Annotated in this window: 97 protein-coding genes, 2 tRNA genes and 1 pseudogene (2 of these 100 cut by a window edge); 34 read left to right on the forward strand and 66 right to left on the reverse strand. The window is 73.3% G+C overall.

Annotated elements, in window-relative coordinates:
- From ACIQVI_RS28300 to rsmI, 8 genes are all read right to left on the reverse strand, one after another.
- A protein-coding gene (locus ACIQVI_RS28300; RefSeq protein ID WP_403600847.1) for an acyltransferase crosses the window boundary here: on the reverse strand, positions 1-795 show its 5' portion. 504 nt of this gene lie to the left of the window's left edge; the window shows 795 of its 1299 coding nt (coding positions 1-795); the start codon lies at positions 793-795; its stop codon lies off the left edge, out of view.
- Between the two features lie 97 nt (positions 796-892).
- On the reverse strand, positions 893-1861 hold the full coding sequence (locus tag ACIQVI_RS28305) for a 4-(cytidine 5'-diphospho)-2-C-methyl-D-erythritol kinase (protein WP_403600850.1): 969 nt from the start codon (positions 1859-1861) through the stop codon (positions 893-895).
- On the reverse strand, positions 1858-2730 hold the full coding sequence (rsmA, locus tag ACIQVI_RS28310; protein WP_351969021.1) for a 16S rRNA (adenine(1518)-N(6)/adenine(1519)-N(6))-dimethyltransferase RsmA: 873 nt from the start codon (positions 2728-2730) through the stop codon (positions 1858-1860). The genes ACIQVI_RS28305 and rsmA overlap by 4 nt, the downstream gene beginning before the upstream one ends.
- A gap of 39 nt (positions 2731-2769) precedes the next feature.
- Complete coding sequence (locus ACIQVI_RS28315) at positions 2770-4131, reverse strand: ubiquitin-like domain-containing protein (protein ID WP_403600854.1); 1362 nt, start codon at positions 4129-4131, stop codon at positions 2770-2772.
- A 102-nt stretch (positions 4132-4233) separates the two neighbouring features.
- The gene (locus ACIQVI_RS28320; protein ID WP_351969019.1) at positions 4234-5103 is read right to left on the reverse strand and encodes a TatD family hydrolase; all 870 of its coding nucleotides are present in this window, start codon (positions 5101-5103) and stop codon (positions 4234-4236) included.
- Positions 5104-5153: 50 nt separating this feature from the next.
- A complete protein-coding gene (locus ACIQVI_RS28325) occupies positions 5154-5570 on the reverse strand; it encodes a hypothetical protein (protein ID WP_121833398.1) in 417 nt (138 codons plus the stop codon).
- Positions 5571-5783: 213 nt separating this feature from the next.
- Positions 5784-7991, reverse strand: coding sequence for an FG-GAP-like repeat-containing protein (locus ACIQVI_RS28330; protein WP_403600858.1), 2208 nt, complete (start codon positions 7989-7991; stop codon positions 5784-5786).
- Between the two features lie 275 nt (positions 7992-8266).
- Complete coding sequence (gene rsmI, locus ACIQVI_RS28335) at positions 8267-9136, reverse strand: 16S rRNA (cytidine(1402)-2'-O)-methyltransferase (RefSeq protein WP_351969017.1); 870 nt, start codon at positions 9134-9136, stop codon at positions 8267-8269.
- A 52-nt stretch (positions 9137-9188) separates the two neighbouring features.
- Here rsmI and ACIQVI_RS28340 point away from each other — a divergent pair, with 52 nt between their 5' ends.
- Together ACIQVI_RS28340 and ACIQVI_RS28345 are read left to right on the forward strand one after the other, a co-directional pair.
- Positions 9189-10931, forward strand: coding sequence for a dolichyl-phosphate-mannose--protein mannosyltransferase (locus tag ACIQVI_RS28340; protein WP_403600861.1), 1743 nt, complete (start codon positions 9189-9191; stop codon positions 10929-10931).
- A gap of 54 nt (positions 10932-10985) precedes the next feature.
- A pseudogene (locus tag ACIQVI_RS28345) lies at positions 10986-11111 on the forward strand (IS5/IS1182 family transposase); the annotation flags it as partial.
- 131 nt (positions 11112-11242) lie between these two features.
- Here the strand turns inward: ACIQVI_RS28345 and ACIQVI_RS28350 are convergent.
- Positions 11243-11785 carry an SMI1/KNR4 family protein gene (locus ACIQVI_RS28350; RefSeq protein WP_403600864.1) on the reverse strand — a complete coding sequence of 181 codons (543 nt, stop codon included), beginning with the start codon at positions 11783-11785 and terminating at the stop codon, positions 11243-11245.
- 1023 nt (positions 11786-12808) lie between these two features.
- On the opposite strand from ACIQVI_RS28350, the gene ACIQVI_RS28355 reads away from it, so the two are divergent.
- The 4 genes from ACIQVI_RS28355 (at position 12809) to ACIQVI_RS28370 (ending at position 17526) form a co-directional block, all read left to right on the forward strand.
- Positions 12809-14152, forward strand: a complete 1344-nt coding sequence (locus ACIQVI_RS28355) for a hypothetical protein (protein WP_403600866.1) — start codon at positions 12809-12811, stop codon at positions 14150-14152.
- 153 nt (positions 14153-14305) lie between these two features.
- Entirely contained in the window at positions 14306-15952 is a 1647-nt protein-coding gene (locus ACIQVI_RS28360) for a penicillin-binding transpeptidase domain-containing protein (RefSeq protein ID WP_403600869.1), read from the forward strand.
- A 109-nt stretch (positions 15953-16061) separates the two neighbouring features.
- Entirely contained in the window at positions 16062-16547 is a 486-nt protein-coding gene (locus ACIQVI_RS28365; RefSeq protein ID WP_403600872.1) for a YbaK/EbsC family protein, read from the forward strand.
- 214 nt (positions 16548-16761) lie between these two features.
- Complete coding sequence (locus tag ACIQVI_RS28370) at positions 16762-17526, forward strand: hypothetical protein (protein WP_403600875.1); 765 nt, start codon at positions 16762-16764, stop codon at positions 17524-17526.
- A 43-nt stretch (positions 17527-17569) separates the two neighbouring features.
- Here the strand turns inward: ACIQVI_RS28370 and ACIQVI_RS28375 are convergent, their stop codons facing one another.
- The 6 genes from ACIQVI_RS28375 to ACIQVI_RS28400 form a co-directional block, all read right to left on the reverse strand.
- On the reverse strand, positions 17570-18064 hold the full coding sequence (locus ACIQVI_RS28375) for a hypothetical protein (RefSeq protein WP_403600879.1): 495 nt from the start codon (positions 18062-18064) through the stop codon (positions 17570-17572).
- Between the two features lie 32 nt (positions 18065-18096).
- A complete protein-coding gene (locus ACIQVI_RS28380) occupies positions 18097-18561 on the reverse strand; it encodes a hypothetical protein (protein WP_351969006.1) in 465 nt (154 codons plus the stop codon).
- A gap of 68 nt (positions 18562-18629) precedes the next feature.
- On the reverse strand, positions 18630-19202 hold the full coding sequence (locus tag ACIQVI_RS28385) for a DUF3618 domain-containing protein (protein ID WP_403600882.1): 573 nt from the start codon (positions 19200-19202) through the stop codon (positions 18630-18632).
- Positions 19199-19618 carry a phage holin family protein gene (locus ACIQVI_RS28390; RefSeq protein ID WP_403600885.1) on the reverse strand — a complete coding sequence of 140 codons (420 nt, stop codon included), beginning with the start codon at positions 19616-19618 and terminating at the stop codon, positions 19199-19201. Before ACIQVI_RS28390 ends, ACIQVI_RS28385 begins: the two co-directional genes overlap by 4 nt.
- 65 nt (positions 19619-19683) lie before the next feature.
- The gene (locus tag ACIQVI_RS28395; protein ID WP_403600888.1) at positions 19684-20262 is read right to left on the reverse strand and encodes a DUF4291 domain-containing protein; all 579 of its coding nucleotides are present in this window, start codon (positions 20260-20262) and stop codon (positions 19684-19686) included.
- A 65-nt stretch (positions 20263-20327) separates the two neighbouring features.
- Complete coding sequence (locus ACIQVI_RS28400) at positions 20328-21152, reverse strand: SDR family NAD(P)-dependent oxidoreductase (protein WP_403600891.1); 825 nt, start codon at positions 21150-21152, stop codon at positions 20328-20330.
- A 165-nt stretch (positions 21153-21317) separates the two neighbouring features.
- On the opposite strand from ACIQVI_RS28400, the gene ACIQVI_RS28405 reads away from it, so the two are divergent.
- Positions 21318-21935: a LysE family translocator gene (locus ACIQVI_RS28405; RefSeq protein ID WP_403600894.1), complete on the forward strand. Its 618-nt coding sequence runs from the start codon at positions 21318-21320 to the stop codon at positions 21933-21935.
- An 18-nt stretch (positions 21936-21953) separates the two neighbouring features.
- Here ACIQVI_RS28405 and ACIQVI_RS28410 read toward each other — a convergent pair whose 3' ends face one another.
- The 4 genes from ACIQVI_RS28410 to ACIQVI_RS28425 all read right to left on the reverse strand — a co-directional run bounded on the left by ACIQVI_RS28410 (position 21954) and on the right by ACIQVI_RS28425 (position 25780).
- Positions 21954-23120 carry a serine hydrolase domain-containing protein gene (locus tag ACIQVI_RS28410; RefSeq protein ID WP_403600897.1) on the reverse strand — a complete coding sequence of 389 codons (1167 nt, stop codon included), beginning with the start codon at positions 23118-23120 and terminating at the stop codon, positions 21954-21956.
- An 86-nt stretch (positions 23121-23206) separates the two neighbouring features.
- A complete protein-coding gene (locus ACIQVI_RS28415) occupies positions 23207-23980 on the reverse strand; it encodes an energy-coupling factor ABC transporter ATP-binding protein (protein WP_403600900.1) in 774 nt (257 codons plus the stop codon).
- A complete protein-coding gene (gene cbiQ, locus ACIQVI_RS28420) occupies positions 23977-24741 on the reverse strand; it encodes a cobalt ECF transporter T component CbiQ (RefSeq protein WP_403600903.1) in 765 nt (254 codons plus the stop codon). Before cbiQ ends, ACIQVI_RS28415 begins: the two co-directional genes overlap by 4 nt.
- 1 nt (position 24742) lies before the next feature.
- Positions 24743-25780 (reverse strand): energy-coupling factor ABC transporter permease, encoded by a 1038-nt coding sequence (locus ACIQVI_RS28425; protein WP_403600906.1) that lies wholly within the window; start codon positions 25778-25780, stop codon positions 24743-24745.
- A 144-nt stretch (positions 25781-25924) separates the two neighbouring features.
- On the opposite strand from ACIQVI_RS28425, the gene ACIQVI_RS28430 reads away from it, so the two are divergent.
- The gene (locus ACIQVI_RS28430) at positions 25925-26308 is read left to right on the forward strand and encodes an SsgA family sporulation/cell division regulator (RefSeq protein WP_121830966.1); all 384 of its coding nucleotides are present in this window, start codon (positions 25925-25927) and stop codon (positions 26306-26308) included.
- A 36-nt stretch (positions 26309-26344) separates the two neighbouring features.
- On the opposite strand, the gene ACIQVI_RS28435 is transcribed toward ACIQVI_RS28430, so the two are convergent.
- Complete coding sequence (locus tag ACIQVI_RS28435; protein WP_403600909.1) at positions 26345-28519, reverse strand: MMPL family transporter; 2175 nt, start codon at positions 28517-28519, stop codon at positions 26345-26347.
- A 69-nt stretch (positions 28520-28588) separates the two neighbouring features.
- A complete protein-coding gene (locus tag ACIQVI_RS28440) occupies positions 28589-29212 on the reverse strand; it encodes a TetR/AcrR family transcriptional regulator (protein WP_351968995.1) in 624 nt (207 codons plus the stop codon).
- Positions 29213-29414: 202 nt separating this feature from the next.
- Between ACIQVI_RS28440 and ACIQVI_RS28445 the strand changes: the two genes are divergently transcribed.
- On the forward strand, positions 29415-32717 hold the full coding sequence (locus ACIQVI_RS28445; protein ID WP_403600913.1) for a S41 family peptidase: 3303 nt from the start codon (positions 29415-29417) through the stop codon (positions 32715-32717).
- Between the two features lie 194 nt (positions 32718-32911).
- Here the strand turns inward: ACIQVI_RS28445 and ACIQVI_RS28450 are convergent, their stop codons facing one another.
- The 5 genes from ACIQVI_RS28450 to ACIQVI_RS28470 all read right to left on the reverse strand — a co-directional run bounded on the left by ACIQVI_RS28450 (position 32912) and on the right by ACIQVI_RS28470 (position 37172).
- Entirely contained in the window at positions 32912-33406 is a 495-nt protein-coding gene (locus ACIQVI_RS28450) for a GNAT family N-acetyltransferase (protein WP_403600916.1), read from the reverse strand.
- 116 nt (positions 33407-33522) lie between these two features.
- Positions 33523-33708 (reverse strand): hypothetical protein, encoded by a 186-nt coding sequence (locus tag ACIQVI_RS28455; protein ID WP_351968992.1) that lies wholly within the window; start codon positions 33706-33708, stop codon positions 33523-33525.
- Between the two features lie 142 nt (positions 33709-33850).
- A complete protein-coding gene (locus tag ACIQVI_RS28460) occupies positions 33851-34732 on the reverse strand; it encodes an SDR family oxidoreductase (RefSeq protein WP_121830960.1) in 882 nt (293 codons plus the stop codon).
- Positions 34729-35652: an alpha/beta hydrolase gene (locus ACIQVI_RS28465; protein WP_351968991.1), complete on the reverse strand. Its 924-nt coding sequence runs from the start codon at positions 35650-35652 to the stop codon at positions 34729-34731. Before ACIQVI_RS28465 ends, ACIQVI_RS28460 begins: the two co-directional genes overlap by 4 nt.
- Positions 35649-37172, reverse strand: coding sequence for a flavin-containing monooxygenase (locus ACIQVI_RS28470; RefSeq protein WP_403600920.1), 1524 nt, complete (start codon positions 37170-37172; stop codon positions 35649-35651). Before ACIQVI_RS28470 ends, ACIQVI_RS28465 begins: the two co-directional genes overlap by 4 nt.
- Positions 37173-37573: 401 nt before the next feature.
- Here ACIQVI_RS28470 and ACIQVI_RS28475 point away from each other — a divergent pair, with 401 nt between their 5' ends.
- Positions 37574-38194, forward strand: a complete 621-nt coding sequence (locus ACIQVI_RS28475) for a MerR family transcriptional regulator (RefSeq protein ID WP_351969029.1) — start codon at positions 37574-37576, stop codon at positions 38192-38194.
- 7 nt (positions 38195-38201) lie between these two features.
- Here the strand turns inward: ACIQVI_RS28475 and ACIQVI_RS28480 are convergent, their stop codons facing one another.
- Entirely contained in the window at positions 38202-39005 is an 804-nt protein-coding gene (locus ACIQVI_RS28480; protein WP_351968989.1) for an exodeoxyribonuclease III, read from the reverse strand.
- A gap of 50 nt (positions 39006-39055) precedes the next feature.
- Here ACIQVI_RS28480 and ACIQVI_RS28485 point away from each other — a divergent pair, with 50 nt between their 5' ends.
- The gene (locus ACIQVI_RS28485; protein ID WP_351968988.1) at positions 39056-39535 is read left to right on the forward strand and encodes a GNAT family N-acetyltransferase; all 480 of its coding nucleotides are present in this window, start codon (positions 39056-39058) and stop codon (positions 39533-39535) included.
- A 13-nt stretch (positions 39536-39548) separates the two neighbouring features.
- Here the strand turns inward: ACIQVI_RS28485 and ACIQVI_RS28490 are convergent, their stop codons facing one another.
- Entirely contained in the window at positions 39549-39767 is a 219-nt protein-coding gene (locus ACIQVI_RS28490; protein ID WP_351968987.1) for a hypothetical protein, read from the reverse strand.
- Positions 39768-39883: 116 nt separating this feature from the next.
- Here ACIQVI_RS28490 and ACIQVI_RS28495 point away from each other — a divergent pair, with 116 nt between their 5' ends.
- Together ACIQVI_RS28495 and ACIQVI_RS28500 are read left to right on the forward strand one after the other, a co-directional pair.
- Positions 39884-40498: a DUF6461 domain-containing protein gene (locus ACIQVI_RS28495; RefSeq protein WP_403600925.1), complete on the forward strand. Its 615-nt coding sequence runs from the start codon at positions 39884-39886 to the stop codon at positions 40496-40498.
- 265 nt (positions 40499-40763) lie between these two features.
- The gene (locus tag ACIQVI_RS28500) at positions 40764-41162 is read left to right on the forward strand and encodes a DUF5958 family protein (RefSeq protein WP_403600927.1); all 399 of its coding nucleotides are present in this window, start codon (positions 40764-40766) and stop codon (positions 41160-41162) included.
- 107 nt (positions 41163-41269) lie between these two features.
- Here the strand turns inward: ACIQVI_RS28500 and ACIQVI_RS28505 are convergent.
- From ACIQVI_RS28505 to galU, 8 genes are all read right to left on the reverse strand, one after another.
- Positions 41270-41343, reverse strand: a tRNA-Ala gene (locus tag ACIQVI_RS28505).
- 61 nt (positions 41344-41404) lie between these two features.
- Positions 41405-41896, reverse strand: coding sequence for a HEAT repeat domain-containing protein (locus ACIQVI_RS28510; protein ID WP_403600930.1), 492 nt, complete (start codon positions 41894-41896; stop codon positions 41405-41407).
- 32 nt (positions 41897-41928) lie between these two features.
- Positions 41929-43041, reverse strand: coding sequence for a gephyrin-like molybdotransferase receptor GlpR (gene glpR / locus ACIQVI_RS28515; RefSeq protein WP_403600934.1), 1113 nt, complete (start codon positions 43039-43041; stop codon positions 41929-41931).
- A gap of 137 nt (positions 43042-43178) precedes the next feature.
- Positions 43179-43790 (reverse strand): GNAT family protein, encoded by a 612-nt coding sequence (locus ACIQVI_RS28520; RefSeq protein ID WP_351968983.1) that lies wholly within the window; start codon positions 43788-43790, stop codon positions 43179-43181.
- Positions 43787-44353, reverse strand: coding sequence for a MogA/MoaB family molybdenum cofactor biosynthesis protein (locus ACIQVI_RS28525; RefSeq protein ID WP_351968982.1), 567 nt, complete (start codon positions 44351-44353; stop codon positions 43787-43789). The genes ACIQVI_RS28520 and ACIQVI_RS28525 overlap by 4 nt, the downstream gene beginning before the upstream one ends.
- Positions 44350-44835, reverse strand: coding sequence for a cyclic pyranopterin monophosphate synthase MoaC (gene moaC / locus ACIQVI_RS28530; protein WP_030216918.1), 486 nt, complete (start codon positions 44833-44835; stop codon positions 44350-44352). The genes ACIQVI_RS28525 and moaC overlap by 4 nt, the downstream gene beginning before the upstream one ends.
- Positions 44836-44894: 59 nt before the next feature.
- Positions 44895-46259 (reverse strand): gephyrin-like molybdotransferase Glp, encoded by a 1365-nt coding sequence (gene glp / locus ACIQVI_RS28535; RefSeq protein WP_403600939.1) that lies wholly within the window; start codon positions 46257-46259, stop codon positions 44895-44897.
- 3 nt (positions 46260-46262) lie between these two features.
- Positions 46263-47174, reverse strand: a complete 912-nt coding sequence (gene galU / locus ACIQVI_RS28540; protein WP_161373231.1) for a UTP--glucose-1-phosphate uridylyltransferase GalU — start codon at positions 47172-47174, stop codon at positions 46263-46265.
- 104 nt (positions 47175-47278) lie between these two features.
- On the opposite strand from galU, the gene ACIQVI_RS28545 reads away from it, so the two are divergent.
- Positions 47279-47890, forward strand: a complete 612-nt coding sequence (locus ACIQVI_RS28545; RefSeq protein WP_351968981.1) for a 5-formyltetrahydrofolate cyclo-ligase — start codon at positions 47279-47281, stop codon at positions 47888-47890.
- Here ACIQVI_RS28545 and ACIQVI_RS28550 read toward each other — a convergent pair.
- Positions 47880-50612, reverse strand: a complete 2733-nt coding sequence (locus ACIQVI_RS28550) for a penicillin acylase family protein (protein WP_403600944.1) — start codon at positions 50610-50612, stop codon at positions 47880-47882. The two genes, ACIQVI_RS28545 and ACIQVI_RS28550, sit on opposite strands and share 11 nt — an antisense overlap.
- Positions 50613-50872: 260 nt before the next feature.
- Here ACIQVI_RS28550 and ACIQVI_RS28555 point away from each other — a divergent pair, with 260 nt between their 5' ends.
- The 5 genes from ACIQVI_RS28555 (at position 50873) to mscL (ending at position 55904) form a co-directional block, all read left to right on the forward strand.
- Entirely contained in the window at positions 50873-52411 is a 1539-nt protein-coding gene (locus ACIQVI_RS28555; protein ID WP_403600947.1) for a potassium/proton antiporter, read from the forward strand.
- Positions 52412-52730: 319 nt separating this feature from the next.
- Complete coding sequence (locus ACIQVI_RS28560; RefSeq protein WP_351969027.1) at positions 52731-54008, forward strand: MFS transporter; 1278 nt, start codon at positions 52731-52733, stop codon at positions 54006-54008.
- A 68-nt stretch (positions 54009-54076) separates the two neighbouring features.
- Positions 54077-54421 carry an FmdB family zinc ribbon protein gene (locus ACIQVI_RS28565; RefSeq protein WP_351968978.1) on the forward strand — a complete coding sequence of 115 codons (345 nt, stop codon included), beginning with the start codon at positions 54077-54079 and terminating at the stop codon, positions 54419-54421.
- Between the two features lie 187 nt (positions 54422-54608).
- The gene (locus tag ACIQVI_RS28570; RefSeq protein ID WP_403600950.1) at positions 54609-55253 is read left to right on the forward strand and encodes a hypothetical protein; all 645 of its coding nucleotides are present in this window, start codon (positions 54609-54611) and stop codon (positions 55251-55253) included.
- Positions 55254-55325: 72 nt separating this feature from the next.
- Complete coding sequence (gene mscL / locus ACIQVI_RS28575) at positions 55326-55904, forward strand: large conductance mechanosensitive channel protein MscL (RefSeq protein WP_403600953.1); 579 nt, start codon at positions 55326-55328, stop codon at positions 55902-55904.
- A gap of 19 nt (positions 55905-55923) precedes the next feature.
- Here the strand turns inward: mscL and ACIQVI_RS28580 are convergent, their stop codons facing one another.
- From ACIQVI_RS28580 to pflB, 8 genes are all read right to left on the reverse strand, one after another.
- Positions 55924-56145, reverse strand: a complete 222-nt coding sequence (locus ACIQVI_RS28580; RefSeq protein ID WP_161373225.1) for a hypothetical protein — start codon at positions 56143-56145, stop codon at positions 55924-55926.
- Between the two features lie 105 nt (positions 56146-56250).
- Positions 56251-56655 (reverse strand): hypothetical protein, encoded by a 405-nt coding sequence (locus ACIQVI_RS28585; protein WP_403600956.1) that lies wholly within the window; start codon positions 56653-56655, stop codon positions 56251-56253.
- Positions 56652-57359, reverse strand: a complete 708-nt coding sequence (locus tag ACIQVI_RS28590; RefSeq protein ID WP_403600959.1) for a Rieske (2Fe-2S) protein — start codon at positions 57357-57359, stop codon at positions 56652-56654. Before ACIQVI_RS28590 ends, ACIQVI_RS28585 begins: the two co-directional genes overlap by 4 nt.
- The gene (locus ACIQVI_RS28595) at positions 57356-57955 is read right to left on the reverse strand and encodes a 4Fe-4S dicluster domain-containing protein (protein WP_121832765.1); all 600 of its coding nucleotides are present in this window, start codon (positions 57953-57955) and stop codon (positions 57356-57358) included. The genes ACIQVI_RS28590 and ACIQVI_RS28595 overlap by 4 nt, the downstream gene beginning before the upstream one ends.
- 7 nt (positions 57956-57962) lie before the next feature.
- Positions 57963-60299 carry a molybdopterin oxidoreductase family protein gene (locus tag ACIQVI_RS28600; RefSeq protein ID WP_403600962.1) on the reverse strand — a complete coding sequence of 779 codons (2337 nt, stop codon included), beginning with the start codon at positions 60297-60299 and terminating at the stop codon, positions 57963-57965.
- A complete protein-coding gene (locus ACIQVI_RS28605) occupies positions 60296-61435 on the reverse strand; it encodes an MFS transporter (RefSeq protein WP_403600965.1) in 1140 nt (379 codons plus the stop codon). Before ACIQVI_RS28605 ends, ACIQVI_RS28600 begins: the two co-directional genes overlap by 4 nt.
- Before the next feature lie 78 nt (positions 61436-61513).
- Positions 61514-62449: a pyruvate formate-lyase-activating protein gene (gene pflA, locus ACIQVI_RS28610; RefSeq protein WP_403600968.1), complete on the reverse strand. Its 936-nt coding sequence runs from the start codon at positions 62447-62449 to the stop codon at positions 61514-61516.
- 120 nt (positions 62450-62569) lie between these two features.
- Positions 62570-64861: a formate C-acetyltransferase gene (pflB, locus tag ACIQVI_RS28615; protein ID WP_403600971.1), complete on the reverse strand. Its 2292-nt coding sequence runs from the start codon at positions 64859-64861 to the stop codon at positions 62570-62572.
- A 186-nt stretch (positions 64862-65047) separates the two neighbouring features.
- Between pflB and ACIQVI_RS28620 the strand changes: the two genes are divergently transcribed.
- The 3 genes from ACIQVI_RS28620 (at position 65048) to ACIQVI_RS28630 (ending at position 68253) form a co-directional block, all read left to right on the forward strand.
- Positions 65048-66223: a low temperature requirement protein A gene (locus tag ACIQVI_RS28620; protein ID WP_403600974.1), complete on the forward strand. Its 1176-nt coding sequence runs from the start codon at positions 65048-65050 to the stop codon at positions 66221-66223.
- A 33-nt stretch (positions 66224-66256) separates the two neighbouring features.
- Positions 66257-67336, forward strand: coding sequence for a P1 family peptidase (locus ACIQVI_RS28625; RefSeq protein ID WP_403600977.1), 1080 nt, complete (start codon positions 66257-66259; stop codon positions 67334-67336).
- 140 nt (positions 67337-67476) lie between these two features.
- Positions 67477-68253, forward strand: coding sequence for a DUF6227 family protein (locus ACIQVI_RS28630; RefSeq protein ID WP_403600980.1), 777 nt, complete (start codon positions 67477-67479; stop codon positions 68251-68253).
- Between the two features lie 70 nt (positions 68254-68323).
- Here ACIQVI_RS28630 and ACIQVI_RS28635 read toward each other — a convergent pair whose 3' ends face one another.
- Complete coding sequence (locus ACIQVI_RS28635; RefSeq protein ID WP_403600983.1) at positions 68324-69976, reverse strand: MFS transporter; 1653 nt, start codon at positions 69974-69976, stop codon at positions 68324-68326.
- A gap of 63 nt (positions 69977-70039) precedes the next feature.
- Between ACIQVI_RS28635 and ACIQVI_RS28640 the strand changes: the two genes are divergently transcribed.
- Positions 70040-71005 (forward strand): helix-turn-helix transcriptional regulator, encoded by a 966-nt coding sequence (locus ACIQVI_RS28640; protein WP_403600986.1) that lies wholly within the window; start codon positions 70040-70042, stop codon positions 71003-71005.
- 70 nt (positions 71006-71075) lie between these two features.
- On the opposite strand, the gene ACIQVI_RS28645 is transcribed toward ACIQVI_RS28640, so the two are convergent.
- Positions 71076-72077, reverse strand: a complete 1002-nt coding sequence (locus ACIQVI_RS28645) for an RNA polymerase sigma factor RpoD/SigA (protein WP_403600989.1) — start codon at positions 72075-72077, stop codon at positions 71076-71078.
- Between the two features lie 460 nt (positions 72078-72537).
- Here ACIQVI_RS28645 and ACIQVI_RS28650 point away from each other — a divergent pair, with 460 nt between their 5' ends.
- The gene (locus ACIQVI_RS28650; protein WP_403600992.1) at positions 72538-73554 is read left to right on the forward strand and encodes a questin oxidase family protein; all 1017 of its coding nucleotides are present in this window, start codon (positions 72538-72540) and stop codon (positions 73552-73554) included.
- Here ACIQVI_RS28650 and ACIQVI_RS28655 read toward each other — a convergent pair whose 3' ends face one another.
- Complete coding sequence (locus tag ACIQVI_RS28655; protein ID WP_403600995.1) at positions 73555-74343, reverse strand: dioxygenase; 789 nt, start codon at positions 74341-74343, stop codon at positions 73555-73557. It abuts the gene before it with no gap.
- A gap of 104 nt (positions 74344-74447) precedes the next feature.
- Here ACIQVI_RS28655 and ACIQVI_RS28660 point away from each other — a divergent pair, with 104 nt between their 5' ends.
- A complete protein-coding gene (locus ACIQVI_RS28660; RefSeq protein ID WP_121828311.1) occupies positions 74448-74954 on the forward strand; it encodes a MarR family winged helix-turn-helix transcriptional regulator in 507 nt (168 codons plus the stop codon).
- A 55-nt stretch (positions 74955-75009) separates the two neighbouring features.
- Here the strand turns inward: ACIQVI_RS28660 and ACIQVI_RS28665 are convergent, their stop codons facing one another.
- Together ACIQVI_RS28665 and ACIQVI_RS28670 are read right to left on the reverse strand one after the other, a co-directional pair.
- Positions 75010-76548 carry an MFS transporter gene (locus ACIQVI_RS28665; RefSeq protein WP_403600998.1) on the reverse strand — a complete coding sequence of 513 codons (1539 nt, stop codon included), beginning with the start codon at positions 76546-76548 and terminating at the stop codon, positions 75010-75012.
- Positions 76549-76636: 88 nt separating this feature from the next.
- Positions 76637-77302, reverse strand: a complete 666-nt coding sequence (locus tag ACIQVI_RS28670; RefSeq protein ID WP_403601001.1) for a TetR/AcrR family transcriptional regulator — start codon at positions 77300-77302, stop codon at positions 76637-76639.
- Positions 77303-77633: 331 nt separating this feature from the next.
- Here ACIQVI_RS28670 and ACIQVI_RS28675 point away from each other — a divergent pair, with 331 nt between their 5' ends.
- A complete protein-coding gene (locus ACIQVI_RS28675; RefSeq protein ID WP_351970481.1) occupies positions 77634-78905 on the forward strand; it encodes a M6 family metalloprotease domain-containing protein in 1272 nt (423 codons plus the stop codon).
- Positions 78906-78926: 21 nt separating this feature from the next.
- On the opposite strand, the gene ACIQVI_RS28680 is transcribed toward ACIQVI_RS28675, so the two are convergent.
- The 5 genes from ACIQVI_RS28680 to ACIQVI_RS28700 all read right to left on the reverse strand — a co-directional run bounded on the left by ACIQVI_RS28680 (position 78927) and on the right by ACIQVI_RS28700 (position 89948).
- Positions 78927-80561, reverse strand: coding sequence for a class I adenylate-forming enzyme family protein (locus tag ACIQVI_RS28680; protein ID WP_403601004.1), 1635 nt, complete (start codon positions 80559-80561; stop codon positions 78927-78929).
- 63 nt (positions 80562-80624) lie between these two features.
- Complete coding sequence (locus tag ACIQVI_RS28685) at positions 80625-80912, reverse strand: hypothetical protein (protein ID WP_403601007.1); 288 nt, start codon at positions 80910-80912, stop codon at positions 80625-80627.
- Between the two features lie 40 nt (positions 80913-80952).
- Positions 80953-83283, reverse strand: coding sequence for a hypothetical protein (locus ACIQVI_RS28690; RefSeq protein WP_403601011.1), 2331 nt, complete (start codon positions 83281-83283; stop codon positions 80953-80955).
- Between the two features lie 180 nt (positions 83284-83463).
- Positions 83464-83640 carry a hypothetical protein gene (locus tag ACIQVI_RS28695; protein WP_351970477.1) on the reverse strand — a complete coding sequence of 59 codons (177 nt, stop codon included), beginning with the start codon at positions 83638-83640 and terminating at the stop codon, positions 83464-83466.
- 47 nt (positions 83641-83687) lie between these two features.
- On the reverse strand, positions 83688-89948 hold the full coding sequence (locus tag ACIQVI_RS28700) for a DNRLRE domain-containing protein (RefSeq protein WP_403601236.1): 6261 nt from the start codon (positions 89946-89948) through the stop codon (positions 83688-83690).
- 1089 nt (positions 89949-91037) lie between these two features.
- Between ACIQVI_RS28700 and ACIQVI_RS28705 the strand changes: the two genes are divergently transcribed.
- Positions 91038-91113 (forward strand) — tRNA-Arg (locus ACIQVI_RS28705).
- Positions 91114-91449: 336 nt separating this feature from the next.
- On the opposite strand, the gene ACIQVI_RS28710 is transcribed toward ACIQVI_RS28705, so the two are convergent.
- The 6 genes from ACIQVI_RS28710 to ACIQVI_RS28735 all read right to left on the reverse strand — a co-directional run bounded on the left by ACIQVI_RS28710 (position 91450) and on the right by ACIQVI_RS28735 (position 99292).
- Entirely contained in the window at positions 91450-91953 is a 504-nt protein-coding gene (locus tag ACIQVI_RS28710; RefSeq protein WP_403601014.1) for a DUF1269 domain-containing protein, read from the reverse strand.
- A gap of 32 nt (positions 91954-91985) precedes the next feature.
- The gene (locus ACIQVI_RS28715; RefSeq protein ID WP_403601017.1) at positions 91986-92630 is read right to left on the reverse strand and encodes an FxLYD domain-containing protein; all 645 of its coding nucleotides are present in this window, start codon (positions 92628-92630) and stop codon (positions 91986-91988) included.
- Between the two features lie 14 nt (positions 92631-92644).
- On the reverse strand, positions 92645-93739 hold the full coding sequence (locus ACIQVI_RS28720; RefSeq protein ID WP_403601020.1) for a chemotaxis protein: 1095 nt from the start codon (positions 93737-93739) through the stop codon (positions 92645-92647).
- A 143-nt stretch (positions 93740-93882) separates the two neighbouring features.
- Positions 93883-94410 (reverse strand): DUF1269 domain-containing protein, encoded by a 528-nt coding sequence (locus ACIQVI_RS28725; RefSeq protein WP_401546755.1) that lies wholly within the window; start codon positions 94408-94410, stop codon positions 93883-93885.
- A 131-nt stretch (positions 94411-94541) separates the two neighbouring features.
- On the reverse strand, positions 94542-96548 hold the full coding sequence (locus ACIQVI_RS28730; protein WP_403601023.1) for an MFS transporter: 2007 nt from the start codon (positions 96546-96548) through the stop codon (positions 94542-94544).
- Positions 96549-96715: 167 nt separating this feature from the next.
- On the reverse strand, positions 96716-99292 hold the full coding sequence (locus tag ACIQVI_RS28735; protein WP_403601026.1) for a serine hydrolase: 2577 nt from the start codon (positions 99290-99292) through the stop codon (positions 96716-96718).
- Between the two features lie 162 nt (positions 99293-99454).
- Here ACIQVI_RS28735 and ACIQVI_RS28740 point away from each other — a divergent pair, with 162 nt between their 5' ends.
- The 3 genes from ACIQVI_RS28740 to ACIQVI_RS28750 all read left to right on the forward strand — a co-directional run bounded on the left by ACIQVI_RS28740 (position 99455) and on the right by ACIQVI_RS28750 (position 101583).
- Positions 99455-100153, forward strand: a complete 699-nt coding sequence (locus tag ACIQVI_RS28740; protein WP_030219076.1) for a GPP34 family phosphoprotein — start codon at positions 99455-99457, stop codon at positions 100151-100153.
- Between the two features lie 178 nt (positions 100154-100331).
- The gene (locus ACIQVI_RS28745; RefSeq protein WP_351974349.1) at positions 100332-101192 is read left to right on the forward strand and encodes a helix-turn-helix transcriptional regulator; all 861 of its coding nucleotides are present in this window, start codon (positions 100332-100334) and stop codon (positions 101190-101192) included.
- Between the two features lie 190 nt (positions 101193-101382).
- Positions 101383-101583 carry a DUF397 domain-containing protein gene (locus tag ACIQVI_RS28750; protein WP_053640748.1) on the forward strand — a complete coding sequence of 67 codons (201 nt, stop codon included), beginning with the start codon at positions 101383-101385 and terminating at the stop codon, positions 101581-101583.
- Between the two features lie 107 nt (positions 101584-101690).
- On the opposite strand, the gene ACIQVI_RS28755 is transcribed toward ACIQVI_RS28750, so the two are convergent.
- The 3 genes from ACIQVI_RS28755 to ACIQVI_RS28765 all read right to left on the reverse strand — a co-directional run bounded on the left by ACIQVI_RS28755 (position 101691) and on the right by ACIQVI_RS28765 (position 106454).
- Positions 101691-102809 (reverse strand): ADP-ribosylglycohydrolase family protein, encoded by a 1119-nt coding sequence (locus tag ACIQVI_RS28755; protein ID WP_403601031.1) that lies wholly within the window; start codon positions 102807-102809, stop codon positions 101691-101693.
- 143 nt (positions 102810-102952) lie between these two features.
- On the reverse strand, positions 102953-105538 hold the full coding sequence (locus ACIQVI_RS28760) for a bifunctional FO biosynthesis protein CofGH (protein ID WP_403601034.1): 2586 nt from the start codon (positions 105536-105538) through the stop codon (positions 102953-102955).
- A gap of 85 nt (positions 105539-105623) precedes the next feature.
- A complete protein-coding gene (locus ACIQVI_RS28765) occupies positions 105624-106454 on the reverse strand; it encodes an LLM class F420-dependent oxidoreductase (RefSeq protein ID WP_403601037.1) in 831 nt (276 codons plus the stop codon).
- Between the two features lie 105 nt (positions 106455-106559).
- Between ACIQVI_RS28765 and ACIQVI_RS28770 the strand changes: the two genes are divergently transcribed.
- Positions 106560-107309 carry a GNAT family N-acetyltransferase gene (locus tag ACIQVI_RS28770; protein ID WP_351971963.1) on the forward strand — a complete coding sequence of 250 codons (750 nt, stop codon included), beginning with the start codon at positions 106560-106562 and terminating at the stop codon, positions 107307-107309.
- A gap of 218 nt (positions 107310-107527) precedes the next feature.
- The gene (locus tag ACIQVI_RS28775; protein ID WP_121828364.1) at positions 107528-107995 is read left to right on the forward strand and encodes a carboxymuconolactone decarboxylase family protein; all 468 of its coding nucleotides are present in this window, start codon (positions 107528-107530) and stop codon (positions 107993-107995) included.
- Here ACIQVI_RS28775 and ACIQVI_RS28780 read toward each other — a convergent pair.
- Complete coding sequence (locus ACIQVI_RS28780) at positions 107961-108461, reverse strand: GNAT family N-acetyltransferase (RefSeq protein ID WP_403601041.1); 501 nt, start codon at positions 108459-108461, stop codon at positions 107961-107963. The two genes, ACIQVI_RS28775 and ACIQVI_RS28780, sit on opposite strands and share 35 nt — an antisense overlap.
- A 56-nt stretch (positions 108462-108517) precedes the next feature.
- On the opposite strand from ACIQVI_RS28780, the gene ACIQVI_RS28785 reads away from it, so the two are divergent.
- Positions 108518-108730, forward strand: coding sequence for a hypothetical protein (locus ACIQVI_RS28785; protein ID WP_383409910.1), 213 nt, complete (start codon positions 108518-108520; stop codon positions 108728-108730).
- A 103-nt stretch (positions 108731-108833) separates the two neighbouring features.
- Here the strand turns inward: ACIQVI_RS28785 and ACIQVI_RS28790 are convergent, their stop codons facing one another.
- Positions 108834-110399, reverse strand: coding sequence for an APC family permease (locus ACIQVI_RS28790; RefSeq protein ID WP_351971960.1), 1566 nt, complete (start codon positions 110397-110399; stop codon positions 108834-108836).
- Between the two features lie 705 nt (positions 110400-111104).
- On the opposite strand from ACIQVI_RS28790, the gene ACIQVI_RS28795 reads away from it, so the two are divergent.
- Positions 111105-113663: the 5' portion of an AfsR/SARP family transcriptional regulator gene (locus tag ACIQVI_RS28795; protein WP_403601046.1), read on the forward strand. The gene runs 441 nt beyond the window's last position; only the first 2559 of its 3000 coding nucleotides appear in the window; its start codon is at positions 111105-111107; its stop codon lies beyond the right edge, outside the window.

Genomic DNA, 113663 nt, shown 5'->3' on the forward strand with positions numbered 1-113663 from the left:
GCCGTGGCAGAGCAGGGCGAGCGTCGGCGGGGCCATGTTCGAGACCTTCTCGCCGGGCATCCCGACCATGGAGAGCGGGTACGGCCCGAGGGCGACGAGCGCGGCCGCGCCCACGAGGCCCGCCCCGGCGAGCGGCGCGGGGCGGCGGATCATGCCGTCGGCGCGCAGGAAGCCGAGCTGGTGGACCGCCAGCCACACGAACGCGAAGTTCAGGAACTCGACGAACGGCACGTGCGCCGCGAACCGCAGGACGTCGACGGCGACCGCGCCGCCCGCGAGCGCGGCGAACGCGCCCCAGCCCCACCGCTCGTGCAGCCTCAGGAGCGGCGGGGTGAGGGCGACCATCGCCAGGTAGATCCCGATGAACCAGAGCGGCTGGGTGACGAGCCGCAGCGCGACCCCGGTGAGGCCGCCGTCGGCGCCGAGCAGCTGGAGCACGAGCGCGGCCGCGCCCCACACCGCGACGAACGCCGTGGTGGGCCGCAGCAGCCGCTGGAGCCGGGCCCGCAGGAACTCCGCGTACCGGGGGCGGGAGCGGTGGGCGAGGGCGTGCGCGAAGCCGCCGACGAAGAAGAACACCGGCATGACCTGGAACAGCCAGGTCGCCGCCTGGAGCTCCGGCACGACCGCGAGCAGGTTCCCCACCTGCCCGTCCGGGCCGACCGCCGCCATCAGCCAGTGCCCGAGCACGACGACGGCGAGCGAGGCGACCCGGAGCAGATCGACGTACCGGTCCCGGGTGGAGGGCGTGGCGGCGGCGAGGTCACGCGCGCGGAGGCGGTTGCTGCGTCCCATGCGGGTACGGTCCCGCGGGCGCCCGGTCCGGGAACAGGGCGCGGATACTCAGGCGCGTACCCGAGTATCCGCGGCCGTGTGCGTGGCCGTGGCCGTACTAGCCGTGCTGGACGAGGCGCGCGCCCGGTGCCGGGGAGGTCGCCGTGCGGGCCGTGCGGCAGGTGCCGGAGGCGGTCAGGGCGGCGGCGACCGCCGTCGCCGCCTCCGCGTCCTTCACCAGGAACGCGGTCGTCGGGCCCGAGCCGGAGACCAGCGCGGCGAGCGCGCCCGCGTCCGTGCCGGCCGCCAGGGTCGCGGCGAGCGAGGGGCGCAGGGAGAGCGCCGGGGCCTGGAGGTCGTTGGCGAGGGCGCCCGCGAGGGCGGTGGTGTCGCCGGTGCGCAGGGCCTCCAGGAGGGCGGGGGAGGCGGCCGGTTCGGGGACGTCCGTGCCCTCGGTGAGCCGGTCGAACTCGCCGAAGACGACCGGGGTGGAGAGCCCGCCGTCCGCGACGGCGAACACCCAGTGGAAGGCGCCGCCGACCGGCAGCTCCGTCAGCCTCTCGCCCCGCCCGGTGCCGAGCGCCGCCCCGCCGACCAGGCTGAACGGCACGTCGGAGCCCAGCTCCGCGCAGATGTCGAGGAGCGTGGCGCGGGGGGTGTCCAGGCCCCAGAGCGCGTCGCACGCGAGCAGCGCGCCCGCGCCGTCCGCGCTGCCGCCCGCCATGCCGCCGGCGACCGGGATGTCCTTGGCGATGTGCAGGTGCACGTCCGGGGCGATGCCGTGCCGGGCGGCGAGGAGTTCGGCGGCGCGCGCGGCGAGGTTGGTGCGGTCGAGCGGCACCTTGTCGGCGTCCGGGCCCTCGCAGGTGACCGTCAGGGCCTCGGCGGGGGTGGCGGTCACCTCGTCGTACAGGGAGACGGCGAGGAAGACGTTGGCCAGGTCGTGGAAGCCGTCGGGGCGGGCCGCGCCGACCGCGAGCTGGACGTTGACCTTGGCGGGGACGCGGACGGTGACGGACCGCCGCCCCTCGTCCCCGGCAGCCGCACCGCCCGCACCGCCGCGCACCGGCTCCGTGCCGCCGCTCATGCCTTCGCCTCCGCGATCCGGGCGAACTCCTCCACCGTCAGGGACTCGCCGCGCGCCTGCGGCGAGATCCCGGCCTTCACCAGGGCCTCCTCGGCCGCCGCCGGGGAGCCCGCCCAGCCCGCGAGGGCCGCGCGGAGGGTCTTGCGGCGCTGGGCGAAGGCCGCGTCGACGACCGCGAAGACCTCCTGTCGGGTGGCGGTGGTGGCCAGCGGCTCGGTGCGGCGGACCAGGGAGACCAGGCCGGAGTCGACGTTCGGCGCGGGCCAGAAGACGTTGCGGCCGATGGAGCCGGCCCGCTTCACCTCGGCGTACCAGTTGGCCTTCACCGAGGGCACGCCGTACACCTTGTTCCCCGGGCCGGCCGCGAGCCGGTCCGCGACCTCGGCCTGGACCATGACGAGGGTCCGCTCGATGCTCGGGAAGCGCTCCAGCATGTGCAGCAGGACGGGCACGGCCACGTTGTACGGCAGGTTCGCGACGAGCGCGGTGGGCGCCGGGCCCGGCAGCTCCTCGACCAGCATGGCGTCGGAGTGCACGAGCGCGAAGCGGTCGGCCCGCGCGGGCATCCGGGCCCGGATCGTGGCGGGCAGCGCGGCGGCGAGGACGTCGTCGATCTCGACGGCGGTCACCCGGTCCGCGGCCTCCAGGAGGGCCAGGGTGAGGGAGCCGAGGCCGGGCCCCACCTCCACGACCACGTCGTCGGGGCGCACCCCGGCCGTGCGGACGATCCGCCGGACGGTGTTGGCGTCGATGACGAAGTTCTGGCCCTTCTGCTTCGTGGGGCGCACGCCGAGGGCGGCGGCCAGCTCACGGATGTCGGCGGGGCCGAGGAGGGCGTCGGAGGTTTCGGGACCGGTGGTGTCGCTCACCAGTACAGACTAGGGCTTGCCCGTCGCACGGCCCGCCGCTCACCCGCCCAGTCGGCGCCCGCAGTGGGGCCACGGGCTCGCCCCCCGCCGCACGTACAGCTGCTTCGCGCGGAAGGTCTGCTCGGCGGCGGGCGCGTCCTGGGCGGTGCCGGTGCCGCCGAGGGAGCGCCAGGTGGCGGGGTCGAACTGGTAGAGCCCGCCGTACGTCCCCGAGGGGTCGACGGCGTCCGGCCGGCCGCCGGACTCGCAGGCGGCGAGCGCGGCCCAGTCGAGGCCGTCGGCGCCGGTGACGGAGGCGGGCGGGCGGCGGGTGCCGACCCGGACCGTGCGGCTGACGGGCTCGCGGACGATCTCCTCGCCGATCCTGCGGGGCCGCCCCTGGACGCCGTTGACCGAGCGCAGGGCGTACGTGACGCGGCGCAGGCCGTGGACGCCCTGCCGTTCGACGACCTCGGTCCCGGCGAAGAGCTCCGGGTCGCGGACCCGCTCGACGGCGTACGGCACGGTCTCCTCGCGCACCCGCCTGCTGTCGGTGATCCGCAGCACGGTGACGGTCTGGCCGTCGCGGGGGAAGGAGCCGGGGTCCACGGAGAGGGCGTCCTGCCCGGCGAGGGTGATCCCGGTCTCGGCGAGCGCCTCCCCGACGGTGGCGGCGTTGGTGCGGACGGTCCGCTCGCGCCCGTCGGCCAGGAAGGTGACGGCCCGCTCGGTGCGCACGTCGAGGGCGAGGCCGTGCCGGGAGATGGCGGCCGAGCGGGAGACCGAGAGGTACGCGCCCTCCGCCCGGACCCCGAGCTGCCGCAGCGCCTCCTCGACGCTCCGGGCGGTCGTCCACACCCGGTGGCGCCGGCCGTCGAGGGTGAGGGTGACCGGGCGTCCGTAGCGGACCACGACCTCGTCGCCGTCGGCGAGGGCGTGGCCGGGCGCGGGGGCGACGATGTCGTGCCCGTCGACGGCCAGGCCCTCGTCGGCGAGGAGCTCCCCGACGTCGTCGGCGAAGGTGTGCAGGGTGCGGGGGACGCCGTCGACGGAGAGCCGGACGGCCTTGTCGTCGGCGACGAAGGCGGTGGTGCCGCCGGCGAGGAAGGCGACGACGAGGGCCTGGGGGACGAGTCGCCGCAGCCCCTCTCCCACGGGCCCCGCGGACCGCCCTGCGGGGCCCCCGGATCCCCCGGAGGCCTTGCGGCGGCGGGCGGCCCGGCGGGCCCCGGCCCGGGTGCCCTGCCCGGGGACGGTGCCGGGCACTCCCCCGGTGCCGGGCGCGACCAGGGGCGCGGCCTGCGTGGGCTGCTCGTGGAGGGGCTGCTCGTGGAGGGGCGGGCCGGGAGGGGCGGGGAGGACGCCGGGAGTCGCGCCGCCGCTCCGGCGTCCGGCCCGGTGACTGCCCTGGGAAGTGCTCACGAGGCCGGGACCCTAGCCCCGACCCCGGCCACCCTCCATGACGACCCGACTACTTCCCGTAACCGTTATGGATCGGTGACCGTCGGTGCGGCGCCCTCGCGCTCAGTAGTCGAACGCGCGGGCCGTGTTCACCGCGATCGCCTCCGCCAGCTCGTTCTCCCCGATCCCGCGCACCTCCGCCATGGCCCGGACGGTGACCGGGATCAGGTACGGGGCGTTGGGGCGGCCCCGGAAGGGCGCCGGGGTGAGGAAGGGGGCGTCCGTCTCGACGAGGACGAGCTCCAGGGGGGCGACCGCGAGGGCGTCCCGGAGCGGCTGGGCGTTCTTGAAGGTGACGTTGCCCGCGAAGGACATGTAGTAGCCCTTGGCCGCGCAGATCTCCGCCATCGCGGCGTCGCCGGAGTAGCAGTGGAAGACGGTCCGCTCGGGGGCGCCCTCCTCGTCCAGGACGCGCAGCACGTCGGCGTGGGCCTCGCGGTCGTGGATGACGAGCGCCTTGCCGTGCCGCTTGGCGATCTCGATGTGGGCGCGGAAGGAGCGCTCCTGCGCGGCGACGCCCTCCGGTCCGGTGCGGAAGAAGTCGAGGCCGGTCTCGCCGACCCCGCGCACGTACGGCAGGGCGGCGAGCCGGTCGATCTCGGCGAGCGCGTCGTCGAGGGCCGCGTCCCCGCCGCCCTCGCGCGCCCCCTGGCGGGACCAGCCGTCGGGGTCCCCCAGGACGATCCGGGGGGCTTCGTTGGGGTGCAGGGCGACGGCCGCGTGCACGTTCTCGTGGGCGGCGGCCGTCTCGGCGGCCCACCGGGAGCCCTTCACGTCGCAGCCGACCTGCACGACCGTGGTGACGCCGACGGCGGCGGCCTTCACCAGGGCCTCCTCGACGGTCCCGGACTGCATGTCCAGATGGGTGTGCGAGTCCGCGACCTCCACGAGGAGGGGTTCGGGCAGCGGCGGCGGGGCGTCCTTGGCACTCATGGCCCCGATCGTACGAGGGCCGTACGTGCCGACGCCCGCCCCTTTTCCGGCTACCCGCGCTTCCGGAAGGGGTGCAGGAGGTCCGACAGGTGCCAGTGGTGCGGTACGGGCGGGACGTCCGGGCCCTCGGTCAGCTCCTGTCCGATGGGTCCGGCGGGCCCGATCGGCTTGGTCTCCCTGGATCCGTGCCCGTGCTTCTCCGTCGCGGCGATCAGGTCGAGCACCGAGGACACCTGCCCCGCGCGCATGATCCGGACGACGTGGCCGCCGCAGTTCATGCAGGTGGGACGGGACAGCGGGGACGGGACCCGCTCTCCCCCGGCCTTGTAGACGACGAATTCCTGGCCGGCGGCGTCGACGTGGTGCTCTATGTCGTACGCCTGCTCCCAGCCGTATCCGCAGCGCATACAGGCGAAGGCGTACGCCTCGTGGGCGACGGATGTGCCGGTGCCGGTGATCTCGCTCATGCCAGCTCCTCTCCACTGATCAGTGGACGCCTTTTCGGGCCGGAGCGCATCAGCGGGGGAGGAACCATGGGAGGCTCTTGGCCCTTCCCTTGCCGAGGGCCCGGGGAAAATATCCCGGCGCCGGGTTCGGCTTTACCTTCCAGCGTAAGGCGGGGGAGCGCGGGCCGCGCGGGTCCGCCGGGGCGGATGCTCCGGCGGACCCGCGGGCGTGCCCTAGAGGACGTTGTCGAACGCGGTGCCCTCGCCCGCGTACAGCGCCGTCGTCCGGCGGGTGAAGGGGGCCGTGTAGGAGCCCGTCGAGCTGTAGACGTACGTGCCGCCCGCCCCGTACGCGATCAGGTCCGGGCGCCCGTCGTCGTCGACGTCGCCGGCGCCGGCGAGCTGGGTGAAGGCGTTCCAGCCGCCGCCGATCCTCGTGCGGGCGGCGAAGGTGCCGTCGCCCTTGCCGAGGTACAGCCAGAGGACGCCGTCCTTGTCGCGGGCGACGAGGTCGCCGGCGGCTCCGCCCGCGATGTTGCCGACGGCCGTGATCTGGTTGTAGATCCCCCAGCCGTGGCCGGTCTTCTTGCGGGCCGCGTAGGGCGCCGAGGCGTTGCCCGTGCCCTTGTACAGGTAGAGGTCGCCCGCCTTGTCGACGGCGACCAGGTCGGCGCGGCCGTCGCCGTCGAGGTCGCTGCCGCCGGTGATCCGGTCGTAGACCTGCCAGCCGCCGCCGACCTTCTGCCGGGCGGCGAAGGTGCCGTCGCCCTTGCCGAGGTAGTGCCAGAGCACGCCGGAGCCGTCGACGGCGACCAGGTCGCCGACGCCGCTGCCCGCGATGTCGCCGACGGCCTCGGCCTGCCGGTAGATCCCCCAGCCCCAGCCGGCCCTGGTGCGCCGGGCGCTCGCGGTGGTGCCGTCCGCCGGACGGTCCCGCAGGTCGTCGAGCCACACCACGCCGTCCTTGTCGCGGGCGAGGACGTCGGTGGAGCCGTTGTTCGTGTAGTCGTGCGGGTTGTACGCGCGGGACACCTTCATGAGCCAGCCCTGGGAGGCGGGCTCGCCGGTGCCGGCGAGCGCCGTCGCCTCGGCCTCCACCCCGTACGAGCCGTTCGGCGCGTCCACGCCGTCGATGGTGCCGTCCCAGGTGAAGGAGAAGCGGGTGCCCTCGGCGGGGGCGTTCACGCGCGTGCGGAACTCCTGGCCCGTGGCGATGTGGGTGAGCGTGACGTCCAGGAAGGCGTCGGGGCGGGACAGCGTCCACCCCAGGGTCACCTTGCCGCCGGTCCGGTCGAGGTCCACCGTGTCGGGGACGTGGACCTGGTCGACCGCCAGCTCGGGCAGCGGGGCCTCGTCCGCCACCTTGACGGCCTTCAGGGTGCCGTCCTGCGCGGTGTCGATCCGGAACAGGCCCTTGCCGTCGGCGGCCCGCGCGCCGCGCACCACGGCGGTGCCGTCCGGCGCGGTCAGCGCCGCGGAGCCGGAGTCCAGGAGGTTCTGGACCTCGCCCGTGGCCAGGGAGACGGCCCGGACCGGGGTCTTGGGGTTGCCGTAGACCAGGCGGTCGCCCACGAGCGAGGTGTACCACCCGGCGTCGTGGGCGCCGAGGACGGTCCGCTTCGCCTCGCGGGTCCTGCGGTCGACGGACCGGATGATCCCTCCGGTGCCGGACTCGTACTCGTACCAGGCGACGTGCGAGGCGGAGAACTGCAGGCCGCCGAAGCCGCGCCCGGCCTCGGCGGAGGCGTACGTCTCGGTGGCCGTGCCGGCCGCCGTGTCGACCACGGCGCGGCCGCCGGTGCGGGCGTTCGCCGGACCCGTCTCGTACCCGACGAGGACGACGCCGCCCCGGACCTCCGAGCCGAAGAACTCGGTGGCGTCCGCGGGGAGCCCCGTGACCTTGCGGGTGTTCGTCGCGGCGCCGTCCTTGGTCACGACGTGCAGCTCCGTCGTGCCGTCCGCCTTCGTCAGCTGCGCGAGGACGCTGGTCGGGCCGAGGACGGACACGAACGTGCCGTTCAGCGGGCGGAGGTCGATGCCGACGGCGGGGGCGGACGGGGCGGCCATGTTCCGCAGGCTGAGCGACTGCATCTCGTACACCCAGCTCTTGTCGCCGGTGACGACGACGTCTCCGGCGCCCACGGACCAGCCGCCGTCCTCGGGTGCCTGGAGCAGGGTCCTGGGGCCGCCGTCGTACGGCGTCCAGAGCAGCTTCCTGGAGGTGTCGGCGGCGAAGAAGTACGTCAGGAAGCCGGAGGCGCCCACGCCCCCGGGGTCCGTGCCCTCCGGGTAGACGGGCAGACCGGTGGCCTTCTGGGTCGGCGCCGCGACCGGCCCGGCGGCCAGCGCGGCCGGCGCGGTCGCCAGCGTGCCGGCGCCGAGGGCCGTGACGGTGAGGACGGCGGTGACGGCCAGGGCGAGGCGGGTGGAGCGGAACTGCAAGGTGAACCCCCACGGGAGGAACGGACACGGGGAGTGCCGTGCCCGTTCAGACTCATGATCGCCACAAGGGGTTGTACGAAAACTCCACCGGTTTGTTCGACCCGGGTACGGCCCTACGCCACGAGGCCCCGACCCCCCACCACGCCCTGCGTCACAAGGCCCCGGCCATGCGGCGCCCCTGGCGGTACGCCCCGGCTCGGCCCCGCGCCGAAAGGTTTCGGCCCCGCCGTACGACCCGCACTCGCCCTCGCGCCGCGAGACCGCACCCCCCCCGCTCAGCCCCGCGCAGCGGACCCCGCGTTCTTCGCCGCCACCACCGCGTCGAAGACCTCGCGCTTCGGCAACCCCGCGTCGGCGGCGACCGCCGCGATCGCCTCCTTGCGGCGCTCCCCCGCCTCCTCGCGGACCCGCACCCGGCGGACCAGTTCGTCCGCGTCGAGCTCGGCGGGGCCGGGCTCCGGGGCGCCCTCGACGACGACGGTGATCTCGCCCCGTACGCCCTCGGCCGCCCAGGCCGCGAGGTCGGCGAGCGGGCCCCGCTTGACCTCCTCGTACGTCTTGGTCAGCTCGCGGCAGACGGCGGCCCGGCGGTCGGCGCCGAAGACCTCGGCCATCGCGGCGAGGGTGTCGTCGAGCCGGTGGGGGGCCTCGAAGTAGACGAGGGTCCGCCGCTCGTCCGCGACCTCCCGCAGCCGCCCGAGGCGCTCGCCCGCCTTCCTCGGCAGGAAGCCCTCGAAGCAGAAGCGGTCGACGGGCAGCCCGGAGAGGGCGAGGGCGGTGAGGACGGCGGACGGCCCGGGGACGGCCGTCACCTTGACGCCCTCCTCGACGGCGGCGGCGACGAGCCGGTAGCCGGGGTCCGACACGGACGGCATCCCCGCGTCGGTCACGAGCAGCACCCGCGCCCCGCCGACCAGCGCCTCGACCAGCTCGGGCGTACGGGCGGACTCGTTGCCCTCGAAGTACGAGACGACGCGCCCGGAGGTGTGGATACCGAGCGCCCGGGTCAGGCCGCGCAGCCTGCGGGTGTCCTCGGCGGCCACGATGTCCGCGTTCTCCAGCTCGGTGGCGAGCCGGGGCGGGGCGTCCGCGATGTCGCCGATGGGGGTCCCTGCGAGTACCAGCGTTCCTGTCACAGGTGTCATCCTCCCAGCCCGGACAGGCGACGCGCACAGGCGCGTTCCCTACGATGGCGCGGTGACCAGTACCGCACCCGAGACCCTGGAGGGCCGGCAGTCCGTGGCAGAGCCCTCTTCGTGGCAGCAGCGGCTCCGGCGCTTCGGCTACGCGCCCCCCGCCGGAAGCGCCGCCCCCATCGGGCTGCGGGAGCGGCTCGACCCCCCGTACACCCGGCCCTCCCCGCGCGTGTGGTCGCTCCTCGGCGTCGGCCCCGACCGGGCCGAGCGGCTGTGGCGGCTGCTTGCCTGGGGCGGCCCGCTCCTGGTCACGGCGGTCGCGGGCGTGCTCCGGTTCTGGAACCTGGGCAAGCCGAACGCGGTGATATTCGACGAGACGTACTACGCCAAGGACTCCTGGGCGCTGATCAACCAGGGGTACGAGGGGGCCTGGCCGAAGGACATCGACAAGACGATCCTCGCCGACCCGGACTCGGTGCTCGTGCCGACCGATCCGGGCTACGTCGTCCATCCGCCGATGGGCAAATGGGTGATCGGCCTGGGCGAGAAGCTGATCGGCTTCGAGCCGTTCGGCTGGCGCTTCATGGTGGCCCTGCTGGGCACCCTGTCGGTGCTGATGCTGTGCCGGATCGGGCGGCGCCTGTTCCGCTCGACGCTCCTGGGCTGTCTGGCGGGCCTGCTGCTGGCGGTCGACGGGCTGCACTTCGTGATGAGCCGCACCGCGCTCCTCGACCAGGTGCTGATGTTCTTCGTGCTCGCCTCCTTCGGCTGCTTCGTCCTGGACCGTGACCGGGTCAGGAAGCGGCTGGCGGCGGCGCTCCCGGAGGACGAGGAAGGGGTGCTGCGGCCGGACAGGGAGGTCGCGGAGACGCTGCGCCTCGGCTGGCGGCCGTGGCGGATCGCGGCCGGCGTGATGCTGGGGCTCGCGGCGGCGACGAAGTGGAACGGCCTGTACGTCATGGTGGCCTTCGGCCTGATGACGGTCCTGTGGGACGTGGCGGGGCGGCGCACGGCGGGCGCGGTCCAGCCGCACCTCGCGGTGGCGAAGAAGGACCTGGTCCCGGCGTTCGTGTCGGTGGTGCCGGTCGCGATCGTGACGTACCTGGTGACCTGGACCGGCTGGATCGTCAGCGACAAGGGCTACTTCCGCTCCTGGGCCGCCGACCAGGACAAGCTGAACGGCGGCGGGACCTGGAGCTGGCTGCCGGAGTGGCTGCGCAGCCTCTGGCACTACGAGACCGAGGTCTACTCCTTCCACGTGGGCCTGACCTCGCCGCACACGTACGAGTCGAACCCCTGGTCCTGGATCGTCCTCGGCCGCCCCGTCTCGTACTTCTACGAGTCGCCGGCGCCCGGCACGAAGGGCTGCCCGGCCGACGCCGGGGAGAAGTGCGCCCAGGAGGTCCTCGCCCTGGGCACCCCGCTCCTGTGGTGGACCGCCTGCTTCGCGATCCTGTACGTCCTGTGGCGCTGGGCCTTCCGCCGCGACTGGCGCGCGGGCGCGATCGCCTGCGGCATCGCGGCCGGCTGGCTCCCCTGGTTCCTCTACCAGGAGCGCACCATCTTCCTCTTCTACGCGGTCGTCTTCGTGCCCTTCCTCTGCCTGGCGGTCGCCATGATGCTGGGCGCGCTCGTCGGCCCCCGGGGCTCCTCGGAGAAGCGCCGCACCTTCGGCGCGGTGGCGGCGGGCTGCCTCGTCCTGCTCATCGTCTGGAACTTCATCTACTTCTGGCCGATCTACACGGGCACGCCGATCCCGCTGGAGGACTGGCGGGGACGGATGTGGCTGGACACCTGGGTCTAGCGGGTGAAGACGGCAAGGGGGCGCTGCCACGGGTGGCGCCCCCCTTGGTCGTTGACCCGGCAGACGATCAACCGGGCCCTGCCGGCGGTGCGAGCTCCCGTCGAACGAGGCGTCGCGCGACTCGAGTCCTGGCGAATCCTCCGCGAAGCCCGCTGCGGCCCCGACCGCATGACGGCCATCGTCTGTTGGAGGACGACGGCCACCGGGTCGGCCTCGACGGATTCACCGCTCCCGATCCGTAACCGGATCATGAGAAGTGCCCCCGGCCGCTCTTCGGCTCGGGGGCACTTCTGTTTCACGGTGTCACGGCCTCACAACCAGACGAGGCGCCCTTCGGCAACCGAACAGACCGGATGGTCCCCCGCGCCGATCCTCGCCAGCGTCTCCGCCACGGAGTCGAAGTAGTCGGCCAATGACGCGTACTCGCCGGCGACCGTGGGCTCACCCACGAACCATCTGCCGACACGTCCGTCCCTCGCGTCGATGAACCGCCCCGCCCAGCCGTCCTGATCCGACACGAACGGGATCCACTCCTCGCGCCATTCGCTCCCGCCGGACAAGGGGTGGTTCGCGTGGAGCTTCTCCATCGCCCGGACGCCCAGGAAGAAGCTCGTCTCGTCCGGGAACCCGGCGTAACCGCAGCAGGCCACGTCGTCGTCCACCTGGTCCTCGGGAAGGTCCAGGTTGTTCCGCAGCAGCCACGCCCGCAGGTCCTGAGGTGATGAGACACCCATGCGCTCCTCGGCGGCCGCGAGCATCCGCTCCGTGGCCGGGCCGGGCAGGTCCGCGTGATCGGCCGGAGCGTACTCCCGGAGGAGATTCATCACGCGGTCCCAGCTCTCCACCACACTCATTCCCCGCTGCCTCTCCACACGGATGCGCTATGCCACTCAACGGGCTCCCCACTGTAGTTCGAACACCTCCCTCGACGGCGCGGGAGCCCTGTGCGCCGCGGTCCTCGATGCGCCAGGATTCGCTACCCCTCTCCAAAGCCTCTACCTGCGGTTTCACTGTTCTCCGCCCTGGCGTCGCCCCATGGCGCCATGGCTTTTGCGCCATGGTCAAATCAGGGCGAAACACGCATTCCGTCATCGGTCGAGGACTGATGCTTGATGAAGCCGATGAACTGCGGTTACCTCGTCCTGCAGCGGCTTCGCGTCTTGGCACTCGGGGCCCTGCCCCCGTACGCACATCGGGCCTGGCTGTGGGATGCCGCCCACAGCCAGGCCCGTGTGCGGGGCAGCGTGGGCCCGGCCGAGCATCCGTCGGCCGGGCCCTCTTTCCACCCGACCAGCCGTCCAGTCCCCGCTACTGCGTCACATGAAGCGTTCGACGCATCCCGCAATGGCAGTGATCGCCGTAAGGGCCAGCACCGTCAGTTCGACCCAGTCTCGTAACTGGGCCTCACGGCGCGGCCTCCTCTTCGACCTCTCCATCCGGTTCGACTTCCTCTCTCTCGGAGTCCCAACGGTGTTGGGTCCTGTCCCACGACAGGCGCTCGTGGAGAGAAAGCGGTGAACTCTCGCAACCTATCGCTGCCTCGACTCGATCCAGAACAAGATCCGTCGTTCGCCACTATTCGCCACACCCCGCCGTTCGAAAGCGCCACCTTCCGCCCCCCGTGACGATCCTGGCCACGCGCTCGGCGCTGTCTCCGGCACGGCAGACTGCCTCCGCACGGCCCGGAGACGGCCCGGCGCGGACGCGGCGAAGGCGGGTGCCCCGCCCGACGCCGCCGGTCCGAGTCCGGCCGCCGGGGCCGCCGGCTCCGTACAACCGTTCGCGGTGACGCGGGGTCCAAGGTGCGTACGCGGAGGCCCGGTGGGGCCTCTGGCGGTGACGGAGGCCCCTGTGTTCCGGGGGTCGAGGGGGTTCTTGTGGTACGTGTGCGCATGGCCGTGGTGGCGACCGCGTTGATCGCCACCGTGGCGCCGGTGGCGCTCGGGGGGACGGCGGCCCACGCGGCGCCCGCGACGGCGACCGCCGTCGGGGCGGCGGAGGAGGTCGGGAAGGTCGTCCAGGAGGGCGGTCGGCTGGCCGTTCCGGCGGGTGACGAGGGGGCGGTGACGCTGCGGTTCACGGCCACGCTCCCCGCCGGGACGAAGGGGCCGGTGACCGGCGTCCTCCGCCTGCCCGACATGCTGACCGAGAGCGCGGGCAGCTCGCCGGTGAGCGAGAACGTGCTCCGTTCCACCTGCGCGGTGAACGGGGTCGCGTACGGGGCGTGCCGGTGGGACATGCCCTACCAGTACGACGACCGGGAGGTGGAGAAGCCGTCCCTCGCCCTTCCCGCGGTGCCGGCGGCGGCCACCCTCGTCTACGCCGTCACTCTGGACGCCGACCGGAGCGCGACGGTCCTGGGACGCCCGGACGCCCGGGTCGAGCTGAAGGACGCCGGGGGCGCGGTGGTGGCCGTGGGGACGGTCGGCCTCGACTTCGTGGACGGGACGCCCTCCGCGCTGGAGCGCGGCGCCCTGCACGCGCGCGACAGGGACGGCGTCCTGTGGAGGTACGAGGGGACGGGCGACGTGCGCAGGCCGTTCGGGGCGCGCGAGCGCGTCGGCGGCGGCTGGAACGCGTACACCGCCGTCACCCCGCTGCGGAACGCCCGCGCGGCGGGGTACGGCGACCTGGTGGCCCGCGACAGGAGCGGGGTCCTCTGGTACTACCGGGGCACGGGTGACCCGGACGCGCCGTTCGCCCCGCGCACCCGGGTGGGCGGCGGCTGGAACGCCTACACCGCCCTCTCCGGTACCGGCGACGGCGATCTGGTCGCCCGCGACAAGAGCGGCGCGCTGTGGGTCTACGAGAAGACCGTCGGCGGCTCCGGCGCCCCCTTCAAGCCGCGCCGGTACGACGGCCAGGGCTGGAACGCCTACAACGTCCTGGTCCCGGCGGGCGGGAACGACGGCGCCCTGGCCCGCGACAAGAGCGGCGTGCTGTGGAAGTACGAGAACGCGGGCTGGAGCCCGGGCCCGCCCTTCGCGCCGCGGCACCGCGTCGGCGGCGGCTGGAACGTCTACACCGCCATCGCCGGCACGGCCGAACTGGGACGTGACGAGACGGGCGACCTCGTCGCCCGCGACGCCGCCGGGAAGCTCTGGCTGTACCAGGGCGTGACCACGAAGGGGAACGACCCGACCCGGTCCGACAGCGTCGTCCCCGGCCCCACCCGCAGCCTCGTCGGCGGCGGCTGGAACGCCTACGACATGATCTTCTGATCGTGTCCGTCCCCCCGTCCCCCTCCCTTCCCGCCCCGTCGTCATGGGAGGGGACGGGAGGGGCGGTTCTGACGAATGTGCCGGAAGTCCCTCGACACCGTTCGGGCACGCTGCTTGACTGAACGGCCGTTCTGGGGGAGGGGAAGCACAGCCATGCGCAGTGGAGCCAAGGTCGCGATCGTCGGAGGGGTCTTCGCGGTCGTCGCGGGCGGGGTCGGGTACGGGGGCTACAACCTGTGGAACGGGGTCACGGGCGGCGACTCGACCGTGAACACCCGGAGCGAGTCCGTACCGGAGAAGAGATCGGGGCCGGTCACGCCCGAGGAGACGACGGCCACCGCGAAGGACTTCCTGGCGGCCTGGGCGGCCGGTGAGTCCGACAAGGCCGCCCAGCTGACGAACGACCCGGTCACGGCCGGTCCCGCGCTGCTCGCCTACAAGGAGGGCGCGAAGGTCTCGAAGGCGGTGATCGTCCCGGGGACGCCGGTCGGCACGAAGGTGCCGTTCACGGTGCGGGCGACGGTCTCGCACGAGGGCGTGTCCAAGGAGCTGTCGTACGCCTCCGAGCTGACCGTGGTCCGGGGGACGACCACCGGCCGGCCGCTGGTGCGGTGGCTGCCGGCCGTCCTGCACCCGAAGCTGACCGCGGGCGCGACCCTGCGCACCGGCACCGCGAAGGTCGCCTCCGTCCGGGCCGTCGACCGGAACGGGGTGGAGCTGACCAAGGAGAAGTACCCCTCGCTCGGCGTGATCATCGACACCCTGCGGCAGCGGTACGGGGCGGAGGCGGGCGGCACGACCGGGGTCGAGACCTGGATCGAGTCGGACGGCGGGACCGTCGCCGACACCACCCTCCTCGTCCTGCGGAAGGGCAAGCCGGGCACGATCGAGACCACCATCGACGCGGGGGTGCAGGCGGCGGCCGAGAAGGCGGTCAAGGCGTACTCCCAGGCCTCGGTGGCGGCGATCGAGCCGTCCACGGGCGCGATACGGGCGGTGGCGAACAGCCCGGCGGAGGGCTTCAACGCGGCCTTCCTGGGAACGCAGGCCCCGGGCTCGACGATGAAGATCGTGACGGCCGCGATGATGATGGAGCACGGGATCGCCGGCCCCGGCAGCCGGGTGGAGTGCCCGCCCAGCGTGACGTGGCTCGGAACCTCCTTCCAGAACCTGGACCGCTTCGAGATCAAGGACGGCACCCTCACCGAAGCCTTCCGCCGCTCCTGCAACACCGCCTTCATCAAGGCGATCACCCCCCTCAACAAGAAGGGGGTCGCGGACACCGCCCTCGGTGAGACCGCCCGCCGCTACTTCGGCATCGGTTCCACCTGGGAGGTCGGCGTCCCGACGACGGACGGCAGTGTCCCCGCGTCGGACGGACCCGAGACGGCCGCCTCGTACATCGGCCAGGGGAGGATCACGATGAACGCCCTGAACGTCGCCTCGCTCTCCGCGACCGTGCGGAACAGCGGCTTCCAGCAGCCGTACCTGGTGGCGAAGAAGTACGGCGACCGGGAGTTCGCCACAGCCGAGCGGCTGCCCGAGGGGATCGCCTCGGGGCTGCGCACGATGATGAGGGCGGCGGCGGCCCCCGGCGGCACCGCGGCCGAGGCGATGGCGGGGGTGTCGTCCCCGAAGGGCGCCAAGACGGGTTCGGCGGAGGTCGACAACCAGGGCAAGTCGAACAGCTGGTTCACCGGCTACTCCGGCGACCTCGCGGCGGCGGCCGTCGTCCAGTCCGGCGGGCACGGGGGCGACGCGGCGGGCCCGGTGGTGGCGAGGGTCCTGAAGGCGGGCTGATCCGGGCGGGTTTGCGGGGCTTCCGGGGCCTGCGGGCTTCCGGGCCCTCCACGCTCCACGGTACGAAAGCCGGTCGCGTGGCCCGTACACGGACCGCTAGCGTGCGCCCATGACGACCCACAGCACCGCCCACCCCCTGTTCGCCGCCGCGCTCGAAGAGCTGGGGCTCGACGTCGAGGTCCGCCGCTTCCCGGACGAGACCCGCACCGCCCGGCAGGCCGCCGACGCGATCGGCTGCGAGGTCGCGGAGATCGTGAAGTCGCTGGTCTTCGCGGCGGACGGGGTGCCGGTGCTCGTCCTGATGGACGGCGCGTCCCGGGTGGACGTCGAGCGGGTGCGGGAGGCGCTGGGCGCGGCGGAGGTGACCCGGGCCGACGCGAAGGTCGTCCGCGAGACGACGGGGTACGCGATCGGCGGCGTCCCGCCGTTCGGCCACCGCACCCGGACCCGGGTCCTCGCGGACCGGGGGATCCTCGACCACGAGGTGGTGTGGGCGGCGGCGGGCACCCCGCACACCGTCTTCGCGATCGACCCGAAGTCCCTGGTCGCGCACGCGGGCGGCACGCTGGTGGACGTGCGCGAGCCGTCTGTGTGATCGCGCCCCCGACCGACCGCGCGGGCCCCGCCCTCGGGCGATCCGGCACGCGCGCCTCCGGCACATCTCCGAGCGGGAGTGGGACGACGTCACAATGACCGATGCGAACGGTGAACACGTGGATCGGGGCGCGTCCGGCGTCCCGGGCGGTGCGGCGTGGCTCAAAGGGCAGTTGCTGGACATCGCTTCCGCGTCGCGTCCGGACCACGGCCCCGTGGTGGTCCGCGAATGGACCGACTCCGTACGGCTCCGCGATCCCGCGCCGGTCGGTCTCCGCTCCCTGTTCCTGATCGGCATGGGCTGGGACGCCCACCCCTCGCCCTCGAAGTCCGGTGAGGTCGTGGCCGCCTTCGCCGAGGCCGGCTGGGCCGTGCGCCGACACGCTTCGGATCATTCGGATCATGACGGGGAGAGCCGGGCGACGGCCCGGCACGAGGACTTCGAGGTGAGGGTCTACGAGGGCAGCGGGTCCGGACTCGTGACCCTCACCGGCTGGACGCCGGTCGTGTACCCCGAACACCGGCTCGGCCAACCGCCCTTCACGCTCAGCACGGCCGACGGTGTGCTGTGCGACGCCTGTCACGGTTGGGGCGTCTGCCTGGACTGCGAAGGCAGGCCGTACGGCCGGTACGGACGATGCTGGTGCGCCGCGAACAACGCCGGTCCCGGCAGGTGCGTGGAGTGTGCGGGGCGTGGGGTCCACAGCCCCCGGGCCGTTCCGTGGAAGCGGCCCCGGCAAGGGCCGCACGGCGCGGACGCCGAGGGCGCTCCTCCGCCCGTGACGGTCGAAGCGGGCCACGATTCCCACCTCAGCGCGTTCACCGACGTCGCCCAACGAACCTGTTCGTGCGCGGAGTTCCGCTGCTTCTGGCGGAACTCCCTCCGCGGGGAGGGCGACCGTCTCCTCTCCCGATTCGACGGCACCTGCCAGGGGTGCGGTGTGCGGCGCGCCTACGCGTTCACGCTTCCCCTGCCGTGACCGCGTTTCCGCCGCACCACGGCCGCCTCCGGGCCGCTCCCCGTCACACGCCGAGTTCTTCGCAGAGTTCGGCGTACGCGTCCAGGTATTCCGGGTTGCTCCGGAACCCGGCGAGGCCGATGACGTCGAACTCGTCCATGGCGGAGGTCGCTCGCACGCCGAGGGCGGCGAGCGCCTGGTTGATCGACGTCGGATCGGTCGCCAGCCGGTCCTCGCCGTCGAACACGACGGCGCCCTGGTGGCCGACCCCGGCGAAGTAGTGCGTTTCGATGATCGCGAACCGGGGCCTGTCGGTGCCGGTCACCTCGCGGACGAGGTCGCACAGCACCGCTTCCGTCGGAAACAGGAGGGAGAGGCCCTCGGGAAGGTCGAGCGACGCGCTGTTCCGGCGCTTCGCGGCCCAGTACGCGGAGAAGTAGTGGTTGATCGGGAACACGCTGAGGCCGTCGTGGACGAGTACGGCCCGCAGGCCCACCGAGCGGGCCCTCGGCGCGTCGACCTGTCCGGTGACGACGAGTGCGCAGATCTCATGGGACATGCGCGCACCCTAGCCGTACCGGCGGGACGGCGTCAGGCCGCGTGCGCGCAGACCGGGCCCGGGTCCGCCGTCGGGATGCGCATCCGGCGCAGGAGGTCGCGGGTGGCGCGGAGGGTCAGGGTGCTGCGCCAGGCGGTTCCCGGGTGGCGGGCGCGGAGGTGGGAGAGGGCGCGGGTGCCCAGGCCGCTGCCGTGGAAGCGTTCGTCGAGGGTGACGCCGGTGATGACGCCCCGGGCGCACCGGGCGCACATCCGGTAGTCGATCTCGCCGACGACCCGGCGGTCGTGGACCAGAAGCAGGCACTCCTCGCCGGGGCCGGGGTCGTCGGGATCGTGCGTGGACAGGAACTCGATCGCCCCGTAGACCGCGATCCGGCGGCGGAGACGGGTGCTGATCCTGCCCGGTCGTGAGTGCCGGCCCGTGGTCCGGTCGGACGACGGGGCGGAGGTGGAGCCGAACAGAGTGCTGCTGCTGGGGCGCGCATGGTGTCCGTGCATGGACTCCGTGTGCCCCGCGCCCCGGGAGGTATACCCCCGGGGCGGCGGCGACCGGTCGCGCCGGGCGCTCAGCGGCGGCCGCGACGGCCCCGGCGGGTCCGGCGCAGGATCAGGAAGGCCGCCAGGGCGGCGGCTCCGGCGAGCAGCGGGGTGCGGTTGGCCTTCGCCTTGTCCGCGACCGCTCCGGCCTTCTCCAGGACCGGGTCGGGAGTCTTCTCCTGGACCAGGTCGGCGGTCTGCGCCGCCTTCTCCCTGGCCAGGTCCGACGCGACCGCCGCCTTCTCCTTGGCCAGCTCGGTCGCGACCGCCGTCTTCTCCTTGACCAGGTCCGACGCCACCGCCGTCTTCTCCTTGGCCTTCTCGGTCGCCACCGCCGTCTTCTCCTTCACCAAGTCGGCCGACTGCGCCGCCTTCTCCTTCACCAGGTCCCCGGCGACCGCCGCCTTCGCCTTGGCCTTCTCGGTCGCGGCCGCGGCCTTCTCCCTCGCCTCGGCCACCTTCTCCCCGGCCTGTGCCTTCACGTCGGCCTTGGCCGCCAACGCCTCGACCGTGCGGCCGAGTTCGTCGCGGGTGTGCTCGGCCTGTGCGCGCAGTTCCCCGAGGTCGTCCGCCGTCTTGTCGCGGTGCGGCTGCTGGTTCATCGGTGGGCCCTCTCCTTGATCTCGGCCACGTCGGCCTTGACGTTGTCGATGGTCTGCTCGGGGGCCGGCGCGCCCGCCGCGTCGATCTGCTTCTTGCCCGCCAGGGCCATGCCCGCCGCGCCCGCCGCGAGCAGGACGGCGACGATCAGGGCCGAGGCCCAGACCGGGAGGACCAGGGCGAGGGCCGCGATCACGGCCACCACGAGGGCCTGCGCGGCCAGGACGCCGACCAGGCCGGCGCCGCCGAACAGGCCGCCGCCCACGCCGTACCGCTTGCCCTTCTGGGTCATCTCCGCCCGCGCCAGGCGCATTTCGTCGCGGACCAGGTCCGAGATCTGCTGCGACGCCCGCGAGACGAGGTCGCCCACCGACGCGTCGGCGGCGCTGCCGTGGACCGGCCGTTGGATGGTGCTCATCGCGTCCTCTCTTCGTCCGTCTCCCTTGACTTCCCTTCTCCTTCGCCTGCTCGGTCGGAGCGATTTCACACGGGCCCGTTCGCCCCCGGCGTCAGGCGCGCCTCCAGGTGTCCCGGCAGCGGATACCGCCGCTCCGGCGGGAAGTGGCGGCGGGCCCGGGCCGCGTCGCCGGCCCTCAGGAGGTCGGCGGCCTTGCGGACGCGGGGCGTGAGGTCGGTGAGGGAGACCGTCCAGTCGTCGGTGAGGGCGCGGACGCGGTGGCGGCCGACGCCGACCTGGATGCTGTAGTGGTTGAGGGCCGCTCCGCGCGGGGAGCGCTCCGGGTCCCACTGGACGTGGACCGGCGCCCGGGACAGGACGTCCGGGTCCGCCGTCGTCAGGGCCGCCTCCGCGAGGGCCGCCTCCCAGCCCTCCCGGGTGATCCGCACCGCCAGGATCCTCTCCTGGCCCGGTTTGCGGCCCCAGTTGCTGCGGTGCATCAGCCAGAGGAACGACGGCTTGATCCACGTCATCCGGTGGAAGGAGAACGGCGCCACGAAGCGGCCCGCCCGCAGCGCCGCGTCGGCGAGGGCGGGCGGGTACGCCTGGTAGACCACGATCGTGTCCGCGTCGTGGTCCGCGCGGATCTCGTACGGGGATGCCATGCCCCGCACCCTGTCAGCGGGCTCCGGGGCGCCGCGAACGATTTCCCCGGGGGTCCCCCGCCCCCTCAGTCCCCCAGCACCTCCGCGAAGTGCCGGTTCACCGCGAGGAGTCCGCCGTCGACGCGCAGGACCGTGCCGGTGATCCAGGAGGCGTCCGGGGAGGCGAGGAAGGCGACGGCGGCGGCGATGTCCTCGGGGGTGCCGACGCGGCCCAGCGGATAGACCCGCTCGGCCAGGGCGGCGAGCCCGGCCTCCCGGCCCTCCCACGCCCTGGTCGCGATCGTCCCCGGGTTGATCTGGTTGACCCGGACCCCGCGCGCCGCCGCGTCCCCCGCCAGGGTGCGGGTGAAGGAGGCGAGGCCCGCCTTGGCCGCGCTGTACGCGTGGTTGCCGAAGTCCGCCTCCGCGTTGACCGACCCGATGGTGACGATCGCCCCGCGCCCGCCCGCCGCCAGGTGCGGCAGCGCGGCCCGCGAGCAGCGCACCGCCCCCATGAACGTGACCTCGTGCTGGACGGTCCAGACCTCGTCCGGCTCGTCCTCGAAGCGGTCCCGGTCGGGGGCGACGGGCCCGAGCGCGTTGTTCACGAGGACGTCGAGCCCGCCGAAGGCCTCCACCGCGTACGCCACGGCCGCGTCCACCGACCCCTGGTCGGACACGTCGCAGCGTACGGACTCCGCCCCCGGCAGCCCGGCCGCCGTCACGCGGGCCGCCTCCTCGTCGACGTCCGTGACGAGGACCCGCGCGCCCTCCGCCGCGAGGCGCCGCGCGGTCGCCGCGCCGATGCCGCGCGCCGCGCCGGTGATCAGCACCCCGTACCCGTCGAGCCGTTCCCGAAGATCCGTGCGTTCCGTGCGTGCCGTACGTTCCGTGCGTCCCGTGTGCTCCATGGGGTGATCACAGCACCGGAACCGCCGTCCGCACCAGGCCCGGGCCCGTGGCGGGAAACCGCCTCGCGCGGCGCGCCGGTGATCACCTACTGTCGCAAGCCCTGGTGTCCGGCGCGGATCCGCATCCCGTCCCGGTCCGCACGAGAAGACGGGAACGACCGGATCATGGGTCAGCTCATCGCCGTGGCGGTCATCACCGTCCTGGCCGTCATCAGTCCCGGCGCGGACTTCGCGATGACCGTCCGCAACAGCTATCTGTACGGGCGGACCGCCGGGGTCCTCGCCGCCGTCGGCATCGCGCTGGGCGTCCTCGTCCACGTCACGTACACCATGCTGGGCGTCGGGCTCCTGGTGTCCCGGAGTCCGGCCCTCTTCACGGCGATGAAGCTGATCGGCGCCGCGTACCTGGTGTACATCGGCTACCGGACCTTCGTCACCAAGACCCGGGTGGACGTCGACCTGTCGGACGGCGGGGGCCTGTCGAAGGCGGGCGCGCTGCGCACCGGCTTCCTGACGAACGCGCTCAACCCGAAGACGATGCTGTTCGTCCTGAGCACCTACACCCAGGTCGTCAGCGCCGACACCCCCGTGCCCCAGCAGATCGGCTACGGCCTGTTCATGTCGTTCGCGCACCTGGTGTGGTTCGCGCTCGCCGCGCTGCTCTTCTCCCAGCAGGCCCTGCGGGACCGGCTGCTGCGACGGCAGACCGTGCTCAACAAGGCCATCGGCACCGTGCTCGTGGGCCTCGGGGTCGTGCTCGCGCTGACCCCGTCGGCGGCCTGATCCGCGACGACGGGACCGTCAGGCCGTCACCGCGCGGACCGCCCGGACGAGCGCCTGGGCGCGCGGGTCCGCCGTGACCGTCTTCCGCATTCCGTTGGTGACGTACCCGAAGGCGATCCCGGAGTCGGGGTCCGCGAAGCCCAGGGAGCCGCCCCGGCCCGGGTGGCCGAAGGACGAGGGGCCGAGGAGCGGCGAGGCCGGGCCGTGGAGCATGTGCCCGAGGCCGAAGCGGGTGCCGACGAGCAGCACCCGGTCCGTGCCCGCCGACTCCTCGGTACGGGCGAGGGCGAGCGTCTCCGGGGCGAAGAGGCGCTCGGCGCCGTCGACCGGGCCGAGGGCGGCGGCGTAGAAGCGGGAGAGCGCGCGGGCGGTCGCGACGCCGGCCGAGCCGGGGAGTTCGGCGGCCCGGTAGACGGGGTCGTTCTCGTCGGGGCGCGGGTCGATGACGCCGAAGGCGCGCCGGGTGAGCGAGTCCGGGTCCCGGTACGCCTCGGTGACCGCGCGCTTGGGGCGGAGCCGGAGCGCCCCGCTCCCGGCCGGTTCGACCTCCTCGACGGGGCCGATGCGGCCGACCCGGTGGGCCTCCGCGTCCGGCAGCCCGATCCACAGGTCGAGGCCGAGCGGTCCGGCGATCTCGTCGGCCACCCAGCGGCCGATGGTCCGGCCGGTGACCCGGTGGACCAGGCCGGAGAGCAGCCAGCTGAAGGTGTGGGCGTGGTAGCCGTGGGCGGTGCCGGGCTCCCAGACGGGGGTCTGGGCGGCGATCGCGGCCGTCGCCGTCGGCAGGTCGGCGGCCTCGGCGAGGGTGAGCGGCCGGTCCAGGACGGGCACGCCGGCCCGGTGCGCGAGCAGGTCCCGTACGGTCGCGCGGTCCTTGCCGGCCGCCTTGAACTCGGGCCAGTACGCGGCGACGGGGGCGTCCAGGTCGAGCAGGCCGCGCTGGTGCAGGAGCAGGGGGACGGCGGCGGCGACGCCCTTGGTGGCCGAGCGGACGACCTGGGCGGTGTCCTCGGTCCAGGGCTCCTCCCCGTCGACGTCCTTGGTGCCCGCCCACAGGTCGACGACCCGCACGCCGTCGTGGTGGACGGCGACGGCCGCCCCGCGCTCGCCGCGCTGCTCGAAGACGCGCAGGAACGCCTCCCGGACGGGCTCCCAGCCCGCCGCCACCGTGCCCCGGACGTCCACGTTCCCGCTCCTCGTCTCTCCTGGTGCTCCGCCCCCATGGTGCAACGCGGCACGCCGGAGGCGGATTCCGGGGCCCCCGGAGCGGTTCAGGCCACCGACTGCGGTACGAAGCCGAACGGCAGCTCCAGGCGGTGCCGGGCCATCAGCTCCCCGTCCGCGAGGAGTTCACCGGTCGGCCCGTCGGCGGCGATGACGCCCTCGCTGAGGACCACCGCGCGCGGGCAGAGCTCCAGGGCGTACGGCAGGTCGTGGGTGACCATCAGGACGGTGACGTCCAGGGAGCGCAGGACGTCGGCGAGCTCGCGGCGCGAGGCCGGGTCCAGGTTGGAGGACGGTTCGTCCAGGACGAGGATCTCCGGCTCCATGGCGAGGACGGTCGCCACCGCGACCCGGCGGCGCTGCCCGAAGGAGAGGTGGTGCGGCGGCCGGTCCGCGTACTCCGCCATCCCGACCCGCTCCAGGGCCCGCCGCACCACGGCGTCGAGCGCGGCGCCGCGCAGTCCGGCGGCGGCCGGGCCGAAGGCCACGTCCTCGCGGACGGTCGGCATGAACAGCTGGTCGTCGGGGTCCTGGAAGACGATGCCGACCTTGCGGCGGATCTCGGCCATGTGCTTCCTGCCGACCGGGAGCCCGGCGACGGTGACGGTGCCCGCGCCGCCGGTGAGGATGCCGTTGAGGTGGAGGACCAGGGTGGTCTTGCCGGCGCCGTTGGGGCCGAGGAGGGCGACCCGCTCGCCGCGCCCGACGGTCAGGTTCACCCCGAAGAGGGCCTGGTGGCCGTCGGGGTAGGCGTACGCGAGGCCGCGGACGTCGAGCGAGGGGACGGGGGAAGGGGCGGGAGAGGGGGCGGGGGCGTTCATCGGAGGGTCCATCCCAGGAGGCAGATGAGGAGGGCGGCCAGCGGCAGCGCGGCGGCGTACGCCCACTGGGCGCGGGTGGCGGCCACCTCGTCGAGGACCGGGATCGTGCCCGTGTAGCCGCGGCTGACCATGGCCAGGTGGACCCGTTCCCCGCGCTCGTACGAGCGGATGAAGAGCGCGCCCGCGGACTTGGCGAGGACGCCCCAGTGGCGCACGCCCCGCGCCTCGAAGCCGCGCGAGCGGCGGGCGACGGACATGCGGCGCATCTCGTCGGTGATGACGTCGCCGTACCGGATCATGAAGGAGGCGATCTGGACGAGCAGCGGCGGCAGCTTCAGTCGCTGGAGGCCGAGGAGCAGGGAGCGCAGCTCGGTCGTGGCGGCGAGGAGCACCGAGGCGGCGACGCCGAGGGTGCCCTTGGCGAGGACGTTCCAGGCGCCCCACAGGCCGGGGACGCTCAGCGGGATTCCGAGGACCTGCGTCTGCTCGCCGGGCACCACGAAGGGCATGAGCAGCGCGAACGCGACGAACGGCACCTCGACGAGGAGCCGCCCGAGCAGGAAGCCGGCCGGGATCCGGGCCTTCGCCGCCACGGCCGCGAGGAGCGCGGCGTAGAGGGCGAAGGCCCAGACGGCCTCGCGGGGCGTCGAGACGACGACCAGGACGAAGCCGAGGACGGCGACGAGCTTGGTGTGCGCGGGCAGCCCGTGGACCGGCGAGTGTCCGTGCCGGTAGAGCTTGTGGGCGTGGCCCGCGCCCACGTCAGGCGCTTTCCGGTGCGGCGGCGCGGCGGCGGCGGACGACCAGGAAGACGCCGGTGCCGACGGCCAGGGTCGTGCCGACGCCGATGACGCCGGCCAGGCCGCCGGAGAGGCGCTCGGCGTCGACGCCCCGGACGCCGTAGTCGGCGAGCGGGGAGTCCGCGGTGGCGTGCTCGTACTCCTCGGCCTTGGCGTCGATGCCCTGGTCGGCGGCGACCTTCTCCAGGCCGTCGGGGTCGGCGGAGGCGTAGAAGGAGACGAAGCCGGCGAGGACGAGGGCGGTGACGACGCCGCCGATCCACAGCTTCTTCGGGGAGCCGTGGGCGGGGGCGGCCGGGGCGGCGGGCTCGGCGTCGACCAGCTCGCCGTCGACCCGGAGCTTGAGCGGGGCGGTCAGGCCGCGCGCGCCGTACACCAGGTCGGGGCGGACGGCGAGGACCGCGCCGACGGTCAGCATGGTGATGATGGCCTCGCCAATCCCGATGAGGACGTGCACGCCCACCATGGCCGTGAGGACCTTGCCGACGGGGACGTCGGTGGTGCCGCCGACCGCGTAGACCAGGGTGAAGGCGACGGCCGCGGCCGGTACGGAGACGAGCGCGGCGACGAAGGAGGCGGCGGTCACCGAGCGGCGGGTGCGCGGCAGGACCAGGACGAGGCCCCGGAAGAGCGCGTAGGCCACGACGACGGTGACGACGCCCATGACGTCGATGTTCACGCCGAGCGCGGTGAGGCCGCCGTCCGCGAAGAGGACGCCCTGCATGAGCAGGACCACCGATATGCACAGGACGCCGGTCCAGGGGCCGACGAGTATCGCGGCGAGCGCGCCGCCGAGGAGGTGTCCGCTGGTCCCGGCGGCGACCGGGAAGTTCAGCATCTGGACGGCGAAGACGAAGGCCGCGACGAGCCCGGCGAGCGGCGCGGTGCGCTCGTCGAGCTCGCGGCGGGCTCCGCGCAGGCTGACGGCGACGGCGCCGGCGGCGACGACACCGGCGACGGCCGATACGGGGGCGTTGATGAATCCGTCAGGTACATGCACGTCGGAATGATGGGCGCTCCTGCGAAGGGCTTGCAAGAGCGCATGGGTCACATCATGGTCGCGGCTTCCCCCGCATGAGGCGTGCGATCACGGGGAAGAAGTGCCACATTGGCTTATAAGAGGACGAAACGTCAGGAGCCACCGATGGCCACCGCACCCGCTCCCGCAGTCGACGACCGTGCCAAGGGTCGGATCATCACCGACGCCCCGCTCTCGCGGCCCGTCCCGGTGGCCCTCCGCTACGACCCCGGATACTCCCCGGCGACCGTCCGCTTCGTCTTCCCCGGCGCCGTCGAGTGGTCCTTCCCGCGCGCCCTCCTGGAGACGGGCCTGCGGAATCCGACCCGGCGCGGCGACATCGGCGTCTGGCCGTGCGGCCGGGTGCAGACGGTGGTCGAGTTCCACACGGAGGAGGGGGTGGAGGTCGTCCAGTTCGACACCGCCGCCCTGGTCCGGTTCCTGCGCCACACGTACTCCTCCGCCCCCTCGGACGTGTCGGGCACGCGGACGCCGTCGGCGCGTCGCTGACGGGCGACGTGCCGACGGCGTCGGGTACGCGGCGGATCAGACCTTCACGAGGTCCGGCTTCTCCTCCGTGCCGGTCCCGCCGGTGTGCGCGGCGAGGGCCTCGCCCTCCACGTCCACGTTCGGCAGGGCGCGGTCCAGCCACTTCGGCAGCCACCAGGCCTTGTGGCCGAGCAGTGCCAGGACGGCCGGGACGATCGCCATGCGGACCACGAAGGCGTCGAAGAGGACCGCGACGGCCAGGCCGAAGCCGATCATCTTGATCATCTGGTCGGTCATCCCGATGAAGCCGGAGAAGACCGCGATCATGATCACCGCGGCGGCGGTGACCACCCGGGCGCTGTGCCGGAAGCCGGTCACGATCGCCTCGCCGGGACGCTCGCCGTGGACGTACGCCTCCCGCATCCGGGTGACGAGGAAGACCTCGTAGTCCATCGCGAGGCCGAAGACCACGCCCACCATGAAGATCGGCATCATCGACATGATCGGGCCGGTCTGCTCGACCCCGAAGAGGCTTCCGAGCCAGCCCCACTGGAAGACCGCGACGACCGCGCCGAGGGCCGCGACCACCGAGAGCAGGAAGCCGAGGGCCGCCTTCAGGGGGACGAGGACCGAGCGGAAGACCAGGGTCAGGAGCAGGAAGGCGAGACCGACGACGAGGGCCAGGTAGGGCACCAGGGCGTCGTTCATCTTCTGCGAGAAGTCGATGTTCATCGCGGTGGCGCCGGTGACGAGGACGTCGTCGCCGGTGGCGTCGCGGATGTCGTGGACGAGGTTCTCGGTGGCGACGGAGGACGGGCGGTCCTTCGGGACCACCGTGATCATCGCGGCGTCGCCTGCCTTGTTCGGGGTCGCCGGGGTGACGGCGGCCCAGCCTTCGAGCTTCTTGATCGTGGAGACCGTCGTGTCGGCGGCGGCCCTGTCGCCGTCGACGACGACGAGCAGCGGGCCGTTGAAGCCGGGGCCGAAGCCGTCGGACAGCATGTCGTACGCCCGGCGCTCGGTGGTGGAGACCGGCTTCACGCCGTCGTCCGGCAGGCCCATCTCCAGGGAGGCGGCGGGCACGGCGATCGCGCCGAGGCCGAGGACGCCGACGAGGAGCACGAGCGCGGGGCGGCGGATGACGAAGCGGGCCCAGCGGGTGCCGCCGTTCGGCTTCTCCCCCTTCTCGTCGCCCTCGGAGGCCGCGCCCTTGCGCTGCTTGCGGCCGACGACCTTGTCGCCGGCGAAGCCGAGCAGGGCCGGGATCAGGGTGAGCGCGATGAGGACGGCGATGACGACCGTGCCGGCGGCGGCGAAGCCCATCTTCGTCAGCATCGGGATGTTGACGACGGCCAGGCCGACGAGGGCGATGACGACGGTGAGTCCGGCGAAGACGACGGCGGAGCCGGCCGTGCCGGTGGCGCGGCCCGCGGCCTCCTCCCGGTCCCGGCCCTCGGCCAGCTCCGCGCGGTAGCGGGAGACGATGAAGAGGGCGTAGTCGATGCCGACCGCGAGGCCGATCATCATCGCGAGGGTGGAGGTGGTGGAGCCGAGGTCGAGGACGTTCGCGAGCGCCGTGATCGAGGAGACGCCGATGCCGACGCCGATGATCGCGGTGAGCAGCGGGAGTCCGGCGGCGACGAGCGAGCCGAAGGTGATGACGAGCACGATGCCGGCGATGACCACGCCGACGACCTCGCCCGCGCCGGTCTCGGGCATGGTCTGGAGGGCGTCGCCGCCGACCTCGACCGTCAGGCCCTTGCCCTGCGCCTGGTGCCCGGCCTGCTTCAGGGCCTCGCGCGTCTCGTCGGTCAGCTCCATGGCGTTGACCTTGTACGCGACGGAGACGTAGGCGGTGGAGCCGTTCTGCGAGACGGCCTGCGCGGTGTACGGGTCGGCGACCGAGACGATCTGGTCCGAGCCCGCCTTGAGCGCGGCGACGGTCTCCTCGACGACGGCCTTGTGCGCCGGGTCGGTCACCTTCTGGCCCTCGGGGGCCTTGAAGACGACGCGGGCGGTGGCCCCGTCGGCTCCGGCGCCCGGGAAGCGCTCTTCGAGCAGGTCGAAGGCGCGCTGGGCCTCGGTGCCGGGGATCGAGAAGGAGCTGGAGGTGGCGGCGGGCGCGGTCGCGGCGCCGACGCCGGCGAGCGCGAGGAGCGCCACCCAGAGGAGGGCGACGAGCCGTCGGCGCCGGAAGGCGGAACGACCCAGTTTGTACAGGAACGTGGCCACGGGGGCGTACTCCCGGTGTTGAGGGACAAGGGCATGGGGAGCCGGCCCGACGGCGTGAGCGGCGCGACGTCAGGTGGAGAGGGTGGTGCCGGGGCCTCCGGAGAGGTGGCCCCGTGGGGCTCGGACGCCGAGTGAGGGGAGCACGACGGCGTCGACGTAGGCGGTGAGGAACGCGTGGTCGACCGGCTGATCCTCGATCAGCGGGCGGGCGACGAACGCGCCGATCAGCATGTGCGGGACGAGCTTCAGCGCCGGGTTGCCGGCGTCGACCTCGCCCCTGCGGACCGCCCGGCGCAGCACTTCCTCGAAACCGTTCATCTCGGGTTCGATGAGCAGCTCGCGCAGCGCCCGGTGCAGGTCGGGGTTGTCGTGGACGGCATGGGCCAGACCCCGCATCAGCGCGGAGTCCTTCTCCATCTGGCAGTCGTCGGTCCGTTCGAGCATCTCCCGGAAGTCGCCGCGCAGGGAGCCGGTGTCGATCTCGGAGAGGTCGGCCGGCTTGTTGGCGCGCAGCGCCCGGGCGACCAGCTCGGGCTTGCTCCCCCACTGGCGGTAGAGGGTGGCCTTGCTGGAGTGGGTGCGGGCGGCGACGGCGTCCATGGTGAGGGCGTCGTAGCCGACCTCGCGGAGGAGGTCGAGCACGGCCGCGTACAGCTCGGACTCCCGCTCGGGAGTGAGCCTGCTGCGCGCCATGCCGGGTCTCCTGCTTCAGCGGCCCTTCCACGGACCGGGGAAGGGTGAACGAAACGGTTTCGTACCGTACGAAGGTACCCCGGCCCCCCAGCGAAACGAAACCGTTTCGTACGTGTTCTGGCCCACACCGGCGGGACCCTCCGGAGGCGCCCGCATACACGTACGAGTTGCCACGCCCCCGCCGCCCCGAAAGCATGGGGAGGTGAGTGACGACGTCGCGTATCTCCGTTTTCCGCACCTCCACGACGACCTGCTGTGCTTCGCCGCCGAGGACGACCTCTGGGTCGCCCCGCTCGCGCCCGAGGGCCGGAGCCCCGGCCGGGCCTGGCGGCTCACCGTCGACCGGACCCGGGTCGGGCACCCGCGCTTCTCGCCGGACGGGCGCCACATCGCGTACACGAACTGGCGCAGCCTGGACCCCGAGATCCACCTCGTCCCGGTCGACGGCGGGGCCGCCCGGCAGCTCACCCACTGGGGGTCCACCGACACCCGGGTCTGCGGCTGGACGCCCCCCGACAAGGACGGCCGCTCCGAGATCCTCGCCGTCTCCTCGCACGGGCAGCCCTTCTCGTACTACTCCTGGGCCTACACCGTGCCCACCGACGGCACCCCGGGCCGCCGGCTGCCCTGGGGCCCGGTCTCCGACATCGCGATCACGGACGGGATCACCGCCCCCGGCACCGAGGCCGACCGGTGCACGCTCCTGCTCACCGGGAAGCCGCCGCACGAGCCCGCCGCCTGGAAGCGGTACCTGGGCGGCGCCACCGGCCGCCTCTGGCTGCACGGCAGGCGGCTGCTGCCCGACATCGGCGGGCACCTGGACTGCCCGATGGCCGTGGGGGGCCGGATCGCGTTCCTCTCCGACCACGAGGGCGTCGGCAACCTGTACTCCTGCCGGCCCGACGGCACCGACCTGCGCCGCCACACCGACCACGCCGACTTCTACGCCCGGCACGCCTCCAGCGACGGCCGGCGGGTCGTCTACCAGTGCGCGGGCGAGCTGTGGATCGTCGACGACCTCACCCCGGACTCCCGCCCCCGCCGCCTGGAGGTGCGGCTCGGCGGCCAGCGCGTCGGCCGGCGGAGCTACCAGGTGCCCGCCGCCCACCACATCGACTCGCTCTCCGTGGACGAGACCGGCCGGGCCAGCGCCGTCTCCGTCCGGGGCAGCCTGTACTGGCTGACGCACCGCGACGGCCCGGCCCGCACGATCATCGACTCCCCCGGCGTCCGGGTCCGGCTGCCCGAGATGCTCGGCAGCGGCGGCCAGGTCGCCTACGTGACCGACGCCGACGGCGAGGACGCCGTCGAGGTGGCGTACCTGCCGCGCGCCAGCGGCGACCGGCCGCCGCGCCGGCTCGCCTCCGGGGACCTCGGCCGGGTCGAGGAGCTGGTCGCCGACCCGGACGGCGAGCGGATCGCGCTCGCCTCCCACGACGGCCGGCTCCTGCTCCTCGACGCGAGCGAGGAGTCCAACGGCGAGGTGAGCGAGCTGATCAGGTCCGTCAACGGGCCCGTCCGCGACCTCGCCTTCTCCCCCGACGGCGACTGGCTGACCTGGTCCCACCCCGGCATCGGCCGCTCCCTGCGCTCCATCAAGATGGCCCGCATCTCGGGCCCCGGCGCCCGCACGGTCGTGGACGTCACCAACGGGCGCTTCGAGGACGAGAACCCGGTCTTCACCCGGGACGGGCGCTACCTCGCCTTCCTCTCCTGGCGCGGCTTCGACCCGGTGTACGACGTGCACACCGGCGACCTGTCGTTCCCGCTGGGCTGCCGCCCCTACCTCGTACCGCTCTCCTCCGCGACCCCGTCCCCCTTCGCGCTGCTCCCCGACGGGCGCCCGGCGGCCGGCGGCCTGGACCCGGCCGACGACGACACGGCACCGGCCGAGGGCACGGTGACGGTGGAGATCGAGGGCCTCGCCGAGCGGGTCACGCCCTTCCCCGTGGCCGCCTCCAAGTACTCCGCGCTGCACCCGGTCAGCGGCGGCGGGCTCGTCTGGCTGCGCTGGCCCATCTCGGGCGCGCTCGGCGAGACCTTCGCCAACCCGGCCGACACCTCGGGCCGCCCCACCCTGGAGCACTTCTCCATCACCAAGGCCCGCAAGAGCGAACTCGCCTCCGACCTCGACTGGTTCGCGGTCAGCGGCGACGGCACCCGGCTCGTCGTCGCCGACGAGGGCGAGCTGCGGGCGGTGCCCGCGACCGAGGCCGGGGACGGCGACTCGACCGTCTACCTGGACCTGCGGCGCATCCTGCACGAGGTCGACCCGGGCGCCGAGTGGCGCCAGGCCTTCGACGAGGCCGGGCGGATCGTCCGCGCCTACTTCTGGGAGCCCGGCATGGGCGGGGTCGACTGGACGGCGGTCCTCGACCAGTACCGGCCGCTGGTCGAACGGGTCGCCTCCCCCGACGAGTTCGCCGACCTGCTGCGCGAGGTGATGGGCGAGCTGGGCACCTCGCACGCGTACGTCACCCCGGCCCGGCGCAACGAGGGACCGCCGCACTACCAGCGGCCGATGGGCCTGCTCGGCGCCAACCTCGTGCTCCGGGACGCCGGCTGGACGGTGAAGCGGATCCTGCCCGGCGAGTCCTCCGACTCCAAGGCCCGCTCCCCGCTCGCCGGTACGGGCATCCGCGAGGGCGCCGTCCTCACCCACGTCGACGGGCGGCCGGTGGACCCGGTCACCGGCCCGTACCCGCTGCTCTCCGGCACCGGCGGCACCACCGTCGAGCTGACCTTCACCCCCGCCGAGGGCGAGGGGCGCGCCCGCCGCGTCGCCGTCGTCCCGCTCGTGGACGAGCGCCCGCTGCGCTACCAGGACTGGGTCGCCAAGCGCCGGACCGTGGTCCGCGAACTCAGCGGCGGGCGCTGCGGCTACCTCCACATCCCCGACCTGGGCGGCTCCGGCTGGGCGCAGTTCAACCGGGACCTGCGCATGGAGGTCTCCCGGCCGGCCCTCATCGTGGACGTGCGCGGCAACGCGGGCGGCAACATCAGCGAGCTGGTCATCGAGAAGCTGACCCGCCGGATCCTCGGCTGGGACCTCACCCGGAACGCCCAGCCCGTCAGCTACGCCTCCAACGCGCCGCGCGGCCCCGTCGTCGCCCTCGCCGACGAGGCCACCTCCTCCGACGGCGACATGATCACCGCCGCCTTCAAGCTCCTGGGCCTCGGGCCGGTCGTCGGCCAGCGCACCTGGGGCGGGGTCGTCGGCATGACCGGCCGCCACCGGCTCGGGGACGGCACCCACATCACGGTGCCGATGAACGCGGCCTGGTTCCCCGAGTACGGCTGGTCCCTGGAGAACCACGGCGTCGAGCCCGACCTCGCGGTGCTGCGCACCCCCCTGGACTGGGCGGAGGGCCGCCACGCCCAGCTCGACGACGCCGTCCACGTCGCCCTCGCGCTCCTGGAGGAGACCCCGGCGGCGAGCCCCCCGGCGTACGAGGAACTGCCGGACCGCTCGCGCCCGAAACTCCCGCCGAGACCGCAGGGGTGAGCGGGCGGGCCCGCCCGAAGGCGTACGCCGGGACCGGCGGGGCGAGCGGGCCCACCCGGAGCCGTACACCGGGACCGGCGGGATGAGCGGGTCCGCCCAACCCCGTACGCCGGAACCGAGGGGCCCTGCCCGACCCCGTACGCCGGGACCGAGGGGGGGCTTGCCCGACCCCGTACGGCCGGGGCCGAGGGCCCCTACCCGGCCCCGTACGCCAGGTCGAGCTCGTACGAGGCGCCCGCCCGGCCGTCCAGCACCACGCTCCCGACCGCGCCGAACCCGATCCGCCCGAGCACGGCCCTCGACCCCGCGTTGTCGAGGGTCGTGACGGCGGTCAGCCGGCTCAGCCCGTACTCCTCGCGGGCCAGCCGGCACACCTCGCGTACCCCGGCCGTCGCCAGCCCGCGCCCGGCGGCCCGCTCGGCGACCCGGTAGCCCAGCTCGGCGCCCCCGTCGGCGACGTCGACCAGATTGAACCGCCCGAGGACCTCCCCGCCCTCCCCCACCAGCACGTGGAAGTGCACCGCCCCGGCCTCCTGCTCGTCGAGCAGCGCCCGGTGCCGCTCCTCGAACCCGCTGAAGTACGCGTCCCCCCGGTCGGGCACGGACGCGGCGAAGTAGGCCCGGTTCTCCCGCTCGAACACGAGCAGGGCGGGGGCGTGGTCGGAGCGCAGTCGTTCGAGTACGGCCATGGGCGCCACCGTACGAAGATCCGGCGGCGGGCGCGCGGGAGTCGCGGGCACTGGCCGAAAACGCGCGGAGGCGCACCCGGTCTTCCGGGTGCGCCTCCGGTGTGAACCGGCGGGCGTCAGGCCTGGCGGTCCTGGTTGCGGCGGTCCTGGACCTCCTGCTGGGCCCGGTCCGTCGCGTCCTGGGAGCGGTCGCGGCCCTGGGAGGCGCGCTCGGACGCTTCGTCCTTCGCCTTGCCCATGGCCTCCTTGGCCTGGTTCTTGATCTGCTCGGCCTTGTCCTTGAACTGGTCCTGCACGCCCATGGAAGTTCACTCCTGTGAGAGGTGTGGGGGAGGTCGGGGACGCGGTGTCCCCGGCCTCGATCAGCCTCGCACGAGCGAACATTCCGCGCATTTCGATCAGTTACGGACGGTGAGACGCGGAGGTCGGGCGCGGGACCCGGGGTCAGACCCTCTCGGTCCGCTCCTGCTCGTCGGCCGCGCCGCCCGCGCCCACGAGCCCCTTGGAGACCGTGCCGAGGCGCGGCTCGAAGCGCCTCATCTCGCGCTGGCCCACGGTCGCGATCACGCTGGGCAGGTAGCCGCGGATGGACTGCATCCCGCGCAGCCACCACTGGGCGTAGACGTGCGGCGAGCGCCGCTCGATGCCCGCGACGATCCGGTCGACGGCCGGGCCGAGGGGGTACGTGCGGTTCGACGGCCACGGCAGCCGCTGGCGCAGCTCCCGCATGACGTCGTCCTCGTCGGCGCCCCGCACCATGTCCGTGTCGGTCCAGGAGAGGTAGCCGACGCCGACCTTCACGCCCTTGTAGGCGACCTCGGCGCGCAGGCTGTGCGCGAAGGCCTCGACGCCCGACTTGGAGGCGCAGTACGCCGTCATCATCGGGGCCGGGGTGATCGCGGCGAGCGAGGCGATCTGGAGGAAGTACCCGCGGGACTCCATGAGGACGGGCAGGAAGGCCCGGCCGGTCACGGCGCCGCCGATCAGGTTGACCTCGATGACCCGCCGCCAGGCGACCGGGTCGGAGTCGACGAACGGACCGCCGGACGCCACACCGGCGTTGGCGACGACGATGTCGACCTTCCCGAACCGCTCCTTCACCTCGGCCGCGACCCGGGACATCGCCTCGTGGTCGGTGACGTCGGCGTGCCACCAGTCGGCCTCCGTGTGGAGCCGGCCCGCGACCTCCTTGAGCTGCTCGGGCTCCAGGCCGACGAGCGCGATCTTCGCGCCGCGCGCGGAGAGCTTGCGGGCGAGGAGTTCGCCGACGCCGCGGGCCCCTCCGGTGACGACCGCGACCTGTCCTTCGAGACTCACCCTGCTCATGCGTCCTCCTTGGCGTTCACGGTGGTGTCCTTCACGCCGAGGTACGTGAGGGTCAGTTCGCGGATCTGCGCGGTGACGGCCTCCGGCGCCTCCACCGGGGTCATGTGCCCCATGCCGGTCAGCTCGACGAAGCCCGCGCAGTGCGGCAGCGCCCCGGCCATCGCGCGGGAGTGGGCGGCCGGGGTGAGCCGGTCGGCGGTGCCGACGAGCACGGCGACCGGCAGCCGCAGCGCCCGCACGCCGTGTTCGAGGTCGAGTCCGGCCAGGACCTGCGACCAGCCGTGGCGCGGGCCGCGCGGGCAGGCGTGCACGATCCGGGCGCAGGCGTCGACCTTCTCGGGCGCCGAACCGGGGCCCATCGTCGCGTACTTGAGGACCTTCTTCGAGACGGCGTTGACCGGCCCGAGCGGTGCCTTGGCGCCCAGGACGGCCTTGGTCAGGCGGGTGCGGAGCCCGCTCGGCCGCAGCGGTACGACGGTGGCCTCGGCGGTCAGCCGGGAGGGTCCGGTGGAGCAGAGCAGCACGGCGGCGGCGTGGTCGCGCAGCCCGTGGCGCTCGGCGGCGGCCATGATCGTCATGCCGCCCATGGAGTGCCCGGCGATCACGGCCCGCTCGCCGGTGGCGAGGGTGGCGGAGAGCACCGCCTCCAGGTCGTCGGCGAGCGCCGTCGTCGAGTAGCCGCCGGGGCCGGGGTCGGGCGAACGCCCGTGGCCGCGCTGGTCGTAGGCGATGACCCGGTGGTCGGCGGCGAGCGCCCGGATCTGCTCGGCCCAGAAGGCGATGGAGCAGGTCCAGCCGTGGGCCAGGACGACGGCGGGGGCGCCCTCGGGGCCGTACACCTCGACGTGGACGCGGGAGCCGTCGGCGGAGGTGACGGTGAGTTCGCGGGCCCCGGGGAGCGGGGTCAGGTGCCGGCTCACTGGGCGGCCTCCTTCGTGCGGGAGGGACGGGTCGTGGCGGGGGCGGTCCTGGGCGCGCGGATCACCTCGTACTCGGAGAGGTCGACCTGCCGGGTCTCGCGCCGGAACTCGCCGGTGGTGCCCGGCCAGAGGGTGGTGTTGCGGCCGTTGGCGTCGAGGTACCAGCTCTCGCAGCCGCCCGCCTTCCAGACGGTCCGCTCCATCCGGGCCTGGACCTTGCGGTTCCAGGCGTTCACGGCGGAGGGCCGGGCGGCGAGGGCGGCGCGGCCGCCGAGGACGTTGAGCTGGCGCAGGTAGTCGGCCATGTAGTTCAGCTGGGACTCGATCATCAGGATCATCGAGGAGTTCCCGAGGCCGGTGTTGGGGCCGATGATCGTCATCCAGTTGGGGAAGCCGGCGGCGGTGGCGCCGCGCAGCGACTCCATGCCGTCCTTCCAGGCGTCGGCGAGCGAGTGCCCGTCGGCGCCGATGACGCGCGGGGCGATCGGCATGTCGGTGACGTGGAAGCCGGTGCCGAAGACGATCGCGTCGACCTCGGTCTCGGTGCCGTCGGCGCCGACCAGGGTCGAGCCGCGGACCTCGCGCAGCCCGGAGGCGACGACGTCGACGTTGGGCTGCGCGACCGCCGGGTAGTACGCGTTCGACAGCAGGATCCGCTTGCAGCCGATGCGGTACGAGGGGGTCAGCTTGGCCCGCAGCGCCGGGTCCTTGACCGCCCGGGCGATGTTGGCCTTGGCCAGCTTCTCGACGAGGCCCAGCTCGCCGGGGTGCTTGGTGAAGGCGCCGACCTGGAGCTCGCGGATGCCCCAGAGCAGGCCGCGGCGCAGGGTGGCGGTGGCGGGCAGGGTGCGGTGCAGCCAGCGCTCGGCGCCGGTGATGTTCCGGTCCATGCGGGGCATGACCCACGGGGGCGTGCGCTGGAAGAGCGTGAGCTTCCGGACCTTCGGCTGGATCGCGGGCACGATCTGGATGGCGGAGGCGCCGGTGCCGATCATGGCGACGCGCTTGCCGGTGAGGTCGTAGTCGTGGTCCCAGCGGGCCGAGTGGAAGACCTTGCCGGGGAAGTCGGCGAGCCCCGGGATGTCGGGGATCTTGGGGTCGGAGAGCGGGCCGGTCGCGGAGACGACGACCTCGGCGCTGAAGGAGCCGGAGGAGGTCTCGATCTCCCACCTCAAGGCGTCGGCGTCCCACTCCATCCGCAGCACCTCGTGGTTCAGGCGCAGGTGCGGCCGGATCCCGAAGGTGTCGGTGACGTGCTCCAGGTACGCGCGGATGTGGTGCTGCCCGGAGAAGGTGCGGGGCCAGTCCGGGTTGGGCGCGAAGGAGAAGGAGTAGAGGTGGGAGGGGACGTCGCAGGCGCACCCGGGATAGCTGTTGTCGCGCCAGGTGCCGCCCACGGAGTCGGCCCGCTCCAGGACGACGAAATCGGTGATCCCCTCGCGGCGCAGCCGGACGGCGGCCCCCAGGCCGCCGAACCCCGATCCGATCACCGCCACCCGTACGTTCTCGTGCTTCGCCATGCCGCCTCCCGTGCGCCCGGCTGATTCCGCCAGCAATCACTGGCATGGTGGGGACTGTAGAGCAGCTCCCTACCGAGCGGTAGGGGTACGACGAGGGAAAGTTACCGGCGGTACAACATAGGCTGGCGACCGTGGCAGAAGGATCGAGCCCCGGGAGGGGCGCGGGTAGGGGCGACGCGGCGGGCGCGGGCAGCGTGGCGGACGCGGGTGCGGGCGGCGCGACGGGTACGGGCGGACTGACGGGTACGGACCCGGGCGGCGCGACGGACGCGGGTGCGACCGGAGGCCCTGCGGGCGCGGGCGGCGCGGGTACGGGAGCGGCCCCGGGCACGACCGGCCCGGCGGCCGTGCCGGGCCCGCACGCGACCGCCCCCGCCCCGGAGGGCGTCCGCGAGTACCGCATGGAGGAACTGGCCGCCGCCGCCGGCATCACCGTGCGCACCCTGCGCTTCTACCGCGAGCGCGGCCTGATCCCGCCGCCCCGCCGCGAGGGCCGGATCGCCTGGTACGACGAGCAGCACCTGGCCCGGCTGCGGACGATCGCCGCCCTCCTGGAGCGCGGCCACACCCTCAACGGCATCGCCGACCTGACCACCGCCTTCGAGAGCGGCCGGAACGTCCGCGAGGTCCTCGCCATCGACGTCCCCAGCGAGGAGGAGCCGGTCCGGCTCACCCCCGAGGAGCTGGCCGACCACTTCGCGGGCGAGGTGACGCCCGAGAACCTGGCCGCCGCCCTCGACCTGGGCTACCTCGTCACCGACGGCGAGGAGATCGTCCACATCAGCCGCCGGCTGCTCGACGTCTCCGCCGCGCTCGTCCGCGAGGGCGTGCCGCTCGCGGAGGTCCTCAAGGCGGGGGCCAGGGTCCGCGAGCACGCCGACGCGCTCGCGGAGCTCTTCACCGAACTGCTCCGCGCCCACGCCGCCGAGGAGGACCTGTGGCGGTTGCGCCCGCTCGCCAAGAGCGTGGTGGAGGCGGAGCTGTCGATGGCCCTGGACCGCCGCCTGCGCGACGCCCCCTGAACGGGGCCTACAGGTCGTAGACGGCGGTGACGGGCGCGTGGTCGCTCCACCGCTCGTCGTGGGTGGCGGCCCGCTCGACGTACGCCTTCGCGGCCTTGGCGGCGAGCCCGGGCGTGGCGATCTGGTAGTCGATGCGCCAGCCGCTGTCGTTGTCGAAGGCGCGCCCTCGGTAGGACCACCAGGAGTAGGGGCCCTCCATGTCGGGGTGGAGCTGCCGCACGACGTCCACGTACCCGCCGTCGTCCTCGCCGAGGACCCGGCTCAGCCACTCCCGCTCGTCGGGCAGGAAGCCGGCCTTCTTCTGGTTGAGCTTCCAGTTCTTGAGGTCGGCCTGACGGTGGGCGATGTTCCAGTCGCCGCAGACGACGACCTCGCGCCCGCCGGCGGCGGCCCGGACGCGGAGCTCCTTCAGGTAGGGCAGGAACGCGTCCATGAAGCGGTACTTCTCGTCCTGGCGCTCGGTGCCGACCTCGCCGGAGGGCAGGTAGAGGCTGGCGACGGTGACGCCGGGCAGGTCGGCCTCGACGTACCGGCCGCTGGTGGCGAACTCGGCGCACCCGAAGCCGACCCGGACGGCGTCGGGCTCGCGCCGGGTGTAGAGGGAGACGCCGGCACGGCCCTTGGCGGCGGCGGGGGCGTGCACGGCGAACCAGCCCTCGGGCGCCCGCACCTCCGGGGGCAGCTGGGCCTCCTCGGCGCGCACCTCCTGGAGGCAGAGGACGTCGGCGGAGGTCCCGGCCAGCCACTCGACGAAGCCCTTCTTGGCGGCGGCGCGAAGACCATTGACATTCGCTGTCGTGACAGTGAGCATCCCGGGAGAATACCGACACCCACGACCCGTACACACGTACGATGAAACGCATGAACATCCGTCCCACCCCCTATGACCACCCCGACGCCGTCAAACTCAACGACGCGGTCCAGGCGGAGTACGCCGTCCGCTACGGCGACGAGGGCGACGTCACGCCGCTGGACGCCGGGATGTTCGTCCCGCCCCGCGGCCTGTACCTGCTCGCGTACCACCCCGAGGGGCAGCCCCTCGCCACCGGCGGCTGGCGCACGCAGGACGCGAACGACCGGGGGTACGCGGACGGCGACGCCGAGCTGAAGCGCATGTACGTGGTCCCCGAGGCCCGCGGCCTGGGCCTGGCCCGCCGCATCCTGGCGGCCCTCGAAGCCGACGCCCGCGCCGCCGGCCGCACCCGCATGGTCCTGGAGACGGGCACCGCCCAGCCGGAGGCCATCGCCCTCTACGCGTCCAGCGGCTACGCCCCGTGCGTCAAGTTCGGCCACTACCGCGACCACCCGGAGAGCCGCTGCTACGCGAAGCCCCTGGTCTGACGCGCCGGACCCGTCAGCCGCCGCCCTCCCCGGGGGTGCGGCGGCGACGGTAGGCCCGGGCGGTGCCGAGCCCGATGAGGACGCTGGGGAGGACGACGAGGACCCCGTTGACGGTCGGGTCCTGATCGTCGATCAGGAGGTCCGCCAGGGAGGACAGCGCGAAGACGCCGACACCCGTCACCACCAGGAACAACGCGAGCTCGTTCCACCGGTTCTTCGAGCTGTGGGTCACGCTCCGCATTGTCGCCCGGGACGCCGTCCCGACTTGTCCCGCCTCGCCGGAAAGGCGGGAAATGCGACGACCGGGCGCCGCCCCCGCTGTCGGACCCCGGGGCCAGGATGGACGCCATGACGAAGACAGCGGCGGACTACGCGTGGTTCGAGGACGACTTCCCGGACATCGCCGAGGCGTACTGCTTCACCCTGGTGCGGGGCCTGTCCCCCACCGAGGTGACGGCCCGGCTCGGCGGACGGTCGGAGGCGCCCCTGCGGGGCGTGACCGCGGTCGTGGACGCCGCCTTCGCCCAGTACGACCTGGAGGCCGGCGACCGACAGCTGATCGCGATGGTGCCCGTCGGCGACTGGACGCTCCTGATCGAGCCCAACGGCTACCTCGGGGTCACCGAGGAGCAGGCGCTCCCGGCCTCCGCGGGGACGAGCTGGATCTCCCACTTCACCAACATCAACGCCCTCGGCACGTTCCTCCGGGCGGAGGACGGGGTGCTGCGCCTGTGCTTCGACCCCGTGTTCCCCGAGGACCGCTGGGGCACGGCGCCCGACGAGCTCCTCGGCGTCATGGAGCAGATCGGCTTCCACTTCGACGACGATGACGACGACGATCCGGAAACGGATCTGTCCGCACCGGCGGGGTTCGCCCTGGCCGAGCACCTGACCGGCGTCGCCGTCACCCCGACACTGCTCCGGGACACGACGTTCACCTGCGCCACCGTACGGATCCCCTGACCACCCGCCTCCCGAGGACGAGGACGAGGACGAGGCCACGCTCGGGGAAGTGCCGAAGTCCGCTCGATACTCACTGGAGCCGCAGCGGCCGCACACGGCAGAGTGACCGGGTGACTGAACTGTGGGCACACACCCCGACCTGGACGGAAGTGGATCCGTCGCGACACCCGTTCGATCGGGGCAAGGGCGACACCGCCGGCCTGCTCGAGTGGCGCGACCGGCTGGAGGATCCGGCGGAGCGCCGCCCGCCGCACCGGAGGCAGTCATGAGGGAACGCGATGTCCTGCTCAACGAGCTCGCTCAGGGGCTGCGTCCGATGCCGGAGGGCATCGAGTGGTTCGACGGCCTCACCCCGGAGGAGCAGACCTGGACACTGCGGTTCCTGGCCCACCACTGCGTCCAGGCCCGGGCCCTCACGGAAGACGGACCGGAAAGCATCAGCCGTGCCGGGCTGCGCCCGACGCACACGCCCGCGGTGCTGATCGCACGGGGCCGGATCGACCAGCAACTGGGGAAGATCGCCGGCCTCGCCCCCCTCGACGAACGCCGCAAGGCGTTCCGGCTCCTGATCGCGGTGCTCGCGATCGCCGACGCACGGCGTCGCGAGCGCTATTGCTCGGACGGGTGCGGTCATTGGTGGCATCAGCTGTCCGACGCGGGCTGACCGCCGACCGCTCACCCGCGCAAGGCTCCCGGAGCAATTGCCGAACGGCTTCCGAAAAGGCGAAAATCCCGTCCGATCTTTCGATCGGACGGGATTCCCGTTGTCTGTGGACCTGTGGGGATTTGAACCCCAGACCCCCTCGATGCGAACGAGGTGCGCTACCAGACTGCGCCACAGGCCCTTGCGACGTGTGAAACATTAGCACCCCGACCGACGAGAACAAAAATCGCTTCCACCGCAGGTCAGCCGAGGGCGTCGGGGAGGGCTTCCCGGATCGTCTCGTGCCGGTACCGCCACCGGATCTCGGTCAGGGCGTCCTCCGCCTCCCGGCGGATCTCGGGGTGGGGGTGACCGAGGAAGCGCTTGGCGAGCGGGATCGCGGCCTTCTCGTACGTGGAGCCGAGGGCCGACAGGACATGGGCGAGGAGCGGGGGGTCGAAGCGGTCCGCCGCGTCGGCGAGCGGCTCCACCAGCGGAAGGGGGAGCGCGTAGCGCGTGCCCGCCGTACTGATCGCGTGCAGGGCGGACTCCAGGACCGTCCTGTCCTCGTCCTCCGACAGGCCGATCCGGGCCATGCGTCCGACGATCCGGTCGGCGTCCTGCCGCGTCAGCGGGCCCGCCTCCAGGAGGTCGCCGATCTCGTCCAGGAGGAAGTGGCGGCGGGGCGTGGCCGGGTCGTCGAATTCCCTCCAGGCCTGCTCGATCCGGGCCGTGAGGCGCTCGTAGCCGTCCATGGGCGGGAGCTCAGGGCGCCCGCCCGCCGGGGTCACTCGTTGGCGGCCCGGGGGCGGTCGTCGTCCGCGTACTGGTCGAAGAGCGGGGTGCGGCCGTGGTCGTGGTCGCGGCGCGGGGCGGCGGGGCGGCGGCGGGGGGCCGGGGCGGGGGTCGGGTCGGCCGCCGTGGAGGAGCGGGCCGCGCTCCAGGTCTCCGGGTCCGTGACGTCGACGCCGCTCGACGCGCGCGGGGCGACCGGGGCGGTGACGTACGTGGGGAGCGGGACCGGGACCGGGTCCCAGCTGTCGCCGCGGACCGGGCCGCGGTCACGCTGCTGGTCCACCCACTCGGCGTGGTCGGTCTGTTCGACCAGGGCGCGCCGGTCCGCCTCCTGCGGGGAGACCGCCGGGGCCGTCGCGGGCGCCTGGTCGGCCTCCGGCTCGGGCGTCGGGGCGGGGCGGCGGCTCTCGCGCAGCCGGGCGGCCGCCGCCTCGGCGCGGCGCCGGTCCATCACGTACACGAAGCGGCGCCGCTCCTGGACCCGCAGGTGGACGATGTACGCGCTGAGGAGCAGGGCGGGGGCGGCCGGCGCCCACAGGAAGGGGACGCCGCCGACGGCCGCGACGATCGCGCCGAGCGTGAAGGCCAGGAAGAGGACGATCGTGGTGCGGCGGCGCCGGGCGAGGACCTTGCCGCGGCGGGCGCGCTCGGCCGCGCCCGGGGCGGCGGGGCGGGGCGGGGCGGACGCGGACCCCGGCTCGCGCTCCGGTTCGTGAGCCGGAGCGTGAGCCGGGGCACGGTCCGCCGGGCGGTCGCGGTCCGGCGTACGGTTGCGGTCGCGGTCGCGGTCCGGGAGTTCGAGACGCGCCTCCGTCCTGGCCGCGGGCGCGGAGAAGGCCCGGACGTCGACCGAGCTGAGGTGCTCGGTCGCCGCGTCCGGGTCCACGTCGGGCGTCGGGCCCTGTGCCGTCCGGTCCCGCTCCTTGAGCTCCTTGGCGTAACGGCGTTCCATGCCCGCCCGTCCGGAAAGCAGCCGGATGGCGGTGCTGAAGCGTTCCGTCGGACGGGCTTCGTTCAGCTCGTCCTGCCTGCGGAGCCACATCGGTACCAAGTAGGCGGCCCAGGCCCCGACGATGACTGCGTAGATGAGGCCGCTGCTGCTCACGCTTCACACGGTAGAGGGGTTCGCGGGAGGCCATAGGCCAATTGGCCCGGTGTGTCGCACGATCTGGCTGATATCACTGAACTTTTTTGTGATTGTTCAGATCGATTGACTGCCAACTCCCGATTGAATTCGAACACTTATTTCATTCTCGCCTGACGCCAGCGCCGCAACAGCCCTTCCGGGACCTCTTCCGCCGTGAGCGCGAACACCAGATGGTCCCGCCACGCCCCGTCGATGTGCAGATAGCGCGGCCGCAGCCCCTCCTCCCGGAAGCCCAGCTTCTCCACGACCCGGCGCGAAGGGCCGTTCTCCGGGCGGATGCACACCTCCACCCGGTGCAGGCCGACCGTGCGGAAGCAGTGGTCGACGGCGAGCGCGACCGCCGTCGGCATCACCCCGCGCCCGGCCACCGCGCTGTCCACCCAGTACCCCACGTGCCCCGAGCACATCGAGCCCCAGGTGATCCCGGCCACCGTCAACTGGCCGACCAGCCGACCCCGGTACTCGATCACGAACGGCAGCATCCGGCCCGCGTTCGCCTCCGACCGCAGGTGGCGCACCATCTGACGGTAGGTCGGGCGCTGGGCGGCCGGGCCGCCCGGGGGCGGCGGCGGGACCGTCGCCTCCCACGGCCGCAGCCACTCGCGGTTGCGCCGGTTCACCTCGCGCCAGGCCGCGTGGTCCCGCATCCTTATCGGCCGCAGGACGACGTCGCCGTCGACCAGGACCGCGGGCCAGGACGGGATCACGACGGTCTCGGATGGTCGCCGCCGCGGATCTGGTCGACGGCGTGCCTCAGGAGCGGCTCCAGGACGGCCAGGCCGTCGCGCACCCCGCCGGTCGAGCCGGGCAGGTTCACGATCAGGGTGCGGCCCGCGACCCCGGCGAGGCCCCGGGAGAGCACCGCCGTCGGCACCTTCTCCCGGCCGTACGCGCGGATGGCCTCCGGGATGCCCGGGATCTCCCGCTCCAGGACCCGGCGGGTCGCCTCGGGGGTCAGGTCGGTGGGCGAGATGCCCGTGCCGCCGGTGGTCACGACCAGGTCGTACCCGGCGTCCACGGCCGCCCGCAGCGCCGCCTCGACGGGGTCGCCGTCCGGGACGACCTGCGGCCCCTCGACCGCGAACCGCAGCGCGGTCAGGGCCTCGGCGATCAGCGGGCCGCCCTTGTCCTCGTACACCCCGGCCGCCGCCCGGTTGGAGGCGGTGACGACCAGGGCCGCGTAGGCGTCCGCCGGGGCCTCCCCCGGCGCGGCCGCCCCGGCGGGCTCCGGGTGCCCGTGCGTCCCCGCCACCCCGTCGGCGCGCGTCACGACTCGCCCCGCGCCCAGCGGCCGGACTTGCCGCCCGTCTTCTCCTCCACCCGCACGTCGGAGATGACCGCGCCCTTGTCGACCGCCTTGACCATGTCGACGACCGTCAGGGCCGCCACCGAAACCGCCGTCAGGGCCTCCATCTCGACGCCCGTGCGGTCCGTGGTCTTCACGGTCGCCAGGATCTCGACCGCGTCGTCCGCGACCGACAGGTCGAGCGTCACGCCCGAGACGGCGAGCGGGTGGCAGAGCGGGATGAGGTCGGGCGTCCTCTTCGCGCCCATGATCCCGGCGATCCGCGCGGTCGCGAGCGCGTCGCCCTTCGGGACGCCCTCGCCGCGCAGCAGCTCGATCACGCGCGGCGAGACGAGGACCCGTCCGCTGGCACGCGCCGTGCGGGCCGTGACGTCCTTCGCGGAGACGTCGACCATGCGGGCCGCCCCCGCCTCGTCGATGTGGGTGAGACCTTGCTGCGTGCTCATGGCCGTGACACTCCCGGTCGCTGGGTGGGACGAGACACCGTACCCCCACCCTGGCCCCCTCAGCCGAGGAGGACCACTTCCAGCTCGGCGCCCGGAGCCACGGCCTCCGTCTCCTCCGGGACCACGATCAGGCAGTCCGCGTGCGCGAGGGCCGCGACCAGGTGGGACCCGGCACCGCCCACGGGGGTGACGGCGCCGGTCTCCCGGTCGTACACCCCGCGCAGGAACTGGCGGCGGCCCGCCGGGGACCTCAGCGGTCCGTCCGCGTCCAGGACCGCCCGCACCCGGGGCCGGTGCAGGTCCTCGACGCCCATCAGGGCGCGGATCGCGGGGCGGACGAACAGCTCGAAGGAGACGTACGAGGAGACCGGGTTGCCCGGGAGGGCGAGCAGCGGGATCCGGTCGGCGCCGATCGCGCCGAAGCCCTGCGGCTTGCCCGGCTGCATGGCCAGCTTGCGGAAGTCGACCTCGCCGTCGGCGGTCAGCGCCTCCTTGACCACGTCGTACGCGCCGACGCTCACCCCGCCCGTGGTGACGATCAGGTCCGCGCGGATGAGCTGGTCCTCGATGGCGGAGCGCAGCGACTCCGCGTCGTCGGCGACGGCCCCCACCCGGTAGGCCAGGGCTCCGGCGTCCCGGGCGGCGGCGGCGAGCGCGAAGCTGTTGGAGTCGTGGATCTGCCCCGGACCCAGCGGCTCGCCCGGCTGGACCAGCTCGCTGCCGGTGGAGAGGACGACGACCCGGGGGCGGGGCCGCACCCGGACCGTGCCGCGCCCGATCGCGGCGAGGAGCCCGATCTGCGGCGGCCCGAGGACGGTGCCGGCGGCGAGGGCGAGCTCTCCGGCGCGGACGTCGCTGCCCTGCGCGCGCACATGGGCGCGGGCCTCGGCGGCGCGATGCACCCGGACCTCGCCAGCCGCGCCCTCGGGGGCGGCGCTCGCGGCGCTCATGCCGGTGGCCGCGCCCCCGCCCGTACCGCCGTCGGTCCACTCGACGGGGACGACGGCCTCGGCGCCGGGCGGCAGCGGGGCGCCGGTCATGATCCGGGCGGCCTGGCCGGGGCCGACCTCGGGCAGGCCGTCCGCGCCGGCCGCGACGTCGCCGATCACCGTGAGGACGGCGGGGAACTCCTCGGTGGCCCCGGCGACGTCGGCGACCCGAACCGCGTACCCGTCCATGGAGCTGTTGTCGAAGGGGGGCAGCGCGACCGGCACCGTCACGTCCTCGACGAGGACGCAGCCCTGGGCGTCGAGGAGCTGCAGCTCGATGGGTTCGAGCGGGGACACGGACGCGAGGACGTCGGCCAAGTGCTCGTCGACCGTCCACAGGTCGCGGGCCGGACCCGCGCAGGGGTCGGGCGCGTCCTTCTCCCGGTCCTCGTCGTGGTCGTCGTGGGACGGCGACGGTGCCGTGCTGCTGCTCAAGGCCTACATCTCCTCGCTGACATATCTCCGGAGCCAGGCCCGGAAGTCCGGTCCCAGATCTTCACGTTCGCACGCGAGTCTGACAATGGCACGCAGATAGTCCCCGCGGTCACCGGTGTCATAGCGGCGCCCCTTGAACACGACGCCGTGCACCGGCCCGCCGATCTTCTCGTCCGAGGCGAGCTTCTGCAGGGCGTCGGTCAGCTGGATCTCGCCGCCGCGGCCCGGCTCGGTCTCCCGCAGCGTGCCGAAGACGGCCGGGTCCAGGACATAGCGGCCGATGATCGCGTAATTGCTGGGCGCCTCGCCCGGTCCGGGCTTCTCGACCAGGTCCGTCACCTTGACGACGTCCGCGTCCACGGTGGCCTCGACCGCCGCGCAGCCGTACTGGTGGATCTGCGAGGGCTCGACCTCCATGAGGGCGATCACGCTGCCGCCCTCGCGCTCCTGGACCTCCACCATCCGCGCGAGCAGCGGGTCCCGCGGGTCGATCAGGTCGTCGCCGAGGAGCACCGCGAAGGGCTGGTCGCCGACGTGCGGGGCCGCGCACAGGACGGCGTGGCCGAGGCCGCGCGGGGCGCCCTGGCGGACGTAGTGCATGGTGGCGAGGTCGCTGGGCTCCTGGACCTTGGAGAGGCGCTCCGCGTCGCCCTTCCGGCTCAGGGCCTCCTCCAGCTCGTAGTTCCGGTCGAAGTGGTCCTCCAGGGGACGCTTGTTCCGTCCGGTGATCATCAGCACGTCGGAGAGGCCGGCCGCGACGGCCTCCTCGACGACGTACTGGATGGCCGGCTTGTCGACGACCGGCAGCATCTCCTTCGGCGTCGCCTTGGTCGCCGGGAGGAAGCGGGTGCCGAGGCCGGCGGCCGGGATGACAGCCTTGCTGATCCGGCCGAGCCTGGGGAGCGACTGATTCATGCGGTGCACCCTAACGGTTCGGAATGAGAGAAAGATGTGGCTCCGATTAACTTCCTCCACATAAAGGCAGTTAGAGGAGCTTCGCGCATTCACGGAGGACCGCCATGACATCGGAAATGTCCGAAAAGAGCTTGCTGCGCAGTCGACTTCTGGGCGCCCGCGCCGCGCTGACCCCCGAATTCCTCGCGGAGTCGGCCGGTTCCTTCGCCCGCCAGGGGGTGGAACTGGCCGAGCTGGCCGGGGCGTCCACCGTCGCCGCGTACGTCTCCGTGGGCCGCGAGCCGGGCACGCGCGCGCTGCTCGACGCGCTCCACGCGCGCGGGGTGCGGGTCCTGCTCCCGGTGCTGCTCCCCGACAACGACCTGGACTGGGCCGCGTACGAGGGTCCGGACCGGCTCGCGCGGGCGGGCCGGGGGCTCCTCGAACCGGTCGGGCCCCGGCTCGGCCCGGAGGCCGTGTGCGCGGCGGACGCCGTGCTGCTCCCGGGGCTCGCGGTGGACGCGCGCGGGATGCGGCTCGGGCGGGGCGGCGGCTCGTACGACCGGGTCCTCGCCCGGCTCGTGCGGGACGGGCGGGATCCCGCCCTGGTGGTTCTCCTCTACGCGGACGAGGTGGTCGGGCGGGTCCCGGAGGAACCGCACGACCACCCCGTCCACGCGGTGGTGACCCCGGAGGCGGTGATCCGCTTCCGGGCCGCCCCCGCGGCTACGGCTTGAGGACCAGCGTGTCCTTCGTCGCCGCGTCGACCGCCGCCCTGCCGTACGCCCAGTCGTAGAGCTCGCCCTTCGCCCACGCGTCCGTCTGGTCGGTGTAGTGCGTGTGGAAGGCGTGGCCGGAGGCTCCGGTGAGGTTGATCCACCGGGACTTGTCCCAGTCGCCGACGTTGACGACCATCCGCATCGACGGGACCCAGATGACCTCGTAGCCGCCGGCCGCGTTCCAGCCGGTGGCGTCGACGGCCGCCTCGCCGCCGCCCAGGTTCCACGGGCCGCGGTTGAGGAGCCGCTGCACGACGCCGGGTCCGGCGGTGCCGAGGGTCTGGTTCTTCAGGGTCAGCTGGTGCAGCCGGCCCCAGCTCCAGGTGGAGACGTCCTTGCCGAGCTTGGCGGTCAGCTCCCAGCGCGCGTCCTTCATGGCGCGGGCGAGCAGCTGGTCACGGGTCTCGGTGGCCTGGTCGGTGCGGCTGCCCGGAGTGGTCCACCACTCGCTCTTCTCCTGCTTGAGGAGCGGGCGGACGACCTCGTACCAGCGGTCGCCGCCGTCCGGCTGCGCCGAGTCGGGGTCGCGCTGGCCGCACTCGCGGACGAGCTTGTTCTGCTCGTCGACCGGGCCGGTGGCGTCGGCCGGGCGCACGTTGATGCAGTCGCCCTCGGCGCGCACCTCCTTGGGCAGCTTGTTGCCGAAGGAGAGCTTGAGGACGTTGCGCCAGACCGCGTTGAAGTAGGCGGCGGCGGCCGAGTCGGGCTCCTGGGTGTAGTCCCAGCCCTCCAGCAGCTTCTGCGCCTCGCGGACGTGCGGGTCGGCGATGTCGATCTTGAGCAGGAGCGGGTTGAGCAGGGTCGCGATCTCGCTGCGGTTGTCCGTCTGCATGGTCCGCATGTCGTCCGGCGAGATCTTCCCGCCGTCCTTGGTCTTCGACTCGATGAGGTCGTTGATCCGCTGGCTGCGCGAGCCGTAGCCCCAGTCCTTGGTGAGCAGGTCGGGGTAGTTCTTCGGGTCGATCACGGCCTGGTTGGCGGTGACGATGTAGCCGCGCTCCGGGTTGTACTCGTAGGGCAGCTTCTCGAAGGGGATGTAGCCCTTCCACCGGTACTTCGAGTCCCAGCCGGGCGCGGGGAGGGTGCCGTCGCCGGTGGCGCGCTGCGGGATCTTGCCCGGCGACTGGTAGCCGATGTTGCCCTCGGTGTCGGCGTAGATCAGGTTCTGCGAGGGGACCTCGAAGTTCCTGGCGGCGGTCCGGAAGCTGTCGAAGTCCTTGGCGCGGTCGATGGCGAAGATCGCGTCCATCGACTTCCCGGGCTGGAGGGCGGTCCACTGGAGGGAGACGCCGTAGCCGGTGCCGCGGTCGGGGGCGGCGTTGCCGACGGGGGCCTTCTGGCCGACCGTCTCCAGTTCGGAGGAGCGGTCGGAGACCAGCGGGCCGTGCTCGGTGGAGCGGACGGTGATCTTGCGGTCGGCGCCGCCGGCGACCTTGATGGTCTCCTCGCGGACGGTGAAGGGCTTGACCTTGCCGTCGACGAGGTAGCCGTCGGGGCCGATCTTCTCCAGGTAGAGGTCGGTGACGTCGGCGCCGAGGTTGGTGAGGCCCCAGGCGATCTTGTCGTTGTGTCCGATGATCACACCGGGCATACCGGAGAAGGTGTAGCCGGAGACGTCGTAGCGGCAGGTCGCCGAGACCGAGCGGCAGTGCAGGCCCATCTGGTACCAGAGGGACGGCAGCTGCGGCGCGAGGTGCGGGTCGTTGGCGAGCAGCGGCTTGCCGGAGGTCGTGTAGTCGCCGGAGACGACCCAGGAGTTCGAGCCGATGCCGTTGCCGTTGGGGCCGAGCAGGGCCGGGACGCCGTCGAGGACCTCGGAGAGGGCGGCGAGCTGGGACGCCATCCCCTGCGAGGAGTCGCCGGAGCCGGTCGGGTTGGTGCCCGGGGTCTCGCCCGTACCCAGGTCCTCGCCCTCGGGACCGAACTTCCCGGTGGACTCGTCGACCTTCCCGCCGTCCACGATCGGCTGGTGGAGCGCGTACGGGTACTCCGGGTAGAGCTGCTTGATCTGCGCCGGGGTCAGCCGGCTGGTGAGCAGCGAGCGGTCGATCTCGTCCTGCATGTTGCCGCGCAGGTCCCAGGCCATGGCCTTGAGCCAGGCCACCGAGTCGACCGGGGTCCACGGCTCGATCGCGTAGTCGTTGGTGAGGGCCAGGGCCGCGTACTCCACGGAGACGTCCCCGGGCTCGCGGTCCTTCAGATAGGCGTTGACGCCCTCCGCGTACGCCTGGAGGTACTTCTTCGTCTCCGCCGACAGGACCTTGTCGTACTCCTCCTGCGCGACCCGGCGCCAGCCGAGGGTGCGCAGGAAGGAGTCCGTCTCGACCTGGCCCTCGCCGAACATCTCGGAGAGCCGGCCCGCGGTCACGTGGCGGCGGACGTCCATCTCGTAGAACCGGTCCTGCGCCTGGACGTAGCCCTGCGCGCGGAAGAGGTCCGTCTCGTTGTCGGCGTAGATCTGCGGGACCCCCAGGGCGTCCCGCTTCACCTCCACCTGGCCGGAGAGGCTGTCGAGGCGGATCTCGCCGGTCGTCTGCGGGAACGAGCCCCGGACGGTGCTGACACCCCAGTACCCGCCGGCCCCGACGCCCGCGACCAGCACGAGGACCAGGAGGACGAGGAGCAGGCGGGCACGCCGCCCTTTCTTCTTGGCGGGGGGCGCGGACGTGTTGGAGGGCATCGCTGTCCTTCGAGGGGCAGGGTGGTCCTGGAGTACGGGAGCCACCTTAGGCGCAGCGTCCGGACGGCTCGGACGCGGTGTCAGGAAGAGAACCGTACTGGTGAGCGGGTGAGCCACCGGGAAGGCGTCAAGAAAACGTTAAAGATTAGGTAAGGTAACGAAGTGTCGCCCGCTGGAGGAACGATCCAGCCGCATATGAGGGGAAGGATCGGCCACTGACTGTCCACCAGCTCAACGAACTCCTGCTCGTCAGCTCGCTCGTGCTGCTGATCGCCGTGGCGGCCGTGCGGATCTCCTCCCGGAGCGGCCTCCCCAGCCTCCTGCTGTACCTGGGGATCGGCGTCGCCATCGGGCAGGACGGCATCGGCAACATCGCCTTCGACAACGCCGAGCTCACGCAGGTCATCGGCTACGCGGCCCTCGTCGTGATCCTCGCCGAGGGCGGCCTCGGCACGAAGTGGAAGGAGGTCAAGCCGGCCCTTCCGGCCGCCGTCGTCCTCTCCACCGTCGGCGTCGCCGTCAGCGTCGGCGTCACCGCCGCCGCCGCCCACTACCTCGTCGGCCTGGACTGGCGGCAGGCGCTGATCATCGGTGCCGTCGTCTCCTCCACCGACGCCGCCGCGGTCTTCTCCGTGCTGCGCAAGGTGCCCCTGCCCTCCCGGGTCACCGGCGCCCTGGAGGCCGAGTCCGGCTTCAACGACGCCCCCGTCGTCATCCTCGTCGTCGCCTTCTCCACCGCCGGACCGATCGAGCACTGGTACGTGCTCCTCGGCGAGATCGCCCTGGAACTCGCCATCGGCGCGGCCATCGGCATCGCGGTCGGCTTCCTCGGCGCCTACGGGCTGCGGCACGTCGCCCTGCCCGCCTCCGGCCTCTACCCGATCGCCGTCATGGCCATCGCCGTCGCCGCGTACGCCGCCGGCGCCATGGCCCACGGCTCCGGCTTCCTCGCCGTCTACCTGGCCTCGATGATCCTCGGCAACGCCAAGCTGCCGCACGCGCCCGCGAACCGCGGCTTCGCCGAGGGACTCGGCTGGATCGCGCAGATCGGCATGTTCGTCCTGCTCGGCCTGCTGGTCACCCCGCACGACCTGATCAACGACTTCTGGCCCGCCGTCGTCATCGGCCTGGTCCTGACGGTGGTCGCGCGGCCCCTGGAGGTCCTGGTCAGCCTGCTGCCGTTCCGCATCCCCTGGCAGGAGCAGGCCCTCATGTCCTGGGCCGGCCTGCGCGGAGCCGTCCCCATCATCCTCGCCACCATCCCCATGGTGGCGAAGGTCGAGGGCAGCGAGCGGATCTTCAACATCGTCTTCGTGCTCGTCGTCGTCTACACCCTCATCCAGGGCCCGACGCTGCCCTGGCTGGCGAAGGCTCTCAAGCTCGGCGCCTCCTCGGACGCCTCCGACCTCGGCGTCGAGTCCGCGCCCCTGGAGCGACTGCGCGGCCACCTGCTCTCCGTCGCCATCCCGGAGGGCTCCCGGATGCACGGCGTGGAGGTCGCCGAACTGCGCCTCCCGGCCGGAGCGGCGGTCACCCTCGTCGTACGGGAGGAGAAGAGCTTCGTACCGGCGCCCGCGACCATCCTGCGGCACGGCGACGAACTCCTGGTCGTCGCCACCGACCCGGTGCGGGACGCCACGGAACGGCGCCTGCGGGCGGTCGGCCAGGGCGGCAAGCTCGCCGGCTGGCTCGGCACGGGCGGCGGCTCGACGGCCCTCGGCCCGCCGCCGGGGACGGAGACGCGCTTCCACCGGGCCGGACAGCGGGACGCACAGCGGCAGAAGAAGCCGACCGGCTGAGACGTAGCCCACACGAGCCCCGTGATCGCAGGAATCGATTCGGGAGAGGGAGCGTTTCCCAGGCGGGAGGACGCTCCCTCCCTGTACCATGAAGGCACACCTGATCGAACCAACTCTGCCTGACGCAGAGCTGGCGCGACCGTATGGCGGCCGTGGCGCCCCTCCGCAGTGGGGCCGGCCCGGTATCTACCGCAGTTCCGCGCATGAGGACAGCTCTCGGCGACACCCGCACCACCGTGCACGGGGCGCGCTACCAGGCGGCGGAAAGGCAAGGACCGTGGCGTCCACGGTCAACACGGGCACGGTCGACGCGGAGAAGATCCACGCGGACGAGCGGCCCGGCACGGACGGGCGGCCCGGTTACGGGCAGCTGCTGCGCACCCCCGGTGCGCTGTCCTTCCTGCTCCCCGGCTTCGCCGCCCGGCAGCCCTTCGCGATGCTGACCATCGGCATCGTCCTGCTCGTCCAGCACACCACCGGCTCCTTCGGCAGCGCCGGGGCGGTCGCCGCCGTCACCGGCGTCTCCATGGCGCTCTTCGCGCCGCAGAGCGGCAAGCTCGCCGACCGCTTCGGCCAGCGCGCCGTCCTGGTCCCCGGCGTCCTCGTCCACACCGCCTCCGTCTCGCTGCTCGTGGTCCTCGCCCTGGCCGGCGCCCCGCTCTGGGCGCTGTTCCTGGCGGCCGTGCCCGCCGGCGCCTCCGTGCCGCAGGTCGGACCGATGGTCCGGGCCCGCTGGGCGGCCAAGCTGGACGGCACCCCGCTGATGCCGACGGCCGCGGCCTTCGAGTCCGTCACGGACGAGTTCACCTTCGTCGTCGGCCCCGTCCTCGCGACCGCCCTGTGCACCGGCGTCCACCCGGCCGCCGGTCTGATCGCCGAGGCCGGCCTCACCCTCGTGGGCGGTCTGTTCTTCGCCGCGCAGCGCGCCACCCAGCCCGCGCACGGCCTGGCCGCGTCCCACGCCTCCGGGCCGCACCGCTCGGCGCTCTCCGTGCCCGGCGTCCGCGTCCTGATCGTCGCCTTCCTCGGCATCGGCTCCGTCTTCGGCGGAATGCAGGTCTCCCTCACCGCCTTCAGCGAGGAGATCGGCAACCCCGGCGCCAACGGCCTGCTGTACGGGGTCTTCGCCGCCGGCAACATGCTCGCGGGCATCGCCATGGGCGCCGTCGCCTGGAAGATCGGCCCCCGCCGCCGCCTGCTCCTGGGCTACGCGGGCCTCACCGTCGCCGCGTCCCTGCTCTGGTCCGTGCACTCGGTGCTGCTCCTCGGCGCCCTGGGCCTGGTCGTGGGCCTGTGCATCGCCCCCGCCCTGATCACCGGTTACACCATCGTCGAGACCCTGATCCCGGCCTCGGCCCGCACGGAGGCCTTCACCTGGCTCACCGGCGCCGTCGCGCTGGGCCAGGCGGCGGCCGTCACGGTCGCCGGACGCCTCGCCGACGCGCACGGCGCGAGCACCGGATTCCTGGTGCCGATGGCGGGCACGGCGCTGGCCCTGACCACGCTGGTGCTGCTGCGGTCGCGGCTGAAGCCGCGCGAGGCGGGCCGGGTCGCGGCGCGTGGTATCGGTCACCGCGTGCCGGTGGCGGTGGACTGAGGCCCCGGAATACGTCACTATGGATCGTCGTTAGCACTCGATGAGTGTGAGTGCCAGGAGGAAGTCAAGTGCCGACCTACCAGTACCAGTGCACCGAGTGCGGCGAAGGCCTCGAGGCGGTGCAGAAGTTCACCGATGACGCGCTGACCGAGTGCCCCAGCTGCAAGGGCCGCCTGAAGAAGGTGTTCTCGGCCGTCGGCATCGTCTTCAAGGGATCCGGCTTCTACCGGAACGACAGCCGCGGCTCGTCGTCCAGCAGCTCGCCCGCCTCGTCGTCGAAGTCCTCGACGTCGACGGCCGCGTCGGGCTCGTCGAACTCGTCGTCGGACGCCAAGCCCGCCGCTTCGACCGCGTCGTCGTCCTCTTCCTCCTCCTCGGCGTCCTCGTCGAGCACCGGAAGCTCGGCCGCCTGATCCGTTCTTCCCCGAGGGCCCCGTCACATGCGACGGGGCCCTCGGGCGTACCCGGAGTTCCCTCGGGGGAGTGAGGGAGTTCTCCACAGGCGCCGGGTGGTCCCCAGGCCGGAGCGGGACGGGGACGGGGCGGGGAAAGTGGGAGCCGCTTTCCCATCCTTTCCTCTGCCCGGACAGGCGGTGTCCCGTGACGACCACGAGCAGCTCCCCCTTCCCCTCCCTCACCCCCTCCTCCCTCTCCCCTTCCTCCTCCCCCGTCTCCGTGCCGGCGCCGTGCGCGGTGCCGCCCTTCGAGCCGGTACGGGTACGGGGCGCCCGGCTCCGGCTGCGCAGGGCGCTGCGCCGGAGGCGGCGGGTGCCGGTGGTGCTCCTGGCCCTGATGGCGGCGGCGCTGGCGGTGGCGGGGTCGGGCGCTTGGCCGGGCTCCGGACCGGGCCCCGGACCGAGTGCCTGGCCGGGCTCCGGATCGGCCGTCGGGTCGGGCTCCGGTGGCGGGCCGGGTCCCGGGAGCGCGAAGGCGGCCGCCGTCCGCGCACGCCCCGCGGCGGTCGTTCCCCTGGTGTCCGCTCCGGTGCGGATCGCCGACGCCGCGACCGTGCGGCTGCTGCGGCCCGGGGACCGGGTCGACGTGATCGCCGCGCCCCACGCGCCGCCGGGCGGGGAGGGCGGGGCCCGGGTGGTCGCGTCGGGGGCCAGGGTCGCCGAGGTTCCCCGGACGGACGGGGACCCCTCGGACGCGGGGGCGCTCGTCGTCCTCTCCGTGCCCCGGGCGACGGCCGCGACGCTGGCGGGCGCCGGTGTCACGTCCCGGCTGGCGGTGACGGTGTGCTGATTCGCACGGACAGCCTGTCGAGTAACCGTCCCGTGTGTACGGATTGGACGCCCGTGCGGCGGGCACGGCGTAATGGCACGGCACGCAGCACGAGTGACACAGACGAAAGGCACCTCGGTGGCGAAGAAGGAAACCGTGCTGGGAGGCTTCAAGGCCTTCCTGATGCGCGGCAATGTGATCGACCTGGCGGTGGCGGTCGTCATCGGCGCCGCGTTCACGAACATCGTGAACTCGGTGGTCAAGGGCATCATCAACCCGGTCGTGGGCGCCTTCGGCACGAAGGACCTGGAGAGCTACTCGTCCTGCATCAAGGACACCTGCGAGGTGGTCGACGGCGAGGTGCAGGGCATCGAGCTCCAGTGGGGCCTGGTGCTCAGCGCGGTGCTGAGCTTCCTGATCACCGCGGCCGTCGTCTACTTCCTGATGGTCCTGCCGATGGCGAAGATCCTCGCGAAGCGCGCCGCGCACGACAAGGCGAAGGAAGGCGTCCAGGAGACGATGGAGGTCAGCGAGCTGGAGGTGCTCAAGGAGATCCGCGACCACCTGGTCGCCCAGCGCGGCCCCTCGGCGGGGACGGCTCCCGGTTCGGGTCCCGGCTCCGCTCCCGGTTCGGGTTCCGGTGGCGGCACGGGGGCACACCCCACCTCCTGACCGGCGTCGTCCGCCGGGTTCAGAGGTGGTGCGGCGGCTTCTCGTCGAGGAAGCGCGCGAGGTCGGCGGCGCTGTCGCCACCGGTAGGAGGCCGCTCGCCCCACCCGCGGTCCGTGTCGTCCGCGGACTGGCGGTCCAGCGGATCGTCGAAGACGATGGCCGGCCGGGGCCTGCCCTCGGGGCGGGAAGGCGTGCCGGGTCGCTCCGTGTCTCGCGGGCCGTGGGCGGGGGCGGTGCTCATCCCTTCAGGGTACGCCCGCCGCCCCGCTCCGCGCCTGCCGGTCGTCCCGTACCCGGTCGTTCCGGGGGCTTTCGTTCCGGGGGCCTCCGTTCAGCGGGCTTCCGCTCAGCGGTCCTTCGGGTCGAGCAGCCAGAGGCCGAGCACCACGAGGAACGACAGGGCGAGGAAGCCCGCCCCCCACCAGGCGGTGCCGGTGTCGCCCGACATCCACTCGTCCACCACGATCGTCAGGCCCCAGAGCTGGCCGACGACGACCGAGAGCGCCAGGGCGAGACGGGCGTTCAGCTTCGAGGAGCGCTCGGGCTCCTGCTCCGCACCGGCTCCCGGCCCCGGCCCGGTGTGCCGGATCCGGGGATCGCCGTAGCCGCTGGTGGGCCGGATCTGCGGATAGCGCTCGTGCAGGGGCCGGTTCAGGCGCGGCTGCGCACTGCCCGGGGTGTACGCGGGGGGCCGGGGCGGCTCCGTGGGCCCCGGGGCCTCCGGGTCGCGGGGGAAGGCGTTCTCGCTCATGTCCGCTCGCTCCTCTCCGCCGCGCCCGCGCCCGTACCCGCCTTCTCCGGCACCGGGCTCGTCCCCGCGCCCGCGCCTTCGGCGGAGGCTCCGGGGCAGCCCAGGCGGGCGGCGAGGTCCGGGCGGTCCGGGCCGAGTTCGCGGCAGAGGCCGTCGCGGGCGCTCTCGCCCGAGCGGGCGGTGCCGACCGCCCAGACGCTGCCGTCGGCCTCCTCCACGAGGAGCACCTTCGGCAGTCCCCGGGGCGGCGGGCCGGCGGTGACCTCTCCCGTACGGGCGTTGAAGACGCCCTCGTGGCAGGGGCAGTACAGCTCGCCCTCGCTCCCCCGGTCCTTGCGCCAGAGGACGGCGCAGGCGAGGTGGGTGCAGACGGCGGAGTAGCCGGCGAGGGTGCCGTCCTCCAGGCGGACGGCGACCGCGCGGTCGTCGGCGCCGGGGTAGCGGAAGGCGAGGGAGTCGCCGGGCAGGATGCGGTCGGCGATCCGCTTCGGCTCGGGGGCGCCTTCGCCGTCGCCGTGCCGGTGCAGGATGCCGGAGGCGACGCCGATCCCGCCGACGGCGAGGCCACCGGAGACGGTGGCGACGATCCGCAGATAGTCGCGGCGGGTGGTGAGGGAGTCGGCGGCGATCCGGTCGTGGAGCGCGTCCTGGGCCGCGTCGGTGCGGGGGTCCGGCGCGGGCGGCTGGGGATCGGTGACGCTCAACGGACGTCCTTTCCGTTGATCTCCACGACGGGGAGCCCGCCGGGCACCGGCCACTGGACCTTGTCGGCGGGGACGACCATCGCGACCCCGGTGGAGACGGTGGTGGTGCCGAAGGTGAAGGAGTCGGCGACCTGGACGCCGGGGCGCTCTGCCCGCAGCTCCTCGACGGTGCCGTAGAAGAGGGCGCCGGTGGGGCAGACGGTGGCGCACATGGGGGCGAGGCCGTAGGCGGTGCGGTCGTAGCAGAGGTTGCACTTCATCTGGAGCTTGGCCTGGAGGTCGATCTTGGGCACGCCGAAGGGGCAGGCGTTGACGCAGTTGGCGCAGCCGATGCAGCGGGTGGTGTCGGCCTGCTGCACGACGCCGTCGGGGGTGACGAGGATGGCGTCGGCGGGGCAGACCTCGGCGCAGGGGGCGACGGGGTCCTCGCAGTGCATACAGACGGTGGGGAGGGAGGCGACGGAGTGGCCCTCGTCGGGGTAGTCGAGGTGGATCATCGACTTGCCGCGGTGGGAGTCGCATTCGCGGCAGGCGGAGACGCAGGCCTGGCAGCCGATGCAGCGGCCGGGGTCGATGAAGATCGTGCGGCCCATCATGTGCGGGTCAGCTCCTCTCGGCGGTGCCCCGGCCCTGGGGGGAGGTGGGGGGCAGCGGGTCGGTGCGGGAGACCTGGGCCTCGGGGTAGGCCGGGCGGCCGGGGGGCGTGGGCGGGGCGGGGACCTCGTCGATGCGTTCGGCGGCCTCGACGCGGGCGGCGCACACCTTGTACTCGGGGATCTTGGAGCGCGGGTCGAGGGCGTCGATGGTGAGGGCGTTGGCCGCGGTGGGGACGGGCCAGTGGTAGGGCACGAAGACGGTGTCGGGGCGGATGGCGTCGGTGACGAGGGCGGGGAAGACCTCGCTGCCGCGGCGGGTGACGACGCGGACGGGGTCGCCGTTGCGGAAGCCGTGGGAGGGGTGGACCTCGACCCAGGGGCGGGGGGTCTGTTCGACGAGTCCGGCGAGGCGGCGGGTCTGGTTGCCGGAGAGGAAGTGGGCGACGGTCCGGCCGGTGGTGAGCGAGAGGGGGAACTCCTCGCTGTACGGGTCCATGGGCGGGTGCCATTCGACGACCTGGAGGTGGATCCTGCCGTCGGGGTGGTAGGTGCGGCCGTCCTCGAAGAGCCGGGGGGTGCCGGGGTGGTCGGTGGTGGGGCAGGGCCAGGCGATGCCGCCGGTCTCCTCCAGGCGCTCGTAGGTGATGCCGTAGTAGTCGTTGACGGTCCCGGCGGAGGCGACGCGGAGCTCCTCGAAGACGGAGCGGGAGTCGGTGAAGTCGAACTTGTCCCCGGCGCCGAGGCGGCGGGCGAGTTCGCACATGACCCAGGTGTCGGTGCGGACGCCGGCGGGGGGTTCCTGGGCCTTGTTGTGCTTGACGACGCGGGCCTCGGCGTTGGCCATGACGCCGTCGTCCTCGGCCCAGACGGTGACGGGGAAGACGACGTGGGCGTTGGCGGCGGTCTCGGAGAGGAAGAAGTCGAACTGGGCGTGGAACTGGAGGGTGTCGTAGCCGTTCTTGACGGTGGCGTAGTTCGGGAGGGAGACGAAGGGGTTGTTGCAGATGCCGATGAGGCCGCGGATCTCCTCGCGCTGCATCTGCCAGACCATCTCCATCATGGAGGTTCCGGCGGGCGGGAGTTCGGTCTCGTCGATGCCCCAGATCTCGCAGATCTGGCGGCGGTGCTCGGGGTTGGTGATGGAGCGGCCGCCGGGCAGGAGGTCGGACTTCTGGCCGTGTTCGCGGCCGCCCTGGCCGTTGCCCTGGCCGGTGATGGTGCCGTATCCGGCGCCGGGCTTGCCGATGTTGCCGGTGGCGACGCAGAGGTTGATGACGGTGAGGCAGTTCTCGACGCCCTGGGAGTGGTGTTCGATGCCCCGGGCGTGCCAGGCCATGGCCCGTCCGGCGCCGGCGAACATCCGGGCGACCTGGACGATCTGCTCCTCGGGGACGCCGCAGATCCGTGCGGAGCGGGACGGCGGGTACTCGGCGACGGTCCGTCTGACCTCGTCCCAGCCGGTGGTGTGGGCGGCGAGGTAGGCCTCGTCGGTGAGGCCCTCGGCGACGACGACGTTCAGGACGGCGTTGAAGAAGGCGGAGTCGGTGCCGGGCTTGAGGGCGACGTGGATGTCGGCGGTGCGGGCGATCGCGGTTTCGCGGGGGTCGATCACGATCAGGGTGGCGCCCCGGTCGCGGGCTCCCCACACGTACTGGGTCATGACGGGGAAGCACTCGCCGACGTTGGATCCGGCGATGAGGAGGCAGTCGGTGAGGAGGATGTCGGAGAAGGGGTTGCCGGCGCGGTCGATGCCGAAGGCGAGCTTGTTGGCCCCGGCGGCGGAGACCATGCAGAGGCGTCCGTTGTAGTCGACGTGCTTGGTCCTGAGGGCGACCCGGGCGAACTTGCCGACGAGGTAGGTCTTCTCGGAGAAGAGGCTGGCGCCGCCGAGGAGGCCGAAGGCGTCGTTGCCGTACTCGGCCTGGATGCGGCGGATCTCGGCGACGGTGCGGTCGAGCGCCTCCTCCCAGCCGACCTCGCGGAACTCCTGGTCGCGGTTGTCGCGCATGAGCGGGGCGGTGAGCCGGTCGGGGTGGTTGACCTGCTGGTAGGCGTTGATGCCCTTGGGGCAGAGCCGCATCCGGTTGATGTCGTGGTTGCGGGGTTCGACGCCGAAGACCTTGCCGTGGTGGTCGACGCGCAGGTACATGCCGCACTGGACGCCGCAGAAGCAGCAGTGGGTGGGGACGAGGGTCTCCTCGTTCTGGTCGGCGTGCCAGCGGTCGGCGGGGATGCCCCCGGCGTCGCGGAAGTTGCGGGAGCCGGGCGGGGCGAGGGAGGGGTCGAGCGACAGCGGCCGCCCGGGGACGGTCCCGGGGACGGCCGCGGGGTCGGTGGCGCTCACTTGAAGCCCTTCTTCACGTGGTCGAGGTAGGCGGTGCCGCGCAGGACGCGCTTGCAGCGGGGGCAGTACTCGGCCCAGCCCTCGAAGCCGAGGTCGAGGTCGCGCATGGTGCCCTGGAGGTTCTCCACGTACGGCGCGGTGTCGATGGGCTGGTGGCAGCGGCGGCAGGTGAAGACCTCGCCCTCCTCGTCCTTGCGGCGGGAGGTGTACTTGAAGAGCTGCATCCCGACGGCGGCGGGCCGCTGGACGATGTGGAAGAACTTCCCGAAGGGGATGTAGATCAGGGTGAAGACGACGGACACCATGTGGAGGATGGCGAGGAACTCGTAGCCGCCGCCGTGCAGGAAGATCGACGAGAAGGTCAGCAGCAGCCCGGTCACGGAGATGACGATCAGGGCGAGCAGGGGCACCAGGTCGTAGGCGAAGCGCTGGCCGGTGATGGCGCCCCGGTCCTTCATGCGGCGCCAGAGGAAGTAGCCGGCGCCGGGGATGACGAGGACGGCGGCGATGTCGAGGCCGTGGAACATGAGCCAGCCGAGGACGCTGAGGGAGTCGAAGCCGAGGACCTTGAAGCCCCAGATCCGCATCTCGTAGCCGGGTCCGGCGCCGGTGGAGGAGGTGAAGGTGAACCAGCCCCAGGTGAGCGGGAAGGTGATCGCGGCGGCGAGCAGGCAGCCCCAGAAGATGAGCTGGTGGGCGGCCCAGCGGGCGTGGGAGCGGGCGCCGAGGAACTTCTGGAAGCCGAGATAGGTGGCGATCATCCTGGGCAGCGCGGTGGGCGCCTTGCGGAAGTTCGCGACGGAGAAGAAGGAGCCCCAGCCCTTGCGGAAGAGGCGGCGGGCGCCGGGGGCGGAGATCCAGACGGTGTAGCGGTAGGCGACGCCGAAGGCGAGGAAGACGGTGGCGACGGCGTAGGGCAGGAGGGCCGAGTCGAAGTCGCGGAGCAGGCGGCTGCCGAGGACGATCGCGACGATCAGCAGGGCGGAGACGACCGCGCCGACCAGGGAGGCGCGGCGCCGCACGGCGCCGGGGCTCTGCGGCGGGGGCTCCGCCGCGGCCGGGTCGGTGGCGCCGGGGGCGGGGGCGGGCCCGCCCGGCGGAGGGGTCGGCTCGGCGGTCTGCGGTGGCTCGGTCACGCGGCCACGTTAAGGCTGAATAGCCCCTTTCGCCCCTTTTTGCGGGGTGGCGTGGTGCGGACGTCGCTCGGACGGCGTTCAGACGGCGTTCAGGCCGTGGGAGCGGAAGACCTCGCGGACCCCGGCGAGCTGATCGGGGGTCGGGGACGGGGTGTCGCGCAGGGTGAACGGCATGGCGAGTGCCCGCCACTTCGCTTCGCCCAGCTTGTGGAAGGGAAGGACGTCCACGCGGGAGACGTTGCCGAGACCCCCGGCGAAGGCGGCGACTCCCTCCACGTTGGCGGGGTCGTCGGTGAGGCCCGGGACGAGGACGAAGCGGACGTGGACCTCCCGGCCGAGGTCGGCGAGGCGCCGGGCGAAGTCCAGGGTGGGCCCCAGCGGGCGTCCGGTGACCTTCCGGTACGTGGCGGGGTCCCAGGACTTGATGTCGAGGAGCACCAGGTCGGTGTCGCGCAGCAGGGCGTCGGTGGCACGGGCGCCGAGGAAGCCCGAGGTGTCGAGGGCCGTGTGGAGGCCGAGCTCGTGCTTCAGGCGGTGCAGCAGCTCGCCCGTGAAGACCGGCTGGAGGAGGGGCTCGCCGCCGGAGACGGTGGCGCCGCCGCCGGAGGCGGAGATGAAGCGGACGTACTTGGCGGCCTCGGCGATCACGTCGTCGGCGGAGGTGCGCCGGCCGGACCGCATCCGCCAGGTGTCGGGGTTGTGGCAGTAGAGACAGGTGAGGGGGCAGCCGGAGAGGAAGGCGACGAAGCGGGTACCGGGCCCGTCGACCCCGGTGGACAGGTCCCAGGAGTGCAGCGCCCCCTCGGCGGGCCGCCGGGTCACCACGGCGGCGGGGGTGGCGGCGGAGGGACGGGGACCGACCGGGGCGGTGGCTGGAGCGGGGGACGTGCAGGAGGCGGTCCCGGCCGCGGCTGGAGCGGGGGACGTGCAGGGGGCGGTCCGGGCGGTGGCCGGAGCGAGGGGCGTGCAGGAGGCGGTCCCGGCTGCGGCCGGCGGTGGGGCGAGGCTGGGCATGGGGGGCCTCTTTCGGTTGCGGTCGGGTCGGGGCGCCCCGGGGCCGGGGTGGGGTCCGGCCGGCCCCGGGACGCGGTCGGGGGTCGGGCGGTCACGGGGAGGGGGCCGCCGGGAGCCCGGTCACAGGGAGCCGTGGAAGGTGCGGTTCAGGACGTCGAGCTGCTGCTCGCGGGTGAGCCGGACGAAGTTCACCGCGTACCCGGAGACCCGGATGGTCAGCTGCGGATGGTTCTCCGGGTGCTCCATGGCGTCCTCCAGGACGGCGCGGTTCAGGACGTTGACGTTCATGTGGAAGCCGTCGCTCGCCGTGTAGCCGTCGAGGAGGCCCGCGAGGTTCGCGATCCGCTCCTCGGGAGTGCGGCCCAGGCCGTCGGGGGTGACGGTGCTGGTCAGCGAGATGCCGTCCTCGGCGTCCGCGTACGGCAGCTTGGCGACCGACAGGGCCGAGGCCACGTAGCCGTGGGTGTCGCGGCCGTTCATCGGGTTGGCGCCCGGCGAGAAGGGCTCGCCCGCGCGGCGCCCGTCGGGGGTGTTGCCGGTCTTCTTGCCGTAGACGACGTTGGAGGTGATGGTCAGGACGGACTGGGTGTGCTCGGCGTCCCGGTAGGTCGGATGCCCGCGCACCTTCCGCATGAACTCCTCGACCAGGTGGACCGCGATCGCGTCCGCGCGCTCGTCGTTGTTGCCGTAGGCCGGGTGGTCGCCCTCGATCAGGTAGTCGGTGGCGAGGCCGGTCGCGTCCCGGACCGGGACGACCTTCGCGTACTTGATCGCGGCGAGGGAGTCGGCGGCGACGGAGAGCCCGGCGATGCCGCAGGCCATGGTGCGGCGCACGTCCCGGTCGTGGAGCGCCATCTCGATCCGCTCGTACGCGTACTTGTCGTGCATGAAGTGGATGACGTTCAGGGCGTGGACGTAGACGCCCGCGAGCCACTCCATCTGCTCGTCGAACCGGGCCATGACCTCGTCGTAGTCGAGGACGCCGGAGGTGAGGGCGCCGGTGGCGGGGCCGACCTGGGCGCCGGACCGCTCGTCGCGGCCGCCGTTGATCGCGTACAGCAGGGTCTTGGCGAGGTTCACGCGGGCGCCGAAGAACTGCATCTGCTTGCCGACGGGCATCGCGGAGACGCAGCAGGCGATGGCGGTGTCGTCGCCGAAGCGGGGGCGCATCAGCTCGTCCGACTCGTACTGGACGGAGGAGGTGTCGATGGAGACCTTCGCGCAGAACTCCTTGAAGCCCCGGGGAAGGGACGGCGACCAGAAGACGGTCATGTTCGGCTCGGGGGCCGGGCCGAGGTTGTAGAGGGTCTGGAGGTAGCGGAAGGAGGTCTTCGTGACCAGCGTCCGCCCGTCCTCGCCCATGCCCCCGATGGACTCGGTGACCCAGGTCGGGTCGCCGGAGAACAGCTCGTCGTACTCGGGGGTGCGCAGGAAGCGGACGATGCGGAGCTTGATGACGAAGTCGTCGATCAGCTCCTGGGCCCGCTCCTCGGTGAGGACGCCGGACGCGACGTCCCGCTGGAGGTAGACGTCGAGGAAGGTGGAGGTGCGGCCGAGGGACATCGCGGCGCCGTTCTGCTCCTTCACGGCGGCGAGGTAGGCGAAGTACAGCCACTGGACGGCCTCGTGGGCGTCGGCGGCGGGACGGGAGACGTCGTGGCCGTAGGAGGCGGCCATCGCCTTCAGTTCCCCGAGGGCGCGGATCTGCTCGGCCAGCTCCTCGCGCAGCCGGAGGGTCTCTTCGAGGGAGCGGTCCCCGGCGGGGAGGGAGCTCAGCTCCTCCTTCTCGGCCTTCTTCGCCTCGACGAGCCGGTCGACGCCGTAGAGGGCGACGCGGCGGTAGTCGCCGATGATCCGGCCCCGGCCGTAGGCGTCGGGCAGTCCGGTGACGACCCCGGCCTTGCGGGCGGCGCGGATCTCGGGGGTGTACGCGTCGAAGACCCCGGCGTTGTGGGTCTTGCGGTACTCGGTGAAGACCTTCTCCAGCTCCTCCGACACCGGGTAGCCGTAGGTCTCCAGGGCGCCGGCGACCATGCGCCAGCCGCCGTACGGCATGATCGCGCGCTTGAGCGGGGCGTCGGTCTGGAGGCCGACGATCAGCTCCCGGTCGCGGTCGATCCAGCCGGGGGCGTGGGCGGTGATGGTGGAGGGCACGTCGTACGAGACGTCGTACACGCCCTTGGCGCGCTCCTCGGGGAAGCGGTCGGTGATCGCCTTCCACACGGCGGCGGTCCGCTCGGTAGGGCCGGCGAGGAAGGAGTCGTCGCCCTCGTACGGCGTGTAGTTGCGCTGGATGAAGTCGCGGACGTCGACGGCGTCGCGCCAGGGCCCGCTCTGGAAGCCCTTCCAGGCCCGCTCGTCCACCGTGTCGTGCACCGTCGCTTCAGCAGGGGTCGCAGTCACTTCCCGCACCGCCTTCTCGATTCGTTCGACAGCCTCGTCGCCTGTCTCCCATTCCACTCCTCCCGAGCGGCCGTGCCGGACGGCATTGGTCCCCTTCCGGCGGCCATAGGTCCCGTCCCGGACGTACGGAAGGCCCCGGCCGGTGTCACGCGTGGCACGTGGCCGAGAAGCGCCGGTCCCTGGTGTGCTGTGCTCATGACCAGACCCTTCCTGCCGCTCACGTCCCGCTCCCGCGAGGAGGCCCACCGGGCCGCCACGCCCCTGGAGCTCTTCTTCGACCTGTGTTTCGTCGTCGCCGTGGCCCAGGCCGGCGCCGAGCTCGTGCACGCGGTCGCCGAGGACCACGCCGGCTCGGGCGTCGCGAACTACGCGATGGTCTTCTTCGCGATCTGGTGGGCCTGGATGAACTTCACCTGGTTCGCCTCCGCGTACGACAACGACGACGTCCTCTACCGGGTCGTCACCCTCGTGCAGATCGCCGGCGTCCTGATCCTCGCCGCCGGCGTCTCGCGGGCCTTCGAGGAGCACGACTTCCTCGTCGTCTACCTCGGCTACGCCGTGATGCGGCTGGCCCTCGTCTTCCAGTGGCTGCGCGCCGCCCGCCACGCGACCGACCCGGCCGAGCGGACGATGTGCCACCGGTACGCGGGCGGGGTGCTCCTCTGCCAGGTCGGCTGGCTCGGCCTGGTCCTCGCGCCGGAGCCCGCCCGCCCGTGGGTCTTCGTCTTCATGGCGCTGGCCGAGCTGTCCGTGCCCCTGTACGCGGAGCGGGCCGGGACCAGCGCCTGGCACGCGCACCACATCGCCGAGCGGTACGGCCTGTTCACCCTCATCGTCCTCGGCGAGACCGTCGCCGCCGCGACCGTCGCGGTGAAGTCCGGCATCGTCGAGAACGACGCCCTGGACGAGCTGCTGCCGATCGCCGCCGGCGGCCTGCTCCTCGTCTTCGCCGCCTGGTGGGTCTACTTCGTCGTGCCCGCCCACGACCGGCTGACCTCCAGCCGCCAGGCCTTCCTGTGGGGGTACGGGCACTATCTGATCCTCATGTCGGCCGCCGCCATCGGGGCGGGCCTGGAGATCTCCGTCGAGCAGGCCGTGGGCGAGGCGCACGTCTCCGTGCTCTCGGCCTCCGCCGCCGTGACGATCCCGTCGGCCCTCTTCCTGCTCCTCGTGTGGCTGCTGCACGCCCGCTACTTCAAGGTCGGCACCGCCCAGCAGCTCGTCCTGCCGGTCGCGGCGTTCGCGATCCTGATGTGCTCCTTCGCGGGCCGCTGGGCGGTCCTCGCGGCCGGTCTGGTCGCGGCGGCGGCCGTCGCGACCGGCGTCACCCTGACCGCACGGAACCCGGTGACGCGGGGCGACGGGGCCTGAGCGCCGGGCCGGGCCGCGTGGTAGGCAGGGCGCATGACGGAGCCCGGGAAGACGACGGACGGCCAGGACGGGATCACCGATGTGGGCGGGCTGCGCGTGGGGCACGCGCGCGTGGCCGGTCCGGGGGCGCTGAGCGGCACCACGGTGGTGCTCGCCCCGGAGGGCGGCGCGACCGCCGCCGTGGACGTACGGGGCGGGGGGCCGGGGACGCGCGAGACGGACGCCCTGGACCCGAGGAACGTGGTGGAGCGGATCGACGCGGTCGTCCTGACCGGCGGCAGCGCGTACGGCCTCGACTCCGCCTCCGGCGCGATGGCCTGGCTGGCGGAGCGGCACCGGGGCGTCCGGGTCGGCCCCGACCCGTCCCACGTGGTGCCGGTGGTCCCCGCCGCCTGCGTCTTCGACCTGGGCCGGGGCGGTGACTTCACCGCCCGGCCGGACGCGGCGACGGGCCGGGCGGCGGCGGAGGCGGCCGACGCGAGCGGGGACCACGCGCGCGTGGGGACGGGCGCGGTCGGCGCGGGCACCGGGGCCGTGGTCGGCGGCCTGCGGGGCGGCGTCGGGACGGCGAGCGCGGTCCTGGCGTCCGGGATCACGGTCGGGGCGCTGGTGGTCGTGAACGCGGTGGGCTCGGCCGTGGACCCGACGACGGGCGTCCCGTACGGGAGTTACTTCGAGGACGGCAGGACCGCCTTCCCCGACCCGGAGGTCCACGCGGCGGCGCGGCGGCGGCTCGCGGAGGCGCGGGCGGCGGCCGCCCCTCCCCCGCTGAACACCACGCTCGCCGTGGTCGCGACGGACGCGGCGCTGACCCGCGCGCAGGCGCGCAAGGTGGCGGGCACGGCGCACGACGGCATCGCGCGCGCCGTGCGGCCGGTGCACCTGATGAACGACGGGGACACGGTCTTCGCCCTCGCCACCGGGGCCTGGGAGCTGCCGGAGGGGCCGGGACCGCTCGCCCTGAACGAGATCCTGGCGGCGGGCGCGGACCTGGTGACCCGGGCGATCGTCCGCGCGCTGCTCGCGGCCCCCGGCGGACTGCGCGGCCCGGGCGGCGACTTCCCCTCGTACCGGGAGCTGTACGGGCCGCAGGCGGACCCGTACTCCCGGTAAGGGAAGGGGAGTTGAGGGGAAGAAGGCGGGAACTTCCCTCGTACGCCCTTCGTTTTGCCGGAACACCGGACACGATGTCAGACCCAGGGACTACGTTAAGCAAGCACCAAGTGACATGCGGCGACGGCCTGGAGATCCCCTTGAACGATCCGCAGGATCACCCCGATCCGTACGAGACGACCGAGGCGCACGTCGAACGGCTCCTCGGCCGGGCACTCAACTCCTTCGACCTGCCCGACTCGACCGTCGAGCGCCTCGCCACGGCGCTCGCGCACTCCAGCGCGCTGCACTCCTCGCACCACAGCGCGTCGCTGCACCGCACGACCCACCGCCACACCTATCTGCTCGCCGACGGCGGCACCCTCAGCCTCTGGGAGCTGGTGCACGACGCCGGGCGGGACGGCACCGAGCAGCACGAGCTGTACGCGGAGGAGGCCGAGGCCCGGCTCGCCGCCTCCCGGCTGCCCTCCGGGCCGCCGACGCGCTGGTCGGCCGAGCGCTCCGACGGGCGCGTCCTCGACGAGGACGACGACTTCGAGCTGCTGAGCGCCCTGCTCGCCCGCCCGATACCCACCCAGCCCCGGATGTACGTGCCGGACAACTCCGCCGACCACGCCCGCCGCGTCCTGCGGCGCGCGGAGAACGCGGACCGGCCCGGCGAGGAGACGGCCCGCCGCCTGCGGCTCGCCTTCGCGCACCACATCACGCAGGCCTTCGGCCGCCACTGCCCCGTGGGGGGCGGCCGGGACGCCGGCTTCACCCTCTATGAGCACCAGTTCCTGCTGCTCGACGGCAGCGAGGTCAGCCTCTGGGAGGTGGAGCACACGGCGACCCCCGACGGACGCCACATGTGCGAGGTGTACGAGGACGAGGACACGGCCCGGGCAGCGATGGAGACCCGCGCCCGGGTGCGCTGACCTCCGGCCGCACGGCGAAGGGCCCCCGCCGGGAGACCGTCCCGGCGGGGGCCCTTCGGCGGGGCCGCGCTCAGCGGGTGAGCGCCGACTCCTTCTCGACGCCGGCACCGGTGGCGACACCGGCCTCGGCACCGGCCTCCGCACCCGCACCGCTCGCCGGGGCGGTCTCGTCGCCGCCGCCCTCCAGGTGCTGCTTCGGCTTCGCGGGCAGCGCGAACATCACCAGGAAGATCACGACGAGCACGCCCGCCACCCAGCCCAGGGAGTTCTGGAAGGCGTCCGTGAAGGCCGCGCCCGTCTCCGCCGGGGCCTTCCTGAGGCGGTCGTCGTCGATGAGGCCGAAGAAGACGACCGACACCAGGCCGAGGCCCAGCGCGCTGCCCATCTGCGTGGTCGTGTTGATCAGGCCCGAGGCCGAACCGGCGTGCTCGCGCGGCACCTCCGAGAGGACCGCGTCCGTCAGCGGCGCCACGATCAGGCCCATGCCGAGACCCATGACGACCAGCGGCGGGACCATCTGCCAGGAGGTGATCGCCGTCCCGTAGCGGCCCGCCTCGAAGAGGTAGAGCAGGACGCCCGCCGTCATCGTCAGGGCGCCCGCCTGGAGCACCTTGCGGCCGAAGCGCGGCACCAGCTTCTGCACCGAGAGCCCGGCGGCCACCGAGACCGCGATCGAGAACGGCACCCCGGTGAGGCCCGCCCGCAGCGGGGTCCAGCCGAGCCCGACCTGCATGTAGAGCGTCCAGACCAGGAAGAAGATGCCCATCACAACGCCGAAGGTCAGCTGGACCGCGATGCCGGCCGCGAAGCTCTTCACCTTGAACAGCGACAGCTCGACGAGCGGCGACCCGTCCTTGCGCGTCTTGTACCTCTCGTACCCGACGAGGAGGCCGAAGACGGGCAGGCTGCCGGCCATCATGAGGTGGCCCCACAGCGGCCAGTCCAGCTCGCGGCCGCGCGTCAGCGGGTAGATCAGCATGAGCAGCGCGACCGTCACCAGGAGCACGCCGACCAGGTCGAGGCGGAGCGCCTTCGGCGCCTTGGACTCGGTGATGAACTTCCGGCCCAGGAGCAGGCCCGCGATGCCGACCGGCAGGTTGATGAGGAAGATCGGGCGCCACTCCAGGCCCGCGATGTTCCACTGGGTGAGCAGCGCGCCGAGCAGCGGCCCGGAGACCGCGCCCAGGCCGACGATCGCGCCGAAGAGCCCGAAGACCTTGCCGCGCTCGTGCGCCGGGAAGGTGGCGTGGACGATCGACAGGACCTGCGGCACCATCATCGCGGCCGCCACGCCCTGGAGGAGGCGGGAGGCGATCAGCATCTCCTGGTTGGCCGCGAAGCCGCAGAGCGCCGAGGCGAGCGTGAAGCCGGCGGTGCCGAGGAGGAAGAGCCGCTTGCGGCCGTAGATGTCGCCGAGCCGTCCGCCGGTGATCAGTCCGGCGGCGAACGCGAGCGCGTACCCGGCGGTGATCCACTGGATGGCCCCGATGGTGGCGCCGAGGTCCCGCTCGATGCTGGGGATCGCGATGTTGACGATGGTGGCGTCGACCAGGTCCATGAAGGCGGCGGTCATGACGATGGCGAGGGCGATCCAGCGCCGCTTGTCGCCGGGATCGGCGGGTGCCGCGTCCGGGCCGGCGGGGGTCGGGCCTGCGGAGGTCGGGTCTACGGAGGCCTTGCCGATCGGGTCCGCCGCGTCCGTGACGGCGTCGTGTGAACTCATACGAAGAAAGATAGGAGTCATATAGGTCTGATCGTGTCCTAGATCGGCCCCATCCTGGACGGCATGACGGACACTCCGGCACGACTCCTGCATCTGCTCTCGCTCCTCCAGACCCCCCGCGAGTGGCCCGGAAGCGAGCTCGCCGAACGCCTCTCGGTCTCCCCGCGCACCATCCGCCGGGACATCGACCGGCTCCGTGACCTCGGCTATCCGGTCGAGGCGACCCTGGGCGCGGTGGGCGGCTACCGCCTCGTCGCCGGTACGGCCATGCCGCCGCTGCTCCTCGACGACGAGGAGGCCGTCGCCATCGCGGTCGGCCTGCGCGCCGGGGCCGGGCACGCCATCGAGGGCGTCGAGGAGGCGTCCGTACGGGCCCTGGCGAAGCTGGAGCAGGTGCTGCCCGCCCGGCTCCGGCACCGGGTCTCCACCCTCCAGAACGCGACGATCCCGCTGACCCGGGGCGACGGCGCCACGGTCGCGCCCGCGACCCTGACCGCGCTCGCGGGCGCGGTCACCGGGCGGGAGAAGCTGCGCTTCGGCTACCGGGCGGGCGACGGCGCCGAGACGAAGCGCCTGGTCGAGCCCTACCGGCTGGTCTCCACCGGGCACCGCTGGTACCTCGTCGCCTACGACCTGGGGCGCGAGGACTGGCGCACCTTCCGGGTCGACCGGGTGAGCGACCCGCTGGCCACCGGGGCCCGCTTCGCCCCGCGCGAGCTGCCGGCGGGCGACGCGGCCCAGCTGCTCGCCCGCTCGATGGCCCGGTCGCAGCCGGAGCTGGACCTGGACGTCTCCTTCGAGGCCCCGGCCGGCTTCGTGACGGCCCGCCTCCCGTCCCATCTGGCCCCGGACCCGACGGGCCCCGCCGCCTGCCGGCTGCGCGCCCGGACCGCCGACTCGGTCGAGTGGCTGGCGCTCCGCCTGGCCCTGGTCGACGTCCCGTTCACCGTCCACGGTCCGGAGCCCCTGCGGGCACACGTGGAGGGCCTGGCGGGGCGCCTGGCGGCGGCGGTCCCGGCGCGGGGGTAGGAACCGCGCGGGAACGCGCCCGGGGGCCCGGGGACGGTCGACCGTCCCCGGGCCCCCGGGCGGACGCGGCTCAGGCCACCGCGTCGAAGCCCGTGTCGCGGGCCATCTTCTTCAGTTCCAGCAGGGCGTGCTTCTCGATCTGGCGGATCCGCTCGCGGGTGAGGCCGTGCTCCTTGCCGACCTCGGTCAGCGTCCGCTCGCGCCCGTCCTCGATGCCGTACCTCATGCGGATGATCGAGGCCGTCCGGTGGTCCAGCTTGTCGATGAGGTCGTCGAGCTCCTCGCTGCGCAGCAGCGTGAGCACCGACTGCTCCGGCGAGACCGCCGAGGTGTCCTCGAGCAGGTCGCCGAACTGGGTCTCGCCCTCGTCGTCCACCGACATGTTCAGCGAGACGGGGTCCCGCGCCCAGTCCATGACGTCGACGATCCGCTCCGGCGTCGAGCCCAGCTCGGCGGCGATCTCGGCGGGCTCGGGCTCGCGCCCGTGCTCCCGGTTGAACTCGCGCTGCACGCGCCGGATCCGGCCGAGCTCCTCCACCAGGTGGACGGGGAGCCGGATGGTGCGGGACTGGTCGGCGATGGAGCGGGTGATGGCCTGCCGGATCCACCAGGTGGCGTACGTGGAGAACTTGAAGCCCTTCGCGTAGTCGAACTTCTCGACCGCGCGCACCAGGCCCGCGTTCCCCTCCTGGATCAGATCGAGCAGGGGGAGCCCGCTGCGCGGATAGCGCCGGGCGACGGCCACCACGAGCCGCAGGTTGGACTTGATGAAGAGGTCCTTGGCACGCTCGCCCTCGGCGACCAGCGCCTCGAGCTCCTCGCGGGACGCGCCGCCCGCCTCGGTGTCCACCTCTCCGTCGAGTATCTGCCGGGCGTACACGCCGGCCTCGATCGTCTGGGAGAGCTCGACCTCCTTGGCGGCGTCGAGCAGGGGCGTGCGCGCGATCTCGTCGAGGTACATGCCGACCAGGTCGCGGTCGGCGATCTCCCCGCCCACGGCGCGAACGCTGCTCGCCCGGCCGGCCCCGCTCCGGGCGGAGGTCTGACGGCGGGCGACGGCACGGGTTGCCATGCGTGCTCCCTTGCTGAGTAGGTCACGACACCCTTTCGGGTGCCCTGCATCCGACGGAAACAACGACTGGAATCAGGACAGAATTCCCACCCGGCACATGGATTTTCGCGATCATGCAGTATCCTGCGCGGCTTCCGCCCCTGCGAGCGTGCCGCCGGAACCCACGGAGGCGCAGGTCAGACCGGGCACGGAGGGTGGTGCGGCGCCCCTCGCGGGGGCCCTCGACCACACTGTCGGTGAGACCGCGATCACATGCGGCGCCACCCCTTCAGACGCGGGGCGGGGCCGGGCGGTTGCCTGCGCGACGGCGGGCGCGGGCGGCCGGGGCCATGAACCCGACGGCGGGCACGGGCGGCCGGGGCCATGAACCCGACGGCCGGGGTCCTAGGTCTCGGCGGCCCCCGGGCCTAGGTCCGCGGCCCGTTCCGCCGCGCCCCTCCCCCGCCCTACCGTCGGCCCCATGACCGACACCACCGGAACCCTGGACGAGGCCCTCGAACGGCTCCACGACAGCGGGCCCGAGCGCCACGGCTGGCTGAGCAACCACGCCCCGATGGCCGTCGAGGCGCTGGTCCGCCACGGGCAGGCCGCCACCGTGCACCGCTGGCTGGACCGGTACGCGGACAAGCTGGAGGAGCCGCCGCCCCCGTACGCCCCCGTCACGGCGGACGGCTGGCGCGAGGCATTGGGCGATCCGGCCCGGAGCACCGACTGGACCCGCTTCTTCGCCCGGGAGCTGGCGGAGCGCCCCTGGCGGGCGGTCCTCGCCGAGTGGTGGCCCCGGCTGCTCCCGGGGATCGCGGCCGGGGCGACGCACCCGGTGATCCGCACGGGCCACGCCGTACGGACCCTGCTCGCGTCCCCGGAGGGCGCGACGGCCCCGCGCCTGGCCGAGCTGGCGCACGCCCTCGGCTACTGGGCGGCCCGCCACCAGCCGCTCCCGCCGCTCACCGCGCTGGCCGTCGCGCCGACGGCGGCGGCCGCGCTGGACGCCGTACCGCCGGTTCCGGACCAGGACGGCGGGATCCGGCACCGGCTCGCGCAGCTGACGGCGTTCCCGGTGTGGGGCGGGGCGCGGGACCCGGAGGCGGCGAGGGCGCTGCTCACCGAGCTGGTGGCGGCGGCGACGCACCGGTACGCGACCCACGGATACGGCGAGCCGGTCATGCTGGTGCACGCGGCGACCGCGCCGAACGCGGTCCTGCGCGTCCTGCCCGCGCTCCCCCGCGCGCTGTGGGCGCCGAGCCTGTCGGCGGCCTGGGCGGCGTCGGCCGCGGTGACCGCCGCGTACACCCCGGTGGAGCCCGCCCCGTACGAGGCCACCCCGCTGACCCCCGAGGAGGTCTTCGCGCGGGCGGCGGCGCACGGCGACGACCACACGATCAAGTTCACGGACACGGCGCTCGACGTGGGCGGTCCGCTCGCGCTCGCGGCGGCCGTCCGCTCGGTCGAGCTGAACGCGCCCGCGTTCCCGTGACTACCCGAACTGGACCGACCGCTTGGCGAGGCCCATCCAGAAGCCGTCGATCACCGACCGCTCCGCGTCGAGGTCCCCGGCCGCGTCCGCCGCGCCCATCGTGACGAAGAGCGGCGCGAAGTGTTCGGTACGGGGGTGGGCGAGGCGCCCGGCGGGCGACTTGCGCGCGAAGTCGAGGAGGGCGTCGACGTCCCGCGCGGCGAGGGCCTCCCGCCCCCAGGCGTCGAACTCGGCGGACCAGCCCGGCACTCCGCCCCCGGGGTGCCGGAGCGCGGCCAGGTTGTGGGTGAAGAAGCCGCTGCCGACGATCAGGACGCCCTCGTCGCGCAGCGGGGCGAGCCGCCGCCCGACGTCCATGAGCCGGCGCGGGTCGAGGGTGGGCAGGGAGATCTGGAGCACGGGGACGTCGGCGTCCGGGAACATCTCGACGAGCGGCACGTACGCGCCGTGGTCGAGGCCCCGGTCGGGGATGTCCTGCACGGGCGTGCCGGGCGCGCGGAGCAGCTTGCGGACGCTCTCGGCGAGCGCGGGCGCGCCGGGGGCGGCGTACTCCACCCGGTAGTAGTGCTCGGGGAAGCCCCAGAAGTCGTACACGAGGGGGACGGTCTCGGTGGCGCCGAGCGCGAGCGGGGCCTCTTCCCAGTGGGCGGAGACCATGAGGATCGCCGCGGGTCGCGGCAGCTCGGCGGACCAGGCGGCCAGCTCGCCGGGCCAGACGGGGTCGTCGGCGAGCGGCGGGGCGCCGTGGGACAGGTAGAGGGCGGGCATCCGTGCCTGTACGGGGTCCATGGCGGCCACCTCCGGCTTCCTTCGCGAACCAAGGTTCTTGAAACTTCAAGCTTACGGGGCCAGCATAAGCCGACTTAGTTCAACTTTCAAGAATGAGTCGTACGATGGGAACCATGGGAGACATGACCGAACCGCGCTGGCTCACCGACGAGGAACACCAGGTCTGGCGCGCCTACCTCCACGCCACCACGCTCCTGGAGGACCACCTCGACCGCCAGTTGCAGCGCGACGCCGGGATGCCGCACATCTACTACGGCCTGCTCGTCCAGCTCTCCCAGGCGCCCCGCCGCCGTATGCGGATGACCGAACTGGCCAAGGACGCCAAGATCACCCGCTCCCGGCTCTCCCACGCCGTGGCCCGCCTGGAGAAGAACGGCTGGGTGCGGCGCGAGAACTGCCCCTCCGACAAGCGCGGCCAGTTCGCCCGGCTCACGGACGAGGGCATGGAGGTCCTCCGGCGGAACGCGCCCGGTCACGTGGCGGCCGTGCGCCAGGCCCTGTTCGACCGGCTCTCGGAGGAGCAGGTGCGGCAGCTCGGCACGATCATGCGGGTGATGGCCGAGGGCCTCGAACCGACGGACCCGGACGCGGACCTGCCCTGGCTCCGCTGAGGACGCGAGTGCGCGCGTACGCGGGGCCAGGGCAGGGGTACGGGGGTTCCGGCGGTCAGTGCGCGACGACCGGGATCCTCACCTCGTCGTCCGCGCCGGTGCCGGACCCGGCGACCACGCCGCCCTCCGGCTTCCCGGTGTTGATGAACGCGAAGGCGATGGCGGCCGAGACGGCCAGGATGCCGACCGCCCACCAGATGGCCGCCGCGTACCCCTCGACCATGCCCTGGAGCCGGAGCAGCTTCTGGGCGGCCGGGGTGGTGGCGCCCGCCGCGTGGTCGGCCAGGTAGGCGGTGGTGGCCGAGGCGGCGATCGTGTTCAGGAGGGCCGTGCCGATGGCGCCGCCGACCTGCTGCGAGGTGTTGACCATCGCGGAGGCCACACCGGCGTCCCTCGGGTCCACGCCGTGCGTCGCGAGCGACATCGCCGGCATGAACGCCGTGCCCATGCCCAGGCCGAGCAGCAGCTGCGCGGGCAGGATCAGACCGGCGTACGAGGTGCCGATCTCCAGCTGGGTCAGGAGCGACATGCCGACGGCGGCGGTCAGGAAGCCGGGGGCCATCAGCAGGCGCGGCGGGACGCGGGTCATCAGGCGCGCGCCGATCTGGGTCGAGCCCGTGATCATGCCCACGATCATCGGCAGGAACGCGAAGCCCGTCTTGACCGGCGAGTACCCCTTCACGATCTGGAGGTAGTACGTCAGGAAGAGGAACAGGCCGAACATCGCGATGACGGCGAGGCCGAGCGACAGGTAGACGCCGCCGCGGTTGCGGTCGGCCAGGACGCGCAGCGGGAGCAGCGGGGACTTCACGCGGGCCTCGGTGGCCACGAAGGCCAGGAGCAGCACGGCGGAGCCGACGAAGAGGCCGATCGTGCCGGCGTCGCCCCAGCCCTCGGACTCGGCGCGGGTGAAGCCGTACACGAGGGCGACCAGGCCCAGGGTGGACAGGATGACGCCGGGGACGTCGAGCGGGGAGCGGTTGCGGCCCCCCGCCGGCTCGCGGACGACGAGGTACGCGCCGACGGCGGCGACCACGGCGAACGGGATGTTGACGAAGAAGGTCCAGCGCCAGTTCAGGTACTCGGTGAGGAAGCCGCCGAGGATCAGGCCCACGGCGCCGCCGCCACCGGCGATCGCGCCGTAGATGCCGAAGGCCTTGGCGCGCTCCTTGGCGTCGGTGAAGGTCACGGCGAGCAGCGAGAGCGCGGCGGGCGCGAGGAGCGCGCCGAAGGCGCCCTGGAGCGCGCGGGCGCCGAGCATCATGGCCTCGCCGTTCGCGGCCCCGCCGAGGGTGGAGGCGGCGGCGAAGCCGGCCAGGCCGACGATGAAGGCGCGCTTGCGGCCCCACAGGTCGGCGATCCGGCCGCCGAAGAGGAGGAGGCCGCCGAAGGCGAGGGCGTAGGCGGTGATGACCCACTGCCGGTTGCCGTCCGAGATCCCGAGGTCCTGCTGGGCGGAGGGCAGGGCGATGTTCACGATCGTCGCGTCGAGGACGACCATCAGCTGGGCGAGGGCGATGAAGACGAGCGCCTTCCAGCGCCCGGGGTCGGGCGTGAGCGCGCCGCTCGTGGGGTTGTCGGCGATTTTCGGCATGGGTGGGGCCACCTCTTGGTGCGTACTGACTGAAAAGGGACTTAAGGCTGTGGCGGGCGGCCGGGGAGGGCGGCGCCCCGGACCGGGGTCACGACGGGCAGGTGTCGCGTCTCAGGTCCTCCAGGGTGATGGCCGTCCCGGTCAGCTCGGAGCGCGCGGGCGCCTCCAGGCCGTCGAGGAACAGCTGCAGATGACGGCGTACGAACGGGGCGAAGGCCGCGCAGGCGGTGCCCGGCAGCGGGCGGGTCAGCTGCGACACCGCCACCATCAGGTCGCCGACGCCGACGTCGGCGCGGAGCCGGCCGGCCCGCTGCGCCCGGTCGACGATCCCCTGGACGACCTCCTCCAGGCGGTCGCGCTCGGCCACCAGGTCGGGGTGGTCCTTGCCGAAGGCGCCGTCGAGCATCGGGCAGAGGGCGCCGACGCGCTCGTCGGCGGCGCCGTGGACGAAGCGGCGAAGGGCGGCGAAGGTGTCGTCCTCCTCCTCGGCGGCCCGCTCGGCCAGCTCGGTGACGCGGGCCATGAGCGAGAGGACGACCTCGCGGACGAGGTCGGCGCGCTCGGGGAAGTTCCGGTAGAGCGTGGCGTTCCCGACGCCGGCGCGGCGGGCGATCTCGTCGTACGGCACCTGGGAGCCGAACTCGACGAACATCTCGCGGGCCGCCGTCACGATCCGCTCGCGGTTGCGCAGGGCGTCGGCGCGCGGCCGGGGTGCGCGGCGGGCGGGCGCGGCGGTGTCGGCGTTGCCGGTCACGTCGGGTCCTCCTCGAACAACGGGGTCACGGGGTCGGTGGGGGCGCAGGGTCACGGGGCCGTCGGGCCACCGGTGCGCCGGGGTCGAACAGATCCGGGGAAAGGTTCCCCACTTCTCTCGACACAGGCGTAAACGGGGAGACAGTCCCCGGTTATTTCCGGCCATCTCTGTGACCCCGGTCACACAATCCTCGTTTCACGGAATACCCACGATCGGGCCACCCGGCGCGCGCGGCCGAACCACCCGCCACAGGCTGATCGCACAGCGCGGATCCCGCCCGCACGCGGAGCCGGTTCCGTCCGCCGACCTGCCCCCACCGGAGAGGCGACGTATGCAGCACCCCCGCCGACGGATACGCAGACCCGTCGCCCTGGCGGCGACCGCGACCCTCTCCCTGACCCTGCTCGCCTCCGCGAGCACCACCCTCCACGGGCCCGTCCCGGCCTCGGCGGGGCCCGTGGCCGCCGCGCCCGGCAACGCCCAGCTGGCGCCGTGCCGCATCGCCACGACGCTCGGCGTGCAGATGTCGGAGGGGCTGCCCACCGCCCCGGGATACGTGCGCTCCACGGGCCTCGTCAGGGCCCTCAACCTGATGATCGACTTCCCGGACGCCGTCGGGGACGGCACGGCGATGGGCCGCTTCCGCGAGTTCTTCCCGCAGACCGCCGACTGGTTCCGCGTCAGCTCGTACGGCCGTCTGCACTACCGGGCCGAGGCGCCGATACCGGACTGGCTGCGGATGCCCCGGGCGTTCTCCGCGTACGGGATCGAGCGCGGCTCCCCGTACGAGCCGGGCTACCGCGCCCTGGTCGAGGACATCGTGAAGGCGGCCGACCAGCGCGTGGACTTCAGCGCGTACGACCTGGTCAACGTGCTGGTGACGCCGAACGCCGGGCCCTCGGCCCTCGACACCGTCCTGTCCGTGACCTTCTCCGGCAACGACGACGCCCCCTACGCCGACGGCGTGCCGCTCGCGAACACGTCCTTCGTCTACAGCCGCCAGGACGACGGCTCCGGCAGCTTCGCGGAGACCGGCTACCGGGTCCTGCCGCACGAGAACGGGCACGTCTTCGGGCTGCCCGACCTCTACACCGCCGACGGCGGCGGCTCCGTCGGGCACTGGGACATCATGTCCGAGGACTGGGGGGCCAACAACGACCTGCTCGGCTGGCACAAGTGGAAGCTGGGCTGGCTCGACAACGAGCAGGTCAGTTGTGCCTCGGCCACCGGCACCACCGAGTACGACCTCACCCCGCTCGCGGAACCCGGCGGCCCCAAGCTCGCCTTCGTCCCGCTCTCCGGCACCTCCGGGTACGCGATCGAGGTGCGCGGCCAGGGCGGCAACGACGAGGCCGTGTGCGAGCAGGGCGTCCTCGTCTACCGGGTCGAGTCCGACGTCGACACCGGGCACGGCCCGGTGACCGTCGCCGACAGCGAGCGGGCGAGCGGCGGCTGCACGCGCCGCGCCAACGTCCACGCGGAGCTGTCGGACGCGCCGTACGGGCCGGGCGAGAGCTTCACGGACCGCGCGAACGGCGTGCGGATCACGGTCCTGGACGAGCGCGAGGACGGCACGTACCGGGTGCGCGTCACCCGGAACTGAGCGCGCCCCGGGGTGGAGCGGTCACCCGGCAACGGGCGTTTCCCGCCCCTCGAACAGCCCGCGCAGCTCCCGCTTGAGGACCTTCCCCGTCGGGTTCCGGGGCAGCTCCTCCTCCCGTACGAGGACGCGGGCGGGCACCTTGAAGGCGGCGAGGCTCCGGCCGACGTGCGCCCGCAGGGCCTCGGGGTCCGCCGCCGCTCCCGGACGGCGCCGCACGACGGCCACGACCTCCTCGCCGAGGAGGGGGTGGGGGACGCCGAGGACGGCGGCGTCGAGGACGTCGGGGTGGGCGTGCAGGGCGGCCTCGACCTCGACGCAGTACACGTTCTCGCCGCCGCGGATCACCATGTCGGTGAGCCGGTCGACGACCGAGACCCGCCCGTCCGCGTCCACGCGCGCGAGGTCCCCGGTCCGGAACCAGCCGTCGTCGGTGAAGGCGGCGCGGGTGGCCTCCTCGTTCCCCCAGTACCCCCGGGCCAGGGACTGGCCGCGCAGCCACAGCTCGCCCACGCCGTCCGCGTCGGGCCGGTCGATCCGCACCTCGGTGACGGGCGAGGGCCGGCCGGCGCTGCCGGGATGGGCGCGGTACTCGGCGCCGAAGTTCGCCAGGACGCCGCCGCAGGTCTCGGTGAGCCCGTAGCCGTTGCGGGGCTCGACGCGCTCCCCGTACGCCTCCGTGAGCCCGGCGACGATCCCGGGCGGGGCGGGGGCGCCGCCGGTGCTGAGCAGGGTGAGGCTCTCCAGCGGGTCGGCCTCGCTCCGGGCGCGTTCGAGCAGCTGGAGGGCGGTGGTGGGCACCCCGGCGTAGTGGGTGACGCGGTGCTCCCGGATCAGCCGGAGGGCCTCCCCGGCGTCCCACTTCCGCATGGTCACGAGGGTGCCGCCGGCCGCGATGACGCCGTAGAAGGAGGTGAAGGCGGCGACGTGGAAGAAGGGGAAGGTGGTGAGCGACACGGGCGCGGGCCCGGTCCCGGGGACGTCCCCGCGCGCGAGGGCCGCGGCGGCGGCGAAGTACCGGGGGTTCATCGCGGCCCCGGCCTGCGCGAGGTGGGTGGCGACGGCGCCCTTGGGACGGCCGGTGGTGCCGGAGGTGTAGACGATGGTGGAGTCGTGCTCGGGGAGCACGTCGACGGGCGGCGGCCCGGGGTACGGGTCGCGGTCGGGCACGTACGCGTCGAACCCCTCCTCGGCGGGGGCCCGGAAGACGATCCCGGGCACCTTCCGCTCCCGGGCCCACGCCCGCGTCCGCCCGGCCCGCTCCCCGTCGACCAGCAGCGCGCGGGGCGCGCAGTCGTCGAGCGCGTACGCGAACTCGCCCTCGGTCCACCAGGCGTTGAGCGGTACGGCGACGAGCCCGGCGAGCTGGGCGGCCCAGAAGGCGACCTGCCACTCGGGCAGGTTCCGCATGGCGACGACGACCCGGTCGCCGGGCACGAGCCCGTACTCCCCGACGAGCCGCCGGGCGAGCCCGCAGGCCTCGTCGAAGAACTCCCGGTAGGTCGTCCGGACGCCCTCGTGCACGAGGAACGTCCGGTCCCCGTACCCCCAGGTCGCCTCCACGAACTCCCGCAGGGTCCGGGGCCCGTGCGCGTACGCCCCGCCCTCGACGGCGAAGGGCGCCCCACCGGCCGTCAGCCTCCCGATCCCGCCGCCCACCGGCCACCTCCCACACGTCCACCCCGCCGGACGGCCGACGCTAGGCGCCTGCGGTCGGGGAGGTCAACCACGGGCGGACAGGCCCTGGAGGAACAGCACCAGGGAGTAGGCCAGGCAGAGGACGCCGACCGTCAGGCCGGCCGCACCGAGCCCTCGGACGCGGGTCTCGCCGGGCGGCGCGGAGGACCGGGGGTGCCCCGTCGAGGAGATCCCCTTCGCCAAGAATCCGCTCACCTCGCGTGCCCGGGTCAGGAAGACCGTCCCCCATCCCAGGAACCAGATTCCGCAGAACAGCACGAGAACCTTCGCGGCGACCGGCGGTTCCTCGACCGCCAGCACGATGACGTCCATCGGTCGTCTCCCTCTCCTCTGCCTTCACGGCTTCCATGGGTCATGCGCGGGCGGCCGGGACGTCGAGGGCGACGCCGGGCGGGACGAGGGTCGTCACGTACTGCCGGAGGAACTCCTCCTCTTCGTTCTCCTCGCCCTCGCCCTCGTTGTCGTTGTCGTTGTCGTTCTCGTCGAGGAGGACCAACGGGCCGCTCGGCCAGACCGGTCGGCCCGCGGTCCAGGCGACGGCGAAGGCGGGGGCCTCCGGGAGGGTCCGTATCTCCAGGGTCCCTTCCGGGGGGAGGGAGGCCGCCGCGGGCGCCGCGTCCATGGTGGCCGTCGGCCGTGACGCCCCCGGTTCGAAGAGGACCAGGAGGAACGTCTTGTCCTCGGGCTCCTCGCCGGACGGCGGGAGGAGGAGGTAGTCGAAGTCCCGGGCCTCCCCCTGCCGCGCCGCGCGCAGCAGCCGGCGCAGGACCCGACCGGTGGAGACCGCGCACCACACCAGGCGGACGAGGGCCGCGACCGCGACCGCGCCGCTCGCCCACAGGCCGCGGCCGAGGCCCGGGTCGCCCGTGATCCGGGCGGCGGAGGGCCGGCCGACGACGTACTCGACCTCGACGGCGTCCCCCTCGGCCGGGGCTGAGGCCCCGTACTCGACGTCCGTCACGACCCGGCGGCCGTCCCGCGTGTCGAAGCGGACCTCCACCGCGCCGGGCAGCGGCCAGGGTTCCAGCGGGAACTCCTCGTGGAGGTACTGGACCGTGGCGGTCGCCCGCTCCGTGCGGCCCGTGGCCTGCTGGTAGGCCGTCCCCCACCACCATCCCGACCACAGCGCGGTGACCGCGAGGACGAACAGGGCGCCCCAGGCGACGCCCGACGCGAGGACGACGCGGCGCAGCACCGGCGAGCGCCACCAGGGCCCGGCGGCCGGGTCGGGCTCCGGGCGGTGCTTCCCGGCGCCGCCCGCGAGGGCGTGCCGCTCGTGGAGCAGCCGGGCCAGCGCGGCCAGCCGGGGGCGGTCGAGTACGTCGCCGGTGTCGTCGGTCTCGTCGGTGTCACTGACCTCACTGACCTCGCCGGACCCGCCGGTCCCGCCGTCCCGGTCCGCCGGAGGGGCGGCCGTGAGGACGAGGGGCCGGGTCGCGCGCGCCCGGCGGGAGCGCAGGGCGACCCCCAGGAGGGCGGCGCCGAGGGCGACGGCGGTGGGGATCCCGAGGACGAACGGGGTGAAGTCCCGGTCGAACGCCTCCCCGCGCAGGGGCCACGGCAGCGCGCTGATCTCCAGGAGGTCCCCGCGGGCCTCCTCGCCGCAGTCGACCTCGGCCGTCCGCCGGACCCCGTCCCAGGGGTCGGTCCAGGCGACCGCGCAGCCGTACTCGGTCGCCGCGGTGACCTCGGCGCGCACCGGCTGCCCGAATCCGTACGCCGACGTCAGGAGGGCCAGACCGGCCAGGCCGACCGCCCCGGCGGCCCAGCTCCACCGGGGCACCACCACCCGGCCCGCCGCACGGCCCGGGACCGACCCGCCGCCGCTCCGCAGGTGCTCCCGGAGCAGCCGCAGCCGGCGCGCGCCGGTCCGCGAGGCGAGGAGGACGCCTCCCGCCCCGGCGACGCCGAGGACCGACGCCCCGAAGGCCGTCACGTACAGGACGTCCAGGTCGGCCGCCTCGCCGCGCACCGGCCAGGGCCGGGCGCTGATCCGCAGCGGGTCCCCGGCCTTCTCCCCCTCGTAGCAGTCCACGCGCGCGTGGCGGGTGAGGGACGGGTCCCAGGGGTCCTGCCACACCACCCGGCACATGCCGCCCTTCGTCCCGGTGACCTCGGCGGTGACCTCGCGGCCCAGGCCGAAGGTGTGGGCGCCGACGAGCCCCAGGACGAACGCGCCGCTCAGCAGGAGGGCGGCGAGGCAGGGCACGCGGACGCGGTGCCACCAGGCGGTCCGGAGCCCGTCGTCCCCCGCCCCGGTGTCGCCCCGGGCGGTGAGGGCCCGGGTCACGACCTCGACGGCGGGCCGGTCCACGGTGATCGTGAGGACGTCGCCCGTCCCGGGCACCTCGTACACCACGGCACCGTGGCGCACGAACGACTGCCGCCGGAACCCGCCCGCGCCCAGCGGCACGACGTCCTTGACGCGCCCGCCCCGGGGAACCGCGAGCACGGCCGAGTCCTCCGCGACGAAGTGCGCCGGCACGTCGGCCCGCCCGGGCAGCCAGAGGTCCCCCCGCACCGCCGGAGCCCCGTCCTCCGCCCGCCGGGCCACCTCCGCCGGGACCCCGACGGCCCGGCCCCCCAGCACGGCCCGCCGCAGGACCCGGCTCCGCACCGCCGCCCAGAGCGCGGGCAGCCCCCCGACGAGCAGGCCGCACACCAGCACAAGAAGGAAGTTCACGAGCACACTCTCGACCGACGGGAAGGACGAGGACAGGGCGTCCCCCGGCAGAATCACACACCCCAACCTGCACGCCCCCGGCAGCCCACCCCACCGGAAACCCCAGGTGACGGCCCTTCCCCCCGGAAAACGACCGAGTGCGGCCACCCGGAATCTCCGGGTGGCCGCACCATGGGTTCTCTACTTCTTCCGGTTCTTCTGGAACCTGCTGACCGCGAGGACGGCGAGCAGGCCACAGGCCAGGCCCGCGAGACCCCAGGGGCCGCTCGGGTTGTAGTCGTTGAGGTAGTAGCCGACGGCGCAGAAGGCGACGGTCACCACCAGGACGATGAGACCCCAGAAGCGTCTTCCCGGCATCCTTTCACTCCTTCTCATCGCGTCGGATCGTCGATCTCACCGCGTTCCTAGCTGAAGCGCAGTGCGCAGTGCTTGTTGGTGCAGTAGGCGCGCCACTTGGTGGAGTAACGCCTGTGGCCCGACAGGCCGGGGCCCTGGACGTTGCGGGAGTACGCGACCGTGACGGCGAAGCGTTCCTGGTAGCCGCAGACGAAGAAGATCTTGAACGCGCAGACCTGGGCCATGCCCGAGGCGCCCCACTCATGGTAGGTGGAGGACCGGGCGTTGCGGGACGCGCCGTGGAACTGGATCTTCCAGCCGAGGGCCGAGGCGACACCGCTCTCGTCGTCGCTCGTCCAGGCCCACGAGCTCTTGATGTAGCCCTTCTTGTCGAGGCAGAACTCGGCCTGCATGGTGGTGGTTCCGAGCTGGATCCGCACCCCTCCCTCGTAGAGGCGGTACGTGCGCGAGACGGTCTTGCAACCGGACTGCGCCGTACCGGCGTTGTCGTAGGCGTTCACCGGGTCGGCACACACGTAGTCGTAGGAGTTGCAGCTTCCGCCGTGCAGCGGGTCCACGCTGAGGAAGCGCCCCGTGCCGGGCGAGTAGAGCCGCGCGCCCATGAGCAGCGTGTCCGTGGGCGTCTCGGCGGAGCGCTGGAACGCGCCGAGCCAGCCGTAGCGGGCCGCCGGTGATCCCGTCTGGACGTTGCCGTACTCGTCGCTCTCCACGGCCACGGGGCTCTGCGAGGCGTCCAGCGGGAGCCGCACGCCGATGTCGCCGTGGATGTTGGTGAACATGAGGACGGTGTCGCCGGTCTTGCCGGTGACGGCGGCCAGGGCGCCGCTCAGCGACGCGACGTTGCGGGAGACGGCTCCGGTGCCGTTCTCCACGATCCAGCTCGGGCTGTCGGTGTCGCCCGTGTAGTGGTTGACCTTGGCTCCGGTCTGGGACCAGGTGCCGCCGCTGTTGGTCTCGGTGGTCCAACCGCGGAAGCGGAGGGCCGAGTCGAGTTCCCAGGTCTGGCGCTTGGTGCCGGCGGTCTGCCGGCGGACCAGGTTGTTGGTGTAGTAGTCGATGGTGGCGCCGGGCATGGCCGTGGTGCGGCCGTAGGCGTCGTAGGCGTGGCCGGGGTCGACGAGGCGGTCGGCGCTGTCGTAGGAGTGGGTCCGGGTGGTGCCTCCGGTGGCGGTGCAGGCGAGACCAGGCTGTGCGGCGGTCGTGGTGAGGGAGGTGCGGTTGCTGCGCTTGTCGAAGGCGTAGGCCCGGCGGGTACAGACCGAGTCGGCGGTTTCCTCCACGACGGTCAGGCGGCCGGCCCTGTCGTAGGTGTAGTCACGGCTGCTGGTGCCGCTGGTGCCGGTGGTGACCTTTCCACTGGCGGCGTGCGTCACCGCGTCGGAGTAGACGACGGCGCCGTCGGCGTCGCGGGTGTAGACCCGCTCGACCGTGGTGCCGATCGTATTCGCCTTCTGCCGCAGGGTGTAGCCGCCGGGCAGCTGCTCGGTGGCGATCGACCCGGCCGCGTCGTACGTGGCGGTGAACGTGCCCGCGACGGAGTCGACGAGCCCGGTCGGCAGACCACGGGGCTCGATCGCCGTGTCGTAGCTGAGCGTTCGGGTCGACGGCACGTTGTCGGTGACGGTCAGCGGGCGGTCCAGCGCGTCGTAGCGCGTGGTGGTGGTGCCGCCGTCCGCGTCCGTGTAGGAGATCAGCCGGCCCAGCTTGTCGTACTGCTTGGTGATGGTGCCCCCGGTGGGGGAGGTCACCGTGACGGGCTGCCCGCTGGCGGGGTCGTAGGTGATGGTGCTCACCGGCACGGCCTGGCCGAGGCCGCCGCTCATCGTGGTGGTGGTCTGCCGTCCCGCGGCGTCGAAGGCCACCGAAAGCGTACGGGTGACCCCGTTCGCCGTGTCGACGCTCTTGGACTGCTGGCCGTAGAGGCCGTACTCCATCGAGGAGTCCTCGACCTTGGCGGGGTTGGAGCCGCCTCCGACGATGTCGCCCGCGGGCCCGGTCCAGCACACCTGGTCCGCCCACTCGGGGCGTCCCTTGCACCAGCCGGTGCCGGTGCCGGACCAGTAGGAGATGACCTTGGACGCCGCGTCCTGTCCCGTGCCGCCGGGAGGCTGGATGCCGGTGACCCTGCCTTCGGCGTTGTACGTGGTGCCGGTCACCAGGTTGAGGCCACCGGGGTCCTGGATCTTCAGGGTGGGGAGGCCCTTCGCCCAGTCGTACTGGGTTTCGTTCAGCCGCTTCTCGCCCATGACCGAGTAGTGGTCGCGGACGCGGACGCCGCTGATCGTGAGGGTGACCTGGTTGCTCACGGCGGCGCTGCCGTCGCTGGGCCGACCCGTGTCGTACTCCTTGACGGTCCACGCCCGCGCGGCGGTGGAGGTGTTCGCCGGCACCAGGACGGTGCTGCCGTCCTTGAGGTCCTGCGTCAGTTCGACACGGTGCAGGGGGCCGAACGTCTCGGTCTCCCGCATACCGGTCGGGTCGTACAGGGAGACGGACGACAGCAGGTGCGCCCTCTCGGCGGCGGAGCGTCCGTCGATCCCGAGGTCGCGCAGGGTCGCCCGCTCGGCGGCGGTGGTCCCGAGGGCGAGCGTACGGTTCGCCGGCGTCAGCTCACGGACGGTGTTGCCGAAGCGGTCGTACTCGGCCGTGGCGATGTGGCCGCCGGGGTCGGCCGAGTTCACCGAGCGTCCCGACGCGTCCAGGTAGTGCACCGTGGCGCGCTGGTACGCGGACGCGGCGAGCTGCGGTCCGGAGTGCGAGGCGGGAACGGAGTCGGACGGGAAGACGGCCGTGGCATCGGTGGGGATGTCGCTCTGCCCCCACGCCTTCACGTCCGCGGCGCCCATCGCGTACGGGGCGGTGGCACCGCTGAGCGGAACGCCGTAGACGACGGAGGTGGACGCCGTGCCCTGCTGCTGGTCGACGCTGCCGGGCACGAGCGCGGCCCGGGAGACCTTGAGGAGCATTCCGTCGCCGGGAACGGGGCCGGAGCCCGCGTTGCCGTAGGTGAAGGTGAAGGGAAGCTGCCCGGAGGGCTGGACCCAGGTCACCCGGCCGGCCCAGTAGGCGTACTGGTGCTCACCGGCCTTGGAGAGGCGGGGGTCCCAGACCTGCCGCAGGCTGCCGTTGCTGTCGTAGCGATAGGTCGCCACGGCGGTCGAGGTGCCGGAGGCGGCACCGGGCGCGGTCGCCCACAGGCGCAGTTCGCGGACCTGGCCCGCGATGTCGCCGAACTGCCCGTCGGTCTGGGTACCGGTGGCCGTGGTGGCGGTCGCGTACACGAACTCCAGGACGCGGCACCCCTTGGTCGCGGGGTTCGCCTCGCAGGCGGACACGGTCACGGCCGAGGTGGGGGCGATGATCCGCTTGGGCCTGGCGAGCCGCTTGCCGTTCACGGTGACGGCCTCGGACACCAGGGTGGTGGTGGTGTTCGTCAGCCCCTTGAGCAGGGTGCTGGACACCTGCCAGGTCGGCGCGGCCGGGTCGGCCTTGACGAAGGTGGTGACGGTGCCGCCGGTGTCCGACAGGGTGAAGGAACCGTCGAAGCGGCCGCTCAGGGTCAGGTGCTCCGAGCCCTTCTCCGGGATCCATCCCGTCTTGGCGGCGTTGCTGGTGAACGCGATGGCCATCCCGTCCTCCAGGACCACGTCGAGCGCCGTGTCGGAGACCTTGCGGACGTGGCTGAAGACGGACTGGGTCAGCTCCGCCGTCGTGCCGGCCACCCACTCCTTGCCGAAGATCGCGGCCTGTCCCTCCAGGTTCTCGGCCCCGTTCGGGGTGCGGGAGGAGGCGCTGCGCGTCACGGCCATGCCGAAGAACGACGCGTCCGTGGCGGAGAGGGTGTAGTCACCGGTGAGCAGGTTGAGCGAGCCGGGTCCGACTTCCTCGCTCGCGGCGCCGGAGGCGTCGCGGTCCACGATCGCGGACTGGGGCTCGGTGCTCTTGGCGGCGCCGTTCGGGCCGGTGAAGTCGGCCTTGATCTGGACGGAGCCGTCCGGGTCGACGGTGTCGGTCGCGTTCCAGACCAGAAGGTCGTTCTTGCCGTTGACCAGGGGCCGGGGCCACGCGGTGATCGCGCTGCCCTGGGAGTGGACGTCCTTGAGCGGGATCAGGACCCAGGGATCGGCCTCGGAACGGCGCCAGGAGAAGGAGACCGCGTTGTACTTCGCGGCGTTGGCCTCGGCGATCAGCGGCAGACGGCGGGCGGTGCGCTCGCCGTCGGCGGGCTGGACGAATCCGCCGGGGCCGGCGTGGAAGGTGTACTCGACGGCCTCGGACTTGTTGTCCGCCTTGTCGACCTGCCGGACCTGGAGGGTGTGGGTGCCGTCCTGGGCCGGTGTGACGGAGACGGCCTTGGCGGCGGTGGAGCCGCCGGTGGCGACCTTGGTCCAGGTCACGCCGTCCAGGGACCATTCGAGCCAGTTGTGGTCGGTGCCGTTCGGGGTGACGGTGAAGGTGCCGGCCTGGCCCGCGCCCTTGACCCACTGTCCGGTCGGGTAGTCGGTCGAGGTGATGCCGGTGGGGGCGGAGGGGTTGGTGGTGTCGACCGTGAAGGTCTTCCACTCCGACCAGCCGAGGTTGTAGTGCGCGCCGTCGTAGGGCGACGTGCGGAACTTGTACGTCTTGCCGTGGGTGAGCACACCGGCGGGGACGGTCACGGAGGCGACCTGTCCGGAGGGCGTCCAGGGGGAGACGAGGACGTTGCCGACCTGGGTGTTGGTGGCGTTGTCGAAGATCTGGAAGGTGCCGTTGATCTTGTCACCGTTGGGGTCGACGAAGGTGTCGCGCAGCGTCGGGGTGACGGTGTTGACCACGTAGGCGCCGCCGTAGGAGAAGAACGGCGGACCGGCCTCCTGCTTGGTGCCCGTGCGCGGCCGGTAGTTGTACGTGACAGTCAGCTTGGGCGGGTTGGAGGCGGCGTTGGCGGAGTTGACGCGCTTCCACTGGCCGGTGTTGTTCTCGTCGGTGGCGCGCAGGCCCATGTGGGACTTGGCGGCCTTGGCCGAGGCCCACTCCTGGACCATGGTGGTGACGTCGGCGTTGATCCAGCCGTCGGGCTGCGCGGTGCAGGAGGCGTTGCCGCGGGTCTCGCTGGAGGTGGCCTTCTTCGCGGTCCAGGCGGGCTGGGCCGTCCACCGCGAGGAGGTGGTCGCGGCCCCGGTGGACCACACCTCCCACGGCTGGTTGGGGCAGGCGGAGCCGGTGTAGTTGCCGGAGTGGAAGTTCCACAGCGACAGCTTCGCGTCCGTCACCAGGGCGTCGGCGATCGGCGCGGTGTTCCACGAGACGAAGGAACGGGCCGTGCGGAAGGTGCCGTCGGCGTTCTTCGTGCCGGGGTTGCCCAGGTCGAGCTCGACGTCGCTGGACCAGTCGACGGTCTCGCCCTGCTGGACGTAGGTGTCGAAGACGCTGGAGAGCGCCGAGGTCGAGGGGTCGACCGTGACCGGGTACTTCGTGGCCGGGTCGGCGAGGAAGCCGGCGTCCGGGGTGATGACGAGGTCCACGCCGCCCTTGGCCCTGACGACCTTCATGGCGACCGCGACCCGGCGGGTGTGCTCGCCGGAGACCGGGTCGACGGTGGCGTCCCACATCACCGGGGCCGGCATGACCGCGGTCTTCTTCGACTTCCTGTCGGTGAACAGCACACTGCCGTCGGCCTGCTGTTCCACCTTCAGGCCCTTGGTCCGCAAGGGCAGGGTGTACGAGAAGCCGGCCTCGGGCCGCGCCTTGACCTCGACGAACTGCTCGAAGCCGGTACGGGTGGCCTCGACCACCACATCCGCGCCGGGCACCGCGTTCTCGTACGTGGCCCGGGTACCGTCGAGCACCGGCGCGGGCAGACCGCCACGCCACTGCAGAGTGATCGCCTCGTCGCCCTCCCCCAGGGTCACCAGATCGGTGGCCGCGGCGGCCTGCGCCGCCCGCAGGGAACGCGCGGGCACACCGGTCTTCCCCGACAGCGTCAGACCCTGCGGATGCGCCTTGGAAGCGACCGAACCATCGGCCCGGGCGGCCAGCTCGACATCGACATCACGCCAGTCGCCCGTGTCCGAGTCCTTGAAACGGACCGGACCGGCGGACAACTCCGTGGTCAGCGAACCGTCCTTGTCGACCCAGGTGGTCGAGGTCTCGGTCCGCTCGGAGAGCGCCTCGACCCGCTTGCCCGACAACCGGGCCGCCACACGCGCGGAGGGGATGTCGGCCGCCGTGGTCGCCGGCTGGACGGCCGGCTTCCGCTGCTCCTGGGCCGCCGGGGTGGTCGGGGTGGCGACGGCCGCCCCGGAGCCGTAGAGCGTGGAGACGGACATCAGTACGGCCAGGCCGACCGCCGTGCCGCTGAACCCTCTGAGCTGCTCGGATCTGTAGCGCACGCGACGCCGCGATGGGCGCGATGGTATGTGGTTCACGTGTTTCCTCTTGTACGTGTGCCAGTACGTGGTGATATGAGTCCGATGCATGGGCATCGGAACGGCGCCGACCCGCGATGAGTGATCGGGGTCGACGAGTCTTCGAGGGTGTGGTCCTGTGTGCCGTCGCTACGGCCGGATCAGGCCTGTCCTGATGGAGCGGCGAGTGGGTTCACCCAGTCGCCCGTGCCACGTCGCCACGATGGAACGGCGGGGCGGCGCCGCGTCGATGCGGACGGGGCCGAAGGTCGTGCCCCGTGGCCCCGAGAACAGCGGGGGCGCGGACACCGGCACGAGAACGCTCAAGGGGAACGTACGCCGGCACAGCGAAACGCATCCCACCCCATCCGTTCCCCAGCGCATGACAGTTCCACTCTGAAACATCGGCCCCCTTTGTCGGAGGACCGTCAGCTGGGCAACTCTTGACGATCTTGAGCAGCGAATCCATACATGCCAGCACCCATCTTTTTCCCCGCGAAAGCCCCTGCCGCGGCCTCCCCCACCAGGCCTCCGCGAGGGCGTCGTACTGGGCGAACTCGCGTGCCCGATCGACCGTCCGGGGGAACCAGGACGCGCGCCGACAGCCGTACCGCGCCCCTCGGCCAGGGCCACCCTCGCGCCCGGCACCCACAACGTGGCGGTACGGGCCACGCACCGCTCCGGCAGGCAGAGCACCGCTCCGGCGGTGACCGTGGCCGCGGAGACCACCGCGCCCGCCGAAGCCGCGTCCCGCACGCGCCCTTCGGGGAACGCCCTGGAGAAAACCACAGGTCAGCAGCCCACATCCCCGGCCGCACCCCTGGGCGCCAACTATCCGAGACCCCACACAGACGTGCATCCGCTACCCTGTTCCCTGGTCGGCCGTTGACACGGCTCCGGTCGGGCGGCGATGCCACCCAGCGGGATCCGTACAGCGCCTGACCAGCGGGCTTGGCTTCCCTGCCGAAGATCCGGTTGCCGGGTTTTCTCCAGGGGTTTCCCAAGCCCCCCGCCTTCGTAGCTCAGGGGATAGAGCACCGCTCTCCTAAAGCGGGTGTCGCAGGTTCGAATCCTGCCGGGGGCACCAAGCGCACGACCCCGCCCCGGGGTTCCTCCCCGGGAAGGGAGCCCGCTCGGCCTCGGACGATCCGTCCGGGGCCGTTTGCGTGGGCCCTGTGCGAGCGGGGGGAGCGCCCGAGCGGGTTCGCCGACCACCCGTGCGCCGGGGGCAGGATGTTCGCGGTCAACGGCGCCCCCGTCGGCGAGCAAGGACGAGTAGGGCCGACGCGCACGGAGGCCGGCCTCTTCTTCCGTGTGCCCCGGCCGCCCCGAACCGGGCGTACGTACAAGGCCGCCGGCCCTCCCCGATACGACGCGACGCGACATCGCACGGGAAGGGCCGGCAGCTTCGGCTCGGACCGTCTCAGGCCGTCTCCGGCCCCGCCCCCATGAGCTGCTCCGCCAGCTCCCGCTCGCTCTCCTCCGGCAAGGAGGTCTTCAGGACGGTGCCGCCGAAGGGCTCCAGGGCGGCGGCGAACCGGTCCTCGGTGATCTCGGAGGCCATGACGACGACCGCCGCCGAGCCGGGTTCGAGGAGGTCGCTCACCTTCTGGCGGAAGCCCCGGTCGACGCCCATCTGGTTCAGCTTGCCGACGAGGCCGCCGAGGGCCGCGCCCAAGGCCCCGATGCCGGGGGTGAGGACGATGATGCCGAGGACCAGTCCCCAGAGCGCCCCGGCCGTGGCCGAGAGGGCGATCTCCTCGCTCTTCGCGGGGGTGTCCACATGGGTCTCGCCGTCCTGGTCGACCCGGACGACGGCGAGGCCCCTCAGCTCGACGACGTGGTCGTCGCGGAGCCGCTGGACCGTCTCGAAGGCCTCGCGGGCGACGGCGTGGTCGTCGTAGCCGATGACGATGAGCTCGGACACGGTGCTCTCCTCCGTACGGGACGGGCGGCGGGTCAGTACCGCTGCGCCTTGGTGAGCCTCGGCGTCAGGACCGGTTCGGCCGGTTCCCGGCTGATGACCAGGGGCTGCTTCCGCCCGCCCGGCGCGAGGTCCTCGGCGCCGGTGAACTGCGTCTCGACCACCTTCCCCGACGGGTCGAGGAAGTCGACCTGGACCGCGTAGGACGCCTCCTCGTCGGTCTTGTTGGTGATGGTGACGACCACGGCGAGCCGGCCGTCCGTCCCGGCCCTCGGCTTGCCCGTCATCGCGACCTCGCCCAGGGCGTTCCCCCGGCCCTCCACGCCCTTCAGCGCGTCCTCGGCCTGCTTGCGGGAGCGCTCGGTCTCGGCGCCGATCGACGCCGCGCGCTCCGACTCCCGCGCGGACGCCGAGGCCGCCGCGGACGACGCCGACTCGCGCGCGGCGGAGGCCGCCGAGGACGCCGCCGAGGCGAGGGCGGAGGGGGCGCCGCCGGAGAACGAGGCCGTGTCGGGGGGCGTGGGGCCGTCGCTGAACGTCGGGGAGCGGCCCTCGTCCCCTCCCGAGTCGCAGGACACCAGGCCGGCCGCGCCGAGCGCGGTGACGACGACGGCGACGGCGGCGCCCGCCGCCCGGGTGCGGAGCCGCTTCCCGGCGGTGCGGGTCGGTGTGGTGCTCATGGGGTCTCCCGGGGTCAGTAGCGCAGGACGGCGGCGATGCGGGCGACGTCGGCCAGGGAGTCGTCCCGTACGAACCGGACCTCGGCCCCCGTCTCCAGGGCCTGCTCGACGATCTCGTCCACGATGTCGTCGCGGGCGTCGAGGTCGGAGGCCTCCGCCGGTTCGAGGTGGTCGCCGTAGTCGCGCACGACCGCCCGGAAGTGCTCCTCGACGGCGAGCAGGTGGATCCGGCCCTCCTTCGCCGCCTGCCACACCTCGTCGAGGCCGCCGGCGTACTCCCGCCGGCCCCGGGCCGCGTCCAGCTCGGCCAGGACGGTGGTCGTCAGGGCCGCCTCGTGGGCGGCGATCAGGGGCTCCACCGCCTTCCGCACCGCCTCCGCGGGCCCGTGCCCCAGGCCGCCCTGCTGGACGGGGGTGGTCCCCTGCGGCAGGGACCCGGTCTCCTCCAGGAGGGCGACGGCGGGCGCCTCGCCGAGCACGTACAGCGGGCGCGGCTCGGAGGCGAGGACGGTCCGCAGCGCCTGGTGCGCGTCCCGGAAGAAGGCGCGGGTGTCCTCGTCCCGGAAGGTGCTCGGCACGTCCCCGACGCGCTCCTCGCGCTCCACGTCCTGGGGCTCCAGGCTCCGCGCGAACGGGAAGCCGTCCCCGGTGTGCTCCACGGTCCGCTCCGGCCCGCCGCTCCACAGCGAGACCCGGTCGGCGGCCACGGTCAGCGCCCAGTACGGGCGTTCGGCGGCCTGCGCGGCGACGAGGTTGCGGGTGAGGAAGGTGTCCGCGAGGACCACCCGCTCCGGCACCTCCCGGGCCACCGTCCACACCTGGTGCTCGCCGGGCGCCACGAAGATCACCAGTCCGTCCTCCGCGTGCACGAGGTCGATCTCGGCGGCGGCCCGCTCCAGCTGGTCCCGCACGTCAGCGCGCCGCTCCCGCGTCACGGCCGGGTCCTCCTCCAGGGCCTTCTCGGCCCGCGCGAGGAGGTTGCGCAGCCGGACGGGGTCCTGGGCGCTGTCGGGCTCGCGGCGGTGGGTCGGCATCACGAGCGACACGGCGGGGTACGGGCGGGGTTGGCGCAGCTTGGCGAGCGCGTCGGCACTGAGCGCGGGGTGCATGGGAGGCCTTTCGGATGGAGGGGAGGGGCGGGGGGCCGCGAGGGCGGATCTCCCCGCGCGTACGGGGCGGGGTTCCCGTACGGGTACGGGAGGGGCACCCGTACGGGCCAGGGCCGGGGAAGTCATGGCGGCGGGAGCCCGGCCTAGGGGGTCGTGGCGGAGACGTGGACGGGGCCCGGGGCGTCCGGCCGGCCCGTGAGCTGTTCGGACAGCTCCCGCTCGTCCTCGTCGCTGAGCGAGGTCTTCAGGACCGTGCCGCCGTGCGGCTGCATCGCCGCCGTGAACTTGTCGTCCGTGATCTTCGACGCCATGATCACGACCGCCGCCGAGCCCGGCTTCAGGAGATCGCCCACCTGCTCGCGGAAGCGGTCGTCGACGCCCGACTTGGCGAGCCTGCCGACCAGGCCGCCCAGGGCCGCGCCGGTCACGAGGCCGACGCCGGGCAGCAGGAACAGGATCCCGAAGATCGCTCCCCACAGGGCGCCGGTGGCGGCGGTGGAGGCCACGACCCGGCTGGAGGTGTCGACGTGGGTGCGCCCGTCGGCGTCGACGGAGACCGTCGCGAGCCCGTTCAGGCGCACGACGTGGTCCCGTTGCAGGTCCTGCACCGTGCCGAGGGCCCGCTCGGCCTCGGCGGGGTCGTCGTAGCCGATGACGATGAGCTCGGACATCCCTGTCCACCTCCAGAAGGCGCCGTGCGGGGCGCCACGGTCCACGCACCGACATCCTTGTCCGGGATGTCCGTTTCCGCGACTCGGTGGAGGCGCCCGGGGGTCCTACGGAGGTGTCCGGGGGCGGCGGCTCAGCGCAGCTCCTCCGGGCAGGCCGTGCCCCGGGAGAGCTTGTACGGGGAGCCCAGGCGGTAGACCCCCGCCTTCGGCGCGACGAGCTCCGTCCACTCGTCGCCCTCCGCGTCCGCCTCCGTCTTGAAGAGGCAGCCCTCCACGTTGGCGAAGACCTTGGGGAGCTCGGTCTCCGACTCCTCGCGGGCCAGCTTCGACTCCTCGGTCTCCTGGGGCGGCTCGATCTTGCCGCCGTCCTCGTCCATGAGTGCGAGCCACGGCGAGTACGGCACGCGGATGAGGACCCGGCCGGGGCTGTCGACCCGGATCACGACCTCGTTCGCCGCCACGCTCTCGACCCGGGCGGGCGGCTCCGCGAGCGGGGTCGGGTCCGCGACCTCGTACAGGCGCCAGTTCTCGTCCGACCAGACCTGCTTCAGGTACGGCAGGCCCTTGTCGACCAGCTCCGCCTCCCGCTCGGCGCCGGAGTCGGGGGCCCCGGTCGGCAGGACCACGAAGTGGACGGCCCAGCGGTCGAGCCAGTCCTGGTAGTTCACGGCGTTGAGGGTGTCGTCGTAGAAGAGCGGGTTGCGCTCCATGTCGGCCTGCCGGTTCCAGCCCCGCGCCAGGTTGATGTACGGGCTGAGCGCGGAGGACTCGCGGTGGCTGGAGGCCGGCACGACCTCGACCCGCGCCTTGCCGGCGCCCCGCACCTGGAGCTGGTTGACCAGCGGCGCCAGCTCGCGCGCCCAGGAGGCGTCCGGGGCGGTGCGGATGACGTCGTCGACGCCCTTGAAGCCGATCCAGAAGTTCAGGCCGGCGAAGGCGAGCAGCAGCGCGTACCAGCGGCGCGAGCGCGGCGCGGTGTACGGCAGGGCGGCGAGCAGCACGACCCCGGCGAAGAGCATCGGGAGCCGCGAGATGTTCGAGCCGATCTGCGAGTCGATCGCCCAGGTCAGGAAGGTGCCGACCGTGTACACGGCGGCGGCGGTGCGGACCGTCCGCCAGTCCTTCGGCACCAGGAGGAGGATCAGGATCCCGAAGACCATCGGGAGCGCGGCCGAGCCGAAGGCCATCGGCTGGGTGCCCGAGAAGGGGAAGAGCCAGGAGGAGAGGGCGACCACGGCCACCGGCGCGAGCCCGAGGGCGTACGCGCCGGGGCGCCGCTTGTTGAGGAAGAGCGCCGCCGCCGCCACGCCGAGGAAGAGCCCGGCGACCGGGCTGCACGCGGTCGCGAGCCCGGCGAGCGGGGCGGCGACCGCGGCCTTGGCCCAGCGCTTGCGGCGCCAGCGGTGCGGCCAGCAGAAGACGGCGGCGACCGCGCCGACCGCGAACAGCATCCCGAGGCCGAAGGTCACCCGGCCCGACAGGGCGTTGCAGAGGAAGGCGAAGACGCCCGCGACCGCGCAGGCCATCGGATTGCGGACCGTCCGCACCCGCACCAGGATCAGCGCGGTCAGCGCGGCCGACAGGGTGCCGGTGATCATCATGGTGGTGCGGACGCCGAGCACCGACATCAGGTACGGCGAGACGACGCTGTACGAGACCGGGTGCATCCCGCCGTACCAGGCGAGGTTGTACGCGGAGTCCGGGTGCCGTCCGACGAACTCGGCCCACGCGTCCTGCGCGGCCAGGTCCCCGCCGCTGTTCGCGACGAGGAAGAACCAGAGGACGTGGGTGAGGGCGGCGAGCCCCGTGGCCACCATGACGGTGTGGCGGCGCTTCCGCCGCCGCACCGGAGCGGCCTGCTCCGGGGCCGGCCGCTGCGCCGGAAGCGGTATTCGCGAGAGCGAAGGCGCGGCGGGTACGGCGGCGGGCACGAGGGGGACGCCGTCGGCCGCGGGACCGGGTTCGGTGCGGAGGCCGGGGCGGGCGGCGGTACCGGGCTCCGTGCCCGTGGAGGACGCGGAAGAGCCGGGGGACGCCGCCCCGGGGGCCTCCCCGGAGGAGCCGGAGAGGGGATCGGAGAGCGGATCGGGCGGGCAGGAGTCCGCGCGGTCGGCGCGTGTCGGCTCGGCGGTGGTCACTGCGGCCCTTTCCCCTGCGTCCCGTAGTCCCGTACGTCCCGTCTCGCTCCGCGCGGAGGTCCACGCGCGCTTTTCGTCGCCCGGAAACGCTAACAGCAGGACGCCCCGGAGAACCGGGGCGTCCAGCCGTGCGGGTGGCTTCCGGGCCGCCCCGCCGCCGCGGGCGGTCAGCCCACGCGGGTGAGCTTCTTGTCGAAGCCCGGCTCCACCAGGTCGGCCTGGAGGGCCACCGGGGAGCTGACCCGGCCCGCGCCCGTGCCGATCGACACCTGGCCGACGACGTCGCCCGCCTTGCCGGTGTGCGGGACGGCCTTGCCCCCGTCGGTGAGGTCGAGCTCCACCTTGAGGCCCGGCCAGCCGACCGCCTTCAGCTCCTTGGTGGCGACGACCGGGGTCTTCCCGCCGAGGCCGTCGTCGACGTAGCCGAGGACCTGGCCCTTGCGGACCACGGCGGCCGAGGTGACGTCCTTCTGGGCCTGCTTGATCAGCTCGTAGCTGTAGTCGATGGAGAGCTGGAGCTTGTCGCCCAGGTACTGGGCGTTCTTGGCCCCCATCACGATGCCGAGGATCCGGCGGTTCTGGCCGTCGACGATGGTGTTCGCCGACCAGAGCAGGTTGCCGCCGGCCGGGGTGGAGGAACCGGTCTTGATGCCGCCGACACCCGGCTTCAGCAGGATGTTGTTGTTGTTCTCGATCCGCCCGGGGATGCCCTCGACGGTCACGTTCGGCATGTTCACGATCTCGCGGAACACGTCGTACTGCATGACTGCCTTCGCCAGCTTCAGCTGGTCCTTCGGGGTCGAGACCGTGCTGTCGAGCAGGCCGGACGGGTCCGTGTACGTGGACTGGGTCATGCCCAGCTCCTTGGCGGCGGCGTTCATCTTCTCGACGAACGCGGCCTCGGAACCGGCGTCCCAGCGGGCGAGCAGCCGGGCCACGTTGTTCGCGGAGGGGATCATCAGGAGCTGGAGCAGCTCCTTCTGCGAGTAGGTCTGGCCCTCCTGGACCGCGGCGGTCGACTCGTGCTCCGCCTTGCCCTGGTCGGCGGCCTTCTTGTCGATCTCGATCTCGGGACCGGTCTGCTTCCCCCTGAGGGGGTGGTCGCGGAGGATCACGTACGCCGTCATCGTCTTGGTGACGGACGCGATCGGGGCCGGCTTCTGGGGGCCGTACGCGCCCATGGAGCCGACGCCCTCGACCTCGACGGCGCCCTGTCCCTCGCCGGGCCACGGCATCTTCAGCTCGCCGCCCTCGAAGGTGTAGGTCGGCGCGGCGGAGAGCGTCAGGGCGGGCGCCGGCAGCGGGCGGACCATCTGCGCGATCGCGAAGACGATCAGGAGGAGCAGGACCAGCGGGGTCCAGATCCGGACCCGGCGCAGGGTCGTCCGCAGCGGGCTCGGCGGCGGGGGCGGGGTGTTCGTCAGCTCCGCCAGCAGGTCGAGCGGGGGGAGCGGGGGCAGCGGCTGCTGCCGGGTCCGCTCCGGCTCGGCGAGCGCCGGCGGTACGGGGGCGGGCGCGGGGGCCTCGTCGGGCGCGGACTCGGCCTCCGGGGCCTTCCGCTCGGCCGGGATGTCGGGCCGCAGCGGCAGGAAGGTGCTGGTGCGCTCGCTGTCGGTGTCGGCACCGACGCCCGCACCAGCGCCCGCCGCGCCCGCCGGGAGCTTCAGGGCGGTCGTCGGCTGGTCGACCGGCGGCCGGATCATCTTGAACATGGCGGTCGGCTGGTCGACGGGCTTCTCGTCTTCGGAGACGTCGGAGACGTCGGAGACGTCGGAGGCATCGACGGAGGCGTCGGCGTCGGCGGCATCACCGGAAGCGCCCTCGGACCCGCCGGTCTTCTCGGAGCCCTCGGAACTGCTGGAGCCCTCGGAGCGGCCGGAGCTCTCGGAACTGCTGGAGTCCCCGGAGCCACCGGAGCCTTCGGAGCCGCCGGAGTCCCTGGCGGGCTCCGGGGCCTTCGCGGGCGCGGACTTGGCCTCGGCGGCCGGCTTCCGGGCGGCGAACCAGGACTCGACGGGGGCCTTTTCGTCGGCAGGGGTCTTGTCCTCGACGGGGGCCTCGCCCTTGGCGACCTCGGCACCCTCGGCGTCCTCGGCACCCCCGCCGGTCCCGGCGCCCTCGGCACCGTCGGCGTTCCCGACCGCCTCGGCGTCCTTGGCGTCCGAGGCGCCCTCGGCGCTCTCGACGTCCTCGCCGGGCGCGTCGGCCTCCAGGACCTCCACGGCCTCGTCCGTGGCGTCGCCCTCGGACCCGGCGTCCGGCTCGGCGCCCGTCCGGGGCTCCTCCGCGACCTCCGGCCCCTCTGAGGCCTCCACGGGCCCCCCGGGCCCCTCCGTGGCCTTCCCGGGCTCCTCCGCCGCCGTGGCGACCCACGCCGCCACGGCCGCCTTGAGCCGCTCGCTCTCCGGCTCCGGCGCGGGCTCGGTCTCGGATCCGGCCTCCGGCTCGGGCTCCGGCTCGGCGGCACCCTTCGGGGCGTCGTCCCCGGGCGTGCGCGGGGCCAGGTTCTTGAACACGGCGGTCGGCTGGTCGACCCGTACCGGCGAGTCCTCGCCCTCCGGGTCCCCGGGGCCGTCGGTCCCCTCCGAGTCCTCCGACGGGGCCGACGAAGGCGCTGACTCCCGGAGCACGGAAAGCCGGGGATCCCGGCCGCCGCCGCCCGGGGCCGCCGTCTCCTGCGACGACCCCTGCTGCTCCGCCTTGTCGGGGGACTCGCCCGCCACCGTGCCTCCTCCATGCGTCATGCGTACGTCCGAACCGTCTACCAGTGTCCTGTGTGAACCCCTTGGCCCCCGTGCTAGACGAGAACGACATACCTACCGGTTCCCGGATGAACCACCCGGGCGCTCTCGACAGATGAATGTGAGAGGGGTCACCCTGTCATTCATCCACGCGGGGAGGCATGGATGGGCAGGAGCCGCAGAACCATTCCGGAGGAGCTTCTGCTGCTCGCTCTGGACCCGACCACGGGTACCACAGCGCAGCCGCAGTCGCTCGACCTCGGTCTGGCCGGAGCACAGCTAGTGGAGCTGGCGCTGGCAGGCCGGATAGCCCCTGACGGGGATCGTATCGCCGTGGTGATGCCACGGCCGACCGGAGATCCGACACTGGACTCCGCACTGGAGCTGCTGCGCAGGCGCGGCAGCCCGGTCCGGGCCGTCCACTGGATAGGCGGGCCCCGACTGGGGCTCCGTCAGACGTATCTCTCGCATCTGGAGCGATGCGGCATGGTCCATGCCGTGGAGGGCCAGATGTGCGGGGTGTTGCCGACGACTCGCTACCAGGCGACGGACACGGCGATCAGTCGGGAGATCCGTGCCCGGCTGGACAGTGCGATCCGCACCGGCGTACCGCCGGACCCGCGGACCGCGGCGCTCGCCGCGCTGGCCCATGCGGTCGGTCTCGGCAAGCACCTGTACCCCGGCAACGAAGGACGGTCGTCGCGGTCCCGGCTGCGCGACCTGATCCGGCACGACCCGATGGGCGGACTCGTGGCGCACGCCGTGATGGACGTCCAGAACGGCGCGGGGGCGCAACCGCGCCGCAGCGCCCAGGGCGTTCCGGCGCAGCCGCGCGGCGGCATGGCCCGCGCGGCGGCGCACTGAGCACCACCGCGCCACACGAACCATCCCGGGAGCCGCACAACAGTGCGGGGCGGTCTGGACGACCGCCCCGCACATGTGCGTTGTCCCCGTTTCCCAGCGCACGCACGACCTTTGGTGGCAGTCTGCCAAGCGGTAGATACTCACAGCTACGCAGCAGACAGCCGGAGGTGCAGTTTCCGTGGCGTCCAACGTCAACCCCACCGTCAGGCGACGCCGATTGGGCCAGGAGCTGCGCAAGCTCCGGGAGGCGAAGAACATGACGGCCGAGCAGGTCGCCGAGCGCCTCCTCGTCTCCCAGTCCAAGATCAGCCGGCTGGAGAACGGCCGTCGCTCCATCAGCCAGCGTGACGTCCGCGACCTGTGCGGCGTGTACGAGGTCGAGGACGAGCGCATGGTCGACTCCCTCATGCAGATGGCCAAGGACTCGCGCCAGCAGGGCTGGTGGCACGCCTTCGGCGACATCCCGTACAGCGTCTACATCGGCCTGGAGACGGACGCGGAGAGCCTGCGGATGTACGAGCCGCAGATCATCCCGGGACTGCTCCAGACCCACGAGTACGCCGAGGCCGTGATCGCCGGGGCGCTGCCGGAGTCGACGCCCGCGGACATCGAGAAGCGGGTCCAGGTCCGCACCCGCCGCCAGGAGCGGATCCGGGACGAGGAGCGCCCGCTGCGCCTGTGGGCGGTGATCGACGAGGGCGCGCTGCACCGGATCGTGGGCAGCAGGCAGTTGATGGTGCAGCAGCTGGAGCACCTGCTCGAACAGTCGCAGCTGCCGCACGTCACCGTGCAGGTGATGCCGTTCGACATGGGCGCACACCCGGGGATCAGCGGGCAGTACTCGATCCTGGAGTTCCCGGACACCTCGGACTCCAGCGTGGTCTACATCGAGGGCGTCACGAGCGACCTGTACCTGGAGAAGGCGCAGGACGTCGGCAAGTACAGCGTCATGTACGAGCACCTCAGGGCGCAGGCGCTGAACGTGGACCAGACGCGGGAGTTCATCTCGAAGATGGCCAAGAAGCACGCCCAGGGCTGAGGCCCGGAACGGGTGGGCAGGCACCGTACACGCAGTAATCGCTCCCACGGAAGCTCCGTTGGAATATGCCACTCGGACGTGTGAACGCCGGTCCCGTCGCCCGGGACCGGCGAGTAGCGTCGATCACGTCGTCGAGAACGTCGGCGCGACACACCACTGGCAGAAACTGGCAGAACCGGAGCTGAGCAGCATGGCGATTATTCAGGGTGGTACGGACACCTGGACGAAGTCCTCCTACTCGGGTGGTAACGGGGCCTGCGTCGAAGTGAAGTCCCCCGTCGTGGCCGCGATCGCGGTGCGGGACTCCAAGGCCCCCGAGGGCCCGTCCCTCTCGTTCGGACCGGGTTCCTGGAGCGCCTTCGTCGGCGAGGTGAGCACCGGGGCCCTCTAAGGCCCCCGGTGTCCCGAGCGGTCACCAGCAGCACGAAAGAGCCCTCTCGTCCGGTCCGCCGTCCTGGCCGAGGGGGCTCGGTCCTTTTCCGGACCGCCCCGCGCCCCTCAGCCCCTCGGGTAGCGCGCCAGCCAGCCCGGCGCGGACTCCCCGGGGGTGTGCAGGGCGGCGCCCTGGGTCGTCTCCATCGCGAAGTCGTCCGCCAGCTCCAGGACCGTCCCGCGGCCCTCCAGTTCGGCCAGCCAGGCCGGCGGGAGGGCCGTGTCGCCGTGCAGGGCGCCGAGCAGGGCCCCGGTGAGCGCGCCGGTCACCGGCGAGGGCCCGTCGTGGTTCACGGCGAGCCGCAGCCCGTGCCGCACGTCCTCGCCGACCAGGGCGCAGTAGACGGCCGCCGCCAACTGCCCCTCGGCCCGGTCCTCCGCCGCCCCGAGGGCGGCCACCCGCTCCGCGTCCGGCACCCCTTCCCGTACGGCTCCGAGGGCGCGGCCGAGGGCTTCGGTGACCGGCTCGTGGCCGGGGCACTCCGCGAGCTGCTCCAGGGCCACGGCCACCGCCGCCTCCACCGGGCCGCCGCGGGCCAGGCCGTGGACGACGAGGGCGAAGGCGCCCGCCGCGAGGCGGGCGGCCGGGGCGCCGTGCGTCTGGGCCGCGCACTCCACGGCGAGCCGGCGGACGAGCTGCGGCTCCCAGCCGACGAGCAGTCCGAAGGGGGCCGAGCGGACGAGGGCGCCGGAGTCGCCGGCCTCCGGGTTCTTCGGCTTGTCGGGGGTGCCGAGGTGCTCGTCGCCGAAGCCGGTGAGGCAGGCGCGGGGCGGGTTGCGGCGGGCGTAGAGCCACTCCTCGTTGGCGAGCCAGCCGTTGTCCTTGCGGCGCTCGTCCGGTCCCCAGTCGCGCTGGGTGGCGGCCCAGCGCAGATGGGCCCGGTGGACGTCGGTGGGCGGGTGCCAGGCGCCGGTGTCGCGGCGGACCTGGGCGCGGATCAGGCCGTCGACGGTGAAGAGGGTCATCTGGGTCGCGGCGGTGACGGCGCCCCGGCGGCCGAAGGCCGGGACGGGGTCGGTGAGTCCGTCAGGTCCGTGGGTCCCGCGCAGCTCCGCGAGGGAGGATCCGCCGGCGCCCGCCCCCAGCGCGTCGCCGAGCGCCCCGCCGAGCAGACAGCCCCGCACCCGGGCCCGGAAGTCCTGCTGCTCGGCACGGCCCCACACGGCTGCGGCTGTCGTGGCCACGACGTGCCCTCCCCCGGTCGGCGGTTCGCTGTCGGTTCCCTCGCCGCACTGTAATGGACCGGATGTGCCCGTCCGGTGGACGGAACGTTATGTGTTCCGACACCCTCGGGGCCGGTTTTGACCGCACTCCGCCGGGGGCGTCCTCACTCGGCCGGGAGCACCGGGAGGAGTTCCGGCAGGTGTCCGTCGGAGGCCTCCGCCGTGCGCCGCCGCTCCTCGGGCACCTCCCCGTAGAGGGTCGTGCGGGGCTTCGCCGGGCGGCCCGCCGCCTCCGCGATGGCCTCCAGGTCCTTGATCGAGCGGTACGAGCCGTAACTCGACCCGGCCATCCGGGAGATGGTCTCCTCCATCAGGGTGCCGCCCAGGTCGTTGGCGCCCGAGCGGAGCATCTCGGCGGCGCCCTCCGTGCCCAGCTTCACCCAGCTGGTCTGGATGTTCGGGATGTGCGGGTGGAGGAGGAGCCGGGCCATCGCGATGACCGCGCGGTTCTCGCGGGCCGTCGGGCCGGGGCGGGCGATGCCGGCCAGGTAGACGGGCGCGTTGGTGTGGATGAAGGGGAGCGTCACGAACTCCGTGAAGCCGCCGGTCTCCCGCTGGATGCGGGCCAGGGTCCGGAAGTGGCCGAGCCAGTGCCGGGGCTGGTCCACGTGCCCGTACATCATCGTGGAGGAGGAGCGCAGGCCCAGCTCGTGGGCGGTGGTGATCACCTCGATCCAGGTGGCGGTGGGCAGCTTGCCCTTGGTGAGGACCCAGCGGACCTCGTCGTCGAGGATCTCGGCGGCCGTGCCGGGGATCGAGTCGAGCCCGGCCTCCTTCGCGGCCGTCAGCCACTCGCGGATCGACAGGCCGGTGCGCGAGGCGCCGTTGACGACCTCCATCGGGGAGAAGGCGTGCACGTGCATCCCGGGGACGCGCTCCTTCACCGCCCGCGCGATGTCGAAGTAGGCGGTGCCGGGCAGGTCGGGGTGGATGCCGCCCTGCATACAGACCTCCACCGCGCCGACCTCCCAGGCCTGCTGGGCGCGGTCCGCGACCTGGTCGAGGGAGAGGGTGTACGCGTCGGCGTCGGTGCGGCGCTGGGCGAAGGCGCAGAAGCGGCAGCCGGTGTAGCAGACGTTGGTGAAGTTGATGTTCCGGGTGACGACGTACGTGACGTCGTCGCCGACCACGTCACGGCGCAGGTCGTCGGCGATCCGGGTCAGGGCGTCCAGGGCCGGGCCGTCCGCGTGGAGGAGGGCCAGGGCCTGCGGGTCGGTGAGCCGCTCCGGGTCGTCGGCGGCGACGGCCAGCGCCTCGCGGACGTCGGTGTCGATGCGCTGCGGCACCATCCCGGGGGCGGCGGCCTCGCGCAGCGCCTCCCAGTCCCCGTACACCTCGTCGAAGTCGTCGCGCCGGTCGGCCGTGCGGCCCTCGGTGTCGATGGTGCGGTGCAGATCGGTGCGGCCGGTGGCGGCGAAGGCCTCGTCGGGCTCCTGCCAGGGCAGGCCGCGCACGGGCGCGTCGGGGTTCGCCAGGCCCGTCCCGGGGTCGGCGAGGGCGCGGACGTGCGGGAGGAGCCGGGGGTCGAGCCAGGGTTCTCCCCGGGTGACGAACTCGGGGTAGACGCAGAGGCGTTCGCGCAGCTCGAAGCCGGCGGCGGCGGACCGCTCGGCCAGCTCCTCGATCCTGGGCCAGGGCCGCTCGGGGTTGACGTGGTCGATGGTGAGCGGCGAGACCCCGCCCCAGTCGTCGATGCCGGCCGCGATCAGCCGCTCGTACTCGGCGTCGACCAGGTTCGGCGGGGCCTGGAGGCAGGCGGAGGGGCCCATGATCAGCCGGGCGACGGCGACGGTGGCGACCAGGTCGTCCAGCTCGGCGTCCGGCATCCCGCGCATCGCCGTGTCCGGCTTGGCGCGGAAGTTCTGGATGATCAGCTCCTGGATCGAGTGGTACGCGCGGGCGACGCGGCGCAGCGCGAACAGCGACTCGGCCCGCTCCTCCAGGGTCTCCCCGATACCGAGCAGCAGCCCCGAGGTGAAGGGCACGGAGGAGCGGCCCGCGTCCTCCAGGACCCTGAGCCGCACGGCCGGTTCCTTGTCGGGGGACCCGTAGTGGGGGCCGCCGGGCTCGGACCACAGCCGGGTCGCGGTGGTCTCCAGCATCATCCCCATGGAGGGCGCGACGGGCTTGAGGCGCTGGAAGTCGGTCCAGGAGAGCACCCCGGGGTTGAGGTGCGGGAGCAGCCCGGTCTCCTCCAGGATGCGGATCGCCATGGCCCGCACGTACGCGATCGTGTCGTCGTAGCCGTGCGCGTCCAGCCACTCGCGCGCCTCCGGCCAGCGGTCCTCGGGCTTGTCCCCGAGCGTGATCAGGGCTTCCTTGCAGCCGAGTTCGGCGCCGCGCCGGGCGATGTCGAGGACCTCGTCGGGCGACATGAACATCCCGTGCCCGGCCCGGCGCAGCTTGCCGGGGACGGTGACGAAGGTGCAGTAGTGGCACTTGTCGCGGCAGAGCCGGGTGAGCGGGACGAACACGCTCTTGGAGTACGTGATGACGCCCGGCCGCCCGGCCGCCTCCAGACCGGCGTCCCGCACGCGCCCGGCGGACGCCACCAGGTCCGCCAGGTCGTCCCCGCGCGCCCGCAGCAGCACGGCGGCCTCGGAGACGTCGAGCGCGACCCCGTCCCTGGCCCGCCTGAGGGCCCGTCGCATGGCGTTCTCGGTGGGACGTGCTGCCTGGTGATCGGTCATGGACCGAGCATACGAGCGGGCGGGGGAAGCCGGGTTCGGGTCCCCGCACCCGGCTCCCCGCCCGGCGGTCCGGGGGTTCGGGTCCTCACAGGTACCGCGCGTACGCGTCGAGCACCCCCAGCACCTCCCCCTCCTCCCCCGGCGGCAGTTGGAGGACCACCTCCTCGCAGCCGAGGTCCGCGTAGTACGCGAGCTTGTCCGGGGTCGGCAGGACCGCGTACGGGACGACCCGGAGCGCCTTCGGGTCGCGGCCCGCCTCCTCCCACGCCGTCCGCAGGACCGGGAGGGCGTCCGCGAGGCCCCGGCCGCCGATCGGCAGCCAGCCGTCGGCCTGCGCGGCGATCTGCGCGAAGAGCTTCGGGCCCGCCGCCCCGCCGACGAGGATCCGGGGCGCGCCGCCGGCCGGCTTGGGCCAGGCCTCGGAGGCCCGTACGGACTCCCCCGACTCCCCTGCGTACGCGGTGGGTTCGGGGGCCCACAGGGCCTTCATCAGGTCGATCCGGTCGCGGCCGAGCCTCCGGCGGGAGGTCCAGTCGACGCCGTGGTCGGCGGCCTCCTCCCGGTTCCAGCCGAAGCCGACGCCGAGGGTGAGGCGGCCGCCGGAGAGGTGGTCGAGGGTGGCGATCTGCTTGGCGAGCGAGATCGGGTCGTGCTGGGCGATCAGGGTGATGCCGGTGCCGAGCCCGAGGCGTTCGGTGACGGCGGCGGCCTGCCCGAGGGCGACGAAGGGGTCCAGGGTCCTGCCGTACTCCCGGGGCAGCTCGCCGCCCGCCGGGTAGGGCGTGGTCCGTTCGACGGGGATGTGGGTGTGCTCGGGCAGGTAGAGCCCGGCGAAGCCGCGCTCCTCCAGCTCGCGCGCCAGCCGCACCGGGGTGATGGTCTCGTCGGTCAGGAAGATCGTGGTCGAGATCCGCATACCGGCACGGTAGGGGGTGGGGCGGGGTTTTCCGAGCCCCCGGACGGCCGCGCGCACCGGAGAAACCGGCTGCGCCCCGTGCGTCCCTCCCCCTACCGTGGCCCGGTGCTGAAGCGAATCGAGGCGTACTACGACGCCGTGCCCCGGTCCTCCGCCCGCGCCGAGGAGTTCGGGCCGCTGACCCTCTTCGTACGGGAGGGGGAGGGCTGGCCCTTCTACGCGCGGCCCGCGTCCGGGCACGAGGGGGAGGTCCCGGTCGGGGCCGTGGAGCGGGTGCGGGCCCGGCAGCGGGAGCTGGGGGTGCCCGAGGCCTTCGAGTGGGTCGCGGAGACGGCGCCGGGGCTGCGGGCGGCCGTGGAGGCGAGCGGGCTCACCGTCCACGAGCACCCGCTGATGGTCCTGGAGGGCGAACCCCTCGCCGTGCCGGAACCCGCGGGCGTCACCGTACGGATGGTGGACGCGGACGATCCGGGCCTGGAGAGCGCCGTCGCCGCCCCGTACGCCGCCTTCGGCTTCCCGCCCGAGCCCGGGACGGCCGAGCGGACGGCCGAGCGGATCGCGGCCGGTCTGACCCGGGTCGCGGCGGCCTTCGCGGGCGGTACGGAGGGGAAGGCCGCCCTCGCGGCCGGGCAGCACCAGCCGGTGGGGGACGTCTCCGAGGTCGTCGGCGTCGGCACCGTCCCGGCGGCCCGGCGCCGGGGCCTCGGCCTCGCGGTCACGGCCGCCCTGGTCGCGGACGCCCGGGCCCGGGGCGCGGACCTGGTGTTCCTGTCGGCCTCGGACGCGGACGTGGCCCGGCTCTACGGCCGGCTCGGCTTCCGCACGGCGGCGACGGCGCTCATCGCGGAGGCGTAGGGGGGCGGGGGGGTGCTTCGGGCCTGGGCTGCGGGCCTGGGCTTCGGGGCCTTGTGCTTCGGGCCCGGCTCGGCCCCGGCCCGAAGCGCCCGGCCCCGGGAAGAACTGCCCCGGGAAGAACTTTCGGGGAAAGTCCCCCGGCCGTGTCACATCCCCGGCCCCCGTTCCGTCGTTGCGGTGAAAGCACCTGCCGAACGAGACGCCGAGGAGCGATCACCATGGCGCACACCCCCGAGGCCCGCATGACCAACCCCGCCTACGTCCTGCCCGACGCCGGTCCCGCGATCCAGGCCCTCGTGAAGGCCACCCGCCAGGGCGGGGTCTCCGAGGAGATCCTGGAGCTCGTCCACCTGCGGGCCAGCCAGATCAACGGCTGCGGCTTCTGCGTCGACTACGGCGCGAAGAACGCCCGGAAGGCGGGCGTGAGCGACGAGAAGCTGTTCGCGGTCGCCGCGTGGCGCGAGGCGCCGTACTTCTCCGACGAGGAGCGGGCGGCCCTGGCGCTCGCCGAGCACGCGACCCGCATCGCCGACAGCACGGACGCCGTGCCGGACCCGGTGTGGGACGCGGCCGCCGACCACTTCGACGAGAAGCAGCTCGCCTCGATCGTGCTGATGGTCAGCCTGACGAACTTCTTCAACCGGATCAACGTCACCGTCCGGCAGCCGGCCGGCGTGGCGATCTGACCGCACGGGGCTCGCGCACCATCAGGACGTCGACCGGGTCCTCGGACTCGGTCGTGAAGCCCTCCCGCTCGTAGAGGCGGCGGGCCGCGCTCCCCCGGAGGACCACGAGGCGGACGGACACCCCGTCCGCGTCGGCCCGGTCCAGCAGGCGGCGCAGCACCGCCGTCCCGAGCCCCCGCCCCTGCACCTCCGGGGCCAGGTAGAAGTGCTCCAGGTGGAGCCCCTCGCCACTCCCGTCCGGGCGCAGGGTCACGCTTCCCGCGAAGGCGCCGTCCACCTCGACGACGGAGGTGTGGGCGGGCGAGAAGCCGTCGCGCAGCCGCTGCCGCACCCGGTGCCCGTCGTAGCGGCCGAGCCGTACGAGGTCGTCCCGCATCACCTCGGCCCGCAGCTCGGCGACGGACTCGACGTCCGCCGCCCGGCCGGGGCGCAGCGCCCAGTTCACCGTCTCGCCCTCAGGTCCCATGGACGGCATCCTAGGAAGCTCGTAACCGGACCCGGCTCCTCCGCGTTGGAGCGGGCATGAAGAGGATCCTCACCGCCGTAGCCCTGACCGCTTTCGCCGCCGCCGGTGCCGCGGGGGCCGCCGGCACCGCGGCCGCCGACACCGGCGGCGTGAACCTGCCCTCGGTCGTGCCGCTCAGCGGCGTCCTGACCCCCAAGGCCGCACCGGCCGGCACGCCCGCGCTGCCGCCCGCGAACGCGGCGGTGGAGCGCCTGCTGCCGAAGCTCTGAATCATCCGAACCGTCCGGGCGGCACCGGACGCACGGAGGCGGCGGGACCCCCCACGGGCCCGCCGCCTCCGCGTCTCCGCGACTCGGGAGTGCGCCGGTCCGCTCAGTCGGCCACCACGAGGGACGGGGTCTCCTTGGTCAGGACCTCGCCGCGGAAGAAGGCGGGGCTGCGGCGCCGCATGACCAGCATGATCACCACGCCCAGGAGCAGCAGGCCGACGCCGATCACGAAGACCGAGCCCATGCCGAGGACGGCGGAGCCGGAGCCGTACGCCGGGTCCCACATGTCGTACAGGGTCTTGCCGAAGACGGCGGTGAGCATGAGGCCGCCGAGCAGCGGCATCAGGCCCTTGAAGGCGAAGTCGCGGAAGGAGCGGAACAGCTCCTTGCGGAAGTAGCGGACGCAGGCGAAGGCCGTGAGCGCGTAGTAGAAGCAGATCATCAGGCCGAGGGCGTAGATGGTGTCGACCAGGACGTGCTCGCTGACCAGGGTCATCACCGTGTAGAAGGCGCCGGTGGCGACACCCGCGACGACCGTGGCCCGGCCGGGGGTCTTGAAGACCGGGTGGACCTCGGTGAAGGACTTCGGCAGCGCCTCGTACGTGGCCATCGCGAGGACCGTGCGGGCGACCGGGATGAAGGTCGTCTGGAGGCTCGCGGCGGCGGAGGCCAGGACCGCGACGAAGAGCAGGACGCCGAGGGTGGGACCCATGACGGGGCCCGCGAGGGCGGCGAAGACGTTGTCGGAGGTCTCCGGGTTGGCGAGGCCGAGGCCCTGCTCGCCGGAGCCGACGACCATCTGGGCGGCGATGCCGGTGGCCAGGTAGGAGCCGACCAGGACGACCATCGCGATGAGGGCGGCGCGGCCGGGGGTCTTCTCGCTGCCGGTGGTCTCCTCGTTGGTCGCCATGCAGGCGTCCCAGCCCCAGTACATGAAGATCGAGAGCGAGAGTCCGGCCGTGAAGGCGGCGAAGGACTGCACCGCGAAGGGGTTCATCCAGGACCAGGAGAAGTCGACCGAGGTCTCGAAGGAGCCGGCCTTCGTGAGGGCCATGCCGACGAAGACGGCGAGGACGACGAGCTGGAGGCCGACGAGGGCGTACTGGACGCCCTTGGTGGCGGTCATGCCCCGGTAGCTGATCGCGGTGGCGGCGGCGATGAGCGCGAGGCAGGTGACGATGTGGACGGCCTTGTTGCCGTCCAGGGCGGCGACGGATTCGCTGCCGCTGATCTCGCCCGCGAGGAGCCAGAAGTAGGAGGTCGCGACGCCGGCCAGGTTGGAGAGCACGATGATCGTCGCGATGACCAGGCCCCAGCCGCACATCCAGCCGATCTTGGGCCCGAAGGCCTTCACGGTCCAGGTGAAGGAGGTGCCGCAGTCCGGCATGGCCTTGTTGAGCTCCCGGTACGCGAAGGCGACGAGGAGCATCGGGAGGAAGCCCGCGAGGAAGACGGCGGGCATCTGGAGCCCGACCTCGCCGGCGGTGGAGCCGAGCGTCGAGGTCAGACAGTAGACGGGGGCGACGGTGGAGACGCCGATGACGGCGCTGCCGAGGAGGCCGACGGAGTTCCCGCCGAGCCCTTTGGTGCGCACGCCGCGGGCGTCGCCCGGGGCGTCGGCGCCCCTTACCGTGTCTCCGGCCAGCGGCCGCGCTTCCACCTGAGTCATGAACAGGACGTTAAATGCTGCGGTTTCCACATCCGGAGGTTCGGAATCCGCGCGACTGATCGATCGTCGCCTTGCATTGCGGGGGTCGGGGCGGCCACTCACCAATGATTGGAAGATCGACCAACCGGACCACCCGACCAACCGGTAGGTCCGTCGGACGACGTCCGATATGCGGGAACCGCAGCGGAGCCCCAAATGTCCGTTTCAGAATTTTCCCGAGGAATTTTTCGCGCGGTCACCGGGGGCTTCGGCGGGGAGGACGGGGCGGTACGGGGCCGGTCGCCCGGGTCGCGGTACGGGGTGCGGAACGGGATCCGGAGCCGGTCGGGCCCCTCCGGACCTCGGCGGACCCCGCCACCGCGCTCCCGAGGGGCCCGTCGACGCCCCGTACAACGGTCCGGCAACGGCTCCGCTCCGGTCGGCCCGATGCTGACGGGGCCGCTCCGGACAAGGCAAACTGTCCTGGGCGAAACCAGCGGTACGGCAGGGGGAGCTATGGACCGTGAGGACGGGCCGCGAGTCCCGGCGCAGCGGGCTGCGGAAACGGGCGGGGACGCCCTGACGGGCCCGGTGGCTCCGGAGGCCTCGGATGTGCCGGCGGATCCGGCGGTTCCGGATGTGCCGGAGGCCCCGGAAACCACGGACGTTCCGGTGAATCCGGCCGGCCCGGCGGCCCCGGAAGCCCCGGTGATTCCGGCGGGCACGGTGGACCCCGTCTCTCCCGCGAGCACGGCGGTGCCGGCGGGCACGGCAATACCGGCGCGGGCGGGTGAGGGCGCGGGCACGGACGCGCACCGGGCCGCCGCCAGCGGAGCGCTGCGTTTCGGTGTGCTCGGGCCCGTGCGGGCCTGGCGGGGCGACGCGGCCGTGCCCACCGGATCGCCGCAGCAGCGCGCCCTCCTCGCCGCCCTCCTCCTGCGCGGCGGCCGCACCGCCACCGCCGCCGAGCTGATCGACGCCCTCTGGGGCGAGGAATCACCCTCCCAGGCCCTCGCGGCCGTCCGCACCTACGCCTCCCGGCTCCGCAAGGCCCTCGGCCCCGAGGTCCTGGTCAGCGAGTCCGGCGGCTACGCCCTGCGCGCCTCCGCCGCCGCGCTCGACCTCACCGCCGCCCAGGAGCTGGCCGGCGAGGCCGAGAAGCTGCGGGCCGGCGGGGACCGCGCGGCGGCCCGGGCGCGGCTCGCCGAGGCCCTCGACCTGTGGGACGGCGAGGTCCTGGCCTCCGTGCCGGGGCCGTACGCCGAGGCACAGCGCACCCGCCTGGAGGAGTGGCGGCTCACCCTCCTGGAGACCCGGCTCGACATCGACCTGGAGGTCGGCGCGCACGCCGAGGCCGTCTCCGAGCTGACCGCGCTCACCGCCGCGCACCCGCTGCGCGAGCGCCTGCGCGAACTGCTCATGCTGGCGCTCTACCGCGGCGGACGGCAGGCCGAGGCGCTCGCCGTGTACGCGGACACCCGCCGGCTGCTCGCCGACGAGCTGGGCGTCGACCCGAACCCCGAGCTCTCCCGGCTCCAGCAGCGCATCCTGCGGGCCGACGCCGAACTGGCCCGGCCCGTCGAGGAGCCCGCCCCGGCGGCCGCGCCCGTCGCGCGCCCGGCGCAGCTCCCGGCGACCGTGCCGGACTTCACGGGCCGCGCCTCCTTCGTACGGGAGCTGGGCGCCCGGCTCGCCACCGCCGAGGGCCACGTCATGGCGGTCTCGGCGCTCGCGGGCATCGGCGGCGTCGGCAAGACGACGCTCGCCGTGCACGTGGCCCACGAGGCGCGGCCGCACTTCCCGGACGGGCAGTTGTACGTGGACCTCCAGGGCGCGGGGTCCCGGGCCGCCGCGCCCGAGACCGTCCTCGGCTCGTTCCTGCGCGCGCTCGGCACCCCGGACTCGGCCGTCCCCGACTCCCTGGACGACCGGGCCGCGCTCTACCGCTCCACGCTGGACGGGCGCCGGGTCCTGGTCCTCCTGGACAACGCCCGGGACGCGGCCCAGATCCGCCCGCTGCTGCCCGGTACGGCGGGCTGCGCGGCCCTGGTCACCAGCCGGATCCGGATGGTCGACCTGGCCGGGGCGCACCTGGTCGACCTGGACGTGATGTCCCCGGAGGAGGCGCTCCAGCTCTTCCTGAGGATCGTCGGCGAGGAGCGGGTCCGGGCCGAGCGGGAGGCCGCGCTCGACGTGGTCGCCGCCTGCGGCTTCCTGCCCCTGGCCATCCGCATCGCCGCGTCCCGGCTCGCGGCCCGCCGGACGTGGACGGTGTCGGTCCTGGCGGCCAAGCTGGCGGACGAGCGGCGGCGGCTCGACGAGCTCCAGGCGGGCGACCTGGCGGTCAAGGCGACGTTCGAGCTGGGCTACGGCCAGCTGGAGCCGGCCCAGGCCCGCGCGTTCCGCCTGCTCGGCCTGGCGGACGGCCCGGACATCTCGCTCGCGGCGGCGGCCGCCGTCCTCGACCTCCCGCTCTGGGACACGGAGGACCTCCTGGAGGCGCTGGTCGACACGTCCCTGCTCGAATCGGCGGCCCCGGGCCGCTACCGGTACCACGACCTGGTCCGGCTCTACGCGCGCGCGTGCGCGGAAAGGGACGAACAGCCCCCGTCGGAGCGCGAGTCGGCGCTCTCCCGCCTCCTGGACTTCTACCTGTCGACCGCCGCCCGCGTGTACGCCATCGAGCGCCCCGGCGACCGGCTGGTCGACCACCTGGAGCCCACCGCGTACGACGGCCTGTCCTTCACCGACCGCCACGAGGCCCAGGACTGGCTCTACGCGGAGGCCGACTGCCTCCTGGCCACGGTCCGCCAGTCCGCCGCCTCCCCCACGACGCTGCGACGGGGCGTCGACCTGCTGTGGGCCTCCCTCGACCTCGCGGAATCGGGCGCGAACTCCCGGGAGTACGAGGCGGTGGCGACGGTGCTGCGGGGGGCGGCGGGGCGGGTGGGGGACGTCCGCGCGAAGGGCCGCGCGGCGCTGACCCTGGCGTACGTCCAGCACGTGACCGGCCGGTTCGACGAGGCGGACGGCGAGGCCCACGAGGCGATGGAGCTGGCGTCCTCGACCGGGGACGCCCTCCCGCTGTGCTGGGCCGCCAACGCCCTCGGGATCATGGCGCTCTACCAGGGGCGCACGGAGGACGGGGAACGCTTCCTGACCCAGGCCACCACGGCGTTCCGCGGCTGCGACGACGAGGCCGGCGAGGCCAGTGCCCTGTGCAACCTCTCCCGCATCCACCTGGCCATGGGACAGACCGACGTCGCGGTCGAACTCGCCCAGCGC

The organism is Streptomyces sp. NPDC098101 (assembly GCF_044760185.1).
Lineage (GTDB): Bacteria > Actinomycetota > Actinomycetes > Streptomycetales > Streptomycetaceae > Streptomyces.

Excerpts from the sequence above, each read along its gene's own strand:
- ACIQVI_RS28580 (WP_161373225.1), bottom strand. The coding sequence starts at position 56,145 with ATGAGCACCGCCCCCGCCCACGGCCCGCGAGACACGGAGCGACCCGGC.
- ACIQVI_RS28375 (WP_403600879.1), bottom strand. The coding sequence starts at position 18,064 with ATGTCCCATGAGATCTGCGCACTCGTCGTCACCGGACAGGTCGACGCG.
- ACIQVI_RS28325 (WP_121833398.1), bottom strand. The coding sequence starts at position 5,570 with ATGAGCGAGATCACCGGCACCGGCACATCCGTCGCCCACGAGGCGTAC.
- ACIQVI_RS28480 (WP_351968989.1), bottom strand. The coding sequence starts at position 39,005 with ATGCTCACTGTCACGACAGCGAATGTCAATGGTCTTCGCGCCGCCGCC.
- mscL (WP_403600953.1), top strand. The coding sequence starts at position 55,326 with ATGGCACGGCACGCAGCACGAGTGACACAGACGAAAGGCACCTCGGTG.
- pflA (WP_403600968.1), bottom strand. The coding sequence starts at position 62,449 with ATGCCCAGCCTCGCCCCACCGCCGGCCGCAGCCGGGACCGCCTCCTGC.
- ACIQVI_RS28645 (WP_403600989.1), bottom strand. The coding sequence starts at position 72,077 with ATGGCAACCCGTGCCGTCGCCCGCCGTCAGACCTCCGCCCGGAGCGGG.
- ACIQVI_RS28765 (WP_403601037.1), bottom strand. The coding sequence starts at position 106,454 with ATGCGGATCTCGACCACGATCTTCCTGACCGACGAGACCATCACCCCG.
- ACIQVI_RS28485 (WP_351968988.1), top strand. The coding sequence starts at position 39,056 with ATGAACATCCGTCCCACCCCCTATGACCACCCCGACGCCGTCAAACTC.
- ACIQVI_RS28440 (WP_351968995.1), bottom strand. The coding sequence starts at position 29,212 with ATGGCGCGCAGCAGGCTCACTCCCGAGCGGGAGTCCGAGCTGTACGCG.
- ACIQVI_RS28305 (WP_403600850.1), bottom strand. The coding sequence starts at position 1,861 with ATGAGCGGCGGCACGGAGCCGGTGCGCGGCGGTGCGGGCGGTGCGGCT.
- rsmI (WP_351969017.1), bottom strand. The coding sequence starts at position 9,136 with ATGACACCTGTGACAGGAACGCTGGTACTCGCAGGGACCCCCATCGGC.
- ACIQVI_RS28585 (WP_403600956.1), bottom strand. The coding sequence starts at position 56,655 with ATGAGCGAGAACGCCTTCCCCCGCGACCCGGAGGCCCCGGGGCCCACG.
- ACIQVI_RS28695 (WP_351970477.1), bottom strand. The coding sequence starts at position 83,640 with ATGCCGGGAAGACGCTTCTGGGGTCTCATCGTCCTGGTGGTGACCGTC.
- ACIQVI_RS28595 (WP_121832765.1), bottom strand. The coding sequence starts at position 57,955 with ATGATGGGCCGCACGATCTTCATCGACCCCGGCCGCTGCATCGGCTGC.
- ACIQVI_RS28360 (WP_403600869.1), top strand. The coding sequence starts at position 14,306 with ATGCGCAGTGGAGCCAAGGTCGCGATCGTCGGAGGGGTCTTCGCGGTC.
- ACIQVI_RS28510 (WP_403600930.1), bottom strand. The coding sequence starts at position 41,896 with ATGGACGGCTACGAGCGCCTCACGGCCCGGATCGAGCAGGCCTGGAGG.
- moaC (WP_030216918.1), bottom strand. The coding sequence starts at position 44,835 with ATGAGCACGCAGCAAGGTCTCACCCACATCGACGAGGCGGGGGCGGCC.
- ACIQVI_RS28780 (WP_403601041.1), bottom strand. The coding sequence starts at position 108,461 with ATGGGACCTGAGGGCGAGACGGTGAACTGGGCGCTGCGCCCCGGCCGG.
- ACIQVI_RS28725 (WP_401546755.1), bottom strand. The coding sequence starts at position 94,410 with ATGTCCGAGCTCATCGTCATCGGCTACGACGACCCCGCCGAGGCCGAG.
- ACIQVI_RS28655 (WP_403600995.1), bottom strand. The coding sequence starts at position 74,343 with ATGGACCCCGTACAGGCACGGATGCCCGCCCTCTACCTGTCCCACGGC.
- ACIQVI_RS28685 (WP_403601007.1), bottom strand. The coding sequence starts at position 80,912 with ATGGACGTCATCGTGCTGGCGGTCGAGGAACCGCCGGTCGCCGCGAAG.
- ACIQVI_RS28495 (WP_403600925.1), top strand. The coding sequence starts at position 39,884 with ATGACGAAGACAGCGGCGGACTACGCGTGGTTCGAGGACGACTTCCCG.
- ACIQVI_RS28380 (WP_351969006.1), bottom strand. The coding sequence starts at position 18,561 with ATGCACGGACACCATGCGCGCCCCAGCAGCAGCACTCTGTTCGGCTCC.
- ACIQVI_RS28715 (WP_403601017.1), bottom strand. The coding sequence starts at position 92,630 with ATGAGCACCACACCGACCCGCACCGCCGGGAAGCGGCTCCGCACCCGG.
- ACIQVI_RS28455 (WP_351968992.1), bottom strand. The coding sequence starts at position 33,708 with ATGGGCGTGCAGGACCAGTTCAAGGACAAGGCCGAGCAGATCAAGAAC.
- ACIQVI_RS28735 (WP_403601026.1), bottom strand. The coding sequence starts at position 99,292 with ATGACGCATGGAGGAGGCACGGTGGCGGGCGAGTCCCCCGACAAGGCG.
- ACIQVI_RS28500 (WP_403600927.1), top strand. The coding sequence starts at position 40,764 with ATGAGGGAACGCGATGTCCTGCTCAACGAGCTCGCTCAGGGGCTGCGT.
- galU (WP_161373231.1), bottom strand. The coding sequence starts at position 47,174 with ATGAATCAGTCGCTCCCCAGGCTCGGCCGGATCAGCAAGGCTGTCATC.
- ACIQVI_RS28640 (WP_403600986.1), top strand. The coding sequence starts at position 70,040 with ATGACGGACACTCCGGCACGACTCCTGCATCTGCTCTCGCTCCTCCAG.
- ACIQVI_RS28415 (WP_403600900.1), bottom strand. The coding sequence starts at position 23,980 with ATGAACGCCCCCGCCCCCTCTCCCGCCCCTTCCCCCGTCCCCTCGCTC.
- ACIQVI_RS28700 (WP_403601236.1), bottom strand. The coding sequence starts at position 89,948 with ATGTCCGTCTCCACGCTCTACGGCTCCGGGGCGGCCGTCGCCACCCCG.
- ACIQVI_RS28750 (WP_053640748.1), top strand. The coding sequence starts at position 101,383 with ATGGCGATTATTCAGGGTGGTACGGACACCTGGACGAAGTCCTCCTAC.
- ACIQVI_RS28790 (WP_351971960.1), bottom strand. The coding sequence starts at position 110,399 with ATGACTCAGGTGGAAGCGCGGCCGCTGGCCGGAGACACGGTAAGGGGC.
- ACIQVI_RS28660 (WP_121828311.1), top strand. The coding sequence starts at position 74,448 with ATGGGAACCATGGGAGACATGACCGAACCGCGCTGGCTCACCGACGAG.
- ACIQVI_RS28395 (WP_403600888.1), bottom strand. The coding sequence starts at position 20,262 with ATGGCATCCCCGTACGAGATCCGCGCGGACCACGACGCGGACACGATC.
- ACIQVI_RS28470 (WP_403600920.1), bottom strand. The coding sequence starts at position 37,172 with ATGGCGAAGCACGAGAACGTACGGGTGGCGGTGATCGGATCGGGGTTC.
- ACIQVI_RS28760 (WP_403601034.1), bottom strand. The coding sequence starts at position 105,538 with ATGACCGATCACCAGGCAGCACGTCCCACCGAGAACGCCATGCGACGG.
- ACIQVI_RS28390 (WP_403600885.1), bottom strand. The coding sequence starts at position 19,618 with ATGAGCACCATCCAACGGCCGGTCCACGGCAGCGCCGCCGACGCGTCG.
- ACIQVI_RS28400 (WP_403600891.1), bottom strand. The coding sequence starts at position 21,152 with ATGGAGCACACGGGACGCACGGAACGTACGGCACGCACGGAACGCACG.
- ACIQVI_RS28475 (WP_351969029.1), top strand. The coding sequence starts at position 37,574 with ATGGAGGAACTGGCCGCCGCCGCCGGCATCACCGTGCGCACCCTGCGC.
- ACIQVI_RS28620 (WP_403600974.1), top strand. The coding sequence starts at position 65,048 with ATGACCAGACCCTTCCTGCCGCTCACGTCCCGCTCCCGCGAGGAGGCC.
- ACIQVI_RS28450 (WP_403600916.1), bottom strand. The coding sequence starts at position 33,406 with ATGGCCGTACTCGAACGACTGCGCTCCGACCACGCCCCCGCCCTGCTC.
- ACIQVI_RS28720 (WP_403601020.1), bottom strand. The coding sequence starts at position 93,739 with ATGCACCCCGCGCTCAGTGCCGACGCGCTCGCCAAGCTGCGCCAACCC.
- ACIQVI_RS28365 (WP_403600872.1), top strand. The coding sequence starts at position 16,062 with ATGACGACCCACAGCACCGCCCACCCCCTGTTCGCCGCCGCGCTCGAA.
- ACIQVI_RS28460 (WP_121830960.1), bottom strand. The coding sequence starts at position 34,732 with ATGAGCAGGGTGAGTCTCGAAGGACAGGTCGCGGTCGTCACCGGAGGG.
- ACIQVI_RS28385 (WP_403600882.1), bottom strand. The coding sequence starts at position 19,202 with ATGAACCAGCAGCCGCACCGCGACAAGACGGCGGACGACCTCGGGGAA.
- ACIQVI_RS28405 (WP_403600894.1), top strand. The coding sequence starts at position 21,318 with ATGGGTCAGCTCATCGCCGTGGCGGTCATCACCGTCCTGGCCGTCATC.
- ACIQVI_RS28675 (WP_351970481.1), top strand. The coding sequence starts at position 77,634 with ATGCAGCACCCCCGCCGACGGATACGCAGACCCGTCGCCCTGGCGGCG.
- ACIQVI_RS28740 (WP_030219076.1), top strand. The coding sequence starts at position 99,455 with ATGGGCAGGAGCCGCAGAACCATTCCGGAGGAGCTTCTGCTGCTCGCT.
- ACIQVI_RS28650 (WP_403600992.1), top strand. The coding sequence starts at position 72,538 with ATGACCGACACCACCGGAACCCTGGACGAGGCCCTCGAACGGCTCCAC.
- ACIQVI_RS28545 (WP_351968981.1), top strand. The coding sequence starts at position 47,279 with ATGACATCGGAAATGTCCGAAAAGAGCTTGCTGCGCAGTCGACTTCTG.
- ACIQVI_RS28775 (WP_121828364.1), top strand. The coding sequence starts at position 107,528 with ATGGCGCACACCCCCGAGGCCCGCATGACCAACCCCGCCTACGTCCTG.
- ACIQVI_RS28550 (WP_403600944.1), bottom strand. The coding sequence starts at position 50,612 with ATGCCCTCCAACACGTCCGCGCCCCCCGCCAAGAAGAAAGGGCGGCGT.
- ACIQVI_RS28350 (WP_403600864.1), bottom strand. The coding sequence starts at position 11,785 with ATGAGTGTGGTGGAGAGCTGGGACCGCGTGATGAATCTCCTCCGGGAG.
- ACIQVI_RS28430 (WP_121830966.1), top strand. The coding sequence starts at position 25,925 with ATGGCCACCGCACCCGCTCCCGCAGTCGACGACCGTGCCAAGGGTCGG.
- ACIQVI_RS28625 (WP_403600977.1), top strand. The coding sequence starts at position 66,257 with ATGACGGAGCCCGGGAAGACGACGGACGGCCAGGACGGGATCACCGAT.
- ACIQVI_RS28320 (WP_351969019.1), bottom strand. The coding sequence starts at position 5,103 with ATGAGTGCCAAGGACGCCCCGCCGCCGCTGCCCGAACCCCTCCTCGTG.
- ACIQVI_RS28785 (WP_383409910.1), top strand. The coding sequence starts at position 108,518 with ATGAAGAGGATCCTCACCGCCGTAGCCCTGACCGCTTTCGCCGCCGCC.
- ACIQVI_RS28635 (WP_403600983.1), bottom strand. The coding sequence starts at position 69,976 with ATGAGTTCACACGACGCCGTCACGGACGCGGCGGACCCGATCGGCAAG.
- ACIQVI_RS28665 (WP_403600998.1), bottom strand. The coding sequence starts at position 76,548 with ATGCCGAAAATCGCCGACAACCCCACGAGCGGCGCGCTCACGCCCGAC.